The 115343-nt window shown below is 69.5% G+C and carries 92 protein-coding genes and 3 pseudogenes (1 of these 95 cut by a window edge); 48 read left to right on the forward strand and 47 right to left on the reverse strand.

Annotated features, from left to right (window positions below; all coding sequences use genetic code 11):
* The 10 genes in view from OG293_RS01865 to OG293_RS01910 are tightly spaced (at most 43 nt apart) and all read left to right on the forward strand, a layout consistent with a single transcriptional unit that may run on beyond the window.
* Positions 1-1203 carry the 3' portion of a transketolase C-terminal domain-containing protein gene (locus OG293_RS01865; RefSeq protein WP_405996971.1) on the forward strand. Its footprint begins 714 nt before the window's first position, so only the last 1203 of its 1917 coding nucleotides appear in the window; the start codon falls outside the window, past its left edge; its stop codon occupies positions 1201-1203.
* A gap of 24 nt (positions 1204-1227) precedes the next feature.
* Positions 1228-1902: an RraA family protein gene (locus tag OG293_RS01870; RefSeq protein ID WP_405996972.1), complete on the forward strand. Its 675-nt coding sequence runs from the start codon at positions 1228-1230 to the stop codon at positions 1900-1902.
* Positions 1902-2795: a dTDP-4-dehydrorhamnose reductase gene (rfbD, locus tag OG293_RS01875; RefSeq protein ID WP_405996973.1), complete on the forward strand. Its 894-nt coding sequence runs from the start codon at positions 1902-1904 to the stop codon at positions 2793-2795. The genes OG293_RS01870 and rfbD overlap by 1 nt, the downstream gene beginning before the upstream one ends.
* Before the next feature lie 38 nt (positions 2796-2833).
* On the forward strand, positions 2834-4162 hold the full coding sequence (locus tag OG293_RS01880) for a D-arabinono-1,4-lactone oxidase (protein WP_405996974.1): 1329 nt from the start codon (positions 2834-2836) through the stop codon (positions 4160-4162).
* Positions 4159-4824: an HAD family hydrolase gene (locus tag OG293_RS01885; RefSeq protein WP_405996975.1), complete on the forward strand. Its 666-nt coding sequence runs from the start codon at positions 4159-4161 to the stop codon at positions 4822-4824. The genes OG293_RS01880 and OG293_RS01885 overlap by 4 nt, the downstream gene beginning before the upstream one ends.
* On the forward strand, positions 4821-5801 hold the full coding sequence (locus OG293_RS01890; protein ID WP_405996976.1) for a branched-chain amino acid transaminase: 981 nt from the start codon (positions 4821-4823) through the stop codon (positions 5799-5801). Before OG293_RS01885 ends, OG293_RS01890 begins: the two co-directional genes overlap by 4 nt.
* A complete protein-coding gene (locus OG293_RS01895; protein ID WP_405996977.1) occupies positions 5798-6793 on the forward strand; it encodes a quinone oxidoreductase family protein in 996 nt (331 codons plus the stop codon). Before OG293_RS01890 ends, OG293_RS01895 begins: the two co-directional genes overlap by 4 nt.
* Positions 6790-7635: an aldo/keto reductase gene (locus OG293_RS01900; protein WP_405996978.1), complete on the forward strand. Its 846-nt coding sequence runs from the start codon at positions 6790-6792 to the stop codon at positions 7633-7635. Before OG293_RS01895 ends, OG293_RS01900 begins: the two co-directional genes overlap by 4 nt.
* Before the next feature lie 28 nt (positions 7636-7663).
* Positions 7664-8923 carry an ATP-grasp domain-containing protein gene (locus OG293_RS01905; RefSeq protein WP_405996979.1) on the forward strand — a complete coding sequence of 420 codons (1260 nt, stop codon included), beginning with the start codon at positions 7664-7666 and terminating at the stop codon, positions 8921-8923.
* A 43-nt stretch (positions 8924-8966) separates the two neighbouring features.
* A complete protein-coding gene (locus OG293_RS01910) occupies positions 8967-10244 on the forward strand; it encodes an MFS transporter (RefSeq protein ID WP_405996980.1) in 1278 nt (425 codons plus the stop codon).
* A gap of 136 nt (positions 10245-10380) precedes the next feature.
* On the opposite strand, the gene OG293_RS01915 is transcribed toward OG293_RS01910, so the two are convergent.
* The 4 genes from OG293_RS01915 to OG293_RS01930 all read right to left on the reverse strand — a co-directional run bounded on the left by OG293_RS01915 (position 10381) and on the right by OG293_RS01930 (position 12692).
* Positions 10381-10551 carry a hydrophobic protein gene (locus tag OG293_RS01915; protein WP_405996981.1) on the reverse strand — a complete coding sequence of 57 codons (171 nt, stop codon included), beginning with the start codon at positions 10549-10551 and terminating at the stop codon, positions 10381-10383.
* A 155-nt stretch (positions 10552-10706) separates the two neighbouring features.
* Entirely contained in the window at positions 10707-11630 is a 924-nt protein-coding gene (locus tag OG293_RS01920; protein ID WP_405996982.1) for an anti-sigma factor RsbA family regulatory protein, read from the reverse strand.
* Positions 11627-11983 (reverse strand): STAS domain-containing protein, encoded by a 357-nt coding sequence (locus OG293_RS01925; RefSeq protein WP_405996983.1) that lies wholly within the window; start codon positions 11981-11983, stop codon positions 11627-11629. Before OG293_RS01925 ends, OG293_RS01920 begins: the two co-directional genes overlap by 4 nt.
* 325 nt (positions 11984-12308) lie before the next feature.
* Positions 12309-12692 carry a hypothetical protein gene (locus OG293_RS01930; protein ID WP_405996984.1) on the reverse strand — a complete coding sequence of 128 codons (384 nt, stop codon included), beginning with the start codon at positions 12690-12692 and terminating at the stop codon, positions 12309-12311.
* 138 nt (positions 12693-12830) lie between these two features.
* Between OG293_RS01930 and OG293_RS01935 the strand changes: the two genes are divergently transcribed.
* The 3 genes from OG293_RS01935 to OG293_RS01945 all read left to right on the forward strand — a co-directional run bounded on the left by OG293_RS01935 (position 12831) and on the right by OG293_RS01945 (position 14856).
* Positions 12831-12977, forward strand: coding sequence for a hypothetical protein (locus OG293_RS01935; RefSeq protein ID WP_405996985.1), 147 nt, complete (start codon positions 12831-12833; stop codon positions 12975-12977).
* Between the two features lie 128 nt (positions 12978-13105).
* Positions 13106-14116 carry a permease gene (locus OG293_RS01940; protein WP_405996986.1) on the forward strand — a complete coding sequence of 337 codons (1011 nt, stop codon included), beginning with the start codon at positions 13106-13108 and terminating at the stop codon, positions 14114-14116.
* A complete protein-coding gene (locus OG293_RS01945) occupies positions 14113-14856 on the forward strand; it encodes a TIGR03943 family putative permease subunit (protein WP_405996987.1) in 744 nt (247 codons plus the stop codon). Before OG293_RS01940 ends, OG293_RS01945 begins: the two co-directional genes overlap by 4 nt.
* 84 nt (positions 14857-14940) lie before the next feature.
* Here OG293_RS01945 and OG293_RS01950 read toward each other — a convergent pair whose 3' ends face one another.
* The 3 genes from OG293_RS01950 to OG293_RS01960 form a co-directional block, all read right to left on the reverse strand.
* Complete coding sequence (locus OG293_RS01950) at positions 14941-15573, reverse strand: hypothetical protein (protein ID WP_405996988.1); 633 nt, start codon at positions 15571-15573, stop codon at positions 14941-14943.
* 110 nt (positions 15574-15683) lie between these two features.
* Positions 15684-16502, reverse strand: coding sequence for a RimK family alpha-L-glutamate ligase (locus OG293_RS01955; RefSeq protein ID WP_405996989.1), 819 nt, complete (start codon positions 16500-16502; stop codon positions 15684-15686).
* On the reverse strand, positions 16499-17407 hold the full coding sequence (locus tag OG293_RS01960) for a RimK family alpha-L-glutamate ligase (protein WP_405996990.1): 909 nt from the start codon (positions 17405-17407) through the stop codon (positions 16499-16501). Before OG293_RS01960 ends, OG293_RS01955 begins: the two co-directional genes overlap by 4 nt.
* 253 nt (positions 17408-17660) lie before the next feature.
* On the opposite strand from OG293_RS01960, the gene OG293_RS01965 reads away from it, so the two are divergent.
* Positions 17661-18074 carry a VOC family protein gene (locus OG293_RS01965; RefSeq protein WP_405996991.1) on the forward strand — a complete coding sequence of 138 codons (414 nt, stop codon included), beginning with the start codon at positions 17661-17663 and terminating at the stop codon, positions 18072-18074.
* A gap of 280 nt (positions 18075-18354) precedes the next feature.
* Entirely contained in the window at positions 18355-18750 is a 396-nt protein-coding gene (locus tag OG293_RS01970) for a hypothetical protein (RefSeq protein ID WP_405996992.1), read from the forward strand.
* A 501-nt stretch (positions 18751-19251) separates the two neighbouring features.
* Here OG293_RS01970 and lexA read toward each other — a convergent pair.
* The 7 genes from lexA to OG293_RS02005 all read right to left on the reverse strand — a co-directional run bounded on the left by lexA (position 19252) and on the right by OG293_RS02005 (position 26544).
* The gene (lexA, locus tag OG293_RS01975; protein WP_405996993.1) at positions 19252-19935 is read right to left on the reverse strand and encodes a transcriptional repressor LexA; all 684 of its coding nucleotides are present in this window, start codon (positions 19933-19935) and stop codon (positions 19252-19254) included.
* Between the two features lie 267 nt (positions 19936-20202).
* Complete coding sequence (locus OG293_RS01980) at positions 20203-20652, reverse strand: hypothetical protein (RefSeq protein ID WP_405996994.1); 450 nt, start codon at positions 20650-20652, stop codon at positions 20203-20205.
* A complete protein-coding gene (locus tag OG293_RS01985) occupies positions 20649-21566 on the reverse strand; it encodes an NAD-dependent epimerase/dehydratase family protein (RefSeq protein ID WP_405996995.1) in 918 nt (305 codons plus the stop codon). Before OG293_RS01985 ends, OG293_RS01980 begins: the two co-directional genes overlap by 4 nt.
* Positions 21563-22429 carry a hypothetical protein gene (locus tag OG293_RS01990; protein WP_405996996.1) on the reverse strand — a complete coding sequence of 289 codons (867 nt, stop codon included), beginning with the start codon at positions 22427-22429 and terminating at the stop codon, positions 21563-21565. Before OG293_RS01990 ends, OG293_RS01985 begins: the two co-directional genes overlap by 4 nt.
* Complete coding sequence (locus OG293_RS01995; RefSeq protein ID WP_405996997.1) at positions 22426-25032, reverse strand: PEP/pyruvate-binding domain-containing protein; 2607 nt, start codon at positions 25030-25032, stop codon at positions 22426-22428. The genes OG293_RS01990 and OG293_RS01995 overlap by 4 nt, the downstream gene beginning before the upstream one ends.
* A gap of 4 nt (positions 25033-25036) precedes the next feature.
* Positions 25037-25660: a methyltransferase family protein gene (locus tag OG293_RS02000; protein ID WP_405996998.1), complete on the reverse strand. Its 624-nt coding sequence runs from the start codon at positions 25658-25660 to the stop codon at positions 25037-25039.
* Positions 25657-26544, reverse strand: a complete 888-nt coding sequence (locus OG293_RS02005; protein ID WP_405996999.1) for an AfsA-related hotdog domain-containing protein — start codon at positions 26542-26544, stop codon at positions 25657-25659. The genes OG293_RS02000 and OG293_RS02005 overlap by 4 nt, the downstream gene beginning before the upstream one ends.
* Before the next feature lie 557 nt (positions 26545-27101).
* Here OG293_RS02005 and OG293_RS02010 point away from each other — a divergent pair.
* Complete coding sequence (locus OG293_RS02010) at positions 27102-27245, forward strand: hypothetical protein (protein ID WP_405997000.1); 144 nt, start codon at positions 27102-27104, stop codon at positions 27243-27245.
* 31 nt (positions 27246-27276) lie between these two features.
* Here the strand turns inward: OG293_RS02010 and OG293_RS02015 are convergent, their stop codons facing one another.
* From OG293_RS02015 to OG293_RS02035, 5 genes are all read right to left on the reverse strand, one after another.
* Entirely contained in the window at positions 27277-28296 is a 1020-nt protein-coding gene (locus tag OG293_RS02015) for a 3-oxoacyl-ACP synthase III family protein (protein WP_405997001.1), read from the reverse strand.
* Positions 28293-28946 carry an SRPBCC family protein gene (locus OG293_RS02020; protein WP_405997002.1) on the reverse strand — a complete coding sequence of 218 codons (654 nt, stop codon included), beginning with the start codon at positions 28944-28946 and terminating at the stop codon, positions 28293-28295. Before OG293_RS02020 ends, OG293_RS02015 begins: the two co-directional genes overlap by 4 nt.
* The gene (locus OG293_RS02025; protein ID WP_405997003.1) at positions 28918-30639 is read right to left on the reverse strand and encodes a thiamine pyrophosphate-binding protein; all 1722 of its coding nucleotides are present in this window, start codon (positions 30637-30639) and stop codon (positions 28918-28920) included. Before OG293_RS02025 ends, OG293_RS02020 begins: the two co-directional genes overlap by 29 nt.
* Complete coding sequence (locus OG293_RS02030) at positions 30636-31652, reverse strand: GlxA family transcriptional regulator (protein ID WP_405997004.1); 1017 nt, start codon at positions 31650-31652, stop codon at positions 30636-30638. Before OG293_RS02030 ends, OG293_RS02025 begins: the two co-directional genes overlap by 4 nt.
* Positions 31653-31932: 280 nt before the next feature.
* Positions 31933-32310, reverse strand: coding sequence for a hypothetical protein (locus tag OG293_RS02035; protein WP_405997005.1), 378 nt, complete (start codon positions 32308-32310; stop codon positions 31933-31935).
* A gap of 722 nt (positions 32311-33032) precedes the next feature.
* On the opposite strand from OG293_RS02035, the gene OG293_RS02040 reads away from it, so the two are divergent.
* A complete protein-coding gene (locus OG293_RS02040; RefSeq protein WP_405997006.1) occupies positions 33033-33653 on the forward strand; it encodes an L-threonylcarbamoyladenylate synthase in 621 nt (206 codons plus the stop codon).
* 122 nt (positions 33654-33775) lie between these two features.
* Here the strand turns inward: OG293_RS02040 and OG293_RS02045 are convergent, their stop codons facing one another.
* Together OG293_RS02045 and OG293_RS02050 are read right to left on the reverse strand one after the other, a co-directional pair.
* On the reverse strand, positions 33776-34825 hold the full coding sequence (locus OG293_RS02045; RefSeq protein ID WP_405997007.1) for a hypothetical protein: 1050 nt from the start codon (positions 34823-34825) through the stop codon (positions 33776-33778).
* A gap of 991 nt (positions 34826-35816) precedes the next feature.
* Positions 35817-36629, reverse strand: coding sequence for an SDR family NAD(P)-dependent oxidoreductase (locus tag OG293_RS02050; RefSeq protein WP_405997008.1), 813 nt, complete (start codon positions 36627-36629; stop codon positions 35817-35819).
* A 200-nt stretch (positions 36630-36829) separates the two neighbouring features.
* Between OG293_RS02050 and OG293_RS02055 the strand changes: the two genes are divergently transcribed.
* Positions 36830-37453, forward strand: coding sequence for an NAD(P)-dependent oxidoreductase (locus tag OG293_RS02055; RefSeq protein WP_405997009.1), 624 nt, complete (start codon positions 36830-36832; stop codon positions 37451-37453).
* 58 nt (positions 37454-37511) lie between these two features.
* Here the strand turns inward: OG293_RS02055 and OG293_RS02060 are convergent.
* Both OG293_RS02060 and OG293_RS02065 read right to left on the reverse strand, forming a co-directional pair.
* Positions 37512-37751: pseudogene (locus OG293_RS02060) on the reverse strand (alpha/beta hydrolase); the annotation flags it as partial.
* 11 nt (positions 37752-37762) lie between these two features.
* Positions 37763-38683 carry an EamA family transporter gene (locus tag OG293_RS02065; RefSeq protein WP_405997010.1) on the reverse strand — a complete coding sequence of 307 codons (921 nt, stop codon included), beginning with the start codon at positions 38681-38683 and terminating at the stop codon, positions 37763-37765.
* A gap of 83 nt (positions 38684-38766) precedes the next feature.
* Here OG293_RS02065 and OG293_RS02070 point away from each other — a divergent pair, with 83 nt between their 5' ends.
* Complete coding sequence (locus tag OG293_RS02070; protein ID WP_405997011.1) at positions 38767-39699, forward strand: LysR family transcriptional regulator; 933 nt, start codon at positions 38767-38769, stop codon at positions 39697-39699.
* 32 nt (positions 39700-39731) lie between these two features.
* Here the strand turns inward: OG293_RS02070 and OG293_RS02075 are convergent, their stop codons facing one another.
* Together OG293_RS02075 and OG293_RS02080 are read right to left on the reverse strand one after the other, a co-directional pair.
* The gene (locus tag OG293_RS02075; RefSeq protein WP_405997012.1) at positions 39732-41285 is read right to left on the reverse strand and encodes a glycerol-3-phosphate dehydrogenase/oxidase; all 1554 of its coding nucleotides are present in this window, start codon (positions 41283-41285) and stop codon (positions 39732-39734) included.
* Positions 41282-41881 carry a TetR/AcrR family transcriptional regulator gene (locus OG293_RS02080; protein ID WP_405997013.1) on the reverse strand — a complete coding sequence of 200 codons (600 nt, stop codon included), beginning with the start codon at positions 41879-41881 and terminating at the stop codon, positions 41282-41284. The genes OG293_RS02075 and OG293_RS02080 overlap by 4 nt, the downstream gene beginning before the upstream one ends.
* A 69-nt stretch (positions 41882-41950) precedes the next feature.
* On the opposite strand from OG293_RS02080, the gene OG293_RS02085 reads away from it, so the two are divergent.
* Positions 41951-43546 carry an FAD-binding oxidoreductase gene (locus OG293_RS02085; RefSeq protein WP_406003480.1) on the forward strand — a complete coding sequence of 532 codons (1596 nt, stop codon included), beginning with the start codon at positions 41951-41953 and terminating at the stop codon, positions 43544-43546.
* 29 nt (positions 43547-43575) lie between these two features.
* Positions 43576-44457: a diacylglycerol/lipid kinase family protein gene (locus OG293_RS02090; RefSeq protein WP_405997014.1), complete on the forward strand. Its 882-nt coding sequence runs from the start codon at positions 43576-43578 to the stop codon at positions 44455-44457.
* A gap of 80 nt (positions 44458-44537) precedes the next feature.
* Here the strand turns inward: OG293_RS02090 and OG293_RS02095 are convergent, their stop codons facing one another.
* Together OG293_RS02095 and OG293_RS02100 are read right to left on the reverse strand one after the other, a co-directional pair.
* Positions 44538-44873, reverse strand: coding sequence for a hypothetical protein (locus OG293_RS02095; RefSeq protein WP_405997015.1), 336 nt, complete (start codon positions 44871-44873; stop codon positions 44538-44540).
* A 228-nt stretch (positions 44874-45101) separates the two neighbouring features.
* Positions 45102-45368, reverse strand: a complete 267-nt coding sequence (locus tag OG293_RS02100) for a hypothetical protein (protein WP_405997016.1) — start codon at positions 45366-45368, stop codon at positions 45102-45104.
* On the opposite strand from OG293_RS02100, the pseudogene OG293_RS02105 reads away from it, so the two are divergent.
* Positions 45367-45543, forward strand: a pseudogene (locus tag OG293_RS02105) (hypothetical protein); the annotation flags it as partial. The gene OG293_RS02100 and the pseudogene OG293_RS02105 sit on opposite strands and share 2 nt — an antisense overlap.
* Before the next feature lie 607 nt (positions 45544-46150).
* Here OG293_RS02105 and OG293_RS02110 read toward each other — a convergent pair.
* Positions 46151-46618, reverse strand: coding sequence for a hypothetical protein (locus tag OG293_RS02110; protein WP_405997017.1), 468 nt, complete (start codon positions 46616-46618; stop codon positions 46151-46153).
* A 357-nt stretch (positions 46619-46975) separates the two neighbouring features.
* Between OG293_RS02110 and OG293_RS02115 the strand changes: the two genes are divergently transcribed.
* The gene (locus tag OG293_RS02115) at positions 46976-50197 is read left to right on the forward strand and encodes a BTAD domain-containing putative transcriptional regulator (protein WP_405997018.1); all 3222 of its coding nucleotides are present in this window, start codon (positions 46976-46978) and stop codon (positions 50195-50197) included.
* Positions 50198-50265: 68 nt separating this feature from the next.
* The gene (locus OG293_RS02120; protein ID WP_405997019.1) at positions 50266-51678 is read left to right on the forward strand and encodes an FAD-binding oxidoreductase; all 1413 of its coding nucleotides are present in this window, start codon (positions 50266-50268) and stop codon (positions 51676-51678) included.
* Between the two features lie 59 nt (positions 51679-51737).
* Here the strand turns inward: OG293_RS02120 and OG293_RS02125 are convergent, their stop codons facing one another.
* From OG293_RS02125 to pgm, 4 genes are all read right to left on the reverse strand, one after another.
* Entirely contained in the window at positions 51738-52514 is a 777-nt protein-coding gene (locus tag OG293_RS02125) for a hypothetical protein (RefSeq protein ID WP_405997020.1), read from the reverse strand.
* Positions 52515-52527: 13 nt separating this feature from the next.
* The gene (locus OG293_RS02130; RefSeq protein WP_405997021.1) at positions 52528-52947 is read right to left on the reverse strand and encodes a hypothetical protein; all 420 of its coding nucleotides are present in this window, start codon (positions 52945-52947) and stop codon (positions 52528-52530) included.
* Entirely contained in the window at positions 52944-54791 is a 1848-nt protein-coding gene (locus tag OG293_RS02135; protein ID WP_405997022.1) for a hypothetical protein, read from the reverse strand. Before OG293_RS02135 ends, OG293_RS02130 begins: the two co-directional genes overlap by 4 nt.
* Positions 54792-54993: 202 nt before the next feature.
* Positions 54994-56640 (reverse strand): phosphoglucomutase (alpha-D-glucose-1,6-bisphosphate-dependent), encoded by a 1647-nt coding sequence (gene pgm / locus OG293_RS02140; RefSeq protein ID WP_405997023.1) that lies wholly within the window; start codon positions 56638-56640, stop codon positions 54994-54996.
* Positions 56641-57068: 428 nt separating this feature from the next.
* Between pgm and OG293_RS02145 the strand changes: the two genes are divergently transcribed.
* Both OG293_RS02145 and OG293_RS02150 read left to right on the forward strand, forming a co-directional pair.
* Complete coding sequence (locus OG293_RS02145; protein WP_405997024.1) at positions 57069-57515, forward strand: hypothetical protein; 447 nt, start codon at positions 57069-57071, stop codon at positions 57513-57515.
* Positions 57516-57695: 180 nt separating this feature from the next.
* Entirely contained in the window at positions 57696-57917 is a 222-nt protein-coding gene (locus OG293_RS02150) for a hypothetical protein (RefSeq protein ID WP_405997025.1), read from the forward strand.
* A gap of 95 nt (positions 57918-58012) precedes the next feature.
* Here OG293_RS02150 and OG293_RS02155 read toward each other — a convergent pair whose 3' ends face one another.
* Both OG293_RS02155 and OG293_RS02160 read right to left on the reverse strand, forming a co-directional pair.
* Entirely contained in the window at positions 58013-59137 is a 1125-nt protein-coding gene (locus tag OG293_RS02155; protein WP_405997026.1) for a polyprenyl synthetase family protein, read from the reverse strand.
* Positions 59138-60516: 1379 nt separating this feature from the next.
* Complete coding sequence (locus OG293_RS02160) at positions 60517-63351, reverse strand: AAA family ATPase (RefSeq protein WP_405997027.1); 2835 nt, start codon at positions 63349-63351, stop codon at positions 60517-60519.
* 351 nt (positions 63352-63702) lie between these two features.
* Here OG293_RS02160 and OG293_RS02165 point away from each other — a divergent pair, with 351 nt between their 5' ends.
* The 3 genes from OG293_RS02165 to acs all read left to right on the forward strand — a co-directional run bounded on the left by OG293_RS02165 (position 63703) and on the right by acs (position 67732).
* Complete coding sequence (locus OG293_RS02165; RefSeq protein WP_405997028.1) at positions 63703-64068, forward strand: DUF485 domain-containing protein; 366 nt, start codon at positions 63703-63705, stop codon at positions 64066-64068.
* A 62-nt stretch (positions 64069-64130) separates the two neighbouring features.
* Positions 64131-65705: a cation acetate symporter gene (locus tag OG293_RS02170; protein WP_406003481.1), complete on the forward strand. Its 1575-nt coding sequence runs from the start codon at positions 64131-64133 to the stop codon at positions 65703-65705.
* Positions 65706-65773: 68 nt separating this feature from the next.
* Positions 65774-67732: an acetate--CoA ligase gene (acs, locus tag OG293_RS02175; protein ID WP_405997029.1), complete on the forward strand. Its 1959-nt coding sequence runs from the start codon at positions 65774-65776 to the stop codon at positions 67730-67732.
* Positions 67733-67922: 190 nt separating this feature from the next.
* Here the strand turns inward: acs and OG293_RS02180 are convergent, their stop codons facing one another.
* From OG293_RS02180 to OG293_RS02200, 5 genes and pseudogenes are all read right to left on the reverse strand, one after another.
* Entirely contained in the window at positions 67923-70685 is a 2763-nt protein-coding gene (locus OG293_RS02180; RefSeq protein WP_405997030.1) for an AAA family ATPase, read from the reverse strand.
* Between the two features lie 279 nt (positions 70686-70964).
* Entirely contained in the window at positions 70965-72047 is a 1083-nt protein-coding gene (locus tag OG293_RS02185; protein WP_405997031.1) for a polyprenyl synthetase family protein, read from the reverse strand.
* Positions 72048-72298: 251 nt separating this feature from the next.
* Positions 72299-72700, reverse strand: coding sequence for an ACT domain-containing protein (locus OG293_RS02190; protein ID WP_405997032.1), 402 nt, complete (start codon positions 72698-72700; stop codon positions 72299-72301).
* A 109-nt stretch (positions 72701-72809) separates the two neighbouring features.
* Positions 72810-72956, reverse strand: coding sequence for a hypothetical protein (locus OG293_RS02195; RefSeq protein WP_405997033.1), 147 nt, complete (start codon positions 72954-72956; stop codon positions 72810-72812).
* 116 nt (positions 72957-73072) lie between these two features.
* Positions 73073-73366: pseudogene (locus OG293_RS02200) on the reverse strand (serine hydrolase); the annotation flags it as partial.
* A 119-nt stretch (positions 73367-73485) separates the two neighbouring features.
* Here OG293_RS02200 and OG293_RS02205 point away from each other — a divergent pair.
* The 6 genes from OG293_RS02205 to OG293_RS02230 all read left to right on the forward strand — a co-directional run bounded on the left by OG293_RS02205 (position 73486) and on the right by OG293_RS02230 (position 82561).
* Positions 73486-74931, forward strand: coding sequence for a glyceraldehyde-3-phosphate dehydrogenase (locus OG293_RS02205; RefSeq protein WP_405997034.1), 1446 nt, complete (start codon positions 73486-73488; stop codon positions 74929-74931).
* A 167-nt stretch (positions 74932-75098) separates the two neighbouring features.
* Positions 75099-75851 (forward strand): TnsA-like heteromeric transposase endonuclease subunit, encoded by a 753-nt coding sequence (locus OG293_RS02210; RefSeq protein WP_405997035.1) that lies wholly within the window; start codon positions 75099-75101, stop codon positions 75849-75851.
* Complete coding sequence (locus tag OG293_RS02215; RefSeq protein WP_405997036.1) at positions 75848-78037, forward strand: integrase; 2190 nt, start codon at positions 75848-75850, stop codon at positions 78035-78037. The genes OG293_RS02210 and OG293_RS02215 overlap by 4 nt, the downstream gene beginning before the upstream one ends.
* A gap of 158 nt (positions 78038-78195) precedes the next feature.
* The gene (locus tag OG293_RS02220) at positions 78196-79161 is read left to right on the forward strand and encodes an ATP-binding protein (protein WP_405997037.1); all 966 of its coding nucleotides are present in this window, start codon (positions 78196-78198) and stop codon (positions 79159-79161) included.
* Positions 79158-81743, forward strand: a complete 2586-nt coding sequence (locus tag OG293_RS02225; RefSeq protein ID WP_405997038.1) for a TniQ family protein — start codon at positions 79158-79160, stop codon at positions 81741-81743. Before OG293_RS02220 ends, OG293_RS02225 begins: the two co-directional genes overlap by 4 nt.
* A gap of 314 nt (positions 81744-82057) precedes the next feature.
* Positions 82058-82561: a GNAT family N-acetyltransferase gene (locus tag OG293_RS02230; RefSeq protein ID WP_405997039.1), complete on the forward strand. Its 504-nt coding sequence runs from the start codon at positions 82058-82060 to the stop codon at positions 82559-82561.
* Positions 82562-82637: 76 nt separating this feature from the next.
* Here the strand turns inward: OG293_RS02230 and OG293_RS02235 are convergent, their stop codons facing one another.
* On the reverse strand, positions 82638-86621 hold the full coding sequence (locus OG293_RS02235) for a hypothetical protein (RefSeq protein ID WP_405997040.1): 3984 nt from the start codon (positions 86619-86621) through the stop codon (positions 82638-82640).
* 40 nt (positions 86622-86661) lie between these two features.
* Positions 86662-89484 carry a hypothetical protein gene (locus OG293_RS02240; protein ID WP_405997041.1) on the reverse strand — a complete coding sequence of 941 codons (2823 nt, stop codon included), beginning with the start codon at positions 89482-89484 and terminating at the stop codon, positions 86662-86664.
* 299 nt (positions 89485-89783) lie between these two features.
* Between OG293_RS02240 and OG293_RS02245 the strand changes: the two genes are divergently transcribed.
* Positions 89784-90596, forward strand: coding sequence for an SAM-dependent methyltransferase (locus OG293_RS02245; protein WP_406003482.1), 813 nt, complete (start codon positions 89784-89786; stop codon positions 90594-90596).
* Positions 90597-90820: 224 nt separating this feature from the next.
* Here the strand turns inward: OG293_RS02245 and OG293_RS02250 are convergent, their stop codons facing one another.
* Both OG293_RS02250 and OG293_RS02255 read right to left on the reverse strand, forming a co-directional pair.
* Entirely contained in the window at positions 90821-91723 is a 903-nt protein-coding gene (locus OG293_RS02250) for a helix-turn-helix domain-containing protein (RefSeq protein WP_405997042.1), read from the reverse strand.
* An 85-nt stretch (positions 91724-91808) separates the two neighbouring features.
* Positions 91809-92024, reverse strand: coding sequence for a DUF397 domain-containing protein (locus OG293_RS02255; RefSeq protein ID WP_406003483.1), 216 nt, complete (start codon positions 92022-92024; stop codon positions 91809-91811).
* A 197-nt stretch (positions 92025-92221) separates the two neighbouring features.
* Between OG293_RS02255 and OG293_RS02260 the strand changes: the two genes are divergently transcribed.
* Positions 92222-92767 (forward strand): ATP-binding protein, encoded by a 546-nt coding sequence (locus OG293_RS02260; RefSeq protein WP_405997043.1) that lies wholly within the window; start codon positions 92222-92224, stop codon positions 92765-92767.
* A 91-nt stretch (positions 92768-92858) separates the two neighbouring features.
* Here the strand turns inward: OG293_RS02260 and OG293_RS02265 are convergent, their stop codons facing one another.
* Positions 92859-93029, reverse strand: a complete 171-nt coding sequence (locus OG293_RS02265) for a hypothetical protein (RefSeq protein ID WP_405997044.1) — start codon at positions 93027-93029, stop codon at positions 92859-92861.
* Positions 93030-93221: 192 nt separating this feature from the next.
* Here OG293_RS02265 and OG293_RS02270 point away from each other — a divergent pair, with 192 nt between their 5' ends.
* Entirely contained in the window at positions 93222-93767 is a 546-nt protein-coding gene (locus OG293_RS02270) for a hypothetical protein (protein ID WP_405997045.1), read from the forward strand.
* 95 nt (positions 93768-93862) lie between these two features.
* On the opposite strand, the gene OG293_RS02275 is transcribed toward OG293_RS02270, so the two are convergent.
* Complete coding sequence (locus OG293_RS02275) at positions 93863-94558, reverse strand: L,D-transpeptidase family protein (RefSeq protein WP_406003484.1); 696 nt, start codon at positions 94556-94558, stop codon at positions 93863-93865.
* A gap of 363 nt (positions 94559-94921) precedes the next feature.
* Positions 94922-97801 (reverse strand): NACHT domain-containing protein, encoded by a 2880-nt coding sequence (locus tag OG293_RS02280; protein ID WP_405997046.1) that lies wholly within the window; start codon positions 97799-97801, stop codon positions 94922-94924.
* Between the two features lie 330 nt (positions 97802-98131).
* On the opposite strand from OG293_RS02280, the gene OG293_RS02285 reads away from it, so the two are divergent.
* The 9 genes from OG293_RS02285 to OG293_RS02325 all read left to right on the forward strand — a co-directional run bounded on the left by OG293_RS02285 (position 98132) and on the right by OG293_RS02325 (position 111754).
* Positions 98132-98272 (forward strand): hypothetical protein, encoded by a 141-nt coding sequence (locus OG293_RS02285; protein WP_405997047.1) that lies wholly within the window; start codon positions 98132-98134, stop codon positions 98270-98272.
* A gap of 363 nt (positions 98273-98635) precedes the next feature.
* Positions 98636-99289, forward strand: a complete 654-nt coding sequence (locus OG293_RS02290) for a DUF4389 domain-containing protein (protein ID WP_405997048.1) — start codon at positions 98636-98638, stop codon at positions 99287-99289.
* Positions 99290-99351: 62 nt separating this feature from the next.
* Complete coding sequence (locus OG293_RS02295; protein WP_405997049.1) at positions 99352-99561, forward strand: hypothetical protein; 210 nt, start codon at positions 99352-99354, stop codon at positions 99559-99561.
* A gap of 155 nt (positions 99562-99716) precedes the next feature.
* Positions 99717-101807, forward strand: a complete 2091-nt coding sequence (gene fusA, locus OG293_RS02300) for an elongation factor G (protein WP_405997050.1) — start codon at positions 99717-99719, stop codon at positions 101805-101807.
* Positions 101808-102684: 877 nt separating this feature from the next.
* Positions 102685-104061 (forward strand): MFS transporter, encoded by a 1377-nt coding sequence (locus tag OG293_RS02305; RefSeq protein ID WP_405997051.1) that lies wholly within the window; start codon positions 102685-102687, stop codon positions 104059-104061.
* Between the two features lie 3 nt (positions 104062-104064).
* A complete protein-coding gene (locus OG293_RS02310; RefSeq protein WP_405997052.1) occupies positions 104065-105936 on the forward strand; it encodes an alpha/beta fold hydrolase in 1872 nt (623 codons plus the stop codon).
* A gap of 322 nt (positions 105937-106258) precedes the next feature.
* Positions 106259-108217 carry a RiPP maturation radical SAM C-methyltransferase gene (locus OG293_RS02315; protein WP_405997053.1) on the forward strand — a complete coding sequence of 653 codons (1959 nt, stop codon included), beginning with the start codon at positions 106259-106261 and terminating at the stop codon, positions 108215-108217.
* A 30-nt stretch (positions 108218-108247) separates the two neighbouring features.
* Positions 108248-108934 carry a DUF5825 family protein gene (locus OG293_RS02320; RefSeq protein WP_405997054.1) on the forward strand — a complete coding sequence of 229 codons (687 nt, stop codon included), beginning with the start codon at positions 108248-108250 and terminating at the stop codon, positions 108932-108934.
* 135 nt (positions 108935-109069) lie between these two features.
* Positions 109070-111754, forward strand: coding sequence for a SpoIIE family protein phosphatase (locus OG293_RS02325; protein WP_406003485.1), 2685 nt, complete (start codon positions 109070-109072; stop codon positions 111752-111754).
* Positions 111755-112379: 625 nt separating this feature from the next.
* On the opposite strand, the gene OG293_RS02330 is transcribed toward OG293_RS02325, so the two are convergent.
* The gene (locus tag OG293_RS02330) at positions 112380-112874 is read right to left on the reverse strand and encodes a peptidylprolyl isomerase (protein ID WP_405997055.1); all 495 of its coding nucleotides are present in this window, start codon (positions 112872-112874) and stop codon (positions 112380-112382) included.
* A 380-nt stretch (positions 112875-113254) separates the two neighbouring features.
* Here OG293_RS02330 and OG293_RS02335 point away from each other — a divergent pair, with 380 nt between their 5' ends.
* On the forward strand, positions 113255-114961 hold the full coding sequence (locus OG293_RS02335; protein WP_405997056.1) for an asparagine synthase-related protein: 1707 nt from the start codon (positions 113255-113257) through the stop codon (positions 114959-114961).
* Positions 114962-115343 lie beyond the last annotated feature (382 nt).

Raw genomic sequence — 115343 nt, forward strand, 5'->3', positions numbered from 1 at the left:
GACAGCTTCCCCGACGGTCCCGGCGTGATCATCGCCGATACGGTCAAGGGGGCGGGCTGCAGGACGTTCGCCGCCACGACCTCCATGCGTGAGGGCGAGCACATGTACCGCTACCACAGCGGCGCGCCCTCCCGCGCGGACTACGAGGCCGCACATGCCGAACTCGTCGACTCGGTCAACGAGTTGCTGCTGCGGCACGGGCAGGAGCCGCTCGCTCTTACCTCGGTGGAGCACGAGCCCGTACCCGCACCGAGGGCGGCGGCGCGGAGACTGCCGCAGGTGTACGGCGAAGCGCTGGCCGAGCTGGCGGGACGCGATCCGCGTGTCGTCGCGCTCGACGCGGACCTCGTGCTCGACACCGGGCTCATCCCGTTCTCGGAACAGTTCCCCGAACGGTTCTTCGAGTTCGGGATCGCCGAGCAGGACATGGTGTCGGCGGCCGGCGGCCTCGCCGCTGGAGGAGCGGTGCCATTTGTGCACTCCTTCTCCTGCTTCCTGCACTCCCGCCCCAACGAGCAGATCTACAACAACGCGACCGAAGGCCGCCGGGTCGTCTACGCGGGCTCACTCGCGGGCCTGCTGCCCGCCGCGCCCGGACACTCCCACCAGGCAGTACGGGACATCAGCGCACTCGGCGCCGTTCCGGGGCTCCTGATCCTCGAACCGGCCAACGCCGACGAGGTCAGGAGTGCCGTCGACTTCTGTGCGACGTCGCAGGAGAGCGTCTATCTCCGGCTCGTCAGCGCCCCCGTACGGGCCGAGGTGGATGCACTTCCCACCGTGCCCCTGAGCGTCGGCCGCGGGCATGTCGTACGGCGGGGCGGGCGCACCGTCGCCATCGGATCGGGACCCGTGGTCCTCGCCCAGCTTCTCGGCGCAGCCGAACTGCTGGCCGCCGACGGCATCGATCTGACCGTGGTCAACCTGCCGTGGCTCAACCGCGTCGATCCCGCCTGGCTCGCGGGCCTTGCCGAAGGCGCCGACACCCTGACCGTCGTCGAGAATCACTACACACACGGCGGTCAGGCCGACACCGTGAGCCGCGCCCTGCTCGAAGCCGGGCTGCCCGCCATGCCCCGCTTCCGGGGCCTCGGCCTGAGCGAGGTGCCGCGCTGCGGTACCGAGGCAGAGGCGCTGGCCGCCCACAGCCTGGACTCCGCATCACTCGCCGCGGCCCTGTGCAGCGGCGCCCCCACCCACTGAAACCCGAACAGGGAGCACACACCCATGGAAACGGTCCGCAACGCACTCGTGCGACCGCCTGCCGGCACCATCGAGGCGTTCCGCGAGGTGCTGAAGGAGTACAGCCCCAGCTGCCTGGTCACCGACGCCCGCCGCCGCGTCGGCGCGATCGGCGGCTTCCAGACCGTGCGCCACGAGCACAAGGTCGTCGGCCCGGCCCTCACCGTGAACCTGTCCATCGACGACCTGGTCGACTGCATGCCCGTGCTCGCCTCCGCCGAGCCCGGCGACATCGTCGTGGTCGCCTGCCACGGCACTCCGCTGACCGCCATGTGGGGCGGTCTGATGTCCACGCTCTCGCTCAAGGCCGGGATCGCCGCCGGGATCGTCGACGGAGCCGTGCGGGACGTCGATGAGATCCGCGACCTGGAGTTCCCGCTCTGGTACCGCTCCACCGTGCCGCGGCCCTCCCCCACCGCCGTCCACGACCGCACCGAGCCCGTCCAGGTCAATGTGCCCGTCGTCGTCGGCGGACAGGTGATCAACCCGGGCGACATCCTGGTCGCGGACGAGAACGGCATCGCGGTGGTGCCCCCCGAGCTCGCGGACGACGTGCTCGAAGGCACCCGCCTCAACATCGGCAAGGAGCGCACCATCCGGGAAAAGATCTCCTCCGGTGCGACCGTGACCGAGCTGCTCGCCGAGTTCGGACACCTTTAATGGATACGCCCACCGCCGTCCGGCGGCTGTATCTGACCGGTGGCGACGGAATGCTGGGCACCGCCCTGACGGCCGCTCTGGCCGCCGACCCGGCCACGTCCCACTGGCCGGTGCGGGGTGTCAGTGTCAAGGACTTCGACATCGGCGACGGTGGGGCCGTGCGCGACGACATCGAGGCGTTCCGTCCCGATGTCGTCGTGCACACCGCGGCGCACGCGGTCGTCGACGACTGCGAGACGAACCCGGCCCTCGCGCTGCGCGTCAATGTCGCGGGCGTGCACAACGTCGTCGACGCGTGCCGGCGCACCGGCGCCCGTCTGGTGTACATCTCCAGCGACTACGTCTTCGACGGCGACGCCCCTCCTCGCGGCGGCTATCGTGAGAGCGACCTGCCCAATCCGCTCAACGTGTACGGGCTGACCAAGCTGGCCGGCGAGCGCACCGGAGCTCTGCTCGGGGCGGACGCGCTCAATGTCCGCACCTCCTGGCTGTTCGGTGGCACCGACGAACGTGTCGACCCGGTGCTGGCCGCACTCCGGCTCGCCCGCAACGGCGAGCCCGCGGCACTTGTCGCCGACCAGTACAGCCTGCCGACGTACACCGCCGACCTCGCTCGGGGGCTGGTGTTCCTGCTCACCCGCCGCGAGCCGGTGAGCGGCACGGTCCATGTGGCCAATGCGGGCTCGGCCAGCTGGTACGACGTCGGACTCGCCCTGTGCTCCCTGGTTCCGCAGGTGCCCGAGCCGAAGCCGCTCGCCATGGTGGAGTGCGGCTTCGTCGGCCGACGGCCCCGCGACTCGACGCTGGCCACCGCACGGCTCTCCGCCCTCGGGCTGACCCTGCCGCACTGGCGGGACGGCCTGGAGCGGTTCTGCGCCGGGCACCCGTTCTAGGGCCTCGATCCACACGAAGAAACGAAGAGAGGAATACGGTGCTGCGACCCAACAGGCGCATCTGGAGCACCTGGTCGGGCACGGCCGGCTGTCTGCCGGCGCAACTGGCCGCGCCCACCAGCGAAGACGAGATCGCGGAGGCGGTACGGGCGGCGGTGCGCAACGGACTCAACGTGCGCACCGCCGGCACCGGACATTCCTTCAACCGGCTGGTGACGACGCCCGGCGCACTGCTCGACCTCACGTCGTACAAGGGCGTCGTCGCCGTCGACCGTGTCGCCGGGGAGGTCACGGTCCGGGCCGGTACCCGGATCGGTGAGCTGTGCCGCGTACTCGACCGCGACGGCCTCGCCCTGGCGAACATAGGCACCCTCGCCGACCAGACGATCGCGGGCGCGCTGTCCACGGGCAACCACGGCACGGGACTGGCTCATCCGCCGCTGTCGGGGCAGGTGGCGCGCCTTCGCCTGCTGACGGCCGACGGGAACGTGCTCACGGTGGGCCCGGACGACGACCCCGATCTGTGGGGAGGCGTACGCACGGCGCTGGGCACCCTCGGCGTACTGACGACGGTCACCCTGCGGTGCGTACCTCAATTCAATCTGCGCCACCGGGTCGACTCCGCGCCCTTGCAGGAGCTGTTGGAACGCTTCGGCGCCTGGGCCGGTGAGAGCGAACACCCCAGCCTGAACTGGCAGCCCTGGACCGACCGCGTGACCCTGCGCTCCATCGACCGCACGGACGCCCCCTCGACACCGCGTGCCTCGGCCCGACGCCTTGCGGCCACTCTCGACGAGGTGCGCTGCGGGTTCACCGGACAGGTCGCCCGCGTCGGTGGTGCGCGCACGGTGCCCGCACTCACCGCCGGCCTGGGAGGGCTTGGCCCCACCAGCCCGTACGTCGACGCGAGCCATCGGGTCTTCACCTTCCCCCAGCCGGTTCGGTTCCTCGCCATGGAGCACGCGCTTCCGCTGGAGCGCACTGCCGACGCTCTGCGCGAACTGCGTCCGGCACTGCGCCGGCTGGGCATGCACTCGCCGTACTCCGTGCTGGTGCGTGTGGGAGCCGGGGACGACGTGCTCCTCAGCCCAGCCCACGGGCGGGCGACCGGGTACGTCAACCTCACGGTGCCACGCACGGTGGGCCACCTGGAGATTCTGCGGATCGCCGAGCACATCCTGCGCGGCCACGACGCCCGCCCGCACTGGGGCAAGGCACACACGGCGACCGCCGAAGTCCTCGCCCCCCGCTATCCGCGCTGGAAGGACTTCCGGCGCATCCGCGCCGTGCTCGACCCGGAGGGGACATTCTCCAACGAGTACACGGACAAGGTCCTCGGTCCCGTCGACGCGGCGGACCGCCGGTGAGGCCCCTGGTCCCGGCAGCGGTCCTGTTCGACTTCGACGGGCTGATCTGCGACACCGAGCGCGCCGGACACCGTGCCTGGCAGGAGCTGTATGCCGAGCACGGCCTGCACTTCCCACCGGCGCTGTGGCAGTCGATGGTCGGACGCCACGGCGGCGAACACCTCGCCGTGGAGGACCTGACACGGTCGCTGGCCGGGGACGTGGATGCCGCCGCGCTCGCTGCGCGCCGCAGACGGCGCAAGGACGAGCTGTGCGAGGCGGAACCGCTCCGCCCGGGCGTACTCGCACTCCTCCACGAGGCAGCGGACGGCGGCATACCGGCCGTCGTCGTCTCCAGCGCTTCGAGCACCTGGGTGACTGGACACCTCGAACGCCTCGGTGTACTGGGCCGGTTCGCGTTCCTGATCACCGGCGACCTGACGGAACGCCACAAACCCCATCCCGACCTGTACCAACTCGCGCTGCGCCGGCTCGGTTGCCGCCCCGGTGACGCCCTCGCCTTCGAGGACTCACCCGTCGGGGTGCGCGCGGCCCGCGCCGCCGGATTGCCGTGTGTCGCCGTCGCCAATGCCGTCGTCGACCCCGCCGAACTCGCGGGCGCCGACACCGTACTGCCCTCGCTGGCCGACTACACCCTCACCCCCGAAGGGAGCCCCGCATGACCACCCTCCCTGACACCGTTTCCGGTTCCGATGCGCTCGCAAGCACCGACGCCGGACACCCCGAGTGGATCTGGCGCTCCGGCTCGCTCGTCCCCTGGGACGAGGCCCGCGTCCATGTCAACGCGGTCGGCCACGCCTCCGTCGCCGCCGTCTTCGAAGGCATCAAGGCCTACCGCGCCGCGGACGGCCGGCGGCTGCTGGTCTTCCGGCTCGACGACCATCTGCGCCGCCTGGTCGATTCCGCGCGGATCTGCCGTCTCTCCCTCCCCTGCGACGCCGAGACGCTGCACCGGGCGACCGTGGATCTGCTGTCGGCCAACGACTACCGGCAGGACACCTATCTGCGTCCGTGGGCCTACCCCGGCGGCATCGTCAGGGAACAGATGGTTCCCGCGGGAGCGCCGTGCGAGGTGATCATCGACTCCTGGCCGTTCAGTACCTCGCTCGACACCTCCCGGGGCTGCCGTGCCGGAGTCAGCTCCTGGCAACGCGTCCCGGATGCGGCGATGCCACCGCGCGTCAAAGCCTTCTCGAACTACCACAACGGCCGACTCGCCCTGATGGAGGCCCGTGAGAACGGCCACGACTGGCCCGTCATGCTGAACGAGCGACACAAGGTCAGTGAAGGCGCCGCCGCCTGTATCGCGCTCGTACGCGACGGAGTCGTCAGTACTCCTTCGCTGAGCAGCGGCGTCCTTCCCGGCATCACCCGCGACACCGCCATCACCCTGCTGCGCGCCCTCGGAATTCCCGTCGAGGAGCGTGAAGTCGACCGCAGCGAGCTCTATCTGGCGGACGAGATCTTCTTCATGGGCACCGCCTGGGAGGTCCTGCCTGTGACGACCATCGATGGACTCGCGGTCGGCGACGGCACCCCGGGGCAGGTCACGCGGAGGCTGTCGCAGGCCTACCGTGCGCTGGTCAGAGGCGAGGACGACCGCTTTCCGCAATGGATCACCGAGGTGCCGCTGTCATGAGAGCCGTGGTGGTACGTGACTATGGCGGCCCGGACGTGCTGCGCACGGAACGGCTGAAGGACCCGGAACCGGGCCCGGGCGAGCTGCTCGTCCGCGTCGAAGCCGCCGGGGTCAACTACATCGACGTGTACCGGCGCTCCGGTGTCTACCGGGGCGAGCTGCCCTTCGTACCGGGCGCGGAAGCGGCGGGCACGGTGGCCCGGACAGGAGAAGGCGTCACGGACTTCGCCCCCGGGGACCGGGTCGCCTGGGCCAATCAGCCCGGTGGCTATGCCGAACTGGCCGTCGTCCCCGCTCATCGTGGAGTGCCCGTGCCCGAGGGGCTGCCCCCGGCCACCGCCGCCGCCGTGCTGCTGCAGGGCATGACCGCGCACTATCTGACGCACGACACCCACCCGGTACGTCCCGGCGACACCGTCCTGGTGCATGCCGCAGCGGGAGGTATGGGGTTGCTGCTCACTCAGATGGTCCGGCTGCGCGGCGGACGTGTGATCGGTACGGTGTCGAGCGAGGTGAAGCAGCGCACGGCACTGGACGCCGGGGCGTGGCAGGTTCTGCGCCACGGTGAGCACGACATCGCCGCCGCCGTGCGAGAACTGACGGACGGCAAAGGTGTGGCAGCGGTGTACGACGGAGTCGGCGCCCCCACCTTCGACGCGAGCCTCGGCGCTCTGAGACCGCGCGGCACGCTCGCGCTCTTCGGCCAGGCGGGTGGGCCCGTACCGCCCGTCGATCCGCAGCGGCTCAATACCGCGGGGTCGGTTTTCCTCACCCGGCCAAATCTCGACCACCACATCATGACCAGGGATGAACTGTCCCGGCGTGCCACCGATGTGTTTACGTGGACGGCTGCGGGACATATCGACGTCCACATAGGCGGCAGGTACCCCCTGGAAGAGGCGGCGCGGGCGCACACAGCACTTGAGAGCCGGACCTCCACCGGGAAGCTCTTGCTCACCACCGAGAATCACAGGAACGGACATACGTCATGAGCGACCGGAACACCTTCTCCATCGGCGGCGATCTGACGGTCAGCCGTCTCGGTTTCGGGGCGATGCGGCTCACCGGGGACCTCAACTGGGGCCTGCCCGCGGACCCCGAGAGCGCCCTGAAGGTGGCCCGACGCGTCGTCGAACTCGGCATCAACTTCATCGACACCGCCGACGCGTACGGCCCGGGCACCAACGAGGAACAGCTCGCCGAGGCGCTCCACCCCTACCCTGACGACCTGGTCATCGGCACCAAGGCCGGTCAGAGCCGGCCCTCCGCACGGGAGTGGAAGCCGTTGGGCCGCCCCGAGTACCTGCGCCAGCAGTGCGAGTTGAGTCTGCGGCGGCTGCGCGTCGAGTGCATCGACCTCTACCAGCTGCACCGTATCGACCCGCAGGTGCCGACGGCGGATCAGTTCGGCGCACTCGCCCAGCTCCAGCAGGAGGGCAAGATCCGACACATCGGGCTGTCCGAAGTCACCGTCGAGCAGCTGGAAGAGGCCCGCGACACCATCGACGTCGTCAGCGTGCAGAACCTCTTCAACCTGACCGACCGCCACCACGAGCCGGTGCTCGACTACTGCACGCTCAACGACATCGCGTTCATTCCGTGGCTGCCCATCGCCCGCGGCGAGCATGCGCTGCCCGGCAGCCCGGTGGCGGACGTCGCCGGCGATCTGGGGGCCACCCCCGCGCAGGTGGCACTCGCCTGGCTCCTGCACCGCTCGCCCGTGGTGATCCCGATCCCCGGCACCTCCAGCATCGCCCACTTGGAGGAGAACGCCCGCGCCACGGAGATCGAACTCACCGACGAGCAGTTCGAGCGCCTCAACCGTCTCGCCTGACCGCCCTGACAACGGAGACACCGGCCGCATGAGCATCCTCGTACTCCACAAGAAGAATCTGAGCCGCCGCCGTCATCTGGCCCGCGCAAAGCAGTACGCCGAGCAGCACGGCGAGCGGCTGCTCCTCGTGATGAAGGACCCGGACTGGGAGGCGGACTACGTCGACCGGGTCGTGATCGCCGACACCAGCAGCATCGACGAAACGCTCAGTGCCGTCAGGAAACTCGCAGACGACGAGAGCGAGCCCTTCAGCGCCGTCGTCACCTTCGCCGAGGCGCCGGTGCCGTCCGTGGCGAGGGTCGCCGCGGAGTTCGGGCTGCCGTCGGTCAGCGAGCGTGCCGCCCGCCTGGCGCGCGACAAGTGGGTCATGCGTGAGGCGTTCGCGGCGGGCGACGTGCCGCAGCCGCGCTACGGCATCGCCCACACCCTCGACGAGGCGCGGGACATCGCCCGCCGCACCGGCTTTCCCCTCGTGATGAAACCTGTCCTCGGCACAGGCAGCATGTTTGTGCGCAGCGTCGAGAACGAGGAAGAACTCGCCGAGCACTTCGAGTTCTTCCTCAAGGGTGCCTGGGAGCAGTTCGCCTACGACCCGTTGCACCAGACCGCTCAGAGGGAGTACGAAGGGGGGCTGTTGCTGGAGGAGTTCGTGCCCGGCGCCGAGATCTGTGTGGAGTCGCTCGTCCACAACGGCATCACGCACACTCTCGCCATCCACGACAAGCCGCTGCCCACCGGACCCACGTTCGAGGAGGTCTACGCGTGCACGCCCACCCGGCTGCCCAAGGCCGTCGTGGACGCGGTCGAGGAGGCGACCCGGGCTGTGCACCGCGCGCTGGGCATCACCACCGGCGCCACCCATGTGGAGTTCCGGCTGCGCGGCGACGCCGAGCCGGTCGTCCTGGAAGCAGCGGCCCGCATGGGCGGCGGTCCCATCTACCGGTCGGTGCTGCTGTCCACCGGTGTCGACATGGTCGAAGCCGTCCTTGACCTGGCGCGCGGACTCGCCCCCCGTGTCGAACCCAGGGCGAAGGCCACACCGGTCGGCTTCTGGAACATCTTCGCCGAGCGGGCCGGCGTCTTCACCGGAGCCGCCGGACTCGACGAGGTACGCGCCGACCCGCGCGTCGACGAGGTCGAGATCTACAAGTCGCCCGGCGACCACCTCCTCGTCCCTCCGCAGACCTTCCAAGGGCACGGTCACCTCATCTTCACCGTGGACGACGAGAACGAACTCGACCCGGCCTTCCGTGAGATGACGGCAACCCTGCGGCTGGAGGCCGGGTGAGCGTCACGGGCCCCCGTCCGCGCGGATTACAACAGGGGGACGGATGACCACGTCGAAGAACGTGCCGGACGCGGCTGCGGGGGACATCGGCTCCCCCGCATCGCCGCTGCACAACCATGACTTCCGCATGCTGTTCGCCGCGGCGGTCGTCAGCAAGATCGGCACGCACATCGGGTACATCGCCCTGCCTTTGGTCGCCATCGAGACGCTGGATGCCTCACCCGGGCAGGTCGGTCTGCTGGGCATGCTCAGCACGGTCGCCTTCCTGGTGATCGGGCTGCCCGCCGGCGCCTGGGTCGACCGGATGCGGCACCGCCGGATCATGATCGTGTCCGACCTGGTCCGGACCGTACTCCTGGGCTCCGTACCGGTCGCCGGGTGGCTCGGAGCCATCACCATGGAGCAGCTGTACCTCGTCGTGCTGCTGACAGGATGCGCCACCGTCTTCTTCGACGTGGCCGCTCAGAGCTGCCTTCCCGACCTGGTCGGCCGCGAGCAGCTCATCCAGGCGAACTCCCAGCTGAACAGCTGGGACGCGGCTCTGACCGTCGGCGGTCGCGGCGGCGGCGGTTTCCTGGTGCAGGCGCTGACCCCGCCGGCGGCGGTGCTCACCAACGCCGTCGGCTTCCTGGCGTCCGCGCTCTTCCTCCTGCGGATACGCAAACCGGAGCAGAAACCGTCCCGGGAGGCGCGGAAGAGTCTGGCGGCGGAGGTGGGCGAAGGCGTCCGGTTCGTCCTGCGACACCCGCTGCTGCGCCCCATCGCACTCGCGGGTGCGCTCACCAATCTCTTCGTGTTCACCATCACCACCGTGATCCCGGTCGTCTTCCGCAGCGAACTCGGCCTGCCCGTATGGAGCATCGGACTGTTCATCTCGGTCGGCGGTATCGGCGCCTTCCTCGGCTCGTTCACCGCGCGGCGGGTGGGTGACCGGCTGGGAGCCGGAAGGGCCCTGTGGATCCTTGGCCTGGCCAGCAGTCCCTTCGCCCTCGCGGTGGGGCTCGTACAACGCGACGTATGGCTGTGGGTCGCGGCTGCCCTCTGCTGGCTGCTCGTGACGATCCGCATCGGCGTCAACAATGTGCTGCTGGTGAGCTTCCGGCAGCAGGTGACTCCGGACGAGCTGCTCGGCAGGATGAACGCCACGATGCGCTTCCTGCTGACCGGTGCGCTTGCCGTGGGCGCCGGACTGGCGGCAGTGGTCGGTGAGTACGCCTCGCCGCGTGCCGCGCTGTGGGCGGGGGCGGCCGGCCTGGCCGTCGCCTGGCTGCCGCTCTTCTTCTCCCCGCTTCGTACGATGCGCCGCCTGCCCACGGCCTGAAACCCGCGGCGGGTCGGGCCTCCCCCCAGGTGGCCGCGCCCGCTCATCGGCGTCCTGGGGTGTGCTCCTACGCTCAGCGCCAGGCGGCCCCGGACTGGGATGTCCGGGGCCGCCTGGCGTACGTGAGGTGGTGCTGCTACCAGCGGTACCAGCGACCACGGCTCCCTCCGGTTCCTGCGGAGCGCATGACGAAGCCGAGGAGCCATACGGCGAGCACGACCACTGCCACGATCCACAGTGCTTTCAGCGCGAATCCGGCGCCGAAGAGAAGCAGGGCCAGCAGAAGAACGAGAAGCAGGGGAACCATAGCTATCAACCTCCGGGGCTTCGGGTGCCCTGGAGTTCGTCCTCCATGCGCGCCTTCTTTTTTGTTTCGCATTTCGCCCTGAGGGCATAAGGGTGGCCTGCACACAGCGCTTTGTGAGGGTCTCGGGTCCCGTTCGGCTCCCGGTCAGCTTCCGGTCAGCTCCCGAGATGAAAACGGATTGCGGTGCCTTCCTCGCCGGTATGGACGCGAACCAGATCAGCGAGATAGTTGACCATCAGGAGTCCCCGTCCGCCCAATTGGTCACGCTGGGGCGGCCGACGGCCCGCCAGCGGGTCACTCAGGTGCCCCGCGTCTCTCACTTCGCACAGAATCTGGCCGCCCTCGCCCCAGACCCACATGGTGCCTGATCCGCCGCCGTGCACCACGCTGTTGGTGGTCAGCTCGGCGACCGCCAGCGCGAAGTCGTCCAGACGCGCACCCGACAGGCCGAGGCCCTTGGCCCGCGCGACCGCGAAGTCCCGGGCGTCGGGCAGGCGCTCGGCTTCGAAGGCGAACGCCGCAGCCCGCAACGGGCGGGCCAGCGGCTGGTTGTGCGCGGCGAGGGCATGGCCGGGGTCGTAGCTGTGGCTGAGCGCCTCACGCCCTTCATCGAGAACAACGGGGTGCGTGGTGTACGCGTCGGCGAGCACCGCCGCGTCGAGTCGCGCGGCGTCGTACGGGCACACGATGGTGACTCTCCGGCCGCTGAAGGCTGCGTTGATCAGCGCCTCATGCTGAACGCAGGCGGGGTACTCGGCCGGGGTACGGCCGGGCCAGATCGGCTCACCGATGATCCGCACCGGCCGGTTGGAACGCGTATCGGCAAAGCCCCGCAGCACTTTGGGAATGATCCGCCCCGGATTGCGCCCGGCTTCGGTCATGTCGATGAACGTCACTGCTTCGGCGCTGCCCTTCAGCTCCGCGCGCAGCAGGTCGAGGTTGCCGCCGGGGACTGCCACCGCCACCGGCTCGTCCGCAGCGAGTCCCTCCCGGATGAACGGCACGGTCCCGGCCAGATACTCCTCGCTCCCCCGGTAGAACAGCGCCGGGTGGACGAACGGCTCAGCCGTGTGCGTCACGTCGTGACCTCGATCGCCGCCAGGTCGGGCCAGAAGGTGTCCAGAGCGCGCCGCAGCGCGGGCGGCGGTCCGTTGAGGAACATGCGCCGTCCGGTGCCCAGCCGCTGGGCCGTGACGGCTACGGAGGACGCGCCCGCGACGTCGACAAACGTCACCGCGGACAGATCCAGGTGTACGTCACCGCCCTCGCATACCAAGTCCGCGAGCGCCTGCTCCCACACCGTACGCGTGGTCAGTGTGATCTCTCCCGCCGCGGCCACTCCGGCCCTGTCCGCGAGGGGAGAGAGCTCCAGTACGGCCGTCCTGTGCTGACACGCCGCTGCCGACGGGCCCACGCCGTGTGAGGCATCCACACTCCCACCTCCGCAGTTTCGGCGACGTCCCACCCTAGCCGACGCTGGTTGTGGGAACACGCCCCCTGCGAGTCACAGGCAGGGCGACGAGATCGTGCAGAACAAGGTGTTCGGCCCGGTCATCACCGCCTGGTCCTCACGGACGAGGACCAGGCGGTGACGTGGGCGAACGGATGGGCCTCCCGGCGCTCCGCGAGAGTCACGACCCTCCGAACCGCCCAGAGGCCCTGCCGCCACGCGCCGGCGAACCCGGGACCACACGATCACGGCCTGTGTCGATCCCTGGTCAATGACCGGCAGGAATACGGCCTCTCACTCGCCGCGACTATTCCTTGAAGGTTGTGGTGTGGCAGATGTTCCCGGGGCCGTTCCAGCAGATCACCATCTTGTAGGTCCACGGATGGGTGATCTCGCGCTTCATATAGCCGCAGCCCGCGTCGCCACCGTCGGTGACGGTGCCCATGAGCGCCCACACGCCCTGGTCTATGTACAGGCGGCCGGTGACACCGTGCGCATCGACTCTTGTGTCGCAGATCTTGAAGGTGTCCGGATCATCGTCGAGGTGCACCATGTAGCCGAGCGAGTGTCCGTCTATGTCACTCAAGTAGTTGTACGTGTCGTCGGCACTCGCGATGCCGGCTCCACCAAAGACCAACGCGATCGATGCAAGTGCCACCGTAACCATGCGGGACGCACGCCTCTTGAGCATAACCGTGCTCCTTCCACTCTCAGTGCGATCAGTTGACGACAAAAAGTAACACTAGGCCGTCAAGTCGCTGCCGATCAAGGGGAGTTGACCTCCATACCCGGATGCGCCTGACGAGTTTCCCTGCGACAGTCACACACCATGCCCCTTGATGACCTTGTTCTCCGGCGCACACAGGACACAGACGCGGCCGACGCGGGCGGATGTGTGGCTGCGCGGCGCGATGAGGAGCGGGAGCCCGATGTGCGCTACGTGTGGCAGCCTGGGCTCCTCGGCGGCATGAGCTGATTGATCACTGCTCTGTCGAGTTGCTCATGTACCTGCCCTACGGGATGAGCAGCTCCGCCTGGACCGGCGTACTGAAGGTGGAGAGAATCCGACCTACGACGCCGCTCCCTGCCGGAGGTACTCGCCCCGTGACCACCACCAAGGCACCCCCGCCCCGGGTCGGCAAGCCCGACGCGGACGAGCCGCAGGGCTGGCAGTTCAACTCGCCTCTCGTCCTGACTGTGGCGCTGTGCCTCGTGGTCGCGGTTCAGGGGCCGATCCGCCGGGCTGTGTCCGCACCGGTGATGCAGAGCTGGACGACCGTGTTCGTGGCCGTGTTCGTACAGGCCCTGCCCTTTCTCGTCCTCGGTGTGCTGCTGTCGGCGGTCATCGCCGTGTTCGTTCCGCCGTCGTTCTTCGCCCGCGCGCTGCCGAGAGCGCCCGCCCTGGCCGTGCCGACAGCGGCGATGGCAGGGGTTGTCCTCCCGGGTTGCGAGTGCGCCTCCGTACCCGTGGCAGGGGCGCTGGTACGGAGGGGCGTCACGCCCGCGGCGGCGTTGGCGTTCCTGCTGTCCGCCCCGGCGATCAACCCGATCGTGCTGACTGCCACCGCCGTCGCGTTTCCCCGCGACCCGCAGATGGTCATCGCCCGGTTCGTGGCGAGTCTGCTCGCGGCGTGCGCGATGGGCTGGTTGTGGCAGCGGCTGGGCCGCACGAACTGGCTTCGTCCGCCGGCCCATCCGTCGTTCGACGGACTCGGCAAGGGGGCGGCGTTCTGGGGGTCCGTACGGCACGATGTGATGCACGCCGGCGGCTTCCTCGTCGTCGGCGCGATGGCCGCAGCCACCCTCAAGACGGTCGTACCGGCAGGCTGGCTGCACACCGCGGCCGGTATCCCCGTGGTGTCGGTCCTCACCCTGGCGGTCCTCGCCGTGCTGTTGTCGATCTGCTCGGAGGCCGACGCGTTCGTGGCCGCTTCCCTGTCGCAGTTCTCACTCACCGCCCGGCTGGCCTTCCTCGTCGTCGGACCGATGATCGACCTGAAACTGTTCGCCATGCAGACCGCCACGTTCGGCCGCGGGTTCGCGCTGCGGTTCGCGCCCGTCACCTTCGCGCTGGCCGTCCTGATGTCGGCCGGGGTCGGGGCGGTCCTGCTGTGAACCGGCAGGCACAGGCAGTCGTGCTGTTCCTCGTGGGAGGGGCGGTGTTGCGCGCGGGCTGCACCGACCTCTATCTGCGCTACGTCAAGGCCGGACTGCGGCCTTTCCTGCTCGGGGCCGGCATCGTCCTGATCGCCACGGCCATGGCCACCGTCTGGTACGAGCTGCGACGACCGCGCCCGCCCCGGGAGGAGCGACCCGAGCAGCATGAACACGACGACGGGCGGGGTCACTCCCACCGCGAGCCCCGTATCTCCTGGTTGCTCGTGCTCCCCCTCCTGGCGCTGATCCTGGTCGCCCCGCCCGCACCGGGCTCCTACAGCGCCATGCGCACCGGCACCGCGCTTCAGCCGCCCTGGGGGTTTCCCACTCTCCCTGCCGGCAACCCGCTCAAGCTCGCCGTGCTCGACTACGCGGGACGCGCCGCCTACGACCACGGACGCTCTCTCGGCGACCGGCAGGTCAGGATCACCGGCTTCATCACCCTGGGACCCGGAGGCACTCCCTATCTCGCCCGCATGACCCTCAACTGCTGTGCCGCCGATGCCCAGCCCGTAAAGATCGGACTGTCGGGGCGGACTCCCACCACACTGCGACCCGACACCTGGGTCGAGGTCACCGGCACCTACACCACCCGACAGGCCAAGGACCCCGTCAACGACGGCGTCATCCCCTTCATCAGCGTCACCCGCGTCAGAGCGGTCCCGGCCCCCCGCGAGCAGTACGAGAACTCACGTTGAGGTCCACCTCGGCGGGGTCCCGGGCGGAAGTCGCCGCCCGGGTCCGCGTCGGGCGATGCGAGTGCCGCGGCGGCAACGCCAGGCTCAGGCCGTGACTCCCACCGCTTCCTGCCCGGCCTGAGGCGCGGTGTTCACGGAGGTCTCCTTGACGGCCGTGTAGTACACCGTGCTGCCCTGCTTGGCACGCTCGACCCGAGAGCGGGCCACCAGACGCTCGGTGGACGTACGCACCATGTTGTCGCTGACGCTCCGGTCCGGGTGGGCTCCGACGAGCGCCTTCGCGATCTCGGCGGCGGTGCGCGGCTCCGACTGCACGCTCAGGTGGTGAACGATCAGCTCGGTGAGGGCGGGCTCCTTGTCCGCCTGCTTCACCGCGGGTGCTGCCGCCTTCTTGGCCGCGCCCTTCGGTTCATCCTTGTTCGCGGGCGCCTTCTTCGCGGGCGCCTTCTTCGCAGCAGCCTGCTTGACCGTTGCCTTCGCCTCGCCCGTGGTCTTCTCGGCGGTCCGCCGTGGTGCGGGGAGCCCGGCGGCCGGATCGCCCAGGGCTGTGCTCATGCTCTGCAGCAGTTCCCGGTCCCTCTCCAGTGTCGCGAGCTGCTCCCGGAGCACCTCGAGCTCCCCACAGATGCGCTCCTGCTCGCCGCGGTTGTGTTCCAGGTCCGCGGTGACCTTGGCGGCGTATTCAGTCTTGAGGTTGGTGGTCTCCAGCTCGGGCACGACAACTCCTCTTGGTACGGCTGTTGATCACTGGATGTTACTCACCCGCAACACCGAACGCAGGCGCGTGGGAAGCGCGTTGCGTGCCCACCTCGCCACCTCAGACCTCATCACCCCTCGATCGGCGGGCCGTTGACCCGGTGCCGTATCAGCGCTGCCAGGGCTTGCGGAGCGTCGGGCTGGCCCCGGACGCCCGGAAACGCGTTGATGTCCACGATGAGGGGAGTGCCGTCGCCGAGGTCGACGATGTCGACGCCGTAGACGTCCAGTGCGAAGACCTCGCCGACCCGGCGTACCGCGGCCTGCCAGTCGGACGGCAGGGAGTCAGGGGCGAGAAACCGCGCAGGGCCGCGCCCTTGCGGGGCGAGTTCGGAGCGACGGAGGGCGGCAAACATCCGGTCCCCGATCACCCACAGTTTGTAGTCCCATCCGCTGTTCGGCGCGAACTCCTGGGCCACCACCGGCTCCTCGGGCCAGGCGGAGGCAAGTTCGCGCAGCTCGTGGGCGCTCTCGACGCGTGCGACGAGATCACGCCGACGGCTGTGGCGGCTCTTGACCACCAAGGGCCGATGAACCGCGGCACCGCCGCCGTGACGGGAGGCCAGCTGAGCGAGCGTGGCAAAGGTGCGGGTGGCCGCGAAGGGCAGGCCTGCCTGAAGGGCGCGCCCAGCCATGGCCGTGCGGTCCTGGAGAAGTGCGGTCGCGGCGGCGGAGTTCATCACTCGGGCTCCGCGTTCCTCAAGGCCGCGGGCGATTGCCAGAGCGCGTGGTGTGCGCGCTTTGAGGAGGTAGATGTCGGCGATGGATTCGCTCTCGCCTTCCGACGCGCTCGGGTCCCATGTCTCCATCCTCGCCTCGTCGTTCAGCAGGGCGGCGGTGGACGACAACAAGGGATGGTGGGGGTCGGAGGTGATGAGTCCCACTCTCACGCGCGCTCGCCCGTCGTCGCGGAGAACACGATGGGCGCAGCGCCGTGCCATTCCGGCGTCGGTACGTTTGATTTCGCTACCGGGCCCGGGGCCCTGTCCACGGCGGCCAGACCAAGGACGGCGCGTGCCACTTTCGCCGGCGCGTCCGGGACCTGGCGGAAACTCGGAAAGTCGTTCACATCGACCACGACGGGGCCGTACGGGCCGAGCACGATGTCGACGCCGTACAGATCGAGGCCGTGTACGTCGCCGACATGGGCGGCTATGGCGGCGACCTCGGCCGAGAGCGGCACGCGGCGCTCCGGCACCGAAGGATCCGGGTGGAGAGGCGAGCGGCGCTCGGTTGCGAACAGTTCCTCGCCGACGCAATACACCTTGATATCGGTACCCGAGTTGTTCACGTACGGCTGCGCGACAAGTACGCCTTCGCCTTTCAGTTCAGGGAGCACCGCCGCGAGGCAATCGGGCGTCCTGACCAGACGAACCGCTCGCCCCCCGCTCCCGTCTGCGGGCTTGACCACCAGGGGGTAGTCGGACGCCGGTATCTCCAGCAGAAGCTCCGGGAGGGCCACGGCATAGGTCGGCGGTACCGGAAGCCCACGGCTGAGGCCGATCACAGCGGCCATCACCTTGTCGCGTACGCCTCGTATCGACCGAGCGTCATTGACCGTTGTCATGCCGGCCGATGCCGCGGCTTCGAGCAGTGTGAGGCCGGGGCCGCCGGATACCGTCTTGAGCACCCAGGCATCGTGACGGCCCTCACGGACGGCCTCACTCATACGGAGCAGGGAGCCTCCGGGCCGCAGCACGTCGATGTGGTGTCCCCAGGACCTGAGCTGACGTATCACGTCGTTCGGCATGCCGTCGTGGCGGTAGTGCTCCTCGACCAGGAAGCAAAGCCTCATCGACTCCCTCGCAATTTCCAGAAGTTCGCCGATAGGCGGCGAGTTTGTGAACGCCTCAGGATGTCACGGTGCCTGGTGTGGCGATCTTCTGGGCTCCTGCCTCCATGCCGGAAAGCCAGGAGGTCGGGCCCGCTCCCCCGCCGCCCGCCTGACGGATGAACCATTCGGCTGACACGCAGTGGCCATGGGCCCGCGTCGGTCTGCCGCGAGCTACCCTGCGTCTGATCCCACACGTCACAAAGAGGAGAACCTCATGCCATCTCGCCTGAATCCGTACATGAGCTTCGCCGGGAACGCCCGGCAGGCGATGGAGTTCTACAAGGGCGTCTTCGGGGGCACGCTGACCACGAACTCCTTCGGGGAGTTCGGGACGAAGGAGCCCGAGCTCGCGGACAAGATCATGCACAGCATGCTTGAGACGCCCGCCGGTTTCACCCTGATGGGCGCCGACACCCCGCCCGGGATGGAGTTCAACCCCGGGAGCAACGTGTCGGTGAGCCTGAGCGGGGATGACGCCGACGAGCTGCGCGGGTACTGGGAGAAGCTGACTCAGAGCGCCACGGTCTCCGTACCGATGGAGAAGCAGATGTGGGGCGATGTCTTCGGCATGTGCACGGACAACTTCGGCATCACGTGGATGGTCAACATCACCCAGAGTCAGAGCTGACCGTCCACTCGGCCCCCTTCAGGTCACCCACCGGCGCACGGTCCCGGGGCGGGAGAGGCGAGGTGCCGTGTCCCGGCCGCTATCCGACTGCGGGGCGGCGGGCACGGGGCATAATCTGCGGGTGGAGAACGAGCACGTGGTGCATCTCGCCGGCCGAGGCGGTCAACGCCCGGACCCGGCACGCCGGTTACCGGCCTATGGGGCGTCCTGGCCCAGGTGGCGGGGCGATGAACCTCTCATTGCCCCCAACGGTCAGTCGTATCTTCTCGCGGCCCTGCGGATGACCGTCGCCTCCGGCAGGTACTGGCAGCGCCACCGGCTGGTCGAGAACGAGCAGCTCCACATCCGGCTCGCCCCGCTGCTGGGCACTCTGCCCCTGAGCCATTCGTTCCTTCAGGAGCCGCACGGTGGACGGCCGTGCCGCTTCCACGACCCGTCACTCTCCGTCTGGCAGGACACGGACCCCGAGCACTGGCCCAACACCCTCTACCGTCGGCTCGCAGCGGAGGACGGACCGCGCCCGGGCCTCGGCGAAGTCACCGTCGCTCTGCGCCTCGAAACGCGCTCCGGGTACACCCACGAGGAGCAGCGGATCGTCAGCGAGTGCAACCTACGCGCCGACGGCCGCCTGCTGATGGCTCAACTCCCCCACCAGCGGCTTCCCGACAGCCCGTAGTCGGGCACGTGACGTTCCCGCGTCGTCGTGGGCTCGCTCATCTTTCGAGGGACCCCGCCCGGAATCCGGTTTCGGGAAGGTCCCGGCGCGCGTCGGCGTGACTGATTCGGCCGGCCATCGTTGCACAGAGCGGTCAGCGAAGTGCACCGCCGGGGTCCCGGACCGTCACGGTCCGGGACCTCGCGCATGTGCAGGCCTCGCGGCAAGGTGTCGTCGCGAAAAGGAACACGACCACGCCCAGCCCCGTCGCCCCGAGCGCGACGAGCGCGACGGGAACGGTCGAGCCCATCCCGGTACCTGCGAGGTCACCCGAGACGGCGGCCGTGGGGACCCGTACCGTAGGGCGTCGTGTTCCGCTGCCACCTCCTCGGAGGCAAGGGTACGAGGCTCGATCACGGGCGGTGGTACCTGCTCTGCGCCCGCGGGCAGGGAGTGCCACCGTCCGGCGCGAACGTCCACGACGTGTGCGTCAGCAACTCCCTCAGCCACCTCGTCCGACATTCAGAAGCGTCGAAGCAACGCCACTACTTTGCCCAGGATCTGCGCCGCGTTGCCCGGGATCGGCTGGTACGCCCGGTTCTCCGGCATCAGCCACACCTGCCCGGCCTCCCGGCGGAGCCGTTTCACCGTCGCCTCCCCGTCGAGGAGCGCAGCGACGATGTCACCGTGATCGGCCGACTGCTGGCGTCGGACGGTGACGATGTCACCGTCACGGATCGAAGCATCGATCATGCTGTCCCCTACCACGGTCAGCGCGAACAGCTCGCCCTCTCCGACCAGTTGCCGGGGCAGCGCGAACACGTCCTCGACGGCTTCCTCGGCGAGGATCGGGATGCCGGCGGCGATACGGCCCAGCAGCGGCACCTGCGCCGTCGACGCGTGTGCGCGTGCGGGCGCTGTTGCGTCCTGATCGGCCCAGGGCTTGCGGACACGGTAGGCCCGAGGCGTGTGCGGATCCCGGTAGATGAATCCCTTGCGCTCCAGCGTCATCAGCTGGTGCGCGACCGAGGACGTGCTTTTGAGCTTGACGGCCGCGCCGATCTCCCGCATCGACGGCGGATATCCCCTGCGGGAGACCGCTTCCTCGATGAAGGCGACGATGGCCGACTGCCGTCCGGTCAGTCCGTCGGCGCCGACCCGTACACCCGGCGGACGCCCCGGCCCTGCCGACTCGGCTGTATCCATGTGGCCCACCCCTGACTTCGATCTTCCTCGCCATGGACAGTAACCCGCCACCTGGCGCAAAGGAAACTGCACGGGCTGCTTCATCTCTCCCCGGCGGCCCGTCGTACGCGGATACGGCCCGGCTCCGCCCCTCTCCTCCTCATGGTGCCCGTCATCCTCCGGGCGCGCGGTCGGCTGCGGCGCGCGGGGGTCCTGCGTCCAGCGCGCGGGAGGGACGTGACTCCCGGTCCGACGCCGGCCCGAGGCTCCCGCCTCCGGCCTCCCCACCTAGGTGCGGCGCAGCACTCGTCCCGCGCCGGCCGCGACCGTGGTCGCGAGGAGCCAGCCGGTACCGACCAGTTCGACGGCAGCCCATTGCAGGGCACCACCTGGCGCGTAGGAGCGTTCCTGGCCCAGGTCCACGAGGGGCAGGAGCAGGTCCAGGGTGTAGATGGCGGGCTGGAAGTGCGGCGCCTTGCCGTCCCCCACCGTCGTCGGGGGCCAGGCGGTGAACAGCGCTGTGCCCAGGGTCAGCAGACCCAGCAGGAGCAACACCGCGCGCAAGGGGCGGTAGCCGTAGCCGACCGTCGCGTCCTGGAGGAGACTCCACAGCCGGGCCGGGGGCTTCAGCGAGGGGCGCATGCCGCGGTGCTTGGCGACGAGTACGGTCCGCGCGTCGGCGTCCCGGCCCTGGCGCCCGCAGGTGGCGGCGAGTGCCCGGCACCGCGCCTGGCTCACGGCTGTTGCGGGTGTCTGAGGTGATGCCGGTACCAGGAGGCAGCGGCGGCGAAGCGTTCCGGGAAGGAGCCCGGGGTGAGTCCGGTCAGCCGCCAGAGGCGGGTCGCGTCGTAGAAGTGGTCGAACGCCACCAAGCGTAGACGGCGCGCGAGGTCCGGCGCGTCGGAGAGGAAGGCCAGCGCCTCGTCGAAGCCGATGTCCGCGGTGGGCTCGGGCACGCCGAGGTGGGTCACCAGCGCGCCGGTCAGCTCGGCGACGGTGACGGGCTCGGGGTGCGCGGCGTGATGGACGCGGCCCTCGCCGCCCGGAGTGGTGGCGAGGACGGCGATGGCCTCTGCCAGGTCGGCCACGTCGATGAGCGAGATCCGCGCGGTGCCCCGGTTGACGCTCACGGGCAGTTGGGTGAACGCCCGGGCCAGTGACGGTACGAACCAGCGGTCACCGGGGCCGTAGACGAACATCGGTCGCAGCACGCTCCCGCCCGCGGCCCGTACGGCGTGCTCGGCGGCGAGCCGGGACCGACTGAGTGCGGAGGCGGGTGACGGAAGCAATTCGTCCTCGGCCGGGCCCCGGTGGGGTGCGTCACCGTAGACCGCCGCCGTGCTCAGATGGATGATCCGCCCGACGCCCGCCCTCCGTGCCTGCGCCAGCAGCGCTCGGGTTCCCCGGACGTTCACGGCCTCACACATGTCCTCGTCCTCTCCGATGTAGGAAGCGAGATGCACAAGGGTGTCGGCCCCGTCGCAGATCCCGGCCAGCGAGGCGGTGTCGGTGAGGTCGGCGGACACGGTCTGGGCGGCGGTGGTGGCGGGCGGGCGGAGGTGGACGGCGGCGCGTACGTCGGCTCCGCGCCGGACCAGGGCGGAGAGCGCCGCGCCGCCGACGAAGCCGCTCGCGCCCATGAGCAGGATCATGATGCTCCGGCCTGGACGGTCAGGGTCAGGTAGGTGGCGACCACGAAGCCCGTCGCCAGCGGCACCGGCCAGCCGGTGACGCTGCGGCGACGGAAGCGCCACCAGCCGACCGCCGGGAAGGCGAGCGTGGCGGCGACGAGCGGGAGCAGGGCCGGATGCCCGTGGAACAGTGCCAGGGACAGGCCGATCGCGGCCAGCGCGCACCCGGCCGCGAGGCGCGCGCTCGGCAGCGGTCCGAGCGAGCCGGAGTAGAGACGTTCCCCGGGCGCGGCCTGCCACGAGGTCTTTCTGGCGAACTCGAAGTGCAGGAAGACACAGACGAAGACCATGAGCAGCGGCACGGCCCGTATGCCGATCGCGCCGCCGGCGGACACGTAGACGTACACGCTGAGCAGCAACTGGACCGGGTAGGTGACGGCGAGGTTGAGGAAGAGTCCTTCCCGTATCGCGCCCGACCGGCGCTCCAGTGCCATCAGCAGCACCGCATAGGCCAGGTCGGCGAGCAGGATGGTGAGCGCCGCCGCAGACCGGGAGAGATTGAGCCCTGTCAGCGCCACGACGATTCCCGCCATGGCGATCCGCAGCTCGGGGACACTGATCTCGCCGCGCACCAGAGGCCGGTCCGGGTGATGTTCACGGTCGTACTCCAAGTCCTTCTGCTCGTCCACGACCCGCAGGTAGAGGAGCGCGAGCAGGACGCTCGTCACTCGCACCGCCGTCCCCGTGCCCGGTTGCCAGGACCGGTCGGCGAGGAGCGCCGTCGAGCCTTCCAGGGCGAGCACCCACAGCAGAGCGTAGGTGACATAGATCTGGGGCTTGAACATGACGTGTGTGAACCGGGCGAGCCTGCCCAGAGTCCTCATGAGGTCTCCTGAACAACCGTGACCCGGCCGGACGTTCCGTCCATTTCGATCAGGGCGCCGTCGGGGATGGCCGTGGTCGCCGCGGGCAGGGCGACGATCGTGGGGATCGCGAACTTTCGGCCGGTGATGGCGGTGTGGGAGAGCAGGGTGCCGCGCTCCACGACGATCCCCCTCGCCCGGAGCATGAGGAAGAGCCAGCCCGGGTCGGTCTCGCGGGCGACGAGGATCGTCCCCGGCTCGATGGGCTCCCGCGGGTCGAGCACCACCCGGGCACGGCCGCGGACGATTCCGGCGCTGGAGCCGAGCCCGCGCAGTTCCCCTTCGTCCGCCGGAAGGCTGTCCGGGCCGGCCGGGCGGGTACGGCGCACCGGACCGAGAGTCGTGAAACGCATCGGCAGTTCCGGGCCGGGCCGCTCGAACTCCGCCCGCCGGGCGTCGGCGAGGCTCTGCAGTCCCTCGCACGTGCCGGTGCCCTCGAACCATCCGAGGAGTTCGTCCTCGGTGAGGTGCACGACTTCGCCCGGATCGCGCAGGACGCCGTCGGCGGCCAGGTCGGCACCGAGGTGGTGGAAGATTTCCTTGGCCAGTCCGAACAGCTCGCTTCTGCAGTAGCGGGAGTTCTCCCGGTGGCCGACGCAGCGTCGGAGCCGGGCGAGTACCGCCCGGATCAGTCGCAGGCGTGGCGATCGGGGGCCGAGCGTTGCTTCGAGCCGCCGCTCAGCGGCGTCGCGGACGGCGAGCTCGCGGGCGATCAAAGTCTCGGCGTCCAGGTCGGCGCGTGCGTACTGGGAGGTGAGTTCGAGCAGGGTCCAGGGGGACTGCCGCAGGTTGGGCTGCTCCATCTTGAGTTCTTCAAGACCTCGGTCCCCGTGACGGAGGACATGGTCCGTGAAGGCGTCCGCGATGTCCGCCCCGAACTCACCGCGACGGACTGCGTCCCACACCTGCTCGGACGGCATACGGTCGAGCGCGCCCAGGAGATCGGGGCAGTCCCGCAGCCGCTCGGCCAGCCGGACCGTGGCGATCACGACGGCGACGCTACGGTTCTCCTCCTCGCCGCACAGCAGGTCGTTGAGCGGCACCTCGGGTGCCCACCGCTCCAGCAGGTTCCGCGCCAGTGTGGCGTAGGTGCTGAGAACCGAGTCGTTGATCAGCGTCACGCCCCACTGGTCTCCGGCCTCGCGCCACACCGCGCGAAGGTCCTGGATCCGGGCCAGCGGGTCGACCCGGCTCCAGTCACGGCCGCGCCGGGTGGCCATGACGGACTCCCACCACGCCTCGAAGTCCCGCATCGTGCTGTCGTGGACGAGGAACCGGTAGGCCACCTTGGTCAGTGGTCCGGCCAGACGGAGCGGTCCTGGCCGTGGTTCCGGCGGCCCGGGGTCGAGGCCCATCATCTTTTCCCAGGACGCCTGGAACAGCGGGAAGACCGTGAGCCTGCTGTGCAGGTGGTACCACGCGTCGAGCCGGTAGTAGATACGGCCGTTGTGCCGGCCGATCATCCGCTCCAGCCGGTCCCGGTCGCCGTGCAGCGTACGGGCGTCGACGCCGAGGCGCCGGTAGAGGTCGTAGAAGATGGTCCGGTAGAAGCGCTGGGCGACGGAGTACGTCAGGGCGGTCGTCACCCCCGGAAAGCTCTCGGTGATATTGGCGTTGCTCCACTGCGCGCGCAGGGTCGGGTCGATCGCGACCGGGCGGGCCTGCACGAGATGCAGGCGTCCGTCGGCGGTGAAGGTGCCTTCGATGTCCTGGGGACCGCCGAACAGTTCCTCGACCTCGGTGCCGATCGCTGCCAGTTGCCGCACCTCCGCGTCGGTGAGGACGGGGGCATCGCGCCGTTCGGCGGGGACCGGCAGCAGTACGGGGCCGTCCGCGGGCCGTTGGGGGTCGAGGCCGAGCAGCTCCGGCTTGGCGACCGTGCGGCGCTCCACGGTGTCGTGGCGGAGAAAGTAGTGGTCGACACCGACCCGTTCCCGGACGACGCCCTCGCCGATACCGAGGCCGGCGGCGACGGCGGGAGTCCGGTCGCCGGTGCGGGGATCCTGTGTGAAGAGTACGAACGACCGCTCGCCCAGGACCATTTCCTGGATACCGACGGCAATCTCCGTCCGCAGGGGGTCAAGGCCCTGGACGTGGCGGTAGAGGAGCGACTGGGCGGTGAAGCCGGAGGCCCAGCAGCGACGCACCGTAGAAAGCACCGCATCGCGGGAGACGTACAGGAAGCTCTCGCTCATCCCGGCGTGGGGGTCCTCGGCGGAGTCCTCTCCGTCCAGGGCGCACGCGCGCACGGCTACCAGCGCGTCGGGGCCGAAATGGCGATCGCAGGCGCTCGCGATCTCCGCCGCCAGTCCCTCGGCAAGGGGCACGGTCTGGAAGAGTTCGCCGATACGCGCGGAGCAGTCCTCGATGCTTCCTGGATCGCTGTAGTCGGCCTTTCCCAGTTCGCGCCCGATCCCGGCCAGCAGGGGTCGGGCGACGTGACGGAAGGCCTCGGCGGGCAGACAGAACAGCGGAGGAACGGGAAGTCCGGCCGCCCTCATCCGGTGCAGTCGGGCGAACTTCGGCCCGACCTGGTCGGGATCGTCTCTCTCGGTGGTCCACATCGGGTCACCACACCGCCGGAATCAGCCGTTTGCGGCAGTGCGCGTAGGCGGGGTATCCGCGCAGCGACATGAGCGTCCGCTCTTCCACCCGGATGCGGTGCACGACAGCCGGGATCAGGAGGCCCGCCGTCGCGGCGGCGCTGATCGGGTTGAGGAAGACCACGGTGAAGCCGATGTGCGCGATGACCATGCCGCAGTACGCGGGATGGCGGATCATCCGGTACGGCCCGCTCTGCACGATCCGATGGTCGGCCAGGGTGCGTACCTTGTGCGAGTAGAAGCGGCCCAATTGGCGCACTGCGGTGAGACGGAGGACGACACCCGCGACGAACACGGCCAGCGCCGCGCTCCGCACGATCGACCAGCCGGGCCATACCGGCGGCAGGAACAACGCGGTGGCCACCACGAGCCCTCGGGCCGTTCCGTACAGCGGCATGCTGCGCCGGTCTTCCCCGCCGGTCTCGCCGGGACTCCCACGGAAGGTGATCCGTAACTCCAGCAGCATCCACACCAGATAGAGCGCTACCACCGCGCGCTGTGCCCCCTGGTATCGCCAGAGGCCGTAGCCGATGGCGGTCGTGCCTGCGAGGAACAGCAGCGGCGGGAACCTGCTCTCGAGCCTCTTCATCGGTTCGTCCCCCGAATCCGCTGGTACACCTCTGCGGAGACGACGGTGCCGGTGACCTGAGCCGTGCCGACGGGCCGACGGCCCGCCTCGATCGTGAAGTCCATCCGGCCTGTGCCGCGTCCGCGGTGCCGGGGCAGCCCTGTTGAGCGGAGCACCACCGGTTCGTGGCGCGAGATCGGTCGCTCCAGTTCCAGTTCGATGGTCTTGACGATGAACTGCCGGCCCAGAACGACCTCTCGCGCCTCATGGGCCAGCAGAATCCCGAACTGCCGGATGCCCTCGATCACTTCGCCGAATGCCCGGACCCGCGGGCTGCGGCGCCGGAAGTAGTGGCCCGGCACCGGCGTGAGCAGGTCGACCCGATGGCCGCCGGAGGCCCGGGCTTCGTACCCGCCGATCAGCACGTTCTGCGTGTGGGCGCGGTGGACCAGCCCGGCCGGCACGGGCTCGGAGGCCCGGACGGGGGCGAGGGCCCGTACTTTGGCCGGAGCGGACGGCGCGGTGGCGGCGCGCCGTTGGAGTTCCCCGGCGCCGATGATGTTCTCGTCCTGTCTGAATTCGACGTTCCACAAGCCCGCTCTCCGCTCCGCGGCCCAGAGCCGGACCACAGGCTCCGGGGACAGCTCGCAGAATTGGCCGAAGCGCAGGGCCACCCGGCTGATACCCGCGCGCCAGGGGCTTGCGGCTCCGTCCATGGCCTGGTCGGCAAGCCGGAGTGCGGCCTCGGTCAGCATCACCGCAGGCACATGGTCGAGCGGATGGTCGAAGAAGAAGAGATCCTCTTGATTCACCGCGATCCTGGCCTCCCAGATCAGGCGGCAGTGGTACTCAAGGCTGCCGAAGACCTCGGAGAGGTCTGGTGTGTGAGTTGCCGGAACGGTCATGGGTCGCATGCATCCCTTCGTTCTGGTCTTCGCCATGAGGCATCGCCGAACAGGACACCCCTGGCACCCGTACGCCACCTCCTCGTGGCGCGCCGGATGTCCGGCCTGTGATGTGGATGGCGCCCGCTCTCGCGGAACAGCGGTGTTCCATGGAGGCGTTGTGCGAGCCTTCGGCGCCGAAAGTGCAGCGGTCGGCGGCCACCAGCACACGCACGCACGGGTCTCCACGGTCTCCGGCCTGCGGTCGAACTGATGCGTCAGGGGCCCCTGGCATCGGCTGGAGGTCGTCCCCCCGATCGCCTTGCGACGCATCATTGCGACATGGCTGCTCCCTCACGGGACCAGCAAGTAACCAATGAGTAACCTAGTGCCACCATTTGGGGGTGTCGAACACAATGATCGTGTGAGCTGGGTCACTCATGGCCGACGGCCCGCGGTCCGCTGTCACCGCACGGCGTCCGAAATCGCGGCACAGCGCCCAAGAGGACTGGACGTACCGGTGCTTCGGCAGGTGCCCCGCCGGGTCCAGGGCCGAGGTAGTGGAGGAACTGGCGAACATGCTGCCCGAGTTGCTCCCGGCCCGGCCCGGCGGCCTTCCAGGGCGGGACCTGAACGCAGTACCGGCCGCCGGGCAGCGTCTCGGGCTGCCCGGCGGCCGGCGGTGCGAGCCGTCCTGGTTCCTCGGCGAGCCCTCCGGCTAGCCGCTCTCGTACTACGCGGGTACGCGGAGGTTCATCGGCCGCCGCCGTTCCAGCGGACGGCCGCCGCTCCGGCGAAGTCTCCGGCGTGGGCAAATCCGCCGAGCATCACCAGGGCCCCGTCCTGGACTCGCCCCGAGCGAACAGCGTGGTCCAAGGTGATCGGCATCGCCGCTCCGAAGAGGTTGCCGCACCGGTCGAAGGTGTCCGGGTGCCGTTCCGGCGGCACCTTCAACGCGTCCCGCCAGTTGCGCAGAAACGTCCGGTTGGGCTGGTTGGTGACGAGTACATCGATATCGGTACACGTCTTGCCGAGCCGCGTGCACAGGTCGGTGACGACTTCGGGTACGAGACGGTTGCCGCGGTCGAGCACCTGCGCAACCCCGTCCTCGGAGAAACCGATCCGCAGTTGCCCCTCCCCCGGTTCCCAGTACTTGCGGCCGTCGTCACGCACCATGGTCATGTCGCCCGCGTACGCACCGATATGACGGGTCTCGACACCCAGCACCGGGGCCGCGGCCGATGTCGTGAGAAAGCCCACGCCGCAACCGTCACCCGGTATCGCCGCCTGGGCGAGCCTGCGCACCTTGGACTGGGTGAAGAGCCGGCCCGCCGCGCTCTGCGCGTTGCAGATCAGGGCGGTTCGGGCGTCGGTCGTGGTGAGGATCTGCCGGGCCAGGCGGAGCATATGGACGAATGACGCGCAGCCGCCGTTGGCCACGTCGACGAGCCACTCGGGGTTCAGCCCCAGTCGGCGCGCCACCTCCGTGCCCGCGCCGACGAACGGCACATCCGGAAGCTGGCTGTGCACCAGGAGGACGTCCACTCCGCGGATCTCGTCGTGGCCGTGACGCTCGATCAGTGGCTGAACGGCGCGTTCGACCATGTCCACATTGGTCTCGCCCGAGGCGACGTGGTGCCGTAACGGGGGCGCCTTGAACATCTGGCTGTCGCGAAGCCTGTTCTCCGCACCGGGGTGTCCGGTGAAGAATTGCGCCGGCACCGGATCGCCGGGCAGATAGCCGGCGACATCGGTGAGGCTGACGGTCGTCACCGCTTCACCGCCGCGGCGGGCGGCACACTGACCGGCAGGCCGCTCCGGTGGCGGTGTTCCAGGATCGCTTTGAGATTGTTCATCTCCACGGTGTGGCCCGCATAGAACAGATCCCAGTAGTCGCCGACCCATCGGCGGTCCGGGCTCGGGGCACGGTCGGGGTAGGGGTTGGTCTCGTAGTACGGGTGCCTGCAGTTGGTCCAGGTGATCACCGAACCCGGTCGGTCGAGCACCGAAGCTGCCGGGATCACCCGCATCAGGTAGATCATCCAGAGCTTGTCCCCCTGGTCCCACGCACAGTGGTAGTCGACCGTCATGGCTTCCGGATGGGCGACGACCCGGCAGTAGATGTCGGTTCCCGGCTCCAGCAGATCACGGCCGGCCCACAGTCCTGGTGTGCCGGTCGGCGTGAACTGCCTCAGACTGCAGGTCCATTCCTCCAGGTGGTGTCCCTGACGCAGGTAGTCGTAGACCAGCTCCGGTGGGCAGTCGACAAACGCTTCGATCGTGCAGTACTGCCCGTAGACCTGCTGGTGCGGGTAGGTCTCGCCGGTCATCTTTGTGCAGTGGGCGGCCAGTTGCTCCGGCGTGGTGTTCTCCACCCGGATCAGTCCGGGAACGTCAGCCAACGTGGACCGGTCGGTGCTCATGCGAGTCCTCCTCGAACGCGGGCGGCTCCTGGCCGGGTGCGGCCAGGAAGGGAAGGAACGGCGGTATCTCGCGCGGGTCGAAGTCCATGGCGACGAAGGCTGGCCCGGCACCGCAGTTGCTCCGCCGCAACGCCTGGCGCAGTTGGGCCGCGGACTCGGCCCTGGCCACGTCGAGGGCCGGGAACATGGCGGCCACCCCGCCCGCGATGTCCGAGGGCAGGAAGAGGTTGTCGCCGCGTACGCCGCCCTGGAAGAGGTCCTCGCGGGTCACGCACATCGCATGCGCATTGTTGTTGAGGATCACGAAGGTGACCGGGGCGGCGTACTCCACGGCGGTGTGGACCTCCATGCCGTGCATGAAGAACGCCCCGTCACCTGCGATGACATAGGTGCGACGCCCGGTGGTGAGCGCGGCGCCGATACCCGCGCCGAAGGTGTAACCCATGCCGCCCATGCCGACCGCCACGACGAACCGGCCGTGGCGCGGGGCGGGAAGCCGGTGGATGGCGCTGGCACCGGCGTTTCCCGCATCCACGAACACATGGGCGTCCGGTGGCAGTTCTGCCTCGACCGCGGCAAGCGCGTCGGCGTAGGACTCGGTGCCCGCCGCGGTCCTGGGAACCGGCAACTCGGTGAGCGCCTCGTGCCCCGGCAGATCGCGGGACCGGGGCGCCAGCCGGCCCGCCAGCGCGCGCAGCGCCTGGCGCAGACTGCCCTCGACTGCCGTGCCCTGCACGTAAGGGGGTTCGGGATCGACGCAGATCACGGGGGTGCCGGACAGCTCCGCCTCCAGCCCGGCGCGCGCCATGAGCGGAAAACGTGTCCCGACCAGCAGACACACGTCGGACTGCCGCAGGCACCGCCCGACACTGGGATGCCCCATGACCCCGGCGACTCCGACGAAACGGCGGTCCCGGTTGTCGAAGACGTCCTTGGAGTCCGGAGTGACCGCCACGCAGGCTTCGAGGCTCCGCACGACCACGGCCAGCTCCGTGCGAGCCTCCGCTGCCGCCACTCCCTCGCCCGCGATCACCAGGACATGGCCGGCGGCGTCCAGTACGCGCACCGCGCGGTCCAGGGCCGCAGCGTCCGGCAGTGCCACCAGCGGGGGTGGCGGAGCGGGGCGATTCACCGCCTCCACCGGGACGGTGACGAACGCCTCCTGCACGTCTTTGGGCAGCAGCAGTACCGCCGGTCCCTTGGGATCCGTCTGCGCGACCGCCACTGCACGCGCCAGCAGCTCCACGACCGAGTCCGGTTCGGTGACCCGGGCACAGAACCGTGAGACGGCCCGGAACACCTCGCGCGCGTCCAGGGAACCTGCCTTGCCGCTGGAGTCCTGGAACGATCCCTTGCCGTCGAGCACGCTCGGCGGCTGTCCCACCAGCGCCAGCACCGGAATCCGCGACGCGTACGCCTCCGCCAGCCCGGGCACCAGATTCATCGCTCCGCCGCCCGAGGTGGCCGCGACGACCCCGAGGCCCGCCGTGGCCCGGGAGTACCCGTCGGCCATGGTGACCGCGGAGAACTCGTGCTTCGCCACAACGGGACGGACCGCGCCTGCGGTGTTGTGGACGGCCTCGTAGAGGTCCTCGATGTTGGCGCCGCCGACACCGAAGACATGACTGACTCCCAGCCGGCCCAACTCCTCGGCCAGGTAGTCGACTACACGTAAGCCGCCGATGGACGTCATGCCGGGCTCGCCTCCACTCGGTCGGCTCCGACGATCAGGCCGGAGGGCGAAAGGACCTGGAAGCGATGCCGGTACTCGCTCGGGCTGAGGCCGACCGCTCGTCCGAACGACCGCAGGAACGTCTCGACGGCCGGGAAGCCGCAGCGCGGGGCGACCTGGCCGACAGCAAGGTCCGTCGTCTCCAACAGCATGCGGGCCCGGGCGATGCGCACCCGTGCCACGTACTGGCCCGGCGTCGCGCCCACCTCGCGCCGGAAGACCCGGGCGAAGTTGCGGGGACTCATATTGGCCCGCTCGGCCAGCCGGGGCACCGGCAGCGGGCCGTCCAGGTTGTCCAGAATCCACTCCTGCGCATCCCGGATCGGCGCACGCTCGGCCAGTTGGGCGTCGAGCATCGTGCTGAACTGGGACTGCCCACCGTGCCGTTTGAAGGTCAGGACGAGATAGCGGGCCATCTCCAGGGCATGGGCCGCACCGTGGTCCGCCTCGACCAGCGCCAGGGCCGTGTCGATTCCCGTGGACACGCCTGCCGACGTGACGTACGGGCCGTCCCAGACGAAGATGGGACCCGGGTCCACCGCCACATCCGGGTAACGGCGGGCCATGTCCTCGCAGTACGCCCAGTGCGTGGTGGCACGTCGGCCGTCGAGGAGGCCCGCCTCGGCCAACAGGAACGATCCTCCGCATACCGACACGACCCGCCGTGAGCGGCTCGCGGCCTGCCTGATCCAGGAGATCAGGGCCCGGTTCGCCAGGGCGTCCTTCAGTCCCCAGCCACCCGGGACGAGAAGGGTGTCGATGGGACCCTCGCCGGTGTTCAGCGGCGCCGCTTGGATCACCACCCCTGAGGAGGTCCGTACCCAGGGTGCGTCGGCCGAGACACACTCGATCCGATAGCCGTGGTCCGGTTCGGACAACAGCCGGTTCACTGTGTCGAACACTTCGATGGGCCCGGTGACATCGAGTGCCTGTGCGCCCGGGAAGACCACTGTCACAACACGTCGCTGCGTCACGATCACAGTCTGTATCCGCCTCAGGCGTGGCCGCAATGACAGCCTGTTGACGTTTACTGCCACTCCGCGGCGCAGACGCCGCGTTGTCGGCAGGCAGGTACACGAGTCATCCTGGCGGCGGCGAACGGGGGGCGGTGGCTTCGGCCTCGGCTTTGGGAAGCAGGCAAGGCGCGTGGGTCGGATCGGCCGTCGCGGCACCGAACGCGTTGTCGCGGCGGCGCCGGGGCCGGGGCCGTTGACCGACTACGGAGTCACTGGCTACGGCTCGGCCCCGAGTCGCTCAGTGCGCCGCGGCCCGCTCGTGGACGAGGTCCGTGAAGCGCCGTAGCCCGGATGGGCTGTGGGTGAGGAAGAGATTGGGCTCCACGAGTTCGAGCTCCATCACGACGGGCGACCCGTCGTCGCCCATGGCAACATCGATCCGTGCGTACAAAGGGGCGTCCCGCGCGGGCACGGCTGCCAGGGCCGCGTGGGCCAGATCGAGTTCGGCGCAGGACGGCTGATGGGGCACCAGATCCGGATGCGCGTCCCGATCGTTGTCGACGATCCCGACGTCGGTCAGGACCGGCCCCTTGCGCATGGCGTGGCTGAAGGCGCCGCCGAGGAAGACGAGCGCTCGCTCCCCCTCGTCGATCCGGGACAGATACGGCTGCACCATCGCCGTTGCTCCGGCGGCGTGCAGCGCGGCGATATGGCGCCGCCAGGTAATGGTGGTGCTCCGCGTACCGAGCGGTGTCGCGTGCTCCGGCCGAGACGGCGGGCTTGACGACGAAGTGGCCGCGCTCCGGAAGGCCGTCGTCCTCACCAGGGGCCACGAACCGGGTAGGGACGACCGGGAGTCCACGGTCGGCGAGTTCCCGCAGGTACCTCTTGTCCGTGTTCCAGCGCACGAGCCCGGCCGGATTGTCCACACGCGTCACGACCGCGACCGCCTCGACCCAGGCCAGATACTTCTGCCACCGCTCTTCATATCCCCAGGTGGACCTGATGACCACGGCGGCGCAGGTGGACCAGTCGAATTCTTCGGCGTCCCAGGCCACCGCCATGGCATCGACACCACGTTCGCGTAGCGCCTCGACCATCAGGGGCAGGTCCGGGTCCCAGGCCAGACCCGCGGCCGAGGTGGCCAGCACCACTCGGGTCGTCATGGGCATCCGTCCCCCCGGGAGCAGTGAGTGCTGTGGATCGACAGCGTCCGGACGGTGCGCGCCGGGCCGACGTCGACCCAGCGTAGAGCTTCTCCTCGACCGCGCTGCACATGTGCGCGGGCAGGCACGCTCACGGACCGGCCCCATATGAAAAGCGCAGGTGGGGGACTGCGAAGGGCTCGGGCCGCGGCGGTTCGAAGGTCTTTTGCGGACCGGCCCGTAGACTCGGTGAATGGCAAAGTACTTTGATGTGCACCCCGAGAACCCTCAGCGGCGCGTGATCAGCACCGTGGCCGACAGCATCCGGTCGGGCGGGCTTGTCGCGTACCCGACGGATTCCTGTTACGCCTTGGGATGCCAGCTGGGCAGTCGTGACGGCATCGGCCGAATCCGGTCGATCCGGAACCTCGACGACCGTCACCACTTCACTCTGGTGTGCCAGAACTTTGCGCAGCTGGGTCAGTTCGTGCACATCGACAACGACGTGTTCCGGGCGATCAAGGCGGCGACGCCCGGCAGTTACACCTTCATCCTGCCCGCGACGAAGGAGGTGCCGCGCCAACTGCTGCACCCCAAGAAGAAGACGGTCGGAGTCAGGATTCCCGACCATGCCGTTACGCAGGCACTGCTCGCCGAGCTCGGGGAGCCGCTGCTCTCCAGCACTCTCCTCCTTCCCGACGAGGAGGAGCCGATGACACAGGGCTGGGAGATCAAGGAACGGCTCGACCACGTGGTGGACGCCGTGGTCGACTCCGGCGACTGCGGCACCGAGCCGACGACGGTCATCGACTTCTCCGGCGGCGAGCTGGAGATCGTACGCCGAGGAGCAGGCGACACCGCGCGGTTCGAGTAGCCCGCGGACGGGCCCACGCTGTGTCCAAGCACTCACTTTCGCGGCGAGTGCCGACGCCGGTCTCGGCGGCTGCCTGCCGAGCTGCCGTCGGGCAGTAGACCGCCTGGGGTGTGCCGTCTCGCTCAGGGGAAGAGGAACGATGCGATGGTCGCGTCGACGACCTGGGAGACGGGCACGAGCGAAGCGTCATTGACGAAGGACTTGTTCTGGAAGACGACGACGAAGCGCCGTCCGGTCGCGTTCTCCTGGATGATCGCCGCTTCGGAGGCCACGGTCGTGCCGTTGTTCAGCGGTCCCAGACCGATCTTCGACTGGGTCGTGACGAAGCCGACCGCGGTGTCGCGGTTGAGGAAGAGGTGCAGCCGCTCGACCGCCCTGAACAGCAGGTCGCGCATGGCGACATCGCTGACGGCGCCGACGAGCGGAGTGTTGTCGGCCACGGTGCTGGCGGCCAGGAACGTGAACAGGCGCGCCATTTGCAGGGCCGAGGTCGCCTGGGCGACCGGGGTGTCGTTGACACAGGGAATGCGCTGCGGGGGAAAACCGTGCCCGAAGTCGCCGCACAGCCACATTCCGTCCGCGGTCTTGGGCTCGGCGGCGGCGTCCTCGTCGAAGAACTCCGCCGAGGCCGCGGCCTGCGTGAGGTAACCGAATCCCAGCCCGTGCACCACCTCCCCCGCCGCTGCGTTGTTCCCGTCCGCGATCGCGTCGAAGAGCTTCCCGAAGAAGGCGGGCGAGAAGTTGACGGTGGAATCGGCGGGGTCCACCTGGAAGACCTGAGGCCATCGGGGAAGAAGGAACCCGTCCAGGTTCACGGAGGCGAGCTGTGCGACCCGGCTCTCATTGATCACATCGTCGAAAGCGCTGCTCAGCATCGCCAGGACGGCGTCCGGATCGGGTGTCGGCACGATCGAGGAGACGAACTCGTTGGCTGCCCGCCGCAGTTCGAATGCCGCCCACATACCGGTGGCTTTGAGGAGGCTCGCCGAGTAGTGGACCTCGGCCTCAAGCTGTGCGGCAAAGCCGTGGGGCTCGGATTCTTCGAGAGCGACGATGACAAGGGGCACACTGCCGAGCCCGGTCCCGTGTGTGGCCATCGCCTCGTCGAAGGCACGCTGAAGATCCTCGTCCGGGTCGAGCAGGTCCGGCTTCGTCTCGGGGAAGAGTGGCATCGCAGCTCCAGGGTTCCGGCTGGGCCCGAGCCGCCTCGGCACCTGGAGAGGGAAGGCGGCGGGTCCGACTACCCGTACGCGTCATTCCATGGTGGCCACAAAGAGTCCCGTTGCGCATTTCCTGGTCAGCGGTAGAAGGTTCGTCCGGCCGCACCGGAGAAGACCGACCACTTCCCCACCGGCACGCGAACCGGCGGGCATGCCCACCCAGACGGAGAGGGGGGACCGCGATGCCTCCGGATCGCATGCGCCGCCCGCGCATTCGCCCAGCAGCGGTCGGCCGCCCACGGGCTCCATGTGCCGGCCGCCGAGGCCCGGCGAGACTCTGCAGTCCCGCAGAGCGCCGCGCGCCCGCACGTTCGACCACGAGCTCGATACGCCCCAGCGCCGCTGCCCGGTCGGTCTCCAGAGGGCGCGGTGCCGGGCGAGCGCCCGCGGACCCGTCCTTCGCCGATGACATCGCGGCCTTGGCGTTTCCTCCTGCAGCCGCATCAGTGCCGGGTTGCGCTGGACCTCGCCGCGCGCACCATCCGGTACCCCGGGCAGTCCTTCGGCAACACCCGGGCGCACGACGCCCGCTCCGGCCTGGTTGGCACTGCTCGCATTGGTGATGGCGTTCACGGCCACCAGACCTCCCCCGCCGAGCATGAGCCCCAGAACCGCCACGATCGCCTTCCGGCGGGTGCGGTTCACTTTGTGTCGCTGATGCATTGATGGTCCTCAATCTCACGGGCGGGCGGATCTGCCCTGCCCTCGTCTCGGCCATCCCCAAGGTGCCCCGTGCCTGCTCGTGTGACGGGCTCCCGGCCGCCGCTCACTCTGGCAGAACCGGCGCCTCAGCAGCCCCAGTGGCCACACGGCGTCATAGACACGTAAGAGATGGGGAGTTGAGGCAATCCATGCAGCGGGACCGGGACCGGCCGCTCCTCCGCCGAACGCCGGGGGGAGGCTGGACCGCAAGGGGACCGACGGACGGACCGTGCGGCCGGATTCAGCCGATGAGGGCGTGGGTCAGCTTCATCAGTCGCTCCCGTGCGTCGGCGTCGTACGTCTGCTCATGCGCTCGGGCGTCGGTGAACTGGTCGAAGTAGCGGCCCGTCGTGGACTCCAGGACCGGATCGATGAGCAGCCGTACGGTCGGTCGTACGCCCTCGTCGATGCCGGTCACCGGATCGAGGCCGTACTCACGCACCCCGTCGGTGTCCATGAGGTGGGCGGGGTGAAGGGTGTTCACGGTGACGCCCGTGCCCCGCAGCTCGGTGGCCAGATGGAAGGTCGCCGTGATCAACGCGACCTTGCTTCTGCAGTAGGCGCGCAGTCCCTCGTAGTCCCGCTCCAGCATGATGTCGTCGAAGTCGACCGCTTCCTGCCCGATGGAGGCGACATTGACCACGCGGGCGGGCGCCGAGGCCGTGAGCAGCGGCAGCAGGTCACGGGTGAGGGCGTACGGGGCAAGGTGGTTCACGGCGAAACGCAGCTCGTGGCCCTGTCGGCTCAGCTCCCGCTTGAGCGGCTCGGCTCCGCCGCCGGCGACGGCGTTGTTGATCAATCCGTCGAGCCGGGGCTCGGCGGCGCGGATCTCTGCCGCCATCGCATGCACCTGGTCGAGGTCGGCCAGATCGGCGCGGTAGGTACGGACGGTGGCGGCGGGGGCGGCGGCTCCCACCTCGGCCGCCGCACGATCGAGACGGCCGCGGTCTCGGCCGTGCAGCAGGACGGTGCCGCCGCGGGCGGCGAGGTCGAGGGCGATGCCGAGGCCGAGCCCCTGGGTGGCGCCGGTGATCAAGGTGGTGCGTCGATTCATGGCAACCAGTCTGGCGGCGACAGGGGTTCGCCAGCAGTGTGTGCTGCGCCTGGTGTCAGCACCACCAGGCATACCGCGGGCACGTCCCTGGTGGACGACGGCCGGAACCCACCACTTCGGTGGCTTCCACCTGGCGGCGGACGGGTGAATCCCGGACCCCGGGCGCTTGGGGCCCGGGATGGCGAGGGACGGGAATCACCATGAAACTTCTGCTTCTCGGCGCGACCGGGCCCACCGGCCTCCAGGTGGTTCGCCGGGCCCACGAAGAAGGCCATGACATCACCGCACTGGTGCGCAGTCCCGAAAAGCTTCCCCGGCTCGATGACCGGCTGACGGTGATCGTCGGCGATGTCACCGACCAGCAGACGGTCGCCGATGCCGCCAGAGGCCAGGACGCGGTGCTCTGCACGATGGGGACGGGCAAGAGCCTCACCTCCGACGTCGTCGGACGCACCGTGGACGCCCTCGTCCCGGCGCTTCACACAGCCGGGGTCGATCGATTGGTCTTCCTCTCCGCCTTCGGCGTCGGAAGGACCAAGGAGCAGGCTTCCCGGACACAACGGCTCTTCTACCGGACGCTCTTGAGGAGGATCTACCCCGACAAGGAGCGGGCGGACCGCGAGCTCCTTGCCAGCGGCCTGGACGTGACGCTTGTCTACCCGGTCCGGCTCACCGATCAGCCCTTCGACGGAAAATATCGCGTCGGTGATCGCTTCGACTTCGCCGGCATGCCCGGCATCAGCCGCGCGAACGTCGCCCACTTCATGGTCGCGCAGCTCGCCGACCCGACCTGGTCGCGTCGTATCGCCATCCTGGCGAGCTGACCCGGCCTCGCCCCCTCCCGGCCGTCCCGGCTGAACGGACGGACAGGCGTCCCCTCCCTCAGGAATCCATGACCGACCGGGACAGAATCCGGGCGGGCTCGCGCGGCTGGGAGAACATCGGCCAGTGGCCGGTGTCCATCTCCGCCAGGCGCCAGTGCTCGCTCTGCAGCAGTGCGACCACTTCGTCGCTCGGCTCGGGGCCGTCGAGCAGGCACGTGATGTACGTGGCCGGAAGGTCGCCCAGCAAGCCCGCCAGCACGGCTGGTTCGGTCAGTGTGGCGCCCGGGTGCGGCGTCGTCCGCGACCCCGTCAACGCCGTGACTCTGCCCGCGTGGCTCCGATCCCCGCGGTCACCACCAGCGCGGTTCCGGCCAGTTGCAGCACGTCGGGTGTCTGCGCGATGAGGATCATGCCCGCGAGCAGGCTGACGGCCGGTTCCAGGCCGGCGAGCGTGCCGTAGGTCGTCTTGCCGATGCGCTGCAGTGCCTTCATCTCCAGCAGGAACGGCACCAGCGGCATGAGCACCGCGATGCCCGCGGCCGCCGCGACCGTCTGCCAGGTCAGGGCAGCGACGGCCGCGGACGCCCCGAAGGGGGCGGCTGCCAGCGCGGCGACGGTGAGCGAGATCGCCAGTGCGTGCGGCGCGCTGAACCGGCTGCCGACATGTGCCGTACCGACGACGTAGAGCGCCCAGCAGGCCGCGGATCCCAGTCCGAAGAGGATGCCCGTCGAGCTCGTCACCCCCGTCCAGGGCGAGGTGAGCAGAAGTACCCCTGCCGCGGCGAGGGCGAGCCAGGCCAGTTCCCTGCCCCGTCGTGAGGCGACAACCGCGACGCTCAGCGGTCCGAGGAACTCCAGTGCGGTGGCTGTGCCCAGGGGAAGCCGTGCGCTCGCCTCCGAGAAGAACAGCATCATGGCGGCGCTGACCAGGCCGAGAAGGGCGGTGGCCACGAGGTCGGCGCGGGGGGCGGACCGCAGCGTGCGCCAGAGGGATCTGCCGGTGAACGCGAGCAGGAAGAGTCCGGCGAAGGACAGGCGCAGCCAGGTGGTGCCGGCCGGGCCCAGCGCGGGGAAAAGCTCGGTCGCAAGGGCGCTGCCCGTGTGCAGCACGGCCATGGCGATCAGGACGAGGACCGCCCCCGGCACCCGGCGGGGCCCGGAGGTCGCGTTCGTACGCCTCGCGTTTGCGGGGGCGGTGGCAGAAGCGGCGGGAGTTGCGGGAGCGGTCACCAGGCCATTGGACCGGCCCTCGTCCGTTTCTGTCCACGGGCCATTAGTGGATGGACCAGCCACTTCAGGTGGACAATCAAGGGATGACCGCAATGACCGCACCGGACAGCGAACACTTCCTGGATCTGCGACGGCTCAGGCTGCTCGTCGACCTGCACAGACTGGGCACCATGGCCGCGGTGGCGGCGCACACCGGCTACGGGACATCAGCCGTGTCCAAGCACCTCGGCATACTGGAGAGCGAGGTCGGCGTGCCGCTGCTGACACCGGTCGGCCGACGCGTCCAGCTCACCCCGGCCGGCGAACGCCTCGTCGAGCACGCCGTGGGCATTCTCGCCGCCGTCGAGCAGGCGCGATCCGAGCTGCGCGGCACGGCCGATCCCGTCGGCCGGGTGCGGCTGGCGAGTTTCTTCACCGCGGTCGAACCCGTGGTGCTGCCCGCCCTGGAGCGGTTGCGTGCGCGGTACCCGCGGATCGCGGTGGAGGTCCATGAACACGAACCGGAGCACACCGCGGAGCTGCTGCGCTCCGGCAGCATCGACCTGGGCATCGTGTACGACTACAGCCTGGTCCCGCGGGCCCTGTCCCCGGAGCTGAGCGCTCGGCAGATCGATGACCAGCCCCTCTTTCTCGCCGTCCCCTCCGGCCATCCGGATGCCACCCGGCCCGTCACCGTGCCCGAGCTCGCCCGGTTCGCGGACACCGGCTGGATCGCCAACTCCCGCGGGACCGACGACGACGAACTCGTCCAGCGGGTCTGCGCCATCGCCGGATTCACTCCCCGGATCGCCCACCGCGTCGACAGTCTTCATCTCGTCAACAGCCTGGTCGCTGCGGACCTCGGCTTCGCCCTGCTCGCCGAATCCGGCATCGAGCGGCACCGTCCGGACGTCTCCTACCGCCGTCTGGACCCCCTGGCGGGCCGTCGCCGTACCTTCCTCCTCACGCGTACGGGTCAGGCCGCCTGGCCACCGCTCGCCGCCCTGACGTCGGTCATCACCGAGGCGGACGGCTGAGCCTCCTTCTGCTTCCGCCGGCCAGCGGCGCCTCAGCGTGCGAGTGCGGCGCGCGCGGCCTCGCCCGCCGCCTGCCGGTCGTGCGGGACCAGGCCGATGCGGGTGCGGCGGTCGAGGATGTCCGATTCGTCGAGGGCTCCTTCGTGGCGTACCGCCCACAGGAGTTCCGCTCCGGTGACCGGGTGACCGGGAACGACGGGCTGGGCCAGCAGGGGATCGGTGAGGCCGAGTTCATGAACGGCCGGCGCCTCGGCTCCGTAGCGGCGCACCAGGCGCCGCGGCGCCGCGAGGGTGCCGAGCGTTGCCGGTGACGCGGCGCCGACCAGGGGGATCGATGTCGTACGGCTCCGCGGTGCGGTCAGACCGCGTGCGGTTACGGCGGCGTCGACGGCGTCCTGGGCCATGCGCCGATAGGTGGTGAGCTTGCCCCCGACGATCGTGGTCACGCCCTCGGGGGAGGTGAGCACGGCGTGTTTGCGGGAGATGTCGGCGGTGCGGCCGGTGCCGGTCGCCGTGGTGGTGTTCAGGAGCGGTCGCAGTCCGGCGAAGGCACCCACCACGGCGTCCCGGTTCAGGGGTACGTCGAGGGCCGAGCCCAGGACGTCGAGGAGGAAGCCGATGTCCGTTTCGGGCGCTTCGGGCACGTCCGGGATGTCCCCGTCGACCGGCTCGTCGGTCAGCCCCACGTACACACGGCCGTCGCCCTGCGGCAGGACGAGGACGAAACGGTTCGGCTCCCCCGGGATCGGGATGTGCATGCCGGCCGTCAGGCTGCCCAGCTCCTCCGCGCGGAGCACCAGATGCGTACCGCGCGACGGGCGCAGCCGGACGTCGCCGACCAGGTCGCCGGCCCAGACCCCGGTGGCGTTGATGACGGTGCGGGCACGGATGTCGAACTCCTCTCCGGTGAGTTCGTCGCGTACCCGCGCGCCGGAGCCGCTGAGCGACTGGGCTCGAGTGCGCGTGAGGATGCGGGCTCCGTGCGCAGCCGCCGTGCGGGCTATCGCGGTGACCAGGCGTGCGTCGTCGGTGAGCTGGCCGTCCCAGGACAGCAGCCCCCCGCGCAGTCCCCCGGGACGCAGCGCCGGCACCATGTGGCGGGTCTCGACGCGGGAGAGGGTTCGGGGGGCGGGCAGGGTCGCGCGCGACGTGCGGGCGGAGGCCCGCAGTACGTCTCCCGCCCTGAAGCCGGCCCAGGCGAGCGCGGCCTGGCCGCGGGAGACGAGCGGGGTGAGCGGCAGCACGAAGGGCTGGGCACGCACCAGGTGGGGGGCGGTGCGTTCCATGAGGACGCCGCGTTCGACGGCGCTCTCGTGGGCGACGTCGAGCTGGCCGGTGGCCAGGTAGCGCAGTCCGCCGTGGATGAGTTTCGAGCTCCACCGGGAGGTCCCGAACGCGAGGTCGTGGGCATCGACGGCGGCGACGGTGAGTCCCCGTGACGCCGCGTCCAGCGCGGCTCCGGCGCCGGTCGCGCCGAGCCCCACGACCAGCACGTCGACGCGGGCCCCGTCGGCGAGTTGGCGAAGCTCACGGCTTCGCCGTGCCGCGTTGAGGGAGCTGGGGGCCGATCCGCGTGAGGGGCTCATGGCGTGAGGGTCCTCTCCAGAATGGTCCGCAGCTCTTCGAGGAAGGCCGCGTCGTCGAGTTCGGGGTCGGTCTCGTCGGCCATGGTGCGCAGCGAGAGGGTGAAGGACTGGACGACGAGCAGCAGTGCGCGTGCCTGAAGGTCCGGGTGCATCGGCCGTACTGTGCCGTCCGTATGTCCTTCCCGCAGCGCTCCCACGATCAGGCCCAGCAGAGCGTCCTGGCTGGCGCCCCGGCGGTCGAGCATGTAGGGCAGCAGCAGTTCCGGGTCCACATCGATGATCTTGCGGAACAGCGGGTGGTCGCGGAAGGCGGCGACGCCGGCGACGAGTCCGCCCACGATCCGCTCCCGCGTGGCGATGCCGGGCACCTCGTCGGGCATGGTGGCGATGGCGAGCGCGATCCACTCACGGGTCATGACGTCGCCGACCAGGGTTCTCACGTCCGGCCAGCGGCGATAGAGCGTCATGCGGGACACCCCGGCGCGACGGGCCACGTCGGTCAGGGTGGTGCGGCGCACACCGACAGCGAGGACACAGTCGCGTGCGGCATCGAGGACGGCGTCTCCGTCCGAACGGTTGTGACGAATGGGCGTCATCTGTCACAGTGTAATGCCTCGGGGGACGTGCGACACGACGACCCGCAAAATCGAACGGTGAGGTTCCAAGTGGAGATGTTGTGGAGCGGCTGGGGCGACCCGGCCAAGGCGGCCCCGCTGCCGGACTCGGTGACCGGCCTGCTGCGTGATCTGCTCGGCGTCACCCCCGGCAAGAGCGGCCCGGCCGACATCGACGCCATAGCCGTGCCCGAGAGCCCCCTCGGCGACGAGGCCCGTACGGCACTCGCCGATTGCCTGGGCAGCCCGGCACATCTGCTCACGGACGCCGAAGCGCGTATCCGGCACACACGGGGCAAGTCCACCCCCGACCTGCTGCGCATCCGTGCCGGGGAGGTCGACGACATCCCCGCGGCAGTGGCTCTGCCGGCCACCCACGACGAGGTGCTTGCCGTGCTCCGCGTCTGCGCCGGACACGGCCTGGCCGCCGTCCCGTTCGGCGGCGGAACCTCGGTCGTCGGCGGCCTCGCCCCCGAGCGGCGACGTCCCTTCGTCGCCCTGGACCTGCGCCGCCTGGACCGCCTGGTCACTCTCGACGAGGTGTCGCGCACCGCCGTCCTGCAACCGGGTCTGCGCGCGCCCCGGTGCGAGGCGCTCCTCAACGAACGAGGCTTCACCCTGGGCCACTTCCCGCAGTCGTACGAGTGGGCCACCATCGGCGGGTTCGCCGCCGCCCGCTCCAGTGGCCAGGCGTCGGCGGGCTACGGCCGGTTCGACGACATGGTGCTGGGTCTGACCGTCGCCACCCCCGAAGGCTCTCTGGAGGTGGGCCGCGCACCCCGGTCCGCTGCCGGCCCGGACCTGCGCCAGCTGATTCTCGGCTCGGAAGGCGCTCTCGGCGTCATCACGGCCGTGACGGTACGCATCCGCCCCCTGCCGCAGACCAAGGTCTACGAGGGCTGGCGCTTCCCCTCCTTCGAACAGGGAGCGCTCGCGCTGCGGACCCTTGCCCAGCAAGGCCCGCAGCCCACCGTGCTGCGTCTGTCCGACGAGACGGAGACCTTCATCGGTCTCGCTCAGCCGGACGCCATTGGTCAGTCCGAGGCCGGGCAGTCCGCCGGCTGCATGGCCATCGCCGGCTACGAAGGAACGGCCGAGGACACCGCGGACCGGCGCGCCCGAGCCAGAGACGTACTGCTCGCCTGCGGGGGCGAACTCCTCGGCGAGGAGCCCGGCGACCGCTGGGCCCACGGCCGCTACAACGCCCCCTATCTGCGCGACTCCCTGCTGGACGCCGGGGCCTTCGTCGAGACCCTGGAGACCGCCACCTTCTGGTCCGGCCTTTCGGCGCTGTACACGGCGGTGCGCGAGGCGCTCACGAACACGCTGACCGAAGCGGGCACCCCGCCCCTGGTCATGTGCCACATCTCGCACGTCTATGAGAACGGCGCGTCCCTGTACTTCACCGTGGTCTGCGCGCAGGGAGGCGATCCGGTCGCCCACTGGGCCCCGGTCAAGCGCGCGGCCAACGACGCCATCCTTGCGGCCGGCGGCACCATCAGCCACCACCACGGCGTCGGCACCGACCACCGGGACTGGTACACGCAGGAGATCGGCTCCGTCGGCGTTCGCATCCTGCAGGCTGTCAAGAACGAGCTCGACCCCGCCGGCATCCTCAACCCCGGTGTCCTCATCCCCGTCCGCTGACCTGCCCGGTGCCATCCGGAGGCGTATCCATGCGACATTTCACCGCCATCGTCAACCCCACCGCAGGGGGCTCCAGCGGCACTGCGGCACTGCTCCCGCTGGCCCGCCTTCTGCGTGAGGCCGGGGCGAAACTCGACACCGAATACAGCCGCAGTCTGCACCACGCACGGGATCTGGCCCTCCGGGCCGGCGCACGCGGGCATGTCGTCCTCGCCGTGGGAGGCGACGGGATCGCCGGCTGCGTCGGCGGAGCCCTCAGCGGCACCGGCACGGTCTTCGGCATCGTCCCGGCCGGCCGGGGCAACGACTTCGCCCGCGCCCTCGGTCTGCCCGACGACACGGCAGCGCTTGCGCGGCTGCTCGTCGACGGCTCACCACGGGCGGTCGACACCATCCAGCTCAACTCGGCGAAGCACGCCGGGACATGCGTCCTGGGGAGTGTGTACGCGGGCGTGGACGCCGTCGCCAACCAGTACGCCAACAACTCCCGGATCTTCGGGGGCGCCGCCGCGTACTACACCGGAGGCATGCGGGCCGTGCTCACCTGGAAGCCGGCGCAGTACACCATCACCGTCGACGGGGAGCGGCACCAGAGGCGCGGCTACACGGTCGTCGCCGCCAACTCCCGGTTCTACGGGTTCGGCCGCCAGATCGCCCCCGATGCGACGCTCGACGACGGACTGCTGGATGTGGTGGTGATCCGGCACGCACCCAAGCGGCTGTTCTTCACGATCATGAACGAGCTGAAGACGGGAGCGCATGTGCTCCGCCCCGAAGTGGAAGTCCTCCGGGGCAAGGAGATCCGTATCGAGGCCGACCGCGCCATGCCGTACGGCGCGGACGGCGAGATCGAGGCTTCGCTCCCCGTCGTGGCGAGGGTCCGGCCAGGCTCGCTGCAGGTGCTCTGCTGATCTACGGGGCCGAGCGGGGCGGGTCCGGGCTCAGGGCTCGAACGGTAAGCCCCGGCCCGCGCGGCCCCACGGCAGGCTCCTCATCCCGTGCTGGTGATCCACCGCAGGACCGTGGCCACGGTGGCGTCGTCGAGTTCGCACAGGACATGGATGGCGGCGAGATCGCCGGGGAGCGGCGCAACCCCCGAGGTGGTCAGCGCAGCATGCAGATCGAGGCGGCGCATGTCCGGGGCCGGCAGCGCGAAGGGGAGCCGCTGCATGGGGTCGGGGGCGGCCAGAAGGTAGTCACCGCCCGCGTCGACCGCCGTCGTGGACTCCTGCTGGTCGAGGTCGTCGGGCAGGGCGGGGAAGCGGTAGGCGTCGCGCGCCCATTGCGGCGTGGTCATCGAACGGGCGGGAATCTGTGTGGTGTTCATCAGAACCTCCTGTGTGCCGTGACTGACCAGAAGGAGTCCCGTCGGCCTGTTCCCAGTTGCATGAGAGGCCGCTTACCACCCGAATGCCCCCAATAGCATCTCGTCACAACACCCCACAGTCGTGTGTACGTACAGCGGCGGGCCCGGGCACATTGAGCGGCACACGCCGCCCCGGAGGGCTCGTCCCCCGGGGCACCCGTGCGCGAAAAGGCAACTCCGGGCACCTCCTCAGCGCATGTCGCCGCGCCAGTCCCAACGACGCGGATCGTCGTCCCTGGGACCGTACGTCGCCCGGCCACCGGGGCCGTACGAGGCCAGCTCGGTGGGGAGCGCGGCGGTCTCCGCCAGTTCCTTCGCCGTCCAGCCGGTGACATCCAACAGCAGCCCGTCCAGCGGCCCCCCGACCAACTCCCTGTACACATGACCCGGCCTCGGGCCCGGATCGGGATCGTCATGGTCGGCGCCGTACACCCGGCCTCGCATCAACTCGTCCATGTCCACCACCATCCCAGCCACCACTGACAGTCGGGTGGCCGGGCACGCGGAGCTTGTCGACCTCGACCTGACGGCCTCCGAGGTCAACGCTCTGGCCAATCTCGCCGACGGCCGCCCCCGCAGGGTCTCCGAACTCGGCGCCGCCGCGGGTACGCGGCCGACGACGCTGACCAGCGTCCTGGACCGGCTGGAGCGACGGGGACACACCCGCGGCGCCCGCACCGGCGACCGCCGAGCGTGCTCATCGCGCTCACCCCCACCGGCCGCGCCGCCCGCCGACACGATCCGGCAGACCCTGGCCCGCCTGGAGGACCGCGCGCTCGGCGGGCTGCCGCCCGAGGCCGTCGCCGGCTTCCGCGCCTTCGCCGAACACCAGCCCGACCTGCTCGACAAACGCCTGCTCAGCCGCTTCTACCGGTCCGCGACGCTGGCGAGTACGCCCGCCCGGACCGGATGGGTCGAGCCCGACCTCGCCCCGAGATGTCCGCCTCCGCCGGGGTCAGTTCGCGTTCCAGCCGACGCACACATTCGATGCCGGCGAAACCGGCTCCCACCACAAGAATCCTCGATCGTGCCACGGTGTTCGTCCTTTCGCTGCCCGACAGGTCGCGTAGTCGACTGCCCCGCCCTACCCGCCTTGCACCGTCTTTCCTCGCCACTCCCCCACAGAAACGACCTCGTTGCGGCTGCCGCGCCCCAGCCGCGACGGGTACCGCGCATTCCTTCTGGTAAACACCTGTGCACCCCTGCCGCCAGGGGCCGGCGGGTGGAACCGCACCGGATCAGCGGCCGTACACGTTCCTGCACATCGCGCTGATGCCCGGGTTCACCACACCCTCGGAGACGTGGCACAGGCCACTCATGTCGTACGAGCGCCGAGGACCCGCGGGCCGCAGCGCCGGGTGCGGCTTCCTGCCCCGCGGCCGGTGCGCCTTCGGCGGCGTACCGCGCCGTGCCGGTGCCGGGTGGGCATGGTGCCGCGGAAGGCGTGGATGGGCGTTCACCGCGATACGCCGCCGCAAAGGCGCCTGCGCGGGCTTCTTGCGCGGCTGCACCTCCGGCTCGCTGCTTGCCAGCACCTCACGCCCCGCCGGCTGCACCGGACGCCACTCGACCGGCGACGGTGACCGCTCCGCCGCGGGAGTGTGACTGGGCGTGACCGTGCGGGCCGTAGGGGACAGGGAGACGCAGCCGGTCGCGCCCAGCAGGACGGCGGCGGCCAGGGCGACGGGCGTGATCAGCTGACGCATGCCCACACCTTTGCGCAGGACCAGTCCGTCCGGGCGCCCACATTCCCGCGCCACCTGCACGAGTGACTTCTTCCGGGTGAACCGGTCGACCGGGTGCCCAGCCGGTCGACGGTCACCACCGGATGCCCGGCCCTTGGCGTCCGGCACCCGCCGGGCCCGGACGTCCCGCGCGCTCCCCGGCGCCGGTGTCAGCGGCCCGTGGACCGTGGCTCTGTAAAATGACCGGCGTACGCCCTGCGCGTCCTCGGCGGCCGGATCCGCCGGTGAGCGCCGGTCGACTGCATGACCAGCGAGGCCGGGATGGTGACACCGGGCCGACCGGCAGAACCACCCGTTCTCCATAGCCCCTGGGCGGACATGGCCGACGCGGTACGCATTGGACTGCTCGGTGGCTTCCACGTCGCGGTCGCGGACACCGACGTCGCCTCCGGGGTGTGGCGGCTGCGCAAGGCCAGGAGCGTACTGAAGCTACTGGCGCTCACTCCGGGCCACCGGCTCCACCGGGAACGGCTCTGCGACCTGCTGTGGCCGGACCTCGATGAAGCCGCCGCCAACAACAATCTGCACCAGGTGCTGCATGCCGTACGCCGCGCGCTGGCGACCGCCGGGACGCCCGGCGATGTCGTCGTTCTGCGGGACGACATGGTCGTGCTCGGCCCGGACAGCGGTGTCCACGTCGACCTCGACGAACTGGAGCGGGCCGCAGGGCAGGCGGCTGCCGACGGCAGCCCGTCGGACTACCGGGCCGCGCTCGCCCTGGCCGAGCGCGAACTGTTGCCCGAGGACACCTTCGAGCCCTGGACGCAGGAGGCTCGCGACGCGCTCGCCGTGCGGCGCAGCCGACTGAGACTCGGCCTCGCCGAAGCGCTGGAGCAGGAGGGTCGTACCGCCGACGCGGTCGAGGTTCTGCGGGCGCTCGTCGCCGCCGATCCACTGAACGAGCCGGGCCACCGGGCACTCATGCGGGTCTTCGCAGCCGACGGACGGCGCCACGAAGCGCTGACCGCCTACGAGCAGCTGCGCGACGCCCTCCAGGGCGAGGCCGGGTCGGACCCCGACCCGCAGAGCCGGGAGCTCTACCGCACGCTGCTGGTGGGCTCGGTCGAGGAGCCCGCAGAACCTGCTCCACGCCTCCTGCGTCGGCACAATCTGCCGACGCCGATGACCACGTTCATCGGCCGGGAACGAGAGATCGCCGAGGTGGAGGAAGTGCTCTCGCGCAGTCGGCTGCTGACCCTGACGGGGCCTGGCGGCTGCGGCAAGACCCGCCTCGCGCTGGCCGTCGCGGCCCGTCGCGTCGAAACGGTCCGCGACGGTGTGTGGTTCGTCGACCTCGCCGCGCTCACCGACCCCCGGTCCGTTCCGGACGCGGTCGCCGCCGTTCTCGGCATCCAGCTCCCGCAGGGCGAGGGGACTCGGGCGGCACTGGCCGCGCAGATCGCCGGGCGCGAACTGCTGCTCGTGCTCGACAACTGCGAGCATCTGGTCGAGTCGTGCGCCGCCCTCGTCGCGGAGGTGCTGGCCCACTGCCCCCAGGTCGTCGTACTGGCCACCAGTCAGGAGACACTGCATGCCTACGGAGAGCACACCTGGCGGGTGCCGTCCCTGGGACTCCCGGACGTGCTGCGTCTGCCGCCGACCGCCGAACTCGGCCGTTTCCCCTCCGTAGGACTGTTCGTGGAACGAGCCGCGCAGGCCGTGCCCGACTTCCGGCTGAGCCCGGACAATGCGCCCGCCGTCGCCCAGATCTGCTTCAGACTGGACGGGATGCCTCTGGCCCTGGAGCTGGCGGCCGCGTGCGTACGCGTGCTGGCGCCGCGGCAGATCGCCGACCGGCTCGACGACGCTCTCACCCTCCTCGGACAGGGTGGCAGGCCCACGGTGACCCGGCAGCAGACGCTGCTCGCGACGCTGGAGTGGAGCCACCAGCTGCTCGGCCCCGAGGAACGGTTGCTCCTTCGCAGGCTCGCCGTGTTCACCGGCGGCTTCTCGCTGGCAGCGGTGGAGGACGTGTGCGCCGGGGACATCGCCCCCGAGGCGGTGCTCGACCTGCTGGGGCAGCTGGTCGACAAGTCGTTGGTGGCGGTGGACCGCCGAAGCGAGGAGACGCGCTACCGACTGCTGGAGGTCATCCGCCAGTTCGCCCGGGAGCAGTTGCGAGAAGCGGGGGAAGAGGTACGGACGCAGAGCACGCACCGCCGCTACTATCTCGCACTGGCCGAGGCGCACGACCCCGAGCTGACCGCCCGGATCCCGGGCCGGAGCGGGACATCGCTCCCCCTCGAAGCCGACGGCGACAACCTCCGCGCCGCACTGAGGTCGGCCCTCGCGTGCGACCCCGACAGCGCGCTGCGGCTCGCGGTCGCACTGCAACGGTTCTGGGTGGAGCGTGGGCACCTCGCCGAGGGGCAGCGCCAACTGGACGACGCCCTCGCCGCGGCATCGGCGCCGACCCCCCTGCGGGCCCGCGCGCTCTTCGGGCAGGGCATCCTCGCGATCCGGCTCGGTGACGGCTCCCGGCTGGCTTCCATCGGTGCCGAGATCGTGGCGGTCCACCGGGGGCGAGACGACCGGGCGGCACTGGCGTACGCCTGCTACCAGCAGGCGATCCTGCTGTGGATGCGCGGCACCTGGGACGAGGCACGGGACGCGCTCGAGGAGGCATGCGAACTCGCCGACGGCGAACCGACCGTTCTCGCGTCCGCCGAGCACCTGCGAGGCATCTGGGCCGTGTGCCGCGGCCAGGCGAAGGGCGCCCGGGACGCTTTCACGACGTGCCTGCGCCTGCTGTCGGACGTGGACGGCGGAGCCCGGCCGTTCTTCCCGGTCATGACCCCCGGTTACGCGCTCGAGGAGGACTCCGACGGCAGGGTGTCCCTGTTCTTCGAAGAGACCGTACTGATCGGACAACTCGTCGGCCCCGCGCAGGCTCGTGGATACGCACTGTCCAACCTGGCCCGGGCCGCTCGTCTGGACGGTGAAGCGGACGAGGCCACGTCCACAGCCGAACAGAGCCTCGCCTGCTTCCGCGCGCTCGGCGACCAGCACGGCGAGTCGCTGGCTCTCAACACCCTCGGAAACATCGCTCGCACGCTACGGGAGTACGACAGGGCCCGGGCTTACCTCGACTCCGCCCTGCTGATCAGACGCCGGCTCGGCGACCGCCGGGCGGTCGGAGTCACGCTGGGCAACGGCGGCCTGCTCGCCATGGCCGTCGGCGACATCGACGGCGCACGGGTGGCGATCGACCGGGCGCACGCCGGCTTCGAGGACACCGACGACATTCCCGGTGCCATGAACAGCCTGCTCCATCTGGGACTCCTGGCCCGCGCTGCGGGCGATCACGCCACGGCCCGGGCCGTGCTCACCCGCGCCCTGGGGCTCGAAGGCGTGGCCGGGTCGACCTGCGCCACCGGCTGGGTGGAGATCATGCTGTTCCGGCTCGCCGAGGAGGCACACGACCACGACAGCGCCGAGGCATCAGCCGCCCACGCCCTCGGCCTGTTCACCCAGCTGGGCGACACAGCCGGTCTCGCGCACCTGCGCCGGATCCGCCCAGGGCCGCAAAGTCGGCGCTAACCCGGTGCTAAGCGGCACTTCGTACGTTCCTTGATGTCGGAGCACATCCCACTTCAAGGAGAGCGGCCATGTCGATCGAGACTGCACAGGGCGTCCTCGGGGACGCCACCATCGGTGAGCTGGAGGCGGCACTGCGCGGCACCGCGATACGCCCCGGTGACCCGTCGTACGACGAGGCCAGGGCGATCTGGAACGCCGCGCACGACCGCAAGCCGGCTCTGGTGGTGCGCTGCGCCGGGACCGCCGACGTGATCCGGGCGGTCGAGTTCGCCCGCAGCCAGAACCTGCTCATCGCCGTGCGCGGCGGCGCACACAGCATCGCCGGGTTCTCCACCTGCGACGACGGCGTCGTCATCGACCTCTCCGCGATGAAGGGCGCGTGGGTCGACCCCGTACGGCGTCGGGTTCGCGCACAGCCCGGACTGACCTGGGCGGATCTCGACCGCGAGACCCAGGCGTTCGGCCTCGCCCTGACCGGCGGCCTCGTGTCGAGCACCGGCGTCGCGGGATTCACACTGGGCGGCGGTGTGGGCTGGCTTCTGCGCCGTCATGGCCTGGCCTGCGACAATCTGGTCGCGGCCGATGTCGTCACCGCGGACGGCCGGCTGGTGCACGCCAGTGCCGACGAGAACGCCGATCTGTTCTGGGCGCTGCGCGGCGGCGGCGGCAACTTCGGCGTCGTCACGTCGTTCGAGTTCGAGCTTCACCCGGTGGGTCCGGAGGTGCTCGGCGGCCTGATCATCTACGGCGCCGACGAAGCGCGGCAGGTGATCTCCGGATGGCGTGACCTGACGGCGAAGATGCCGGATGAGCTGACGACCCTGGTCAACCTGACCACCGCGCCTCCCCTGCCGTTCCTGCCGGAGGCCGTGCACGGAACCCGGATCGTGGTCGTCGCCGGTTTGTACGCCGGCCCTGTCGAGGCCGGGGAGGCAGCGGTCCGTCCGCTGCGCGCGCTCGGCACCCCGATCGCCGACGTCATGGGCCCCATCCCCTACCTCGGCATGCAGTCACTGCTGGACCCGCTGTGGACGCGTGGCGCGCACAACTACTTCACCTCGGCCTTCATCGAGCCGTCCGACGCGGCGATCGATTCGGTGACTCGCCTGCACCTCACCACACCGACGCCCGCCAGCGAAATCCATCTGCACCAGCTCGGCGGCGCCTTCGGCCGTGTCCCCGAGGGGGCAACCGCCTTCAGCCACCGGGACGCAAGCGTTCTGTGCAATGTGATCGCCCGCTCCCCCGAGCCGGAAGGGTTCGACGGGCACGCCGCGTGGGCACGCGCGACGCGGGGCGAGATCGCGCGGCACGGCGACGGTTCGATGTACGTCAACTTCACGGGTGACGCGACCGAGGACAAGGTCCGCGCCTCGTATCCGGACGCGGTCCACGACCGGCTGGTGCGGGTGAAGGACGAGTACGACCCGGCCAATGTGTTCCGGCTCAACCAGAACATCCGCCCGTCCTCGATGAAGTGACGCGCTGAACCAGCAGGTCCCCGCCAGGAATTCCGTACCCGGCGGGGACCGCGTGGAGATCAGCCGGTCGGTGTCGGACACACGGTGCCCGGAGGGCAGAACCATGTCAGAGCCGTGTCCAGCAGTTCCTGTTCGTCGGCCGAGCCGTCGGCGTCGGAGCCGTAGGCCACCAGGGCGTACCGCTGTCCGTCTTCCGCCTCGAAGCGGTAGTCGATGACATGCCGGGTGAAGCTCTGCGCCTCTCCGGCCACTTCGTCGGCCCGGTACTCGTGTGTGGCCGCCTTTCGGGCAGTGCCCGTCTTCTCCTCCAGGGTGATCACCTGATAACCGTCCAGCTTCCTGGCCTCCGCCTGCGCCGCCTGGAGCGAGGCGTAAGGCGATGTCTCCATCACCGCGAACACCTGCAGGCGCCGTGTTCCGTCGGGGCTGCTGTACTCGACCACGTCCATGCCGTACTGCGACGGGCGGCTGCTGCGCTCCCAGACCGAGGGCACGGCGGACCGGAAGCCCTCCTTGTCCTGCACGATGGCGAAATCCGCCGGAACCGTGGCGGCCGAGGCAGTCTCGGACGACTCCGCCGACGGCTCGTCGGAAGAGCCGTCGTCAAAGGACTCGGTCGCTGTGGGCTGCGGGGGCGCGGCGTCCTCGACCGGCTGCGGCTCGTCCTTCCAGCCCAGCGCCCAGACGAGGAAACAGAGCCCGACCGCGGCGAGCACGGCGACCGCCCGGCGCAACATCTGCCCTTGCTTGGCGGCCTGCATCTGCTGGTCGCCGTCGAACCGTGTTTCCCGCTCGTCGCCGGCCCACTCCTGCCGGTCGACGTCGAATACGCGCATGCTTCTCCGCCCGTCACGCCAGCAGTTGTGCGATGCCCTGGACGACGGCGGTGGCCGAGGCGACCGCTCCCGCCGCGGCGGCATTGCTGCCCAGCCATCCTCGTACCCCCGCCAGCAGTCGCGTCAGACTGCTCCGGGCGGCCGTGCCGTCCCGGACGATCTCGGCCTCCGCCTCGGCGAGTTCACCGTCGAGTGCCCGGTCCTCGGCGCTGGAGTTCTCGCCGGGAAGTGCGCTGCGCATGGCCCGGATGGCATCGAGCAGCTCACTGTGTTCCGGGCTGGGCCCCGCCGTGGTGTTGACCGATGTCGCCACACCGTGCGAGCCCGTGGCGACGGAGCCTCCGCGCATGGCGCCGATGCTCACGTTCCCTCCGCCCGTCTCTCCCCTGCGCTCCGCGGGGCGGGACGGGGTGTCCCCTTCCGTACCGCTCATGCCCTGCTCCCCTCCGTGTCGGGCGCCGCGCCCGTGCGCGGTGCCCCGTTCGTGTGCGACGCACTTCCATGGGTGCCGGTCGACACCGCGCCGCCCGACATCTCGCCGATGAAGACACTGCCGCCGCTGAGTTGGTAGACGTGCTGCTCGAAGCGGTCGGTGCGGTAGCCGTGCTGCTTCAGCGCTTCCCGCATCCCGTTCACGACGCGGTCCTGGATCGTCTTGATGTACCGGGTGACGTCCATCTCCTGGAACGGAGACAACGTCTGCGTACTGGCCTCCTCGCGCAGCGAGACGCGCGGTACGTCGGGAGCCGGGTCGCGATCGGCGGTCTCCGTCCGCACCTGCGCGCCGAAGCCCGCCGCGGCCCCGAGTCCCACCGCGACCCCCGCCGCAGGGGCGTCCCGCAGCGCGCGCACGGCGCCTCGCCACCACTCTTCCGGCAGCTCCTCCATGAGGGCGTCGATCTTCTTGAAGTCCTTGCGCACGGGGCCGAGTACATAGGGCACGACCTCCAGGACGAGCATGTTGCCCTGGGTGTGGACCCGGACCAGCACGGTGACGACGACCTGCTCGTGCCAGGCGCCCACCCTGATACGCAGAAAGACCCGGCGTCCCTCACCGCCCTCGTCCACAGCCTCCTCGCAGTGCCGCTCCACCTGCTGGGGGTCGTACACCGTCGCGCCGCGCCCGTTCGGCCAGCTTCCGTTCTGCGCTCCGCGGCCCGAGCCCAGTTGCAGGGGCTCGTCCCGTTCCACTCCGCCCGGCAGAAACACGAACTCTTCGATCTCCAGGTCGCACAGCCGGTCCCTGCCGGACTCCTTGGCGGATGCTCTGAGCGTCCGCAGTGCGGGCTTGATCATGTCCAGGGCGCTCCGGGCCGTGAGCGGCCGTCCCCACTGGTCGGGCAGGCCGTCTCCGGTGGTCTGGTGCGGTACGCCGTCGGCGGCAGGCTTCGGTGCTGTCTCCGGCTTCAGCTCCAGAGCGAAGGACCAGGGCTTGCGAGGAGACCCGACGCCCACGAACGGGCTGTCCACGTCGTAGAGCGTGAGCGAGGCGGCCTGCTCGCGGCTGATGCTCGCCTGCAAGTCCTCGTACAGCGGTCCTGCCGGCAGAGTGGGCTGAACCGCTTCCCTGAAGGTCCACTTGGACAGCCAGGTGGCAAGAGCGCGCCTGTTCTCCAGCTGATGCCACCAGACCACCAGAGCGATCAGCAGCGGGAAGATCAGGGGGTAAGGGGTCTGGACCGTGCCGTCGAGCACGCCGAAGACGTACCTGATCCAGTAGAAACCCGCGAACAGCCGTGCGCCGACGCCGACCAGGCGTCCGGCGCCCTGCACTGCCTGGGCGACCTGACCGCTCCGCCGGGCGGAGAGGCCGTCCGTTCCCCGCGCGGAGACAGTGGCGGCGAACCACAGCGCCACCGCGACCATGGCGTACAGCTGGGACCAGGGCAGCGGCATGCCTCCGGTGAGGTTCAGGGCCTCGTCCCCGGAGTAGAACGCAGTCAACACGTCCGAGAACTGCACGTCGGCGTCTTCGCCCCACTGGTCCCCCAGCGCGTCCCAGAACGTCACCACATCGCTGACGAAGAATCCGGCCCATACGGCGAGCAGCAGCAGAGCCGTTGTCGTTTCCTGGCGCACGACGCGCAGGGCGTGGGCCAGGACGGGCAGGACGTCCACGCCCAGCGGCGGCGCCACGGGCCGTTCCCGGTGTCCGACCAGTTCGCCGATGACACGGCGCCGGAAGGAGACGTCCAGACAGACGCCGGCGCACAACAGACGGGTGGCCTCGGTGCGGCTGTACGGGCGAGGCGGAAGGTTCTCTCCGGACACGGACATCCCCACTTGATCCGGGCAAGGAACACGCAAGTTACTACCCGCCGAATACGCGCGATGAGGAAATGAGCCGCATATACACCGATCGGGTGAAACTCGGCCGCGTCGGCGTGACCGGTCGTGTTCCGGAGCGGCGGACTCGCCCACGGCCCCCGGGCTGCCTCGACGGCGTGGGAGAGGCCGCCCGCGGCCGGGCGGCCTCCGGCTACGCGGTGCCGCCCAGGCTTTCCTCGACCAACGTGCGTGCCTCCTCCTGCACTTCGGCGAGATGGGACTCCCCGAGGAAGCTCTCCGCATAGATCTTGTAGATCTCCTCGGTACCGGAGGGCCGGGCGGCGAACCAGGCGTTCTCCGTGCAGACCTTCAGCCCGCCGATCGGCGCCCCGCCGGGCGCCTCGGTGAGTACATCGGTGATCGGTTCGCCCGCCAGCCGGTCCGCGCGCACCTGGTCCGCGGAGAGCTTGGCGAGGAGCGCCTTCTGCTCGCGGTCGGCGGGTGCGTCCACGCGGGCGTAGGCGGGCGTTCCGAATTTCTTGGTGAGCGCGCCGTACAACTGCGTGGGGCTGCTGCCGGTGATCGCCGTGATCTCCGCGGCGAGCAGGGCCAGCAGGATTCCGTCCTTGTCCGTCGTCCACACCCGTCCGTCGCGACGCAGGAAGGAAGCCCCCGCGGACTCTTCGCCTCCGAAGGCGATCGAACCGCTGCTCAGTCCGTCCACGAACCATTTGAAGCCGACCGGCACTTCGACGAGTCGACGGCCCAGGTCGGACGCGACCCGGTCGATCATCGAGGAGGACACCAGCGTCTTGCCGACCGCGGCGGTGGCGGGCCAGTCGCTGCGGTGACGGAAGAGGTAGTCGATCGCGACCGCGAGGTAGTGGTTGGGATTCATCAGACCGCCGTCCGGGGTGACGATCCCGTGCCGGTCGGCGTCCGCGTCGTTTCCGGTGGAGACCGTGTACGCGTCCTTGTTGCCGATCAACGAGGCCATCGCGTACGGCGACGAGCAGTCCATCCGGATCCTGCCGTCCCAGTCGAGCGTCATGAATCGCCATGCGGGGTCGACGACCGGGTTCACCACGGTGAGATCGAGACGGTGTGTCTCGGCGATGCGCCCCCAGTACGCCACGGAGGCCCCGCCGAGCGGGTCGGCGCCGATGCGCACCCCGGCCGCGCGCACGGCGTCCAGATCGAGGACGCTCGGCAGATCCTCGACGTAGTGGCCGAGGAAGTCGTAACGCTCAGTGGTGCCGACGGCCAGCGCCCTGGCGTACGCGATGCGGCGCACCCCGGCGAGTCCGGCCTCCAGCAGGGTGTTGGCGCGGTCCTGAATCCAGCCAGTGGCGTCCGATCCCGCCGGGCCGCCGCTCGGCGGGTTGTACTTGAATCCTCCGTCGCGGGGCGGATTGTGGGACGGAGTGACCACGATGCCGTCGGACGCGGGCCGTCCCGAGGCGGCACGGTTGTGGCTGAGGACTGCGTGCGAGACAGCCGGGGTCGGCGTGTAGCCGTCGGCACTGTCGATCAGCACCGTGACGTCGTTGGCGGCCAGTACCTCCAGCGCGGTGGCGCGTGCGGGCTCGGACAGCGCGTGGGTGTCCGCGCCGAGGAACAACGGTCCCGTGATGCCCTGGGATGCCCGGTAATCGCAGATCGCCTGGGTGGTGGCGGCGATATGGTCGTCGTTGAAGGCGGCGTCCAAGGATGAGCCGCGGTGCCCCGAGGTACCGAAGGCGACCCTCTGACCGGCCTCTGCCGGGTCCGGGTGGAGTGTGTAGTACGCCGTCAGAAGCCGCGCCACATCCACGAGCTCGTCAGGCCCGGCCGGCTGACCGGCTCTCGCGTGCACCATACTGATCTCCTCCGATTGACCGCCGTTCCTGCGCCCTATCGTCGTACTTTTCGCGCCCACCCGCCGCAAGGCTCTGTGCCGAACACGGCGGGAAACATCCGGCACTCCATCTCATGGCCGAAGGAGGGTGCCGCCGGGCGCGGATTTCCGGGAGGTCGACGAGGCCCGAGTGGGCCTACCGAAAGGATCGGCGCCCCCGCCGAAAGATCTGGACCTTACGGTGCGTAACCCTGGCCCCGGCGGCGAGACCCTGGTGAGATCGGATCGACCGCTTCGCTGAACGCCGTCGTCCCGGGCCCCAGGCACCGGTACGCGCAGGGCGTTCACTCCATGCGGGCACCCCACCCCGAGGCCGCCGCCATGCCGCCGCGCGGGAGAGCCTTGCGAAGAAGGGACGGGGCCCGCCGTTGACACCCACGGGAACACCCATGACCACCATGCCGCCGTCCGCACCCGCAGAGAACCCTCCGGCAACGGCCGGGGGCGCGCCCGAGGTCCCTCGGACACGGCAGCCGGTGACCGTGCCGTTGCCCGTACCGCCACAGGCGACCTGTGTGCACGCGCCGTCCGACCGGTTCGGCCGCAGCAGCATCGCCGGTGCCATCATCGTCGTTCTCTCCTGTGCCCTCCTGCTCAGCCTGTGCAGTGTGTACGTCCTGGCCACGCGCAGCGCCTCCGCCGCCAACAGCCCAGGCGGGCGGTGCAGGCCGGTGCCTCTTCCGGCCCCCGAACCCCTCGAAGGGTCCGACCCCTGGGAGTCCACCATCCGAACCCCCATCCACCCCAACAACCGGGAGTCGATCGGACGTTCCCCCGGGGACATCCGCGTCCTTCCTCAACCTCGCCGCTACATGCAGATTTCCATGCCTCGATGATGTCCGGACCGTCCGGGACCCCACGCCCCTCTTTCACCCCCCACCGACTGGACTCCCGTCGTGAACAGCGATTCCGTCGCCCGCCTCCCACACGTTCAACCCCGCCTGTGCGGTGATGAATCACCGCACAGGCCCCCATGCCAAGTCGTCCCGCTCCGGCCGGGCAGGCCGCTCATGCCGGTGACAACGCCCGCTCGTGGAAGGCTGACCCGCGGTCTTCTCTGGACCATCGCCTCCCTGCTCACGGCCCTGACCGCAGTCGTCGTCTGGGCCGTGTTCCTCGTCGGGGGTGGCACGACTCTGGTCACCGGGATCGCACTCCTCACCGCACCGTGGGCCTTCGTCTACTGGCTCACGACCCGTCCGCGGGTCCGTGGCCCAAGGGACCGCATCGCTCCCTGAGCGAACGCACGCCCGAGCCCTCGCTTCCGACCGGCGGTACAGCCGGAAAGGGAGCGAGGGCTCGAAGTGTTGCCCGATCGTCGTGCCCGGGATGCTCAGGCGGCACGGGCGGTGACCGATTGGGCCAGAACGCGCAGGTCGTCGACGACCGCTGACGGGAAGGACGCTGTTCGCAGGACTCCCAGCGCCTCGTCCCGCAGACCGCTGATGCGGGCCTCGACCGCCGCGCGGGCGCCCGACTGCTCCATCAGACGACGGGCTTCCGCCTCTCCCGCCGCATCGAGATCCCGGTCGCCGAGCAACTCCCGCAGCCGCGCCGCCTCGTCCGGGGCCACGGCCGCGACGGCGATGGAGGCGAGCAGCGTGCATTTGCCGTCCCTGATGTCCTCACTCCGCGACTTCCCGGTCTTCTCCGGGTCGCCGTACACCCCCAGCAGATCGTCGCGGAGCTGGAAGGCGACCCCCAGGGGCACGGCGAAGTCCCTGAGCTGCTCCCTCACGTCCGCGTCGGCTCCCGCCAGCGCTGCTCCGAGGAGCAGGGGCGTCTCCACGGTGTATCTCGCCGTCTTGTAACGGGCGATGAACAATGCCTCGTCGGCACGCAGCGTGCCCTGATGGGCCGCGGTGAGATCGCGGTACTGTCCGTACGCCGTGGCCGTGCGCATGGCGTCGATCACGGTGCCTGCCGCCTCGCGCTGCTGCGAGGTGAGGCCCGCGGTGTTCACGAGGTGGTCGGACCAGGCCAGGGCGAGATCGCCCAGGAGGATCGTGGCACTGACGCCCAGCCTGACCGCCTCGGGGTGACCGGAGTGAAACCTGGCCAGAGCCCGGTGGGCGGTGGGCCGGCCGCGGCGCAGCTCACTGTCGTCCATGACGTCGTCGTGGAGCAGGGCGCTCGCGTGGAACATCTCCAGGGAGGCGGCGACCCGGATGACGGGCTGCACGGGCCCCTGTCCCCGTGCGGCGTGCCAGCCCGCCACACAGAGGAGCGAGCGCACCCGCTTTCCGCCCTTGAGCACATACGCGTCCATCATGCGCAGCAGTTCCTGGGGCATCGGGGGCTCTCCGTCCATGCCCGAGGCGCGCTCCTCCAAATGCGACCGCAGAACATCCTCCACCTCCTGCCGTATCTGAGCAGGACTCAATTGCAGGGTGCTCTGGGCCGTTGCCGCCACGTGGTTGCCTCCGATGTCGCCTTGGTCGTTCCTGTCATGGCTCATGCGCAACTCCCGGCCCGAACGGAGCTTTTGGCGGACCGTGTTCGCGCGGGGGAAGCGAGAGGGGAAGTGATCAGATCACACCATCCGGGCCGGCTCCCCAGCCAGGGCCACCGACCGAAGAGATGGAAGTCTCGGCCCGAAGAGTGGATGTGACGGTACCGAGTGGTGTCTTCAGGGTGGAGCGCCCATGTGTGACCGAAAAGGACGAGCCGGGCGACCGAAAGATCCGCGGACTTCGGTCGTCGACGCTGGGCCGCGGGTATCCGGGCGTTGTTTGATGGGACTGCCACCAGCTCCTGCCGGACCGCACCTCGGGTGTGAGGGCAGGAAGCGGGGCGGCGCGCACGACGGGCCCGGCCGGTCGCCAAGGCGGCGAGGACGATGTGGGCGCAGAGCATTCCGCACAGAGGAACAGACGGTTACTTGATGAAGCATCATTTGGCGCCACTCGACGTGGCGTCGGGCCCCCGGCGCGGCGGCCGGCGCCGGGCGCTTGTCACCATGACGCTCAGGGTGACCCTCACGGCACTCACCGGATGCACAGGTGCCGACGGCGGGACGGGCGCCGTGACCACGCCGGGACCAGAAGCCCTGCCTGCCTCGCTCTCCGACCAGAAGCTGCGGTGGACGAGATGCGTGACACCGAGGCCCGCCAAGGGGCACGGTGAGGCTTCCTCCCAAGCGCCTCGGAACAGTGAGAGCGCTGCCCGGGACCTCGATTTGATGCGCGAGGCGATGGAAGGCGGAAGCGGCGATCCCATGTTCTCGCTGGTCGGCATCCACTTCGATCGCGACGAACAGGACCGGCGCAGGGCGCTGCGGTACACGAACCGGGCCGACACCTGTGCCGCCGACAGTGGCCGCCCCGCCCGACGTCGCTCGACGCATGACTCGCGTCGAGCGACGTCACCGCCGGGAATGCGCGCCTCTGCGACGGCGGCCCGGCCCCGGGCAAGGCCGGGCACTCTGCGGTGGACGCGGAAAACCCCGTGCCGATCGTCGTTGTCGTCGGCACCACCACAGCCTCGGGCGCCTCATCCATGAAGGCCAGGCCTACGGCGGCTATCTGACCGGCAACCCGTGCCTGACCGATCTCGACGATCTCTACCTCTTGGAGGGCAAGCCGCCCTCCAAGGGCGCCAGCTGCCTGTAGCGCACCGCACAGACAGCCCCGAGCTGCCGTCTCGGCCCCACTCCCCCGGGGCCGGGACGGCTCCCCCTCAAAAGCAACACCCCCGCCAGAAACACCCCCTGCCCGCGCCACACCGCACAGGCAGCCCCCAACTGCCGTCTCGGCCCCACTCCCCCGGGGCCGGGACGGCTCCCATCCAGACCCGTTCCCCGTGGCCAGCGCGCGGGACCAGCCCGGCCGGAAGGGCTCAGCTCAGAGCCTCCGTCAGTCCCTGGCGACCCTTGATACCGAGCTTGCCGTAGACATGCGTGAGGTGGATCTCCACAGTCCGCAGACCCACGAAGAGGTGTGCCGCGATCTCCCGGTTGGTCATTCCGCCCGCTGCCAGATCGGCCACCCGGCGCTCGGTCGGCGTGAGCGCGTCCACTCCTTGAAATGTGCGAGTACGGGGACGGTCGCCGATGGCCCGCAGATCACGCAGTGCTGCCTCCGCCACCACGGAGACGCTGCATTCGTGGGCGAGGCTCACCGCCTCCTGAAGATCGACACGTCCCTCCGCGATCCGGTCGGAGCGCACCGCCAGGGCCCCTCGGTCCGCGAGCGCCTGCGCGTACCGGACGCGGGCAGGCGAAGTCTCCAGGACGCGCACGGACTCGTCGAGCATCCGCAGCCCCTCCGTCCCGCCGGTGACCAGCCCGAGGGCGCGCAGCGCTGTCCCTCTCATCTCGGGCACGTCCCACCGCTTGGCGAGGGCTACCTCCTCCTCCGCGAGCTTGAGCGCTTCCTCGGTCCGGCCGAGGCGGGCGTAGATCAGCGCGGCCTCGGACCGCCAGGGGTAGAACCCGGGGGCGGGCATCCTGCGGGCCTTGGTGCGGGCCCCGCAGTCCAGGAAGTCCGCGAGTGCCTCCTCCAGTCGGCCTTGTGCGGTGCGCAGCCATCCCCGGACCATCAGGGGATAGTCACTGGTCCAGTACGGCGGGAGCTGTCCGTTCATGCCGCTGCGCTCCAGCAGCGACTCGGCCTCCTCGGTGCGGCTCTGCCGGGCGAGCGCCTCGACGAGGGTGGCGATGGCGAAGACGGTGTGCGTCGACCCGAGCGGCACCCCGACCTCCAGCAGGGATTCCAGGGCGGCTTCGGCGTCGGCCTGGCACTCCAGGGTGCGGCCCATACGGGAGTTGGCGTTGCCCCGGGTGGCGATGGCATGCGAGTACTGGAAGACCGCACCGCGGGCACGCGCTTCGTCGATGGCCGCTTCGGCATAGTCGTGGGCGAGGTCGGGCCTGCCCGCCGCGCCGAGGGCGAGGAGCGCGCAGTGGTAGACCACCGACTCGTCGTCTGCGGGCGAGAGCCCGTTGCTCAACGCCAGCCGGGCCAGGCGGACCACCTCTTCCGGCCCCTCCCCCATCATGGCCCCGCGCAGACTGAGGAGCGCGGCCAGCGGACGTGCGACAGCCTCGTCCTGCGCCTCGGTCATGGCCAGGGCCATCAGCCGGGGATACGCACGCGCGGCAGAGCTGATTTCGACCAGGCTGACGAAGAGGAAGTCGATCTCCAGGCGGAGCGCGTACGAGGGATCGACCGGGCGGATGGCCGCACTGGTGCGTTCCAGTACCTGCCGGGCATCGAGGAAGCGGTCGACGGCGAACAGGGCACCGGCCAGCCGACGGGCGGCGGAGGTCTGCTCCATGGGGCACTTGCTGAGCTGGAGACTGCGCCGCAGCTCCTCGACGGCAGAGGGGACGCTGGACTCCAACTCGGCCTCGCCGAGCAGGGAAAGGACCTCTGCGAGCTCCTCCACTTCCATCGCTTCACGCAGGGCGCACCGCAGATAGGCGGCGGCCCGGTCGGGCGCGCCGGCGTCGGTCGCCTCCACCGCGGCCCGGCGCAGCACCTCGTTGGCCGAGGGCTGACCGGGTCCGCAGTGCAGCAGATGGTGGGCGACCCGTTCCGGTGGGGCGGCGCGGCCGAGCAGGAACTGGGCGGCGCGGGCGTGGATCTCCTGGCGCCTGCTCGGCGGGACGGACTGTTTGACGGCTGCGCCGAGCAGCGAGGCGGCGATACCGACCCCCTGGTCACCGCGGTGCAGGACTCCGGCACGTACGAGGGTGTGCACGGCGTCCTCGGCAGCGGGCTGGGGCATGGCCGTGACCTCGGCCACCAGTTCCACCGGCTGGTCGGAACCGAGGACGGCGACGGCGCGGGCCACGGTCTCGCAATGGGCTCCGATCTCGCGGATCACCGAGCCCACGGCGAGGGCGAGTTCGGGCAGCAGTGCGCCCATGGCCGCCGACAGGGGCTGCTCACCGCGCGCCATCGCGCGAGTTCGGTCGGGGGACGCGGCGGCCAGGACGCCGAGGAGAGAGCGCAGAAGGAAGTGGTTGCCGTCCGTGGCTTCCCGGCAGATGTCTACGAAGTCCCGTTCGGGTCGGTAGCCGAGGGCCCGGTCGAGGAGGGTGGTGACGGTCTCGGAGGTGATCGGGGACAGGCTGATCTGATGGCGGAAGAGCGGCAGCACGGCGCCGAGCACGACCTCATCCAGTGCGTCGCCGGGGCCGAGCGAGGCGATGACGACCGGCGGCGAGCCATCCGCGCGGCGCATCAGCCGTCGGAGCATGCGCAGCGAGTCGGCGTCCGCCCACTGGAGGTCGTCCACGCAGAGCAGAGGCCGCCGGTCGTGGGCGACGAGTTCGGCGACGAGCGCTTCCAGGCTCCGGGGGAGGGCGTCGCCCTGCGCGTGCACGGCCCGTGCGTGAGCGCCGGGTCCCGCCGGCGCGGCTTCGAGCAGTTGGCGCAGCACCGCGTGGTCCTTGCCGCTCTCACCCGGATCGGCCCAGGCCGCGAGCACTGTCCGGCCGTCGGCCCGCGCCTCGTCCAGGAGCGTGCGCAGAAGACCGCTCTTGCCGCTCCCGTGGCCGCCCCGCACGAGAACGAACATATGGTCACTTTCTGTGATCGCCGAACTCCCCCCGGCCGCGCCCGGGAACGCGCCGGCATGCATCCCGAGCAAGGCGCGCAGTTCGGCGAGTTCGACTTCGCGGCCGATCGGATCGGGGATCAGACCCATGGACGACGTGAGACTCACAGCGCACCCGCCGACCCTGACGCGGCGGACGAATGTGCTGCGTACTGCATATGTGTGGCTCTTCCTCTAGATGACGATCGCGGCCGGACGCCGCTGTCAGATTGTCGCACCGAGACCCGAATGGACCCACCGAAAGAACTGGCATTCCCGCCGAAAGATCTAGACCTTACGGTGGGTAGCGCTGGCCAGGGCCGCCGGGGTGCTGATGGGATCGGACCGACCGTGTCGGTGGACGCTACCGTCCGTGCTCGCCGTCGGCTGAAGGGCCGGTTGGCACCCGCTTCGGGTACGGCCTCGGTGGCATCAGCACGCACCACCGTTGTTCAGCCTCAGCAGCACATACGGAGATCAATGACCAGTCCGACCGAACCGTCCGAGACTTCGCCGTACGCGGAGATACACGAGACCGAGAGCTTCACCGAACTCCGCACCCGTTTCCGCCGGTTCGCCTTTTCCATGACCGGTGCCTTCCTTCTCTTCTATGTGAGCTATGTCCTTCTGTGCACCTACGCGCCCGGGCTGGTGGCCACCAAGCTCGTGGGGAATCTGAACCTCGCGCTGCTGCTGGGTCTGGCGCAGTTCGCCTCCACTTTCCTGATCGCCTGGCTCTACACGCGGTACGCGAAGGCGCGGCTCGACCCGCTGGCCGACTCGCTGCGGTACGCCTCGCTCGCGCCCGGCCACGATCTGGTCGTTCTCTCGCGAGGTGACGGGTGAACGGCATCGCACACGTTCCGGCCGTCTCGCTCGCCTCGTCCAGCGCCTCGCAGAACCGCACGATGATCATCGCCCTGTTCCTGCTCTTCGTCGCCGTCACCCTGGGCATCACCGTCTGGGCCGGCAGGAAGAACAAGGACGCCACCGACTTCTACGCCGGCGGGCGCTCCTTCAGCGGATTCCAGAACGGACTCGCCATCTCGGGCGACTACATGTCCGCGGCGTCCTTCCTCGGTATCACCGGATCCATCGCGCTCTTCGGCTACGACGGTTTCCTCTACTCGGTCGGATTCCTGGTCGCCTGGCTGGTGGCCCTGCTGCTCGTCGCCGAACCGCTGCGCAACAGCGGGCGGTTCACCATGGCGGACATCCTTGCGTTCCGGATGCGGCAGCGGCCGGTCCGTACCGCCGCCGGTGTCTCCACCATCGTGGTCTCCATCGTGTACCTGCTGGCCCAGATGGTGGGTGCGGGCTCGCTGGTCGCGCTGCTGCTCGGGGTCTCCGGCGACGACGCCAAGAAGTGGATCATCCTGGGCGTCGGCGCGCTGATGATCCTTTACGTCACCATCGGCGGGATGAAGGGCACCACCTGGGTGCAGATCATCAAGGCCGGCCTGCTCATGGCCGGCGCGCTGCTGCTGACCGTCCTGGTCATGAACCGTTTCGGCTGGAACCTTTCGTCCCTGCTCGGTTCGGCCGCCGACGCCAGCGGCAAGGGCGATGCCTTCCTCGAACCGGGACTCAAGTACGGCATCAGCTCGCTGACCCGGCTGGACTTCGTCAGCCTCGGCCTCGCCCTCGTCCTGGGGACGGCCGGACTGCCGCACATCCTGGTCCGCTTCTACACCGTGCCCTCGGCCCGTGCCGCACGCACGTCGGTGAACTGGGCCATCGGGGTCATCGGTTTCTTCTATCTGATGACCATCGCGCTCGGCTTCGGTGCCGCGGCGCTGATCGGACCCGACGCGATCAAGGCGTCCAACCCGGCCGGCACGACAGCCGCCCTGATGCTCGCCGAAGAACTGGGCGGCGGCGCGGCGTCCACCACCGGGGCACTGCTGCTCGCCGTCATCTCGGCGGTCGCCTTCGCCACCATTCTCGCTGTTGTCGCCGGTCTGACCCTGGCCTCCTCGGCGTCCTTCGCCCATGACCTGTACGCCCATGTCGTACGCAAGGGCCAGGCGAGCGAGAAGCAGGAGGTGCGAGTGGCCCGCTGGGCGGCCGTGGCGATCGGAGCGATCGCGGTGACGCTGAGCATGTACGCCGACAAGCTCAACACGGCGGCCCTGGTGGCGCTCGCCTTCGCGGTCGCGGCCTCCGCCAATGTGCCGACCATTCTCTACAGCCTCTTCTGGAAGCGCTTCACCACGACGGGGGCACTCTGCAGCATCTACGGCGGACTGGCTTCCTCCGTACTGTTGGTGCTCTTCTCACCCGTGGTCTCCGGCAAGCCGACCTCCATGTTCCCGGGCGCGGACTTCCACCTCTTCCCATTGGAGAACCCCGGTCTGGTCTCGATCCCGCTGGGCTTCCTCCTCGGCTGGCTCGGCACGGTTCTCTCCCGGCCCGACGAGCGGGGCGCGGAGAAGCACGCCGAGCTGGAGATCCGCTCCCTGACGGGCATCGGCGCCAACTGACCCCCGCCGTGCCGACTTTCAGATTCCATAGATCATTTTTTGAGCACCACAGCCTGAGGAGTACGAAGTTGAGTAACGAGAGCCTGGCCAACCTGCTCAAGGAGGAGCGGCGGTTTGTTCCGCCGGCGGAGCTGGCCGCGAGCGCCAATGTGACGGCGGAGGCGTATGAGCAGGCTGAGGCGGACCGGCTTGGCTTCTGGGCGGAGCAGGCGCGGCGGCTGAGCTGGGTGAGTGAGCCGGTGGAGACTCTTGACTGGAGTAATCCGCCGTTCGCGAAGTGGTTCGCCGACGGCACTTTGAATGTCGCGTACAACTGTGTGGACCGTCATGTGGAGGCGGGTCACGGTGACCGGGTGGCGATCCATTTCGAGGGTGAGCCGGGCGACAGCCGCTCGCTGACCTACGCGCAGCTGAAGGACGAGGTGTGCCGGGCGGCGAACGCGCTGACCGAGCTCGGTATCGGTGCGGGTGACCGGGTGGCGGTGTATCTGCCGATGATTCCCGAGGCGGCCGTCGCGATGCTGGCGTGTGCCCGGATCGGTGCCGCGCACTCGGTGGTGTTCGGCGGGTTCTCCGCGGACGCGGTCGCCTCCCGTATCCAGGACGCCGACGCCAGGCTGGTCATCACCGCCGACGGCGGCTACCGCCGCGGCAAGCCGTCCGCCCTCAAGCCCGCCATCGACGAAGCCGTCACCAAATGCCCCCAGGTCGAACACGTCCTGGTCGTCCGCCGCACCGGCCAGGACGTCACCTGGGACGACGGCCGGGACGTGTGGTGGCACGACATCGTCGCCGGCCAGTCCGCCGAGCACACCCCGCAGGCGTTCGGGGCCGAGCACCCGCTGTTCATCCTCTACACCTCCGGCACCACCGGAAAGCCGAAGGGCATCCTGCACACCTCCGGCGGCTACCTCACCCAGGCGGCCTACACCCACCACGCCGTCTTCGACCTCAAACCCGACACCGACGTCTACTGGTGCACCGCCGACATCGGCTGGGTCACCGGACACTCCTACATCGTCTACGGCCCCCTCGCCAACGGCGCCACCCAGGTCATGTACGAGGGCACCCCCGACACCCCCCACCAGGGCCGGTTCTGGGAAATCATCCAGAAGTACGCCGTCACCATCCTCTACACCGCACCCACCGCGATCCGCACCTTCATGAAGTGGGGCGACGACATCCCCGCCGCGTTCGACCTGACCAGCCTGCGCATCCTCGGCTCGGTCGGCGAACCCATCAACCCCGAAGCCTGGATCTGGTACCGCGAACACATCGGCGCCGGCAAGACCCCCATCGTCGACACCTGGTGGCAGACCGAGACCGGCGCCATGATGATCTCCCCCCTCCCCGGCGTCACCGCCACCAAACCCGGCTCCGCCCAACGCGCCCTGCCCGGCATCTGCGCCACCGTCGTCGACGACGAAGCACACGAAGTCCCCGACGGCGGCGGCGGCTACCTCGTCCTCACCCAGCCCTGGCCCTCCATGCTCCGCACCATCTGGGGCGACGACCAGCGCTACATCGACACCTACTGGTCCCGCTTCAAAGGCAAGTACTTCGCCGGCGACGGCGCCAAGAAGGACGACGACGGCGACATCTGGCTCCTCGGCCGCGTCGACGACGTCATGCTCGTCTCCGGCCACAACATCTCCACCACCGAAGTCGAATCCGCCCTCGTCTCCCACCCGTCCGTGGCCGAAGCCGCCGTCGTCGGCGCCACCGACCCCACCACCGGCCAGGCCATCGTCGCCTTCGTCATCCTCCGCGGCACGGCGAACGCCGACGACAAGGGACTGGTAGCAGACCTCCGCAGCCACGTCGGCTCCGTCCTCGGACCGATCGCCAAGCCCCAGCGGATCCTCCCCGTCACCGAGCTCCCCAAGACCCGCTCCGGCAAGATCATGCGACGCCTCCTCCGCGATGTCGCCGAAAACCGCCAGCTCGGCGACGTCACCACCCTCACCGACTCCTCCGTCATGGACCTCATCCAGACCCAGCTCCCCACCGCGGCAAGCGAGGACTGAGACGGTCCGCCGGAGCACTCCAGTCCTCGGGGAACATCTGAGCGGAGTGGACCATGAGCAGAATGCCGGGCACCACCATCCATGGCTGCCCGGCATTCTGCTGCCTGCTGTTCCTTGCGGTGGCCAGGCACGGGAGACAACCCGCGCACCGGACCCGCTGGCCGACAGGGCCTGATCCCAAGGGCAGGCCCTATCCCGACAGCGCTTCCGCCAGTCCGGCCCGGCCGCTGATGCCGAGCTTGTGGTACGCCTTGCTGAGGTGGACCTCGACGGTACGCAGGCCGACGAAGAGCCGCGCCGCGATCTCCTTGTTGGTCAGTCCCTCGGCGGCCAGCTCCGCGACTCTCAGTTCCGACCGGGTCAGGGTCCCCGCCCCGTGCGCATCGGCGACCGGGGAATCAGGACGGAAGCCGCTGGCCCTCAGTTCTTCCTGAGCGGACTCGGCCACCAACATCGCCCCGCACTGCTGCGCCACGCTCACTGCCTGACGCAGCAGGCCCCGCGCGCTCGAAGACCCCCCGTTCTGACGCGTCAGCGCCCCGCAGTCGGCCAGGGCCTGCGCGTAGGAGTAGCGCGCGGTCGACGGTTCCAGCAGCCCGATGGCCTCACTGAGGAGGTCGATACCCGCCGAGCCGCCTTGGACGACACCCAGGACACGCAGGGCGATGCCCCTGAACTCCGGTACCCCCCAAGCCTGGGCGAGTGAGACCTCTTCCTCGGCGAGAGCCAGCGCCTGTTGCTTCTCACCGAGGGCGGCATGGGCCAGCGCGGCCTCGGAACGCCAGGGCAGCACAGCCGGTCCGGCCATCCGGCGGGTTCGTGCCCGGTCTCCGGCATGCAGGAAGTCGGCAAGGCCTTCCCGCACCCGGCCCTGGGCCATGCGCAGCCGACCGCGCACCAGCGCGGTGAAGTCATTGGTCCAGTGCCGGTTGAGGCGGCCGTTCAGTCCGTGCTCGACGAGCAGTTGTTCGGCCTCGTCGGTGCGGCCCAGTTTGACCAGCGCATCCGTCAGCATGGCGACACTGTGGCTGGTGGTCGGACCCGCGCCGACACCTCGCAGCGTCTCAACAGCGGCGCGGGCGTCCGCCTCGCAGCCGCGCACATTGCCGAGGCGGTAGTAGACCCCGGCGCGCAGCGTGGAGGTGTATGCGTAGCTGAGGGCAGAGCTCCGCTCACGGACCGCCTCCAGGCATGCGTCGACACGGGTGAACGCAAGATCGGACCGGCCCGCGACCGCCAGCGCCAGGACGGCGGCGGAGTAGACGTAGGATTCGTCGTCCTGCGGACAGACGCCTTCGGCCAGGGCCTGTTGAGCGTACGAGATCGCTTCCTCGGGGCTGCCACCGTCCATGATCGAACGGAACGAGAGCAGCGCGGCGAGCGGACGCTGGACGCGGGTGCCCGCGGCTTCGGCGAGGTCCATCGCCATCAGCCGGGGCATGCCCGCCGCGGCGGTGCAGGTCCGGCCCAGCTGGGCGTAGACCAGGTCGATCTCCAGGCGCAGGGCGTCCAAAGGGCTGGCCGGACGGATCCGCTCGCCGACCTGCCGCAGCACCTCGATCCCCTCCGAGTAGCGGTCCAGGGTGAAGAGGGCCGCGGCCAGCGAGCGCGCCGCCGCGGCCCGTTCGCCCGGTGCGGTGGCGAGGTCGAGGCTGCGCCGGAGACTGTTCACCGCGGTGGGTACGCAGCGGGTGAGCTCGACCTCGCCGACGGAAACGAGGACCTGGGCCCGCACCCGCTCCGGGAGCGGTTCGCGCAGGGCACGCCGCAGACAGGCGAGGGCGGCGCCGCGGTCGCCTCGGGCCTCCGCGTCGTCGGCGGCTCGGAGCAGGGCGTCGACCGTCCAGTCCTGGCCCAGCGGACCGTTCAGCAGATGAGGCATGACGACATCCCAGGCTGCGCCCTCGTCGATGAGGAACCGCGCCGCGCGGGCGTGGAATTCCAGACGGCGACTGGGCAGGACCTCGTTGGCGATGGCCACGGCCAGGACCGGGCAGGTAAAGGCGATGCCGCCGTCGACCAGGGCCATGAGCCCGGCGCCGACGAGTGTGTGCAGGCCGTCCTCGACCGTGGGCCCGGGCATTCCGGTCGCGTGAGCCAGCAGAGCAGCGGCCGGGACCAGGCACTCGCCCCTCAGGTCGGCGTCCGGGCCCGGGGGGCCCGTCAGTACGGCGGCGGCAACGGCGGTGGTGCCCACGTCGGGGCCGGCGCCGCGCAGTGTGGCGTGCACGGTGCGTCCGACCTCGGCGGGCACATGGCGGGCGAGATCGGCTGCGGTGTCGGCTCGGGGTGCCGCTCCATGGGTGCGTATCGAGCGGAGGAGGGCGTGCAGCAGGGCGGGGACGCCGCCGGTCGCGGTACGGCAGGCAGTCACGAAGCCCGGTTCGGGCTCCGTCCCGAATATCGCCCGCGCCAGTTCGCCGACCTCCGCCTCGCCGAGCGGCGAGAGCCAGATGCGATGCCGGAAAAGGGGCAGAAGCGCACCGATCTCATGGTTGTCGCAATCCTTCTGCCCCGGCCCCATGGTGGCGATCACGGTGATCCGCAGACCGTCCAGTCGGCGAAGCAGTCTGCCCAGCCACAGGACCGAGGCCGTGTCGGCCCACTGGAGGTCGTCGACGGCAAGGACGACCCTGCGGTCGGAACGGCCCAGGGCGGCCACGGCGCGGTACGGAGCATCGTGGTCGGCGACGGCGGCCGTGACGTGTTCGTCCAGCTCTTCGTCCGCCGCATGCTCGAACAGCTGGTGGACGACGCCGAATTCGGTCCCCGTGTCGAGAGAGTCTCCAGTCGCGCACAGGACGAGATGGCCATCGGCCCTCGCCGTGCGCAACACCCGCCGGAGCAGCGCGCTCTTACCGATGCCGCTGCTCCCCCGCACGATCACCGCCGTTCCGGGTGCAGCGAATCCGGTCAGCTCACCCAGTACCTCGAGCTCGTGTTGTCGTCCCATCAGCACGCTCTGTTTGCCCCGTAGTCATGCCACAACCCCACGGTCACACCCCGGTCAGGGGAGAGACCGTGAAACCAGCCAGTAAGCCATTGGCCCAAGTATGACGCTCCGTGATGGAAACAAGGGTCGGCCACGCCGGGGATGAGACCAATTCCTCAGCACCTTCACATCCTCGCGGGCCGGTTCCCCGAACCCCGCGTAGCGCAAGAATCCTCCGCAGCGGCACTCCATGGCGCCGGAAACCGGCCGATGAGGCCCCTCCGAAGGCGACGAGCGAGGTCACAGAGTGCGGTGCATGCTCCACAGGGGAAGACTCTCGAAGAAATCGACGGCAGGCTCCCGCCAGTGCCCCCGCCAGGACGCGGCCTCCGCTGACGCCTGCTCCGCGACACTGCGGATACGGGCCCGCAATATCTGGTCGACACCGAGTCGGCAGGCCATGTCCCGGACCGTGTCGACGGCTTCCCGGGCGCGGCACTGGTCCCGAAGGGCGGTGTCCACCAGCGCCCTGTCCTGCGGACCGGCCGCGTCCAGAAGGGCCCGGACCGCATAGTTGCGGCGGCCTTCACGTATGTCGGAGCCCGTCGCCTTGCCGACCACCTTCTCGTCCCCGAACAGGTCAAGGTAGTCGTCGTGCATCTGCTCGTAGATCCCGCAGAGTGTCGCGTAGCGGCGAAGGGTTGCGTCGTGTGCGGAGAAGTCCGCGCCCGCGGCCAGCAGTCCCAGCCGCAGGGGCGCGAGGACGGAGTAGCGGGTGGTCTTGTACTCCGTGACCGAGTCCAGGATCTCCACGCTCGCGTCGGGTTCGAAGTCCCGTTCCACGTCCACGATTTGACCGACGACGCTGTCGGCTGCCGCCTGCGCGTGGACAACGGCCATGGCCCGGCACACTTCCGCGGGCGCCCGGGCGGACAGCAGGACCTGCACGGACAGGAAGGCGGCCAGGTCCCCTGCCAGCACGGTCAGCCCCAGCGCGGTGCGCTCACGGTCGGGGAACTTCGCACGGTATGCGTAGTACGTCGAAGGACCGCCGCGGCGCACGGGTCCGTCGTCGATGATGTCGTCGTGGATCAGTCCATGGGTCTGCAGCAGCTCGATGCTGAGCGCCGCCGCATCCAGCGCGGGCGGGTGCTCGTCGGTCACCAGACGGCCCGCCTCGTACAGGACGGCCACCCTCAGGCGCTTGCCGCCTCGCAGGCTGTGATCCTCCAGCAGGTCGAGGCAGGCGGGTGTGAACCTGCTCCACGACGGAGCGTCGAAGTCCTCGCGCAGGGAGGTGAAGTACTCCTGGAACAGGCCGTTGAACCGCGCCCGGTGCGCGGCCCAGCACTCCTGGGGACCGGTATGGGCCGTGTCGGTCATCTCGGATCACCTCCGCTGCGTCGTGGCACGGCACAGGCCGCGCGGTGGATCGCGATGCGGGCAGGCTGCGCAGCGCCGCGTCCGCGGCGGGCGGGGAGCCGGACGCCGTCCAGGACGCGCGGGCACTGCCGGTAGCGGTAAGCGATCTTTCTCTGCGACATCCTCTCGCACCCGGGCGGCGTCAAGGACACCGCGGTGCGGGAGCACGGCAGGGGCGTCGGGCCTCGGCGGGCGGACGGTGCGACCACGGGTCAGGCAGATCGGCGGGCGAGGTCCTCCAGCAGGTCGACCGCCTCGGCCGCACGCTCGTAGGGGACGAAGAGGTGGTCGTGGTGGAGTCCGGCCACGACGTTGCAGCTCAGTCCGGCCGCGGCGAGCTCCTGCGCCACCGCGGCGGTCAGGCCCACGGCGTCCAGCGCCGAGTGGACCCGCAGGGTGATCCACCCCGCCACATAGTCGTACGCGAGACCTGCCGTGTCGGCCTCTTCCATCGCCGCCACCAGCGCCAGGCCCTCCGGCTCCGCGACCGTGACGACGGGTGACACACCAGGAGGGACGCCGGTACCCGACGCGGTGGTGAAGACGTACCGTCCCGGGTTCAGCACGGGGCGCATTCTGCTCAGCAGAATCCGCAGGTCTCTCTCGCCGCTCACGATCATCATGCTATCGGTCGCGGAGGCAGGACCGTGGCCCGGAGGGGAGCAGGAGCGTTGGCTGCGCAGCGCCGCGTCCGCGGCATGGATGGCCCGGGGTCGTTCGCGGTCAGGTGTTCAGGGTCTGACAGACGCGGCAGAGCTCGTAGCGTCCGTAGGTCACCACACTCCCCCAGCCGCGGCACTCGTCGCAGTCGCGGGCCAGGTCGATGTCGGCTCGGGGAACAGGAGCATGGGGGTGGGCTCCAGTGATCATCACGTCATTTTCCTCGGGTAGAGGGCTATGCATGGCAAAACTATGACATTTTCTGCATAGCTATGCAATACCCGGCGCCAGCCGGGCGCGCCCCCGGCCGAGACCGGGCGCCTCACTCAGCGCCGGGCAACCGCGCCGTCGTAGACGTTGTCCGGGGTGACGATCCCCGTGATCGCCCGGGCGAGAAGCGTGGACGGCTCCTGGCCCTGGTGGCGGACGTCCGGGTTGATCAGGATGACCAGGGTGGCCTTCCGCGAGGGCAGGTAAACGGTCACGGTCTCGTATCCCGGGATGGAGCCGTTGTGCCCGATCCATCCGTCGGTCTCGAAGATTCCGAGGCCGTAGCCGGTACCGGGGAAGCCGGTCGGCAGCGTCTTGAGCCACTGCGCCTGGGTCTCGGGGCTGAGCACGCGCCGGCCGGACCTGCCGCCCGGACCATCCCGGCGGCATCCGCTAAGGGGCACCGTTTGAACGATCAAAGAAGTGGGGGGTTAGCATATGAGCGCCGCCTAGCTCGAAAGATAAACCTGTGACTGTCAATGACGACGCGTTCACCAACTGGAAAAACCGCGAGAAGATCGCGGAGTCGATGATCCCGATCATCGGGAAGCTGCACCGGGATCGGGACGTCACGGTCCTGCTTCACAGCCGCTCCTTGGTGAACAAGTCGGTGGTCAGCATCCTCAAGACCCACCGATTCGCCCGGCAGATCGCCGGTGAGGAGCTCTCGGTCACCGAGACCCTTCCGTTCCTGCAGGCTCTCACCACGCTCGATCTCGGCCCCTCCCAGATCGACATCGGCATGCTCGCCGCCACGTACAAGAGCGACGGCCGCGGGCTCTCCGTGGAGGAGTTCACCGCCGAAGCCGTCGCCGGCGCCACGGGTGCCGACAAGACCGAGCGCCGCGAGCCGCGCGATGTCGTCCTCTACGGATTCGGCCGCATCGGCCGCCTCGTCGCCCGACTGCTCATCGAGAAGGCCGGCTCCGGCAACGGCCTCCGGCTGCGCGCCATCGTCGTCCGCCAGGGCGGCGACCAGGACATCGTCAAGCGCGCCTCGCTGCTGCGCCGTGACTCCATCCACGGCCAGTTCCAGGGCACGATCACCGTCGACGAGGCGAACAGCACGATCATCGCCAACGGCAACGAGATCAAGGTGATCTACGCCGGCGACCCGACCGAGGTCGACTACACGGCGTACGGCATCAAGGGCGCCATCCTCATCGACAACACCGGCAAGTGGCGCGACCGCGAGGGCCTCTCGAAGCACCTGCGCCCCGGCATCGACAAGGTGGTGCTGACCGCGCCGGGCAAGGGCGACGTCCCCAACATCGTCCACGGCGTCAACCACGACACGATCAAGCCGGACGAGCAGATCCTGTCCTGTGCCTCCTGCACCACCAACGCGATCGTCCCGCCGCTGAAGGCGATGGCCGACGAGTACGGCGTCCTGCGCGGTCACGTGGAGACCGTCCACTCCTTCACCAACGACCAGAACCTGCTGGACAATTACCACGACTCCGACCGCCGCGGCCGCTCGGCGCCGCTGAACATGGTCATCACGGAGACCGGTGCCGCCTCCGCCGTCGCCAAGGCGCTGCCCGACCTCAAGGCTCCGATCACCGGCAGCTCGATCCGTGTCCCGGTGCCGGACGTCTCGATCGCGATCCTCAGCCTGCGGCTCGGGCGCGAGACCACCCGCGAGGATGTCCTCGACTACCTCCGCAATGTGTCGCTGACCTCGCCGCTCAAGCGCCAGATCGACTTCACCACCGCCCCCGACGCGGTTTCGAGCGACTTCATCGGCTCGCGCCACGCCTCGATCGTCGACGCCGGCGCCACCAAGGTCGACGGCGACAACGCGATCCTCTACCTGTGGTACGACAACGAGTTCGGCTACTCCTGCCAGGTCATCCGTGTCGTCCAGCACGTCTCCGGGGTGGAGTACCCGACGTACCCGGTTCCGGCGGTCTGATCCGGCTCTAGGATCCGCATGATCATTGACAATGAAGGCGCTTCATTGACATCGGATTGGCAAATCCGCGGTTCCTTTGACAATGGCTACGTTCAGTAGCGGTCCTCTCTGGGCCTCTTTCGATCTCCGCTGAGTCTGCAACGCCCGCTCTCCGTACCGTCTCAAGCATGGCAGTACGGAGAGCGGGCAGCCCCCGTCGTACGCGAAAAGTCCCTTCAGCCTCGATCCGGTACGTCGATGGATCGGTACGCGAAGTCCCGATCCGACAACTCAGGTTGACCGATTTTGCGGAGTCCCAGCCGTGGCGCGCTGTTCGCTCCGTCCACGGGATGGCCCACTACTCGGGCAAGTACTCGTCTGCAACGACGGGTGGGCACGTGGTCTACGAAAGCCGCCTGGAGCTGGCCCGATTGCTGCTGGCGGACTTCGATCCGGAAGTGCGGGGGATCTTTGCTCAGCCGTGCCGCCTGGCGGCCCGGGTCGGCGACCGGACTCGCCACCACGTGCCGGACTTTCTGCTGGTCATGCGTTCGGGGACCGTGCGGGTGGTGAACGTCAAGCCAGCGAGCCGCTTGAAGGATCGGAAGATCGTGGAGGCTCTTGCGTGGCCTGGCGAGCTGTTCCGGCAGCACGGCTGGGACTACGAAATCTGGTCCGGGGCGGATCGGGTGCTGCTGGAGAACGTGCGGTTCCTCGCTGCCTACCGACGTCCCGGTGTGGTGTCCGCGACGGACGCAGAGCAGGCATGGCAGCAAGTGGCCGACGGCGAAAAACTGGCCTTGGCTGAGCGCCAGTTGGCCAATGGGCGGTCCGCCGAGGAGGCGAGGCCGGCGTTTATGGCTCTGTTGTGGTCGGGACGGTTGACGACGGACCTGTCGCGTCCGTTGTCGGGTGAGTCGGTGCTGCGGAGGTGCGCATGAGCACGTGGACGACGCCCTTGCGGCCAGGGTTGCCGATCAGCTTCGACGGTGAACAATTCACGGTCGCCGAAATTGAGGGTCGCCGGATTCTTCTCCAGCCGGCTGGCTCTGTCGTCGGTGTCCCGCAGTGGCGGCAGGTTGATATCTCTGTGCTGTTGGCGCATCCCACCACCGAGATTCTCACTCCGGCCCCGCAAGGTGAACCAGCTGATGCGGCTGCCCTGAGCGGTCTCAGCGGCAAAGAGGACGACGAGCTGACCCGGCAGTTCCGGCATGTCCAGGAGGTCCGCACCAGCTATCAACTCGGCAGCGAGGAACTGGCTCTGCCGGGCGAGCCACGACCCGACTACGCGCCCGGAACACCGAAAATGCACCGGTACGCGGCCAAGGCGGCAGAACTGGGAGTCTCCGAAACCACGATCCGCAACTGGGTACGGCAAGTGAATAGCTCCGGCCCGGCCGGCCTGGGCCGCGACCGCCCTCGAAAGAGCGTGCTTGACAAGGTCGACCCTCGGTGGCTGGAGATGACCCGGTCAGTTTTGAAAGGCCACGAGAAGTCCTCCCGGCCGGTGCGGAGTCTGATCCTGATCGAGATCGAAGAGCGTCTGGTCAAGAAGCATGGGGATGGCACGGTCCCGCTTCCGGCCCGCACGACGGGCTATGAGGCACTTCGAGTGCTTACCAAGGGCACGAACGCCTTTGAGGGCAGCACGAAGGGGAAGAGGTCGATCGCGGACGCCCCGAAGGGGACCTACGGTCGGCTGCGCGCGACACGACCGGGCGAGTATGTGGTGCTGGACACCAACTGCCTGGACGTCTTCGCGATGGAACCGGTGACCTGCCGGTGGGTGCGGTGTGAGCTCACGGTCGCAATGGATCTCTATAGCCGGTGCATCACCGGGCTCCGCCTCACCCCGGTGTCGACGAAGTCAACGGACGTGGCCGGGGTGTTGTTCGAGACGGTCCGGCCACGAGACGTTTCGGGGGACGGGAGCGAGCCGCTGCCGTATTGCGGAGTGCCGTCCACCGTCGTGGTCGACGCGGACAAGCTCGTCGACCGGGACGGGCAGCCGCTGCTGCCCACGGTCGCGGCCGAGACGATCATCTATGACCACGGCAAGGTCTACCTGTCGAACCACATCGAGAGCGTCTGCGCGAAGCTGGACATCTCTCTGCAGCCGGCCCGGCCGAAGACACCGACCGACAAGCCGATCGAACGCTGGTTCCGGACCCTCAACCAGGGAGTGCTGGCCGCGCTGCCCGGCTACAAGGGCTCGGACGTGCACAGCCGCGGCGAAAAGGTCGAGGACGAGGCATTCTTCTTCATCGACGAACTCGAAGCGATCATCCGTGAATGGATCACTCTGATCTATCACAGGCGCCGCCACCGCGGCCTGCGAATTCCGGAGATCCCTGGGCTTCAGCTCAGTCCGCTGGACATGTTCGAGCACGGAGTCACCCGGGCGGGCCCACTGCGGATCCCCGCCCGCCCCAATATGGCTCTGGAGTTCCTGGAGGAGGAACGCGTCCCGATCCACCACTACGGCGTCGAGATCGAAGGGATGCGCTACAACGGGGATGCGCTGAACGACTACCGCAATCAGCCCAGCCCCTATCGTGGAGTGGACTCGGGCAAGTGGCCGATCGCGGTGGACCGCGGCGATATGCGCAAGGTGTATTTCCAGGACCCCGAGCTTCGGACGTGGCATACGCTCGACTGGGAACACGCGCCCGCACTGAATGGACCGTTCAGCAGAGAGGCGCTGGTCTACGCTCGCCGGATTGCGAAGAAGACGCACCGGTTCCCCGACACCAAACGCGCGTTGGTCGAACTCCTCGAACGGTGGGGCGCCGGATTGGCCGCGGATCGCACTGAGCGGCGCATGGCCCTCCGTCTGTCCCAGGAACGGCTACAGCTGGTGGGAGAGGACGATGAACCACGGGAGGCAGAGGACGAGGTCGCCTCGCTGCCGTCGGTCCGACGCATTGCCGTCCTGAGTCCATCCGAACAAGACCCAGCAGAAGCCGAGCCCGCCGATCCCGGCCTTGTCATCGTCGGAACTGAGGACAACGAACTTGGCGGGGACGACGACGAGGATGAGGAATGCGAGGCCGCCTTCCCGGGCGACGAATCCGCTCCCATAGATGAGGACGACTATTACGCCGATATCTGGGACAGCCGTTGAAAGCGCCGGACGGCGTCGAGCCGTTCGAAGGCGACGACCGCCAGTACAGTCCCACCCGGCTTCCGGGCTGGCTTCAGGAGGTCAACGGGCCGGACCGGATCCGACCGGAACAGCAGACCAGAGCGCAACTGGCTGGCCTCTCGCCGCGAGCGCTCTTGATGCATAACGACAGCCGGGCGGTCTGGCATGCCAATATCGGCCCGATTGACACCCCGCAACTCCTCCAACTACACGATGAGCTAGACGAGATTGTCGATTCGAACCGGCAGGACGGAGACAAGACGAAACCGGCAGCACTGCTGGACGCCTACCCCGGACTCGGAAAGAGCACCGCAGTCCGCGCCTACGGCCGGAAGCTATTCCGTGAACAGATCACTTTGCGCGGGGAAACCACCCCTAGCGGAGACCGCAGGGTCCCCATCATCTATATCGCACTGAGCGGGAACACACAGATCCGCGGCCTGAACGCTGCAATCTGCCGCTTCTACGGACTGCCGGTCACGGGAGACGCCGACACCCTGGCCGAGCGGGCTGTGGACGCGGTGTTATCCATGAGAACCGCCGTTTTCATCATCGACGACATCCACTTCCTGGCCGGAGCGAAAACCAACTCGGTTCGCATGTCCAACCAGTTGAAGTACCTGGCAAACGTCTTCCCTGTCACCCTCATCTATGTCGGCGTCGGAGTCCAGCAGCGCGGCATCCTCAGCGAGGGCTTCTCCGGCAAGAAGAACGAACTCGCCCAGTTCGGACGCCGCACCACTCCACTGACGTTGCTCCCTTTCCAGATCGAGAACGAGGAGGGGCGTCAGCAGTGGCAGGTCCTGCTGAAGACGATCGAGAAGAAGCTCGTCCTGGCGGAGAAGTACCCCGGGATGCTCGCCCGGGACCTTTCCGACTATCTCTACGCACGCTCCACCGGCCACTTCGCCTCCCTCATGGCACTGATCAACCGCGGCTGCCTCCGCGCCATCCGCAGCGGCCATGAGCGCCTCGACAAGGAGCTCATGGACCAGGTGAAGAACGACGTCGCCGCCGAGGAAGCCCGCAAGGAACTCGAAGCCGCCATCGAGGCCGGCCTGCTGACCAGCCATCCCGCATCACGCGGCAGGAAATCGGCATGACGGAATGGACGGATGACCGCATTCCTCTCTGGGTGCCCCCGGTTGAGGGGGAGTCCCTCGACAGCTGGCTGGCGGCATACGCCCGCCGCCTACGGACGGGCGTGCCGCAGTTCCTGAGCTTCATTGGTCTGCACAGAGCCCGTCCCAATCACATGGTCCGGTATCTGACAGACCGCGAACGGCAGGTACTTTCCGAACGCACGGGGCTCGCCTCGGAGGAACTGACGCCGATGACGCTCGAACCCTGGGACGGAGTGGCGGTGAACATCGACCGTCCGACGCGCCGTCTGAGCCGCCCACCGAACTGGCGGCACACCGGCAATACCAGCCGCTTCTGCCCCGGTTGTCTCGACGAAAGTGCTGGACGTTGGCAGATTTCATGGCGACTGCCGTGGTCATTTACCTGCACCCGGCACGGAATGCTGTTGCTCGACTGCTGCCCAGAATGCGGGCAACCGCCCGTGGTTCATGGGCGACAGCACCTGCGGAACGCTCCTGCGGGAGTCTGCCTCTACGGAACGGGCACTGCCGGCGCCGCCCCCTGCAAGTTCTTCCTGCCGCACGCGGCTACCCCCGTCCTCTCTGCAGACTCATTGGTCCTCAATACCCAGCAAGACGTCACCTCTAAATTCGTGCAAATCGGCGATTCACTGGACGACTCCTTGCTGCGTGGTCGCGAACTGGCTGTCCTCGGCCGGTCGGCACTGCGAGGGATCAACGACAGGCTGTCCACAGCGCCTTCCGTTGTCCATGAAGTCCTCGCGGAACTCGGTGGTGATCTGCCAGAACTAGCGAATCGAGAGAGCGGAGTGAACGCTCACGGTGTGGCAGTTGGCACCACCATCGCCAGGATTGCAGTGCACCAGGGCCGGGATGACGGTGACGCAGTCTTTGCTTGGTTGATGGAGGCCCAACGTTCGAGGCGGAAGAACACCTATCCGACATCCTGGCTCGTTGACTGGGTTCCAGCCGGACCCCGCGTGATGTCTCGTGCTCTGACCGCCGTGTCCAACGAACTGACCTGGACTGCGCGCCTGCGTTTCGGCACGACCACGAGCGGTCCAGCCTGGCCGACCCTCGCCGACGAAGACGTACAACGTCGAGCGGCCCGACTGCCGGCGATGCTCTGGCCCTCTTGGACAATCCGGATGTTGCCCCGCCTGCCCGAACCCCTATTCAGGTTGTCCGGACTCCGCCGAGCATGCGCGACTCTCCTCCTTATGCCTGGAACATTCTGGAACTACCCTAGAGCCGCTGAACTTTTGGGCAATCCCCGCACATCCGACAACAGGAATGCTCTCGATGCAGCACTCGAGAAGCACCGTCCCGATGAACTTGCCGCATTCATCGTCGAGTTGGCTCGCGCTATTGACGCTAATCCAGTTCCCATCGACTATCACCGTCGGCGGACCATCTTCTCCGAGGCCACCGTCAGCTTCGACCTGGACGCCTTCCATGAGTATTGCCGCCGTCGCGGCCTTCGGAGCGGACCGACGCAGATCAAGAGACTCCGGTGGCACCTTCTCAAGATTCTCCTCGGAGCAGACCCCGGCAGCTCATCCCGGACCCCGACCTGGAACACGAACCTGTCGCACCAGATCACCACAGAGCTCAAAGGATTCCTCTTCCAGCAGGCAGTAAAGAACCTGCAGGCTCACCAAATCGAAGAACCCGTGATTTGGCAACCACCGGCCACCTGGCTCGAAAAAAAAGGTGCGTGGACCGGAGAAGATCCCGAAAAGATCGACCACGCCGCACTCGCCGAGATGCTGATCGCGGGCCACCCGCTGACGGAGGTCGCGAAACATCTGAACATCAGCGAGGACCACGTCCTCTTGCACCTTGAAATGGCTGATATCGGTGGGACAGCGCCCGATCCCCCACCGCGTCCCAGCGTTCCGGGCCGCAACATTCCACGCCAAGATGTTCTCTCGCCACGACAACTGCAACGGTTCTACCAGGAACAGCGACTCTCTGTCGTCGATATCGCGCAGCTCGCGGCTTGCAGCTCTCGCACCGTTCGTCGAGCACTCGTCGAGGCCAAGATCCCTAGCTCGGCGCCCGGAGTTCCTCCCCTCCTACCAGGCATGGTTACCAGAGAGTGGCTGGAAGGGGAGTACGCCATGAAAGGACGCGGCTGCCTTGATATCGCGCACGAACTCGGCCTCCATCAAGACACCGTGTCGCGCTTCCTTCGGATTTGGGACATCCCACGACGTTCCAACGGACTCGGTTCGAACCCCTTCGCCCACCTCGGCGTTGCGCTCTCGCCAGAAATGCGACGCCTCAGTAATAGGAGGAGCTGCCTGCCGTGGCTGCGCAACCTCCTCCAAATACCCGGACACCCCGGCCTGTCGGCTGCCGCACCGGCAATGAGCGTCCCCGAGGTCACCCTCCGCCGGCAGCTCAGGATCATTGAAAGCGTCGTGGGGTTCAGCGTGATCGAGCGAACCAACCCGCTGTCTCCCACTCCGACAGGCGTGAGATTCCTGACCGAAGCTCGCGATCTCCTTGATCGTTTCGACAACCCCGCAACGCTGGTCGCAACCGGCTCGAGCAGGACCTCAGACCACTCACGGTGACTTCCGGAGCGGTGCTCAACTCCAAGATTGAGAAGCCCGGGCTGACAATGGCGTTGCTCATCTGGCCCGGATTTCAGCGTTTCCGCAGGAAACAGTGTCAATGATCATGGGGAACCTACACCGGCGGACCGTCCGGTCCGGTATCCCGTGAGGCGAGTCAGCGGTGGGGCGGCAATCGGCATCCGATTGCCGCCCCGCTGTGTCCCGCCACCGGCGGCGGGACACGGTAAGGCTCCCCGACAGATACCCAAGGGCGCACAGGCAGGGGCCCGTCGGCGCGCCCTCCCGGGCCGCCTAACAACTTACGGAGAGCCGTGATCCGGTCAGCCAGAGCGAGAGAGCTGACACAGCTTCAGGACATCGAGCGCGCCGCGGGGAAGGCCTTCGCCGACATCGGCATGGCCGCGATCGCGGAGGACGAACCGCCGTCCCTGAAGGTGCTGGGCGAGTACGAACAGGACGGCCGCGCCTGGGTGTGGGCCGACGACGACGACCTCCCCGTCGCCTATCTGATCGCGGAGCTGGTGGACGGCAGCGGACATGTCGAGCAAGTGTCCGTGCACCCCGGCCACGCCCGGAAGAGGATCGGCCAAGCCCTCATCGAGCAGGCCGAGGCCTGGGCCAGGGCGCAGGGGGCGACGGCACTGACCCTCACCACGTTCACCGAGGTGGTGTGGAACGGGCCGTACTACGAGAGGCTCGGCTTCCGGCTGCTGCCCGACGCCGAGCTGACGCCCGAACTCAGGGAGATCCGGGCCGCGGAGGCCGCACACGGTCTGGACAGGTGGCCGCGCGCCTGTATGCGCAAGGAACTCTGAGCCGGCGCGACCTCGACGCGCCGAGGCGTATGCCCGGCAGGCACCGGGTGTTGGCGGCGGGACCTGCCGACAGGGCCTACGGCAGGGGAACGATGTCCGCGTAGACCGTCTGAGTCCCGAGGGGACCGAACAGCTCACTCTCCGCGAAGTCCGACCCGGAGACGGCGGTCTCGGTCACCAGAAGCCGCAGTTGCCCCTGCGGCAGGGGCGAAGGAAGCGGGAACTCACCGGAGAAGGTCTGGACGGCGCTGAACGAGTCCTCCGTGTCGAGCCCGGTCTCGGTGTCCTGCAGGGTCGTCCAGGCGACGGCTTCGTCCTCGATGTCCGGGTCCCTGACCATCAGGAAGACGGACACCTGCGCGATGAGGCCGCTTCCGGGGTCGGTGATGTAGTTCGGCCCGGAGAGCCGAACCGTGAGCGGGTCGGTGCCTTCGACGGTCAGCACCCGTTCGGGCAGCGTCCTCAGCATGGGCGTGTGCACGATCGGGGATAGATGCTCACCCTCCAGCGAGTGCGGCTGAAAGCGCGCCAGCGCGAATCGTACGAAGGGGCTGTACGCCTCACCCGTGTCGATGTCCAGGTCGCAGACCCACCGGCCGCTGCGGCTGTCGAACTGAGGCTCGAAGCCCACTGCCGTGACAGTGAAGCCGGGGAAGAAGGCTTCCTGGTCCGGCAGCACGAGTCCGGAACGCTGCAGGGCGGCTCCGGGGAAGTGCGCCGATGTGGGGATGGTGACAGGCGCCGAGCGGCGCATGGGGTCGCGGCCCAGGAGGGTGATGAACGGATGGGCCCCGACCGGCGGTTCATCGCCTTCCTCGGCGACGAGTACGGCGAGGAGTTCGCCGCTGCCCGAGGTGAACCAGGGCCGGTCGAGGTAGACGCGCACCCCGCCTCCGCGGCGGCGCCGGGTGACGGTGTCCGGCAGATCGCCGGCCGTCTCGAAGGCCAGGGTCGGCAGGCAGTCGGACACGTCGGGGGCCGCGGGCTTGGTGCTGCTGAGGACGATGTGTTCCACCGGATCGCCCCGCCGCGAGAGCAGTTCCTGCTCGGGCTCCGCGGCGAATTCGGGCGGGAAGCAGTCGCCGAAGGGCGTGGTGGCCACGGGTTCGTACACCACCAGCCGGTGCTTGGTGTCGCCGAACTCCTGCATCTCCGGTGTGGGCGGGACGATTCCCAGGTCGTGTGCCGCCGCGGCGGCGGCGCCGGTGTTGAAGAAGAGCTGGTTGCCGCTGAGCGTGCTGGGGACGTTCATCGCGTCGATGTCATCTGTGAGCGGAGGGGCGAGGGCCAGCGGCAGCCGGAACACCGGGGCGCTGACCTCCCGCGTCCTGGGTCCCTGCTCGGTGAGGTCGTCGATGTCCTCGCTCCAGTGTGCGAGGAGGTCGATCCGCTCGGTGCTGGGAGCGTCCAGCTCGACGAAGCCCGCGAGGTGTTCGCCGGTGTCGCCGAGGCCTCGGCCGGTGATGTCGAACAGCGTCAGGGACGGGGTGATCAGGGGGCGCTGGACCGCGTGCACCAGGGTCAGCTCGTGCCAGGGGGTGGTCATCCAGTGCTGGTTGGCCCGTGCGGCTCCCATCACCTTCTCGAACCGCTCCCCGCCGCCGAGAGCCTCGCGGCACCAGTGGAGCATGCCGAGGATCTTCTCGTTGGCGGTGGCTTTGGAGCAGACCCGTACTTTCCTCACCGCCGCCTTCGGAAGCGCGACGGTCAGTACGCGGGCGACCGCGTCCAGTACGGGAGGGCCGGTCCCCTCGATGAGGCGCAGGCGCAGGGATTTCGGCGTGTGCCAGTCCGCGCCGCTCCAGGGGACTTCGAAGGGCTGTCCGTCGGGCAGTCCGGGCAGGTCCCGGAAGACCACGCCCAGCGACAGTGGATCGGGAAGGTACGGCAGCTCGATCTGTTCCCCGGTGTGCAGGACATAGCGCTGCGGCGGACTGCCCGGCGGGGAGGGGAGGTCGACGAAGGTGACCCCGTCCATCGCCGGATCGTCCAGCTCACGGTTCTCGCGCACGGCCAGGTCGTACACCGCCCGCCGGGTGCCCGGGTCCGAGGAGCCGATCGCCGTGTCGAGCAGACCGTGCCGCTCGACCGCCTCAAGCGAGATCTTGGGGGCGACCACATGCCGCTCGTCGACCGGCCGGTACGGCGGATGCGTCCCGTCGGTCACGGTCGCCGAGGCGTTGAAGTCATCGGCGTACTGCTGCGGCGACAGCTCTGCCGTGCTGCGGATCACCATGCGGTGTGCCGAATCGCCCTCCGTGAACGGCCCTCTGGGCACGAGCACCGGCGCGGGCACGGCCTCGTACCGGCGGAAGACCTCGCCTCCGGACGGGGGAAGGACCAGGACGTCCTGGTCCATGAGCCGCTCCGCCTCGTCCAGGGTGGGGCCGTTGCCTGCCAGGTCGACCGTACGGATCCTCAGGCGGTACGAGCGGCCGAAGCGCAGCCGTGGCAGCGTCCCCGGTCGTGCCGTGGCCTCGATCTCCAGCGGGAGCGCGGTGGCGGCCCGGTTGGTGATGCGCCGTGGCCCGGGCCCTTCACGCGTGGCGCCTTCCTGCGCCGGTCCCTCGTCGACGAGCACCAGGCCGGGGCGGGGCGCCGACAGCGCCCAGCCGTCCCAGCACACCACATGCTCGTGGACGTGGATGCGCTGCACGGGCCCTTCGGGCAGCACGAGGCTGACCTGGAAGAAGCCCTCGTCCGTCGCTGTGGCGACCGGCTCGGGGGCGTCGGCGTCGGAGCCGGGCGGGTTGTAGCTGACGACGCGTTGGTGCAGCGAGAACCATCGCTGCCGGCCTTCGTCGAAGACATCGATCCGGTGGCCGCGCACCAGGTCCTCCGCCGTGAGGACGAGGGAGGTGTCGCTCGCGAGTACGTCCTGCTGGGCCGCGGCGCGCCGGAAGTCGTCCTGGAGCGCCTGCGCCCGCCCGCCGCGTACGACCGCGAGCCCGGCCGTCCGAAGGCTCGGCGGTGCCGAATGCTCGGGGGTCTCTCCGTCGGGCGAGACCTCGGTCGGGACCGAGCTCGCGGCGGAGGCGGCGAGGAGCTTCAGGTTCACCCCGTCGATGTCGGCCTGCTCGATGGTGTACTCGGATTCGGGCAGCGCCAGCAGGCCGCGGGCGGGCGGGCCCAAGGGGTCTCCGCCCGAAGCGGCGGCGCAGAAGTCCTCGCCGAGGACCAGGGCGTAGAGGGTGGCGGGCGTCAGGTCCTGGGAGGCGGCGTCGGGCACCAGGGACAGGAAACGGGGGGACACCGCCAGACCCCGTTCTCCTCGGGTCGGCGTCAGCCGGTCGACGGGCAGGGTGAGGTCTATGACGAGGCCGAGCCGCCGCAGCAGCGTGGGGTGGTCGCCCAGCGCGGACAGCATCTGGTGGAAGTCGATCTGCGGCGGCTCCGGCCGGGGCACGGGCTCTGCTGTTCCCTCCCCGCGAGGTGCGGCGAACTCGGGCAGCTGACGCTCCTGCTGGTGGAAGGCGAGGAAGGCGTCCTGCGGGCTGAGTTCGGGCATCGCCGGCCCGTCGGGGTTGTCGATCGCGAGCTGGTCGGCCTCTGCCAGGGTGGCTGCGATGCCCTGCAGCTGGGTCGGGAGGTCCTCGGCCGCGGCGAATCCGGCGAACTCGCTCATGCCGCTGGCCGTCGGGATTTTGTCCGGTGAGTCCGCCGCGGCACCGGCGAAGGCCGCACGCGTCGTGTCCGCAAGTCCCTTGGCCGGGTAGGACACCTTGACCGGGCTTCTGAAGTCGTCGAATTCGTAGGGAACCACGGGGGTGTCGGATGGGAACAGCCGCTGCCACAGCGCCGGGTCGGCGGGTGTGCCCGAGAGGGTGAGCGGCCCGATCTCGGCGTCGGAGGGAGCGCCTTCCGCGTCGGTGGGGGTGAGCAGGAACAGAGCGGTGGCAAGCCGTGCGGGCCAGTCGAGGAAGTCGGGAAAGTCGGCCAGTGTGACCTCGGTGTCGGCGCCCAGTCGGGGTGCCACGAAGACGGAGATCCTGGCCAGGGTGCCGTCGGCCGACAGACCTGCGGGCAGCAGGACCCATTGAATGCGCTGATCGATGGTCACGGCCGGGTCCCGTCCTTTCGTTCGTTCCCGCCCGGCCGCCCTACTCGGCGAAGGCCAGGCAGTACTCGTCCCAGTCGGCCGGTTCGACGCAGTCGGCGAAGCCGGGGTCCGCAGGTGAGCCGCCGAAGCGGCGCTGAAGGCGGAGGGTTACGGACTTACTGAAGAACGCCACCCGCACGCTGACGCAGAGGCTCCCTTCGCCGAACACCTCCGAAGTGCCGTTTGTCTTGACGTACGTGAGGGCCAGATAGAACTCCACGGAGACGGTGATCAGTCCCAGGACGGAGAGGTAGCCGCCGCAGCGCAGATAGCCGGTGAGGGTGACCGAGCCCTCGGCGAGCTTGAAGTAGATCCCGCCCATCAGATGGACTCCGCCGCTGGCGACACCGAGGTCCAGGGAGGCGTTGCCGCCGAACTCCAGTGATCCTTCGACCAGTTGCACGCCTCGGGTGCTGACGACCATCGAGAAGAAACCGCCACCCCCGAAGATCGAGACGCTCAGGTTGAACGGGTGGTGCCGCTCGGAGATCGAGAAACGGAAGGAGGCCGGGCGGTCGTCGAAGGGGATCGTCAGCGCGGCGGTCAGGGTGACGTTGCTGAGGGCGAAGACACCGAGGGTCACGGCCGGGACTGCGAGCGTGTAGCCGGCGGTGATCCCCGTCGGCTTCACGTCCACGAAGGCGCCCTTGCCGAAGCCGTCGGTCGGCAGCAGGTCCTTGAGGGCATTGACGAATTCCAGGGCGTCCTTGAGCTCGACGTCCAGTCCCTCGGCCGTGAGATCGGGCCGGCAGCCCGGCCGGGCGGTGAAGGCGAGCCGTCCGAATCGCACGCGCACGATGCCCGCGAAGTCCAGTGCGAAGCCGTTCAGTTCGCCTCGCACCATCGACTGTTCGAGTGCCTGCGGCGAGCAGACGGTGCTGGCCTCCATGATCAGTGAGGCACCGGTCAGGTCGATGCTGGCGAAGCCCGTCGGATCGAGCGGAAGGGTGGACTGCTTGAGCCTGGGCTTCCAGAGGTAGCGGACCTCCCGGCCTTCCGCCAGCTCGCGGGCCCGCATGATCGGTACGGGCAGCAGTTCCTCGGACAGCCCCGTCATCCTGCGCCGGATCTCGTCCTCGCCCAGCCGGCTCAGTTCCTGGATCGAGGCGCCGGCGACATCGTCGAGCAGGGTGAACAGGTCGATCACACCGAGGAGTTTGGCCTGGCCGAAGATGCTCTGGAGCTGGTCCGTGCCCAGTCCCTGAACCGCTGCCTGGGCATCGGCGAAATCCGCCGGGAGCAGACCCGCGGCCGCCGTGATCGCCTGAACCGCCGAGTCCGGTCGCGCGATGCCGCCGCCTTTGCCGGCGCCGAAGGACACCGGGACCTCTTCGGCGAGCGAGAGGAAGGCTCCGGTGGCCTGTCCGTCCATGCCGAGCCGCAGGTAGTCGTTGTGGAGAGTGACTGCGCTCTCGGTGGCGAGTCCGGTGAGCTGCTCGACCGCGGGGACGCGCACCTGCGCCGCCTCCATGGCGGGAAGTACGCCCAGCGGATGTCCGGACGCGCCGGTCATGGACAGCATGAGGGAGGCCACGGGCATCGCGGTGGTTCCGGGCCTGTCGCCCGGAGGCGGGGCAAGGGCCGTGATCTGTCCGTTCAGCTGGACCCTTCTGCGGTCCTCGAACTCAGGGTTGTTGTACAGGGCGGCGACGGACTCCGTGTCTCCGGCGACAGTGCCGTCGACGAACACCAGGGGCAGGGTGAAACTGACGGCCCTCCCCTCGCTGTCGGTGCCGACGAGGGTGAACCGGTACGGCTGGCCGGTCTCTTCCACAGTCACCCAGAACAGCCCGCCGGCCTCGACGATCGGGGGCGTGGTGGTGTCGGTGATGCGCAGGGTCCGGAAGGGCATCTCCCGTCCTTCGTGGACGTATCCGGCGGATTGGCCGTAGGAGACCTCGGACTCACTGACGCTGATGCGCGTCTCCTGCCGCAGATAGGCGACGGAGGTACCGTCCCCGGGATCGCTGAACTTGCGCTCGCTGGTGCGTACGAGAAGCGCGCGATGTCCGGTGCTCAGATAGCCGCGCTGCGTCACTTGCACCATCTGGTCACGGCCGAGCTCGGCCATATGGTGATAGGCCGCGAGACTGGTCCCAAGCACCGATTCCCAGGCTCCGCCCATCCGTACGGACGCCCCCAGCGGCGTGATGACGAACCGTTCGGCGCGCAGGGGCTTGCGGACCGGGAGACCGTTCGGGGCGACCAGGTCCACGTCGTGGGTGAAGGACACGAGATCTTCGAGATTGTCGTCGTTGAGGGGCAGGTTGCTGCGCGGCGGCCGGTCCCGTGCCGTGGCGAAGGCGCGCAGCAGGGCGTCCCCGCCGTTCTCTCCTCGCAGCTCGGCATGGAACAGCTCGGACCGGCCGTCGATGTTCACCAGCTCGCTCGGCGTCGACCACTCGACGATTCCTTCATGCCCGAGCCGCACGCGGGTGGGGAACTCGATGCATGTGCGGGGCATGCCGCCGAAGATGTTGACGGTGGAAGGATCTGGCATGTCGTCGGGTACGGGCGTGGACTGCAGGTGATTCCAGTCCAGCAGCGCATCGGTGGAGAGCGCGATGGAATCCTCGCCGTCCGGCAGCCTGAACACCAGGGTGCTCTCGCCCGAGACGAACGTGGGTACGGTCTCGGGGAAGCCGTCCCCCGGCCTGACCACGGTCTCGCTGATGTGCTGGGCCGGGGCGGTGAACAGCAACAGCGCGTCTCCTCCGGGGACTTCGCGCACGAGACGGGTTCCGTCGCGTACGAGATTGATGACGTCGACCCGAAGCAGAAGCAGGTCCTCGACCCGCATGACGAAGAAGGGCTCGGCGGTCATGAGCGCCGCCTTCCGGTTGATGCCGGATATGCGCAGGAGGGCGGATGCCCGGTGGTCACACCACGTACGACGGCACGCCTTCGCCTTCAAGTGTGACAAGTGCTCGACCGGCACGCATCTTTTGTCCGAGTGCGGCTATCTCCCCACAGTCCGGCGGAGGGATGGTCGTGAAGGGCGCGGGCGTGGCTGAAAGACACCCTGCGCATCTGTTCACTTTTCCCTTGTCTATGCCGCGCGCAGACGCTCTCCCTAACATGGTCGTCTTACCATTTCTTTCTACCGACGCGGGTGAGTGCTGGATGCGAGGGGAGTCGTGGCGCCCAGACGCCATCGACACGACGGTGCCCAGCGTGGCGCGAATGTACGACTACTTTCTGGGAGGCAACGACAACTACCAGTCGGACCGCGACGCATGCGAACAGCTGCTGAAGCAGGTGCCCAGCACCAAGGTGCTGGCGGTCAACAACCGCCGCTTCCTGCAGCGAGTGGTGCGCATGCTGGCCTCCGAGTACGGCGTGCGTCAGTTCATCGACCACGGCTCCGGTCTTCCCACCCAGGACAACGTCCATCAGGTCGCGCAAGCCATTGACCCCACCTCGCGGGTGGTCTATGTCGACAGCGATCCCATCGTGCTCGCGCACGGGCGGGCCCTGCTCGACGAAAACGACCGCACGGCGGTCATCCAGGCAGACATGCGCGACACCGACGGCATTTTCGGCCACGCCGAGACGACGGGGCTGATTGATTTCAGTCAACCCGTCGCCGCGCTCTTCGTCTCGGTCATGCATTGCATCCCGGACGAGAGCGACCCGGCCGGTCTCGTCCGGCGCGTGGCGGAGCGCCTGGCGCCCGGAAGTTTCCTCGTCGTGTGCCAACTCGTCAGCGACCGGCCGGAGATCCGGCAGTTCGTGACGGACTTCATGGCCGAGGCCACGGGCGGCAATTGGGGCCGAGTGCGCGAGGAGCACGAAGTCACCGAGTACTTCAAAGGTCTGCGGATCCTCGAACCGGGCCTGGTGGAGGTGTCCACCTGGCGGCCGGACAACGACCTGGCTCCGGCACAGTTGACCGACGAATGGATCGAGTGGGGCGGCGTCGCCCGGCTCGGGTAGTCCGCCGAGCCTCGCCCCTCGGCGCCCGGCGGGCCCCGGCCACCCGCCAGCAGGCGGGTGGCACCCGGGCCGTCGGCGTTCCGCCCGGAGGTGCAGATCAGTCCGGAGGTGGAGATCAGTCCGGGGGCGGTCCAAGACCTGTCCAAGACCTCGGGTCCAGGATCTCGGGTCCAGGTTCTCGGGTCCAGGTTCTCGGGTCAGCGGGTTCGATTCCGAGGTCCGGGTCAGAGGGTGAAGATGCGCTCGCGCAGCATCGCCAGTGACTCGGCCGGCGTGAGCGCACAGGCTCCGAGCCGGTCCAGCATGTCCCGGTACTCCTCGACGACCTGCGGTTTCTGACTGAACGTCGAGTCGGTGAGATGCTCGATGTAGACGGCGTCCTTGAGGTCGCTCACCGCGAAGCGCAGATAGGTCACGCCGGTCCCGACTCCGACCGCGGCCGTCACATCGAGCGGCGCGATCTGGAGCGTGACCCGAGGGCGTTCCATCATCTTCACGAGATGTTCGAGCTGGGCCCGCATCACATCCCGGCCCCCGACCGCCCGCAGCAGGACGGACTCGTCGATCACCGCCCACAGCCACGGAGCGTCCGGCTGGTCGAGTTGACGCTGCCGCTCCTGACGTAGTTCGACCCGGCGCATCACATCGTGTGCGAGGAGACGGCCGGGGCCGGCCTGGACCACGGCACGGGTGTACGCGGGCGTCTGCAACAGTCCCGGCACGTAGTACGGCTCGTATGTGCGGATCCGTTCCGCCGCGCCCTCCAGGGCGACCAGTGGGGCGAAGAAGTCGGACAGGACGTCACTGAACGAGCGCCACCAGTCGGGACGGCGAGACTGGTCCACGAGCCGGAGAAACTCGTCGACGCGCTCCTCGCCGTCCACGCCGTAGAACCGGAGAAGGGCCAGGGCGTCGGCCCGCTTGCAGCCGTGGCGGCCCAGCTCGATCCGACTGGTTTTCGACTGGGAGAAGCCGAGCTGGCTGTCGACGCCTGAAGGATCCAGTCCGGCGGCGAGGCGCAGCTCACGCAGCTTGCCACCAAGGATCAGCTTCAGCGCCGTCGGATTCTTCTCGACCGAACCCAGTGGTCGCACGAACAGCGACGCGTGCGGGTCGACTGCAGCCATCGGGCGCTCCTGCGGACGCTGGGAAAGTGCCAGTATCCACCACTGCCCCTCTCCGATCCAGAACTCGGCCTGCCTGCACCCGATTTCAGCCGACGAGAACGTCGAAGTCGCCGCCTCGCGCACCCGCCACGAACGCCACAACCTCATCTCGCGTATAGATCAACACGGGCCCCTGAGGATGACGGGAGTTGCGGATCGCCACGCACCCATCAGGCAGCTTCGCCATCTCCACGCAGTTCCCCGTCGCGTTGCTGTGACTGCTCTTGGTCCACGTCACCGAACTCAGCTCACTCGCCGGCATGCCGTTGAAGAACCATTCCACTGCAACAGCCCCTTTTCTTTCGCACGTTCGTTCCCATCCTCCCGATGGCTGCAATCCCACATGCAATCCCACATGCAATTGCATTCACGGGAGGCGCTCGACCATACTCGGTCCACGGCAGCCGCCGCAGCGTCAAAGTCGAAGCCCCCAGGGGGACATGAACAGTGACGACTCACGTGTCAGTCTCACCGAGCACGAGCACCAGGCGCTCAAGCCGGCTCTGCACTACCGGGCCTGACGCGCCGTCACAGCCCGGACTGCCGCACTCCGGCGAGCCGCAGCGCCGACCGGACCAGGACTTCCGGCGCTCCGGATTCGCCGCCTGCGGCCTGGACGGTGACCGCCAAAACGCCGCCCAGGCGCGCGGCTTCGTCGCCTCCACCCTCTACGGATGGGGAGTGCAGCACCTCGCCCCGGACGCCTCACTGGTCGTCAGCGAACTGGTCACCAACGCCATCCGGCACGCCCTGGACCCGGCATCGACCGACAACGGGGACTATCCCGTCTGGCTGGGCCTCTTCCTTCACCCCGGTGACCTCGTCTGCGCGGTCACCGATCCGAGTTCGGCCCCGCCATGTCCGCGCCAGGCGGACGGCCGCGCGACGGGCGGCCGCGGTCTCACGCTCATCAGCTCGCTGTGCGAGAGCTGGTCGTGGTCGCTCACACCTCCACAAGGCAAGACCGTCTGGGCGACGCTGCCGCTTCGCTCGCCGGCTGTCTGAGACCGCGCCCTCGCCTTCGCCCGGAGTACGCCCGTAAGGGCCCGTCGAATTCGCCGCCGGTCGGGCCCTTCGTCATGGGGCAGGACGGATGTCACGTCACCAGCCGATCGCGAGCGTCAGATCCGCCGGCGGGCTGGAACTGTTCAGGATTCTGGACCAAGGACTGGTCGTCGAGGTCGTCGATGTCGTCGCAGGGCACGCAGTGCGAGCGGCCGTTCAGACGGGCCCCGCCGTACTCCGGCGCCGCTGCGGAATGAGCCATTGCCGGTCGGCTCCCGAATCCGCGGCCGGACGGCACTCACACAGTGCCGACAGCCCGCTACCCGGCGTAAACGCCCATGCCGGTGGCAATGACGGCGAGTCAGGGCGAGCGGACTGTTCCAGCCGGGAGTGCGTCCTACGGGCTGGAGTGGGTGCAGACGAGCGGCGGTGACCTCTCCTAGCCTCCGTCGCCATGCGCTTCACACACTTGAGACAGATCGCCTTCGCCGCGATCCTCGCCTTCGCCGTCGCCCTGCTCGGACTGGCCGCCCAGCCGGCTTCCGCCGACACGCCCGACGTGGCCTTCACCGTCGATCAGCCCGCCGTCACCCCGGGCTCCACCGTGAACGTGACGATGACGCTCACCAACAACCAGGCCACCGACATCGGGTTCGTCTACCAGTCCATCCAGCCGACCTGGGCCACGTCACAACGCGGCGATCTGAAGTACACATTCACCTCGTGCACCTCCGAAGGCGCCAGCTGTACCGGGACCGGCACCACCGGCCTCGAAGTGCGCTACACCCTCCCCCTGGCCCCCGGCGCCAGCCGTACCGTCACGCTCACGTTCCAGATCGCGGCCGACTCCGGCTGCAACGGCACCATCGCCTTCTACTCGTACATCTACTACGAGTACAACGGACACCAGAGCTCCAAGGACGGCATCTACAACACCCCGGCCACCCAGGTGAACTGCGCTCCCGCTCCCCAGCCCAGCTCACCGAACACCGCCGCCTGACCCCTGACCGCACATGAAAAGGCGCCTGGAGCGGCCCGGGACCATCCGGGCCACTCCAGGCGCGTTGCACGGACCGCGCGGGTCCGCCGGGTTGCTCAGGTGCCGGGCTTCCGGCCGTAGACGAAGACGTCGTCACCGTTGCGGAGCAGGCTCCAGTACTTGGCGGCAACGGTCTTGGTCATGTTCACGCACCCGTGGGAGCCGGGGGGCGCCCACATGCTGACGCCCACCGAGTGGAAGGCCTGGCCTCCGTCGAAGAACTGGCTGTAGGGCATCGGCACGTCGTACAGGCTCGACACGTGGTCGATGTCCCGCGAGTAGATCCTCTTCAGTCCCGTGCGGGTCTCGTAGCCGTTGCGGCCGGTACGCACCGCAACGGGTCCGTAGACCAGCTTCCTGCCGTCCTGGATCCAGCTGAGCTGGAGGGTCAGGTCGACACAGGCAATGCGACCCTTGTTCGTCGGGCACTTGCCGGCCTTGTTCGGGTTCTTCCCGACGGCCTTCTGCTTGGTCATGAGATCCATGACGCCCCAGGTGACGGGACCCGCCAGCCCCACATTCGGGCTGATCGAGTGCTTTGTCTGGAATGCCCGGATCGCTTTGCAGTCGGCGGCCGACTGCTTACCGTCCACCGGACGGCCGAGGAACCTCTCGACCTGCCTCTGGTACGCCCCGGTCTGCGTCGTGCACGACGCCGCCTGGGCGGTCGTGGTCCCCATGACCACGGAGAGCGGGGCCACCAGCGCGGTGACCCCGAGCGCGACGATTCCTCGTCTGCGAATATCCCCCACGACTGTCGACTCCTTCATACGCGCAGATTATGAGTTCCGCCTGGTAGACGGCACACACTACGGACTAGTTGCACGCGACAAAGAGACAGTTCCGTAACAACGGCCGAAGCGGACATGCGAGGCTCACCCGTCCGGCCCCGGGCCTGCGCCACCGCCGGAGCCAGGAGCACGTGTGCCGCCCGGCCCGGATCCCCGACATGCGACTCCGGGACGCGCCGAACGGGTGATCCGGTGCACCGCGTGACAGGGACGGGAATCACAGCGTGTCGGCCATCACTTACGGCCGGGCTGCTCACAGGTGTGACAGGGGAACAGGGGAAGCGGACCGTGCTCGGCACAAGGACCGCACGGTCGTCGCGTCCGTCACCGCGTCGGTGTCGGAAGCGGTTGTACAGCGGGGTCGTGGACATCCCTCGCCAGGCGCTGCTGCAGTCGCAGATGGCGGAACTCGTAGTGTGCGCCCGACTGGCGCAGCACTCCTCGCCGGTGTGCTTCATCGAGGAAGCCCATGAGACGCCACGGCGCACGCCCGGTCACGGCCAGCCAGATCCGGGCGACGCCCAACCGGCCCCATGCGCTCAGCGCGAGCGCCGACGTGCCGACGGGGACCCACAACTCGGTGTGCATGGTGCCCAGCGAGCTGCCACGGCCCACGAGCGAGACCAGCGCGAGACAGACCGCGCCGGCGAGTACGGATGCGATGGCACTGCGGGCCAGGGTGGCCGCGCGGTCCGTTCGCAGGCTGCTCCCCGGACCGGCCGCGTGCATGATGTCTGACGGGGTGTTCAGGGCACGGTAGACACCGGAGGCGCAGCCGCCGATCGCGCCGATGAGCACGCCGAAGGCCGCGAGGGGGACCACCGCATCCCGGACGACGACCAGAGGTTCGCGGTGCGCAAGCCACAGTTGGACGGGACGAGGAAGCTTGAGCACCAGATTCCAGGCGTCGGCCGGCGGCACATGTGCCGCCGTGAGCACCGGTCCCGCAGGCTCCATCCGGATCCGGACCACCTTGTCGAAGCTCTCGTACCGGCGCCCGTTGTACGCGAACGCGGCCTTCCTCGGTACGGCCAGCGGCATGACGCCCGTGCCACGGTGCACCAGTTCGCCCTCGTACGACCGCGTCGAGACGACGGTACGGATTCCGTCCCCGCCTGTCCGGACGCGCCAGCCTTCGATCACCTGCCCGTCCGCCACGGAGGGGGCCGCACGGACCTCGCGGGCGGCGAACACGCCGGTGACTCCCCCGACGACCGCGGATGCCGACACGCCGATCAGCAGACAGACGCAGAAGCCACGCAGCAGACCGCTCCCGAAGCCGCGGAGAACCGCGACCGGACGGGTGTGCTGCACCGCCGGTCGTCCCCCGTGCCGCCGCCCCGCCAGACACAGGAGCGGGCCGGCGGCAAGACACGTCACGGCGGGCAGCATCGTGTGGACGAGGACGAGGAGAGCCAGGCCGGTGAAGGCGACGAGGATTCCCAGCGCCCGGACGGCTCCTCGCCCACTGGGGCTCCCGGCCCACGGCAGGCCCAGCGGAACGGGACGCCGGGGCAGACCGGCGACCGAGAAGAGCATCGACAGGATGAGCCCGAAGCAGGCTCCATTGAGGAACCAGGCGGGCCCGGGCGTGATCACATCGCCGAACCGCAGGCCGAGCAGCGGGGGGACGAGCAGACCCGAACCGACCCCGACGGCCGTGGCCGCGGCGGTCAGCCGCAGTGCCATACGAGCCAACCGGCGGGGCCCCTGCGGCGCGTCGGCCGTGGCAGGCAGCAGAAAGGCCAGCCCGAAGCAGAGGCCCAGGAGAATGCCCGCGAGATTGAGGAGAGTCGAGCACGGGCTGTCCCAGTCACCGACCACGCCGCCTCCGTACCGTGCGAGAGGGACCAGCACGGCGGCCGTCGCGAGCAGCGCGACGAGTGCGGGGCCGATCACGCGCAGCGCCCTCGGCATCGATTCCGGAAGCTCCCACCAGGCGAGCCGCCACGCGCCGGGGCGTTCGGTGTCGTGACACTCCAGGTCCCGAGCGAGACGCCGGAGCCAGCGGCACGCCGCGTCGGTTCGCCAGATGCCGCCCGGCGCGTCCCCGAAGGCAGCGGGTACGAAGGCGTCGAGCAGATGCTCCTCGATGTGCTCCGCGGTGGGAAAGCGTCCGGTGTCCAGGAGTTCGGCCGGATCTCGGCAGGTGTCCCCGTAGACCGTGCGGGCCAGCGCCACCATCAGGGGCGTGCCCAGGACCGTGGTCAACGCGTCGGTGGGGGCGCAAAGGACCGGCGTCCACCGGGTGGATCCGTGGTCCTCGGGCCTCGCGGTGCACTCCAGGTAGTGCCGTGCCCTGTCGAAGTCCAGCGGGCGCAGTTGCACGACCTCCGCGGCGGTCAGGACATCGCCTGTCCGTACGGCGCGGGACCAGACCGCGGTGCGGCAGGTGAGCAGGACTGGAAGCCGGTCGTCCAGTTCGGCGTTGAAGCGCCGTACCGCGTCTCCGTGCGCCGGCGCGGGGAGTTCGTCGAAGCCGTCCAGTACGGGCAGGACGAGGCCGGCGTCCAGCAGTTCGCGGGCGAGCGTGCGTTCGCCGGAGACGACGGCCAGCGGCCGGTATTCCGCGGCGAGCCGCTCCGACAGCCAGTCGCGCAGTGCCGTCGACCGTGGATCCCAGCCCGCCAGGGGGAACAACACGGCCACCGGGCCGCCCGGCTGCCGGGCGGCGAGCGAACCGAGCACGAACTGCACGGCGAGGACGGTCTTTCCCGCCCCGGGCCCGCCCAGCACCACCAGTCGACGGGACGGCAGAGCCGTGAACGCCTCGACGACCCGGTCGAGCCGCTGGTCGCCGTCGCGCGGTGCGGGGAGCGGGAACCCCCGGTGGATGTTCCGCGCGTGGTCGGAGAGCGGCGGCCCGACACGGGACCACTGGACGCTCAGCGGCTCGGGGTCCTGGAGCCGCCGCAGTTGCGCTTCCGCGGCCCACTGCTCCCGTACCGCTTCGGCCAGGGCATCGGCGGCCTGTTGCCGCCGACCGCCCTGGGCCAGGGGGTCCGCATCCCCCGGCCCGCGCACGAGGTCCGCCGCGAACGCGCACACCGAGACCGCCGCGGAGATGACCGAGACCCAGACCGACACCGCGTCCGTGTCACCGTCGTTCCGCAGGATCGCGGCGGCCAGCGCGATCAGGGCCGCACAGGCCAGTCCCATCCCGATACGTCGTTGTACGCGCGCGTCACGCAGCGGCGCCCACATGGTCCGTCCCCCGTGTCCTGTCAGTGCCCTGGTCCGTCAGGGCCCGTACCAGGTGAACGACACGCCCCTCACCGGCGTGACGTCCGACAGGGCGGCGCACGGGAGCACGGTCGGAGCACTTTCCGCGCCCCGATGCCTTTGGAGCAGCAAGCACTTCGGCGCCCCGTACGGCCGACGGCAGCTGTCCTTCGCTCAGCCCGCGCTGAGGACCCCCGACCGCGCGCTCTTCCCGGGTGCCAGCAGGACGAAACGGCCTTGCCGGGGGTGCGCTTGGGGTCCGGGCCCAGTTGGTCGCCATGCCCATCCACAAAGGCCGCGCCCGGATGGCCGGTGACGGTGCATGTGCGCGCGGCCGCGCCGGACGTGGGGGCCTCGGAGCTCGCGCCCGTCCGCTCGCCCGAGGCGGGCTGCGCTGGGTCCTGCTGCTACCGCTGGCAGTACACGGCCATCCTCCTGCCCGCGGCGGCCTGACCGGGGATTCCTCCCCCGCGCACATGCGGCTGCTCCCATGCGGGACCAGACTGGATACAGGGAGCCGGTGGCCGCGAACGGCGGCGGCCGGGTTCCCGAAACAGAAAACGGCCGCGTGACCTGCCCTTTGGCCGGGCACAGCTGGGGCGGGACAGGCGGGCGGGCCTTCGTACGTCGCAGGCAGACCGAGTCAGACCATCAAGCCGGGTCCGACCACCGGGCCAGGCCCGACCACCAGGCCGGGGAACCACATCCCGCCGCCTGGCGACAGCCCCGCCGGGCGCATGAGTGCCCGCACGACCGAGCCGACAGGACCTCCCAACACCGCAAACCGTGGATTCCCGGCCGAAGGAGTTGAGCGTCATGACCACGACTCCGGCTTCATACCCGCCCGTCAGAGTGGAGGCGGTACTCGAGGCGCCGCTCTCACGCTGGCTGTGGCTGGTGAAGTGGCTGATCCTGATCCCGCACTATGTCCTGCTGTTCTTCCTGTGGATCGCCTTCACGCTCGTCAGCATCGTGGCATTCTTCGCGATCCTGTTCACCGAGCGCTTCCCACGCGCACTGTTCGACTTCAATCTCGGTGTCATGCGCTGGACTTGGCGAGTCTCCTACTACGGCTACGCGGGGCTGGGCACGGACCAGTACCCACCGTTCAGCCTCGGAGCCGAACCCACCTATCCGGCCCGGCTCGACATCGACTACCCGGAACGACTCTCGCGCGGTCTCGTACTGGTGAAGTGGTGGCTGCTGGTGATCCCGCAATACATCGTGATCGCATTCTTCACCGGCGGCTTCAACGCAGGCTGGTGGAACGGTGGACTGATCACCGTGCTGACCATCATCGCGGCCGTCATACTCGCGTTCACCGAAAAGTACCCGGGAGACCTGTTCGATCTCGTCGTCGGCCTCGACCGATGGGTGATACGAGTCGCCGCGTACGCCGGGCTCATGACGGACGCCTACCCGCCCTTCCGGCTGGACATGGGCGGATCGGAACCCGCCGCACGGCTGTGAGGCCGAAACGCTCACCCGGGCCTCTGGATCGACGGCGGATGCGGCATCAGGCAGAAAACCCCGTGCCTGCCGACACCACCCTGACTACACTCGCCCCGTACCGCGCGCTGCCACCACTCGCAGCGCCCACCGTGACGATGGAGGGGAGCCGGGCCGTGCGCTACCGCACCGCTGTCGTCATTCCCCCGTCACGGTACGAGGTGATCCTGGTGTCTACGTACGCCCGGTGCCGGCTGCGCGGCCTGTACCGGACGCTCGTGACGAACATCTGACCCCTGTCCGCCCGGTGTGGAGTCCCCCGCTCGGGCACTCCCTATGAGGCTGCGCCGAAGCGGGCGCACCAGGGGTTCCATCCGGCCCGGCTTCGGGCCGCTTCGTCCGGCAATCGCGCTGACCCGTTCGGGAACACCCTGAAAGGCCATGGGCCATGCGCACCGACCCGCACCGCAACCTCACCACTTCCCTGACCGCCGTCCGCAACCTGGGCATCCTCGCCCATGTCGACGCGGGCAAGACCACCGTCACCGAACGGATCCTGTACGCCACCGGGACCACCTACAAACGCGGGGAGGTCCACGACGGCACGACCGTCACCGACTTCGACTCCCAGGAGCGCGATCGTGGAATCACCATCTTCGCCGCCGCGGTGAGCTGCGACTGGGACGGCCATCGGATCAATCTCATCGACACACCGGGCCACGTCGACTTCTCCGACGAGGTGGAGCGCTCGCTTCGGGTGCTCGACGGTGCGATCGCGGTGTTCGATGCCGTCGCGGGCGTCGAGCCGCAGAGCGAGTCGGTGTGGCGGCAGGCCGATCGCCACAAAGTGCCGCGTATCGCCTTCGTCAACAAGCTGGACCGTGCCGGTGCCGATCTCGACACGGCTGTCGACTCGATCCGGGAACGGCTTCATCCGGCCCCGCTCGTCGTCCAGTTGCCGATCGGCACGGAGGACGGGTTCGCTGGTGTGGTGGATCTGCTGCGCATGCGCTCGCTGGTGTGGGCCGAAGGCCGCGACACATTCGACGAAGGCCCGGTGCCGGACGCTCTGCTGATCGAGGCGCAGCGGCGCCGGCGGCGGCTGGAAGAGGCGGTGGCGGAACTTCACCCGCTCGCGCTGGAGGAGTTCTGCGCCGAGGCGACGCTGTCCGCGCAGACTCTGGCCGCGGCACTGCGCGACCTGACCCGTACCGGTGAGGGCGTGGTGGTGCTGTGCGGTTCGGCCTACCGCAACCGGGGGATCGAACCGCTGCTGGAAGCCGCTGTGGCCTATCTGCCCTCGCCGCTGGACGTGCCGGCCGTACGCGGCACACAGGACGGCGCGGACCAGGAGCGGGCCGCCGACCCGGCCGCGCCGTTCGCGGCACTCGCGTTCAAGGTGAACTCGACCGCCACGGGACGGCTGACCTATCTGCGGGTGTACTCGGGAACGATCGAGAAGGGAGAGGCGGTGTTGGATGTGGGCGCGCGGCGTACCGAGCGGATCGGCCGGATCCTGCGGGTCCAGGCCGACCGGCATGCCGAGGCCGACCGTGCGGTGGCCGGGGACATCGTCGCGGTCGTCGGGCCGAAGGCGGTCCGCGCCGGGGCCACCCTGTGCGTCCCCTCGGCCCCGCTGCTCCTCGAACCGCCGACGTCCGCCGATCCGGTCGTCTCGGTGGCTGTCGAGGCTCGCAGGAGCACCGACACCGACCGGCTCGTGCCGGCGTTGGTGCGGCTGGTCGAGGAGGATCCTTCGCTGGCGGTCCGGACCGACCCCGAGACCGGCCAGACCTTGCTGTCGGGGATGGGCGAGCTGCACCTGGAGGTGGCCGTGGAGAAGATCCGTCGCGCCCACGGGCTGGCCATCGACGTCGGCCGACCGAGGGTGTCCTACCGGGAGACGGTTGCCCGCGGGGTGTCCGGCCTGGTCTACCGGCATGTCAAACAGGAAGGCGGCGCCGGTCAGTTCGCCCATGTCGTCCTCGACACGCAGGCGCTGGAGCCTGAGGGCGACGGCGGTGACGGGGGCTTCGCGTTCGTCTCGACCGTCACGGGCGGACGGGTTCCGCAGGAGTACGTCCGCGCGGTGGAGGCCGGCTGCAGGGACGCACTGGCCGAAGGACCCCTCGGCGGTCATCCGGTGACCGGGCTCCAGGTCACACTGACCGACGGAGCCACGCATTCCAAGGACTCCTCGGAGATGGCGTTCCGGACGGCCGGCAGGCTCGCGCTGCGTGAGGCACTGCGCGCCGGCGTGATGCTGCTCCTGGAACCGGTGGTCGAGGTCACGGTCACCGTGCCCGACGACGCCGTGGGCGGGGTGCTGGGTGACCTGGCTGCCCGGCGCGGCCGGGTGTCGGGTTCGGTCGCGCGACAGGGTACGGCGGTGGTCACCGCGACCGTGCCGCTGGCCGAGTTGTTCGGCTATGCGACCCGGCTGCGCAGCCGGACCCAGGGCCGTGGGACCTTCACCACCCGGCCCACCGGCTACGCTCCGGCGCCGAGCGTGGCGTCGCAGGGGACAGCGTCCCAGTAGACCGGCGTGATGGCCCCGCCCGTACGCGCGTACGCGGGCGGGGCCACCCGGCCGCCCTGGCTGTGCAGCGGCCGGGCCTCGTTCGTCACCGCGTGGCCATGCCCGTCGACGGTATCCCGGCCCGGGCGATGGCCGGTTGATTGCGGCGTGCCCTCCGACGACGCCCGTACCGCGCCGGCCGGCGCGGGTCGGCACGGTGATCACTGCGTGACTGTTGGGACTGTAGTGACAAGGTTGCATTGATGTGTCACCAGTGCTCGACGGCCTGTCTGTTGATTTCGCGCCAATGGTGGCCGCCCCGGCCCCGGCCCGGCGAGCGGCCGGGCAGGCGGCGCAGCGAGGACTCAGAGGCAACAGCGGCCCCACCCATATCGGCGGTGACGATCAGCCACGGGCGGTTTGCTGATACAAACGCGCGTAGCCCTTCGATTGACCCACGACTCCTGCCGCCGGTCCGTATCCGCACGATCTCGCCAGCTCCGCCAGGTCCGCCACGCCCGGCACGCACGCTCGCCGCGATGGCTCCGCGGGTCGCCGAACGACCGTGAGGCGGGACGCGACGGCACCTGACGGCGTACACCCGTGCGAAGCGGAACAGGCAAGGCCGCCATGGAGCGCGCGCGTGGGCGCGACCATCGAGCACCGGAACCCGGCGCCCGGCTGGTAAGCATCGAAGCACCCCTGACCACTGAACAGCAGCGGCCTGTCGGCCACTTCGCTACCGGTTCGGCCGCTCCGTAAACCTTGCGGCGCCGATTTCGGCGTGACTATGCTCCGCTCGGTTTCATTTCCCGCACACTTTCTGCACATTTGGGCGCCCCCTCGGCGCCCATGCACGCCTGTGCTGTTTGCCGCGGCGGCCTGAAGGGGGCAGGGCATGAAGCACGTTCCGCAGTCCGGCGACCCCGATGGCACCGGCTTACCCAACGTGCCCGCGGCAGCCGCGGCAGCGACGGCCGAGGCGCCTTCGGCACCGGCGGGCGACGGCAATGAACCCCGCACGTCGGTACGGGACGTAAGGCTGCTGTGGTCGGCCAACGCGGCCGACGCGCTGGGCACACATGTGTCGGCCGTCGCCTTCCCGTTGCTGCTGCTGGAGTTCGGCTACTCGCCCGCGGTGGTGGGTCTCCTCGCGGGCGTCGGCATGCTGGTCGCCCTTGTGTGCGGGCCGGTCGTGGCGGTCGCGGCCGACCGGGGACTGCGCAAGCCTGTGATGATCGTCTCCGCGGCCGTCGCGGCGGCTGCCATGACGGTGGTGGCCGCATCGGTGGGGGACCAACGCCCCTCGCTCGGGCTGCTGCTGACGGCCCTTCTGGTGGAACGCGTCGCCACCGCCTGCTTCGAGGCGGCGGCCCGGGGAACCATCGCGCTGACGAGCGCACCGCGGGACCGGGTCCGCACGGTGTCAGGCCTGGAAGCGGGTGACCGCGCCGCCCTCGTGGTCGGTCCCGCCCTCGGCGGAGTGCTCTACCAGATGTCGCGCGCACTGCCTTTCGCCGCCGACGCGGCCTCCTACGCCGTGACAGCTGTGTGCGTACGGTTCATGCGCTCCGATCTGCGCGCGGTGGACCCGGCGACGCGGCGACCTCCTCCCGCCGAAGAGGTCGTCACAGCCAAGCCGGTGGCCCGCGACGGCAGTGCGCTACGGGCGCTCCACGCCTTCGCACGGGAAACGTCCACCGGATTCACCCTGGTGCGGTCCGCTCCCTTGCTGCGGCTCGTCCTGGCCTGGACGACGACCGTCAACGGGGCCCTGTCCGCCCTGTACTTCACCGCCGTCTTCACCCTGCAGGGCAACGGTGGCAGCGTCGCCATGGGCCTGGTGCTCGCCGTGGCCGGCGGGACCGGGCTCGTCGGCTCCTTCGTCGCCCCGGCCGTGGTGCGGCGGCTCGGCGGCGCCCGCACGCTGGTGGGGGTCACCTGGCTCATGGTGGCGCCCTCCGCGGGACTCGCCTTCGTCGGCGGGCCCTGGGCCTACGGGATCTGTTTCGGCACGTTCTGCCTGATCCTCGCGCCCGCCACCGTCGTGGTCCAGGCCGCCGCGATCACCCACACGCCGACGCACCTTCAGGCCAGAGCCGGGGCGGTGCTCGCCACGAGTGCGCTCGGCGCCGGCGCGGTCGCCCCGTTACTGGCCGGCTCCCTCGTCAGTCGTTCGGGCCCCGCCGCGTCCGCGGTGGCGTGCGCCGCCGCCCTCGTAGCCCTCGCGCTGTTCACCACCGCGCGCGCAGGGCGTCTGAAGACGGGAGGCTGACCGGTGCCCCACACCTCCGCCGCAGACACGTCACCACGCCCGGCCCACGACGCGTCGGCACGGCCGGGCTCCCGCTATCAGGCCTACCGCGGCGAGCTGCCCGAGGTGTGCGCCGCCGACCCCACACGTATGGCCTTCACCGCCGACGCCGACGGGCGGTGCGAGGTCTTCACCTGGAACGCCGCCACCGGCCGGGCCCGACAGGTCACCGCCCGCCCGCACGGCACACTGCACACCGCCATCGACCGCGACAGCCATGTCTGGTGGTTCGACGAGGACGAGGACGGGCTCGGGCGCTGGTTGTTCCAGCCGTTCGACGGCGGACCCGACCTACCCGGCCTCGAAGGCGTACCGCCCGGTGTTCCCCGCGGCATCGGCGTCGCCGAGGACTCGACGGTCGCCATGGCGATGGGCACTGCGTCCGGCACCACCCTCCACATCGGCAGGCGCGGCGGCCCAGGCCGGCCCGTGATCCGGCTCGACGGCCACGCGACCCTCGCGGGCATCGCGCCCGGCGGGCGGTACCTCGCGATCACCGGACCTGCCGCTTCCGCGCACGCGGTGACCGTGCTCACGCCGGACGGCACCGTCCACGCCCTTCTGCCCGGCGGGCCCGACGGCGGCGAGCTCTGGGCCCTGGGATTCTCCCCCCTGCCGGACCGCGATGAGCTGCTGCTCGTCCAGCAGCACCATGACCGCTATCTGCTCGCAGGATGGCGGCCGGCCACCGGACTGCACATCCACGAGTGGTGTGCCTTCGACACGGAGATCACCGCCTCGTGGTACCCCGACCGTGCCAGTGTGCTGATCCGTCAGGAACGCCACGGCCGCAGCCACCTTCACCGCGCCGACCTCGGCACACGTACCGTGACGCCGCTGCCGACCCCGACCGGCTCTCTGCTGGCCGCCGCCGCTCGGCCCCACGGCGATGTGCACTATCTGTGGACCTCCACGGCGCAGGCGCCGCGCATGCGCTCGACCTCCGGTCTGCCGCTGCCGCCCCTGGGGACGGTCGACGGCCGCGTACCGGGCGAACACCGCGACCTGTGGACGCCCGGTCCCGACGGCCCGGTGCACACCCTGCTCAGCCTTCCGGAGGGCATCTCACCGGCGCCGGTCGTCTTCCTGGTGCACGGCGGGCCCGCCGATCACGACCGTGATGCCTACGACGGGGTCGTGCACTCCCTGGTGGCTTCCGGTTTTGCGGTGGCGCGGGTCAACTACCGCGGCTCCACCGGCTACGGACCGCGCTGGCGTCGCGCCTATACCGCAGGCGTGGGACTGACCCAGGTTCAGGATCTGGCCGCCGTCCGCGCCGATCTGATCCGCCGTGCGCTCGTGCGCCGCGACGCCACGGCCCTGTGGGGCACGTCCTGGGGCGGCTACCTGGTACTGCTCGCACTCGGCGTCGACCCCGCGCTCTGGCAGGCCGCCGTCGCGGTCAAGCCGGTCGCCGACTGCGCCGCCGCCCATCGCACCGGCACACCGGCGCTGCGCGCTCTGGACGAGCGGCTGTTCGGCGGCACGCCCGACGAAGTGCCCGACGCCTACGCCCGCAGCTCCCCCATTGGACGTGCCGGACTCGTACGCGCTCCGCTGCTGGTCGTCGCCGCCGAACGCGACGAGAAATGCCCGCCGGGGCAGGTCCGCGACTACCTGGCCGCACTCGACGAAGCCGGCGTGCGGTACGAGGAGATGTGGCTGGACACCGGGCACGACGGCTACGACAGCCAGGACCATGTCGCCGTCCTGAGGCGCGCCATCACCTTCCTCGACCGGGAGCTGCGCCGGCGGCCCGGCACCGGCCGCGAACCGCACAGCGCTCCCACGGACCACGGCGAACACGAGGACCGCGCCGAAGTGACCGGACCCTAGACGTCCCGCTCCGACCGGAGGGGGATCCCGGCCCTCGCGCCATCCGCGAGAACGCCGGGAAGGACGCCGAAGCAGAGACCACGGAGAGGAGGGCACACCGTGCAGAAGGACGTCATCAACAACGACCCGCTGGCGGGTGACGAGGAGAACCGCAAGCCGAGCATCGGGATCACCATCACCATCCCGTTCCGCAACGCCGAGGACTCCGAAGAGGACTGACCACACCGGCCGGTCCGGCGTTCACGCCGGGCCGGCCGGCACCCATCCACCACCGGGCACCTGCCTGCCGTGCAGGTTCCGCTCATCCCGTCAAGGAGCCAAGGTGCGCGTACTGCTGGTCAATATGCCGTGGTCCCCCATCGACCTGCCCTCACTCGCGCTCGGCATCCTCAAACGCAGCATCGACGAACGCGTCGCGGGCGCCACCGCCGAGGTGCTGCACGCCAATCTGGAATTCACCGACTGGATCACCCGGCGCACCGAGTTCACCGCCGAGGACTACGAGTACTACGCGCTCTCCTCGTACTTCATGGGATGCGGCGACTGGGTCTTCTCCTCCGCCCTCTACGACGACCCGGAGTGGAAGGAGGAGGAGTTCGCCGACGTGATGAGCGGCCGGCTGCGCAAGTCCCGGATGCGTATGACCAGAGAACTGCACCACCAGGTCCCCCAGTTCGTCGAGACCATCGCCCGCCGGATCGTCGACCACGCCCCGGACGTCGTCGGATTCACCTCCACCTTCCAGCAGAACACAGCGGCACTGGCAGCCGCGAAGCACGTCAAACGGCTCGCGCCGCACATCGTCACCGTCATGGGCGGCGCCAACTGCGACGCGGAACAGGGAGCGGCCGTCCACCGCAACTTCCCCTTCATCGACCATGTCGTCCGCGGAGAGGGCGAGACCGCCTTTCCCCAGCTGGTGACCGCTCTCCAGGACGGACAGACGGATCTCTCCACGATTCCCGGCCTGTGCCACCGCGAGGCCGACGGCACCAGCGTCCCCAACCCGATGGCCACCGCGCCCCTGCCTCCGGCCCACATCCTTCCCCCCGACTACAGCGGCTACTTCGAATGCCTCGCCTCCTCCGTCGCCCGTAACTGGGTCGAGCCCAAGCTCGTCGTCGAGGGTGCCCGGGGCTGCTGGTGGGGCGAGAAGCACCACTGCACCTTCTGCGGGCTCAACGGCTCCTTCATGCAGTTCCGCAGCAAGAGCCCGGACGTCTTCTACGAAGAGATCATGGACCTCGCCCGGCGGCACCGCGTCCTGGACATGTACGTCGTCGACAACATCCTCGACATGGGCTACCTCAACACCGTGCTGCCCCGCATCATCGACAGCGGCTACGACCTGCGTCTGCACATCGAGATCAAGGCCAATATGCGCCGGTCCCAGCTGCGCACCCTCTCCGACGCCGGACTGATCTACGTCCAGCCGGGCATCGAGAGTCTCAACAACCGGGTCCTCGACCTGATGGACAAGGGCGTCAGCGGCTGCCAGAACGTGCGGATGCTGCGCGACGGAGCCGAGACCGGACTGTCGGTGTCCTGGAACTACCTGCACGGCTTCCCGGGCGAGAGCGCCGAGGACTACACACCGATCATCGAACAGATCCCGGCTCTCGAACACCTGGACCCGCCCGTCGACATGTCGGCACGCATCGCCATCGAGCGCTTCAGCCCCTACTTCAACCGGCCCGAACTCGGTTTCACGGGCCTCAGGCCCGAGGCGCACTACCGCTTCACCTACGACCTGCCCGAAGAGGAGCTGTACGACCTGGCCTACGTCTTCGACGCGCCGGCCCGCGGGATCGGCGAACCCACCGTCACCCGACTCAACGACGCGCTCGGCGGCTGGAAGAAGCACCACGCGGACGCCCGCCTCACCCAGTCCGACCTGGGCGACCGCATTGTGCTGGTCAGCCGCCGCCGGGCGTACTCCTGGCACGCGATGGAACTGACCGACCCCTTCGAAGTCGTGCTGTTCCGCCTCCTCGACCAGCCTCACGCCCCGGCCGCTCTCACCCGCAAGGCCGCGGCACGCACCGCCGGGGTCCCGCGCGCCCAGGACGAGGTGCAGCAGATCCTGGACCGATGGGCGGCCCTGGGGCTGGTGTTCACCGACGGGGGCCAGTACGTCCACATCGCCCCGTCAGCGGTCAACGAGGACCTGCTTCGGCTGGACTTCATGCGCCATCTCCACCCGGCCGAGGCGTTCACCCCGCCCGAGGGCGGCGAACCCGACGAGGCGCTTGAGAGCGCCCGGCCGTCCCTCACCGTCTGATTCGTACGCGCGCCCAGGAGGCACCGCCGCATGAGCACCGCACCGAACCCCGTCCGCGAAGAGCTACCGCTGACCGTGACGGCCTGGCGCGACTACGACCCCGCCGCCTGCGCCCTGCCCGGCATGTCGCTCGGTGACCACGACATCTCACGGACCGTCGCCGAGGAGAGCGACCACCTGTGGAATCTCGGGGCCCGGCGGGTCGTCCTGTCCGAGCCCGTCGATCTCGGGCACGCCGCGGTCGCCACGCCGTCGACGGCACGGCACGCTGTGCGTGCCCTCAGCCTCGTACGGGATCTCACGGCCCGCGCCGTACTGGTCGAATGGAGCCTGCGCCTCGAACCCGGCGACGACGAGACCTGGAAACTCCTGAGCCATCTCCAGCCGCCCCAGCGGATGACCGGCCCGCAGGGGGCGGACGGCCTGCTGCTCACCTGGCGCCGCAGCCACTACGTGTGCAAGTGCCTGTGGCGACAGGGCCCCGGCTTCATCCAGATCCGCGACCGGCGCTGGGGGGACCTGCGCCGCTTCACGTCGGACGAACCCCACTACCATCAGGCCATTTCGGCGCTGGACTACGGGGCTCCCGCGGCGGCCGTCAGACCTGACGTCCTGGCCGACTTCGCGGAGGAGCACCTGGTCCTCGCGGTCGGTGAGCTCGTCTGGTGGCTCCCCTACCGCGTCAAGCGATGGATCCAGGAAGCGATGGCCATCTGAACCCGTACGCAGCGGTCCGCCGTCGGGCACGGCCGCGCCGACGGATCGGTCTTTCGCCGCTGAGCACCTCGCGGTGTTAGAAAGGTCAATGTGGTCAAACGTTTCGACCGATTCCGGAGAGCACCGATTCGGTCACTGACCGACAAGCATCCCCGGAGCGTCGCGGGCCAGGTCTTCGCCCTGCAGGTGGCCCTGGTGGTGCTGCTGGTGGGGACCGCGGTGCTGGTCCTTGTGCTGCAGTCCCGGCACGACAGCACCACGGAGGCGAAACGCCGGTCCATCGCCGTAGCCGAAACGTTCGCGAACTCGCCGGGCGTTCTGCTCGCCCTCAAGACCCCCGACCCTTCCAAGGTTCTCCAGCCGCTCACCGAGGCGGCGCGCAAGGCCGCAGGCGTCGACTTCATCGTCGTCATGGACACAAAGGGAATCCGCTACACACACCCCAAGCCGGACCGGATCGGGAAGAGGTTCGTCGGCACGATCGAGCCTTCGCTGGCCGGCCACGTCTACACGGAGAGCGTGTTCGGCCCCCTCGGCCACGAGGTCCAGGCGGTGGTCCCCGTCTTCGACCTCAAGGGCAAGGTCGTGGCTCTGGTGTCCGCTGGCCTGAAGGTCAAGAACGTGAGCAGCGTGGTGAACCGGCAGCTGCCGATCATCCTGGGCACCGCGGCCGCCGCGCTCGCCCTGGCCACCGGTGTGACAGCGCTCGTGGCCAGGCGCCTGCGGCGGCAGACCCACCGTCTGGGCCCTGCCGAGATGACCCGCATGTACGAGCATCACGACGCCGTGCTGCATTCCGTCCGCGAAGGCGTCCTCATCGTCGGCGACGACGGCAGGCTGCTCCTGGCGAACGACGAGGCCAGGCGGCTCCTGGAGCTGCCGCCCGACGCCGAGGGGCGACACGTCTCGCAACTGCCGAGTCTGGCACCCGACACGGTGGAGCTGCTGTCCTCGGGCCGCCCGGCCACGGACGAGGTGCACCTGGCCGGCGATCGGTTGCTCGCGGTGAACCAGCGGCCCACGGACCGCAACGGCGGCCCCGAAGGAGCGGTCGCCACCCTGCGCGACTCCACGGAGCTCTGGGACCTGGACAGCAGAGCCCAGACGGCCCGCGAGCGGCTGAGACTGCTGTACGACGCCGGCCTGGGCATCGGCACCACCCTCGACGTGGTGCACACGGCGGAGGAACTGGCGAAGGTCGCGGTCCCCCGGTTCTCCGACTTCATCACCGTCGATCTGGCCGACCCCGTGCTGCACGGGGAGGAACCGGCCGGTGCGGGCGCGGGCATGCGCCGCACGGCCGTCCACGGCATCCGGGACGACCACCCTCTCTACGAACGCGACCGCCTCATCGATTTCGTCCCCTCCACACCTCAGGCCAGGGGCTACGGCACCGGCCAGGCGGAGCTGGTACCCGATCTGTCCGCCGCCACCGGCTGGCATGCCCAGGACCCGGAGCGGACACGGAAGATCGTCGAGTACGGCATCCATTCGCTCATCACGGTGCCCGTCCAGGCGCGTGGCGTCATCCTGGGCATGGTCAATTTCTGGCGGTCGGAGAAGCCTCAGCCGTTCGAGGAGGACGACCTCTCGCTGGCCGAGGAACTGGTCGCCCGGTCGGCGGTCAGCATCGACAACGCCCGCCGCTACACCCGCGAACACAAGCTGGCCGTGGCCCTGCAACGCAGCCTGCTGCCGCGGGCCCTGCCCCAGCAGAGCGCGCTCGATGCCGCGCACCGCTACCTGCCCGCCCTGTCCGGGGTGAGCGGCGACTGGTTCGACGTCATCCCCCTGTCCGGCAGCCGCGTCGCCCTGGTCGTCGGGGACGTCGTCGGCCACGGTCTGCACGCCGCCGCCACGATGGGACGATTGCGTACCGCGGTGCACAACTTCTCCACCCTCGACATGCCGCCCGACGAGATCCTCAGCCACCTCGACGACCTGGTCGGGCGCATCGACCTGGAAGAGACGGGAGCGGCCGCGGGTGCGGGCGTCATGGGCGCCACCTGCCTCTACGCCATCTACGATCCGGTCACCCTCCGCTGCACGATGGCGCGTGCCGGACATCTCGCGCCCGCGCTGGTCCACCCCGACGGCACCGTGTCGTTCGCCGACCTGCCTGCGGGGCCGCCACTGGGCCTGGGCGGTATGCCGTTCGAGACCGCCGAACACCAGCTGGCCGAGGGCACCCAGCTCGTGCTCTACACCGACGGGCTCATCGAGGACCGCACCCGGGACATCGACGTGGGGATCGAACTGCTGCGCCAGGCCCTGGCCTCCCATCCCGGACGCTCGCCGGAGGCGAGCTGTCAGGCGGTGCTCGACGCACTCCTGCCCGAGCGTCCGAAGGACGACGTGGCCCTGCTCATCGCCCGCACGAAGGCCGTGCCGCCGGACCATGTCAGCACCTGGGACGTGCGGTGCGATCCCGCCGCCGTCGCCGGAATGCGTGCCGCCGTCACCGAGAAGCTGGCCGTATGGGGAATGTCCGAGCACGCGTTCGCCGTAGAACTGGTCCTGAGCGAACTGATCACCAACGCCATCCGGTACGGCTCCGAACCGATCACGGTGCGACTGCTGCGCGACCGCGCCCTGACCTGTGAGGTCTCCGACGGCAGCAGCACGTCGCCCCATCTGCGGCATGCGGCCACGATGGACGAGGGAGGCCGGGGCCTGTTCCTGGTCGCGCAGATGTCCGACCGCTGGGGCGCGAGGTACACACCGCAGGGGAAGGTCATCTGGGCGGAGCTGTCGCTGAGCGAATCCGACGGGAACGACAGCGTCGACGGGGCCGACAGGAGCGACGAGGGCGTCATGTAGCGGGGGCTCGCGGTGAAGCCTTCGCCCTGTCCCGCCCTGTCCCGGCCGGGCGGGACGACGTCGCCCTCGTCGTAGGGAAGGGCCTGAGCCGTACCGGATCGACGGGGCTGGCGCTGCGGGAGCGGGCGAGCAAGGTCCCGGCTGCCATCGGCGACGCGATGGGCCTGACGCCCGACGAAGTCAGCCAGGCGATGGGGCTGCTTCGGCGCCTGACGGTCAATGTGACCGACCACGGCGGACCCGGGGCGCGATGCGAGACCGCACCGCCACGACCTGTCGTGAAGCCGCTCCGAGCGGCAACTGCCGTTGTCGTCAGCGGAAATGACATTCCCGGGCGTCTCCACTGCGGTGGGAGATGCGGCGCGGAAGACGGAGCGCGCTCCTGCGGCTCAGCCGGTCGGAGCAGCAACGGGAGCGCGAATAACGGGAGATGCCCGCGTCGGGCGCCGAACGAACGCGTTCTCACCAGGGGCGAGGTCCAGCGGTTTCGGGTTGGCCACGGCGAGCAGCTCGGGCTTCGCGGCGCCGCCGCCGGCGGCTCGGGACAGACGGAAGGGCCGGGCAGCCGCAGTGACGGCGGCTGCCCGGCCCCGTACGTCTCGCAGTGGAAGCCACGCGGACGTAATCAGCCTTCGACGACGCCCGACTTGGCGATCGTGATCTTCGACTTGGTGGCACCGGTGCTTGAGCCGAGGCTCTCGATGCGCCTCACGAGCTCCATGCCCTCGACGACCTCGCCGAAGACGACGTGCTTGTTGTCCAGCCAGCCCGTGACGATGGTGGTGATGAAGAACTGCGAGCCGTTGCTGTTCGGACCGGAGTTGGCCATGGACAGCTGACCCGGCTTGGTGTGCTTGATCTTGAAGTTCTCGTCGGCGAACTTCGGGCCGTAGATGCTCTTGCCACCCGTGCCGTTACCGCGGGTGAAGTCACCGCCCTGGAGCATGAAGTCGGGGATGACACGGTGGAAGGACGAGCCCTCGTAGCCGTAACCGTGCTGGCCGGTGGCAAGCTCACGGAAGTTGCGGGCGGTCTCGGGGACCACGTCGTCGAACAGGGTGAAAACGATCCGGCCGGCCGGCTTGCCGTCGATGGTGATGTCGAAAAACACGTTACTCATGAGCCCATCCTGACACCCTTGGTCACTACTGCGCACATCAGACCCCTCCTTTCGGCCGGGATGCCGCGCTTCACGGCACCGCCGGGCGGCGCTCGGGGCACGCATACGTGGCGGTGCGTGACCGCCCGCGGCAGCGCGCTCCGGCGCAGACACCCCGGGCCGGGGGCTCGGACCCAAGGCCCCTCGCCGCTCAGCCCTGTTGACCGGGGACCGGGGACCGGGTCGAGCATCGGGGCGCGCCGGACGCCCTGGGCTTCCGGCGCCCGGAAGTCCCGGGACCGAGGAGGGACCGGGATCGGATCAGGGCCCCGTGCGCACGGGAAGCCGGGAAGCCGACTGTAGGGGTGTCATCAGCCCCCGCTTCCGAGGTCGTGATCATCATGTGCCGCATCCTGGGCCACTTCGGTGCCGACATCTCGCCGCACGACCTGCGCTCCGCCGTCTCACAGCGGATGGATGCGGGACGATCGGACGCCGACTGTGTACAACGGGGCGAGGGGTGGGCCCTGGCAGCCGTTCAAACCATGGCCGACAAAGGCATCACGGCAGCGTTCGAAGGCGAGATCGACCATCGGCTCGGGCTGCTCACCCGCTTGGAGGTGCACGGTCGGGCCGTCGCGGACCGCAACGACGCCGCGCTGCTGAGATCCGCCTTCGAGCTGGACGGAACGGATTTCGCCGAGCATCTCGACGGGTCGTACATCGCGGCTGTCGTGGACACGCGCTCCGCGCCGGTTCTCGTGCTGGCCACCGACGACGCCGGAACGACTCCGCTCTACTACCACTGGGACCCGGCCCGTCAGCAGTTGCGCTTCGCTTCGGAGATCCCTGCCCTGCTCACGCTGCTCCCCCGCCGTCCGGCGCTGTGGGAGCCCGGTCTGGACGCGTATCTCACGACGGGCGCGCCGCTCGACGGCCACACGCTGATCGAAGGAGTACGGGTGCTGCCGCCCGGTACCACCGCCGTCTGCTCGCGCGCAGGCGGCCTGCGCCTGATCCGCCGGGCCACCGGTCCGGGGCGCACAGTGCCGGCGCCCGGGCCCGCCGCGGGGGTGCGGGTCCGGGCCACCGCCGTGGAACGCGTACGGCGGCGGGAAGCGGGCGCCGGGCCGACGTGCCTGCTCGGCATCGGGGGCCCGGGTACCGACCTGGTGACGGAACTGGCCGCCGCGGCCGGGCAGGGCCTGCCGTCCGTAGGCCTCCCGGACGGGGAGGAGGCAGGCAGGCCGGCCGGGATCGATGCTGCGCGCCTGCCTGAGCTGCTGCCCGACCTCGTCCGGCGCCTCGGGCAGCCGGATGCCGACCCCGCCGCCCTCACCACCGACATCCTGTTCGCGTCGGCGCACCGGGCGGGCTTCCGCTCGGCGCTGGCCACGGACACCGTCGACGAGATCATCGCTGGTCGCGGGCGCGTCGAGGCGGCCGTCCGGGCCCGAGACGTGGAGTGGCTCACGCGGTACGCCGACGCGCTCTCCGCCGTCCCTTCCGACACCCGTTTCCGCCTCTACAGCGCCGACTACCGCGCGTACGTGGCGGACCGGGGCGACGCGGGACGGGCACTGATGACGCGGCTGGGCGAGCACGCCAGGGGCGAAGCGCGGCGGGCGGTACTGACCGGCTTCGAACTGGACGTCCTGCTGCCCGCTCGCGGCCTCCGCCGCCTGGCGCATCTGAGCGGCAGCCACGCGGTACGGGCGCGGCTGCCCCTGGCCCCTCGTCCGGTCTGGGCGGCCGCCGCGCCGTACGCCGCCGCCCGCACGCCGACGACCGCCGGTTCCCGGCCCGTCCTCCCGCTCACCACCCTGCTCACCCGGAACAGCGCGGCGACGCGCTTCGTCCGTGACGTGCTGTCCCCGGCGAGGCTGAGGGCTTCCGGACTGTTCGACCCCGACGCGGTGCACCGCCTCCTGGCAGCGCAGCTCGCCCGGCCCACGGACCGGATCGCGGTGGCCGTCTGGTCACTGGTGATGTTCGAGCTGTGGCGCGAGGAGTACCGGGTTGCGGGCCGCCGCGCCGTCCGCACACCGCACAGGGCGATGAGCCCGGCGGACCTGCCGGTGCTCAGCCGGCGAACGGTGACGTTCTAGCTCGTTGGGCCGGTTGCCGTGCGGCGGCGTACGGTGCCGCACCCCGCGTCCCCTTCCCTTCCGTGTCCGAGCCGACGGCCGTCATGGTGTCGAACCGGCGGCCGTCATGGCCGGGAAAGGGGGTAGCGGTGGGCTCCGGGACTCATGTGTGTGGGGTACCCGGGGTGACACATTCTTCGTGTAATCGCTCAAAGCGTCGCAAAGCCGAAATCCGGCGGCGCGGCCCAGGGAGCAGGAAGAGAATCACCATGAAGTGCAAGGTCATCACCACAGTGGCTACGGGTGTCATCCTCGCCACGGCCGTTCTCATCGGGTCGCGGGGCAGGCGAGGACCTGCCCACGGCCCTGGCCACCCTTGGGGTCCGGGGCACAAAGTGTGGGC

The sequence above is a fragment of the Streptomyces sp. NBC_00829 genome, assembly GCF_045161795.1.
In the GTDB taxonomy this organism is placed as follows: Bacteria; Actinomycetota; Actinomycetes; order Streptomycetales; family Streptomycetaceae; genus Streptomyces.

Coding starts and splice junctions, on each gene's coding strand:
- OG293_RS02180 (WP_405997030.1), bottom strand. CDS start 70,685: ATGGGACGACAACACGAGCTCGAGGTACTGGGTGAGCTGACCGGATTC.
- OG293_RS01930 (WP_405996984.1), bottom strand. CDS start 12,692: ATGCTCAAGAGGCGTGCGTCCCGCATGGTTACGGTGGCACTTGCATCG.
- OG293_RS02255 (WP_406003483.1), bottom strand. CDS start 92,024: ATGCCGGCGAGTGAGCTGAGTTCGGTGACGTGGACCAAGAGCAGTCAC.
- OG293_RS02080 (WP_405997013.1), bottom strand. CDS start 41,881: ATGACGCCCATTCGTCACAACCGTTCGGACGGAGACGCCGTCCTCGAT.
- OG293_RS02280 (WP_405997046.1), bottom strand. CDS start 97,801: ATGTGGGCGCCGCTGCGTGACGCGCGCGTACAACGACGTATCGGGATG.
- OG293_RS02210 (WP_405997035.1), top strand. CDS start 75,099: ATGGCAGTACGGAGAGCGGGCAGCCCCCGTCGTACGCGAAAAGTCCCT.
- OG293_RS02120 (WP_405997019.1), top strand. CDS start 50,266: ATGTCGATCGAGACTGCACAGGGCGTCCTCGGGGACGCCACCATCGGT.
- OG293_RS02270 (WP_405997045.1), top strand. CDS start 93,222: ATGCGCTTCACACACTTGAGACAGATCGCCTTCGCCGCGATCCTCGCC.
- OG293_RS01915 (WP_405996981.1), bottom strand. CDS start 10,551: ATGGTTCCCCTGCTTCTCGTTCTTCTGCTGGCCCTGCTTCTCTTCGGC.
- OG293_RS02170 (WP_406003481.1), top strand. CDS start 64,131: ATGATCATCGCCCTGTTCCTGCTCTTCGTCGCCGTCACCCTGGGCATC.
- OG293_RS02090 (WP_405997014.1), top strand. CDS start 43,576: ATGCGACATTTCACCGCCATCGTCAACCCCACCGCAGGGGGCTCCAGC.
- OG293_RS01895 (WP_405996977.1), top strand. CDS start 5,798: ATGAGAGCCGTGGTGGTACGTGACTATGGCGGCCCGGACGTGCTGCGC.
- OG293_RS02025 (WP_405997003.1), bottom strand. CDS start 30,639: ATGACGTCCATCGGCGGCTTACGTGTAGTCGACTACCTGGCCGAGGAG.
- OG293_RS01890 (WP_405996976.1), top strand. CDS start 4,821: ATGACCACCCTCCCTGACACCGTTTCCGGTTCCGATGCGCTCGCAAGC.
- OG293_RS02155 (WP_405997026.1), bottom strand. CDS start 59,137: ATGAGCCATGACAGGAACGACCAAGGCGACATCGGAGGCAACCACGTG.
- OG293_RS02050 (WP_405997008.1), bottom strand. CDS start 36,629: ATGAATCGACGCACCACCTTGATCACCGGCGCCACCCAGGGGCTCGGC.
- OG293_RS02000 (WP_405996998.1), bottom strand. CDS start 25,660: ATGAAGAGGCTCGAGAGCAGGTTCCCGCCGCTGCTGTTCCTCGCAGGC.
- OG293_RS02290 (WP_405997048.1), top strand. CDS start 98,636: ATGACCACGACTCCGGCTTCATACCCGCCCGTCAGAGTGGAGGCGGTA.
- OG293_RS01990 (WP_405996996.1), bottom strand. CDS start 22,429: ATGAGGACTCTGGGCAGGCTCGCCCGGTTCACACACGTCATGTTCAAG.
- OG293_RS01870 (WP_405996972.1), top strand. CDS start 1,228: ATGGAAACGGTCCGCAACGCACTCGTGCGACCGCCTGCCGGCACCATC.
- OG293_RS01910 (WP_405996980.1), top strand. CDS start 8,967: ATGACCACGTCGAAGAACGTGCCGGACGCGGCTGCGGGGGACATCGGC.
- fusA (WP_405997050.1), top strand. CDS start 99,717: ATGCGCACCGACCCGCACCGCAACCTCACCACTTCCCTGACCGCCGTC.
- OG293_RS02020 (WP_405997002.1), bottom strand. CDS start 28,946: ATGAGCACCGACCGGTCCACGTTGGCTGACGTTCCCGGACTGATCCGG.
- OG293_RS02070 (WP_405997011.1), top strand. CDS start 38,767: ATGACCGCAATGACCGCACCGGACAGCGAACACTTCCTGGATCTGCGA.
- pgm (WP_405997023.1), bottom strand. CDS start 56,640: ATGGTGCACGCGAGAGCCGGTCAGCCGGCCGGGCCTGACGAGCTCGTG.
- OG293_RS02335 (WP_405997056.1), top strand. CDS start 113,255: ATGTGCCGCATCCTGGGCCACTTCGGTGCCGACATCTCGCCGCACGAC.
- OG293_RS02145 (WP_405997024.1), top strand. CDS start 57,069: ATGACCACCATGCCGCCGTCCGCACCCGCAGAGAACCCTCCGGCAACG.
- OG293_RS02095 (WP_405997015.1), bottom strand. CDS start 44,873: ATGAACACCACACAGATTCCCGCCCGTTCGATGACCACGCCGCAATGG.
- OG293_RS02305 (WP_405997051.1), top strand. CDS start 102,685: ATGAAGCACGTTCCGCAGTCCGGCGACCCCGATGGCACCGGCTTACCC.
- OG293_RS01900 (WP_405996978.1), top strand. CDS start 6,790: ATGAGCGACCGGAACACCTTCTCCATCGGCGGCGATCTGACGGTCAGC.
- OG293_RS02215 (WP_405997036.1), top strand. CDS start 75,848: ATGAGCACGTGGACGACGCCCTTGCGGCCAGGGTTGCCGATCAGCTTC.
- OG293_RS02130 (WP_405997021.1), bottom strand. CDS start 52,947: ATGAGCGGTACGGAAGGGGACACCCCGTCCCGCCCCGCGGAGCGCAGG.
- OG293_RS02075 (WP_405997012.1), bottom strand. CDS start 41,285: ATGAGCCCCTCACGCGGATCGGCCCCCAGCTCCCTCAACGCGGCACGG.
- OG293_RS02135 (WP_405997022.1), bottom strand. CDS start 54,791: ATGTCCGTGTCCGGAGAGAACCTTCCGCCTCGCCCGTACAGCCGCACC.
- OG293_RS02245 (WP_406003482.1), top strand. CDS start 89,784: ATGCGAGGGGAGTCGTGGCGCCCAGACGCCATCGACACGACGGTGCCC.
- OG293_RS01985 (WP_405996995.1), bottom strand. CDS start 21,566: ATGATCCTGCTCATGGGCGCGAGCGGCTTCGTCGGCGGCGCGGCGCTC.
- OG293_RS01960 (WP_405996990.1), bottom strand. CDS start 17,407: ATGAGGCTTTGCTTCCTGGTCGAGGAGCACTACCGCCACGACGGCATG.
- OG293_RS02165 (WP_405997028.1), top strand. CDS start 63,703: ATGACCAGTCCGACCGAACCGTCCGAGACTTCGCCGTACGCGGAGATA.
- OG293_RS02195 (WP_405997033.1), bottom strand. CDS start 72,956: ATGATCACTGGAGCCCACCCCCATGCTCCTGTTCCCCGAGCCGACATC.
- OG293_RS02045 (WP_405997007.1), bottom strand. CDS start 34,825: ATGCCACTCTTCCCCGAGACGAAGCCGGACCTGCTCGACCCGGACGAG.
- OG293_RS01965 (WP_405996991.1), top strand. CDS start 17,661: ATGCCATCTCGCCTGAATCCGTACATGAGCTTCGCCGGGAACGCCCGG.
- OG293_RS02110 (WP_405997017.1), bottom strand. CDS start 46,618: ATGCGTCAGCTGATCACGCCCGTCGCCCTGGCCGCCGCCGTCCTGCTG.
- rfbD (WP_405996973.1), top strand. CDS start 1,902: ATGGATACGCCCACCGCCGTCCGGCGGCTGTATCTGACCGGTGGCGAC.
- OG293_RS02330 (WP_405997055.1), bottom strand. CDS start 112,874: ATGAGTAACGTGTTTTTCGACATCACCATCGACGGCAAGCCGGCCGGC.
- OG293_RS01935 (WP_405996985.1), top strand. CDS start 12,831: ATGCCCCTTGATGACCTTGTTCTCCGGCGCACACAGGACACAGACGCG.
- OG293_RS02100 (WP_405997016.1), bottom strand. CDS start 45,368: ATGGACGAGTTGATGCGAGGCCGGGTGTACGGCGCCGACCATGACGAT.
- OG293_RS02250 (WP_405997042.1), bottom strand. CDS start 91,723: ATGGCTGCAGTCGACCCGCACGCGTCGCTGTTCGTGCGACCACTGGGT.
- OG293_RS02185 (WP_405997031.1), bottom strand. CDS start 72,047: ATGACCGACACGGCCCATACCGGTCCCCAGGAGTGCTGGGCCGCGCAC.
- OG293_RS02240 (WP_405997041.1), bottom strand. CDS start 89,484: ATGACCGCCGAGCCCTTCTTCGTCATGCGGGTCGAGGACCTGCTTCTG.
- OG293_RS01995 (WP_405996997.1), bottom strand. CDS start 25,032: ATGTGGACCACCGAGAGAGACGATCCCGACCAGGTCGGGCCGAAGTTC.
- OG293_RS02115 (WP_405997018.1), top strand. CDS start 46,976: ATGGCCGACGCGGTACGCATTGGACTGCTCGGTGGCTTCCACGTCGCG.
- OG293_RS02225 (WP_405997038.1), top strand. CDS start 79,158: ATGACGGAATGGACGGATGACCGCATTCCTCTCTGGGTGCCCCCGGTT.
- OG293_RS01970 (WP_405996992.1), top strand. CDS start 18,355: ATGACCGTCGCCTCCGGCAGGTACTGGCAGCGCCACCGGCTGGTCGAG.
- OG293_RS02005 (WP_405996999.1), bottom strand. CDS start 26,544: ATGACCGTTCCGGCAACTCACACACCAGACCTCTCCGAGGTCTTCGGC.
- lexA (WP_405996993.1), bottom strand. CDS start 19,935: ATGGATACAGCCGAGTCGGCAGGGCCGGGGCGTCCGCCGGGTGTACGG.
- OG293_RS02035 (WP_405997005.1), bottom strand. CDS start 32,310: ATGGTGCAGCCGTATCTGTCCCGGATCGACGAGGGGGAGCGAGCGCTC.
- OG293_RS02125 (WP_405997020.1), bottom strand. CDS start 52,514: ATGCGCGTATTCGACGTCGACCGGCAGGAGTGGGCCGGCGACGAGCGG.
- OG293_RS02055 (WP_405997009.1), top strand. CDS start 36,830: ATGAAACTTCTGCTTCTCGGCGCGACCGGGCCCACCGGCCTCCAGGTG.
- OG293_RS02040 (WP_405997006.1), top strand. CDS start 33,033: ATGGCAAAGTACTTTGATGTGCACCCCGAGAACCCTCAGCGGCGCGTG.
- OG293_RS02010 (WP_405997000.1), top strand. CDS start 27,102: ATGCTGCCCGAGTTGCTCCCGGCCCGGCCCGGCGGCCTTCCAGGGCGG.
- OG293_RS01905 (WP_405996979.1), top strand. CDS start 7,664: ATGAGCATCCTCGTACTCCACAAGAAGAATCTGAGCCGCCGCCGTCAT.
- OG293_RS02220 (WP_405997037.1), top strand. CDS start 78,196: ATGCATAACGACAGCCGGGCGGTCTGGCATGCCAATATCGGCCCGATT.
- OG293_RS02320 (WP_405997054.1), top strand. CDS start 108,248: ATGAGCACCGCACCGAACCCCGTCCGCGAAGAGCTACCGCTGACCGTG.
- OG293_RS02265 (WP_405997044.1), bottom strand. CDS start 93,029: ATGGCTCATTCCGCAGCGGCGCCGGAGTACGGCGGGGCCCGTCTGAAC.